The following is a 115,343-nucleotide window of genomic DNA, read 5'->3' on the forward strand; positions in this document are numbered from 1 at the left end:
GCTGGTCGCCGTTTCTACAGGCCTGCTGGACAGCATGACTGAAGAAGAAGTCGCGGCTGTCCTGGGGCACGAAGTGGCCCACGTCGCCAACGGCGACATGGTTACCCTGACCCTGATCCAGGGTGTGGTCAACACCTTCGTGGTGTTTCTGGCGCGTATTGCCGGCTACTTCATCGATAAGGTCGTATTCAAGAATGACCGCGAAGTCGGCATAGGCTACTACATCACAGTCATCGTCTGTGAACTGGTATTTGGTGTTCTGGCCTCGATTATCGTGGCATGGTTCTCGCGCCAGCGCGAGTACCGCGCCGACGCCGGGTCTGCCAGCCTGCTGGGTTCGCGCGAACCCATGATACGTGCACTGGCCCGTCTGGGTGGTGTTGAAGCGGGCGAATTACCCAAAAACTTCCAGGCTTCGGGTATTTCAGGCACCAAGGCCATCAGCGCCATGTTCTCGACACACCCGCCGATTGCAGCACGCATTCATGCACTTCAAGCCGCGCAGCGCCTGTAATACCCTGCCGTACGGAACAGGCCTTAGTGGGCCTGTTCCCAGTTGGGGCCGGCCCCCACTTCGGCCACCAGCGGCACGCTCAGGCTGGCTACATTGCACATCAGGCCCGGCAAGTGCTTTTTAACGAGATCAACCTCATCATCAGGCACCTCAAGGACCAGTTCATCGTGTACCTGCATGACCATCATGGTTTTCAGTCCTTCAGCGTGCAACCACTCTTGTACCGCAACCATAGCCATCTTGATCAGGTCAGCCGCTGTGCCCTGCATGGGCGCATTGATGGCGGCGCGCTCGGCTGCAGCACGGCGCGGACCCTTGGCGCCACGCAGTTCAGGCAGCCATAAGCGACGACCGAATACCGTCTCTACATAACCCTGTTCATTGGCCATGCGCTTGGTGGTTTCCATATACGTTGCCACGCCCGGGTAGCGTGCAAAGTAGCGGTCAATATAGGCGCGCGCCGCGTCGCGCGTGATCTCGAGATTGGACGCCAGCCCGAACTCGCCCATCCCGTAGATCAGGCCGAAGTTGATGGCTTTTGCTGCCCGGCGCTGTTCGGCGGTGACGTCGTCCTGCGCAACACCAAAGATTTCGGCCGCCGTGGCCCGGTGAATGTCATCGCCACGTTCAAATGCCTGCTTCAGATTCGCGTCGTCCGAGACATGCGCCATGACGCGCAATTCGATTTGCGAATAGTCTGCCGACACGATCTGGCCTCGATCGGCAACAAAGGCCGCCCTGACCCGGCGCCCTTCGGGGGTACGCACCGGAATGTTCTGCAAGTTGGGATCAGAAGAGGAAAGTCGCCCCGTAATGACGGCGGCCTGGGCGTAACGGGTGTGAACGCGCCCGGTACGCGGATTGATCATCTTGGGCAACTTGTCGGTATAAGTGGACTTCAGCTTGGCTACCCCCCGGTACTCAAGCAACAGGGCCGGCAAAGGGTAGTCCTGCGCCAGTTTGGTCAGCACGTCCTCATCGGTAGAGGGCGCACCGCTGGGCGTCTTGCGTATCACTGGCAACTCCATGCGCTGGAACAGGATCTCACCCAATTGCTTGGGCGAGTTCAGGTTGAATGGTTGCCCGGCCAGCTCGTAGGCCTTTTCTTCGAAGGCCAGCAATTTCTGACCCAGTTCGTGACTTTGCTGCGCCAGCAGCTTCCCGTCTATGGCCACGCCATTGCGCTCTATGGTAGTGAGGGTTGCCGAGGTCTTGATTTCAAGCTGATAAATGCGTTCCAGACCGGCATCTTCCTTTACCTTGGGACGCAGCACCTGATGCAGCTGCAGGGTGAAATCGGCGTCTTCGCAGGCGTAGTGCGACGCCCTGTCGACATCAAGCTCATCGAACCTGATTTGCTTGGCACCCTTGCCGCACAACTCTTCATACGTAGTGCCGGTGCGCCCCAGCCATCGTTCGGCCAGCTCCTGCATGTTTACCCGTTTGTGTGATTCGAGCACATAGGCCTGCAGCATGGTGTCTTCAGTCACACCGGCCAGCGCCACCCCTTCGTTGGCAAAAACATGGGTGTCGTATTTCGCATTGTGCAGCAGCTTGTGCGCACCCGTATTCTCGAGCCAGGGACGCAAGCGCTCCAGGACTTCCTGCTTGGGTAGCTGAAGCGGTTGGTCAGTGCCCCGGTGGGCCACCGGTATATAGCAGGCTTCGCTCGCACTGACCGACAGGGACAGGCCGACCAGGCTGGCCTGCATAGGATCCAGTGAAGTCGTTTCGGTATCGAGCGCAACCAGATCCGCCGACTCTATGATTTTCAGCCAGCGATCGAAATCCGCCCAGTTATCGACAGTTTCATAGGCCAGTTGCACCGGAGCCTGCGGAGCTTCCTGCGACACCCGGCTGTCCTGTTCTGGAACACTGTCGGCGTCGCCCGTCAGTTCTCGCAGCCAGGTGCGAAAGCCGTACTCGTTGTACAGGCTGATCAGGGCGTCACGATCGACAGGCGTCGGGACAAATGCCGGCAATCCTCCGGCAAGCTCCGGAATGTCACAGTCGGTTTTGATGGTGACCAGCTTGCGGGTCATGTCGAAATTCGGGATGGCGGCCCGCAGATTATTGCCCGCCACGCCTTTGACGGAGTCGGCGTTCTCGACCAGAGCATCCAGTGTATTGAATTGCGCCAGCCATTTGGCTGCCGTTTTCGGCCCCACCTTTTCAACGCCGGGAATATTGTCGGCCGTGTCGCCGGTAAGCATCAGAAAGTCCACGATCTGATCAGGCCTGACGCCGAACTTTGCAATCACACCGTCGATATCCTGGCGCTCGGAGCTCATGGTATTGATCAGTTCGACGTGCTCATTGACCAATTGAGCCAGATCTTTATCGCCGGTGGAAATCACCGTATGCACATTTTCCCGGGTGGCACGCTGGGCCAGCGTACCGATGATGTCATCGGCCTCGACCCCGGGTACCGCCAGCACCGGCCAGCCCAGTGCGGCAACTGCTTTGTGTATGGGCTCGATCTGCGCAGCCAGCTCTTCAGGCATGGAAGGCCGGTTTCCCTTGTATAAAGGATAGATGTCGTCACGAAAAGTTTTACCGCGCGCGTCAAAAACACAAGCCGCGTAATCCGCCTTGTAATCCTGCACCAGTCTCCTTAACATGGAGATGACTCCATAAAGGGCACCTGTGGGTTCTTCTTTGGCGTTTCGCAGGTCTGGCATGGCGTGATAAGCACGATACAAATAGCTGGACCCATCAACAAGCAACAAGGTTTTTTTCATGTCAAGCAATAAAATAGTTCGCACGCCGGCGGCGCAACAGATTCCAGGAATTATGGCAGAGTTACAGACTGCCGCCGAAACACTACAGAATATAGGTTGGGGCGTAAGCGTATTCGGAAGTGCGCGTATCAAACCCGATTCGCCTTATTATGCCCTGGGCGAAGAACTGGGCGCCCGGCTCGCCAAGGCGGGGCTTACCGTCATTGCCGGCGGCGGGCCAGGCATCATGGAAGCCACAAACAAGGGCGCCTTCGAAGCCGGCGGCAACAGCATAGGCCTGAATATCAAACTGCCTCATGAAACCAAGAATAACCGCTATCAGACCCACAGCCTGTCTTTTGACTACTTTTATTCGCGCAAGGCCACTTTCTTCATGCACAGTGCCGCCTACATCGCCCTGCCCGGTGGCTACGGCACACTCGACGAACTCTTTGAAGTCATGACACTGGTCCAGACCGGCAAGGTCCCCCCTGCTCCTATCGTACTGATCGGTACCGAGTTCTGGTCGGGGCTGATAGACTGGCTCAAGCAAGGCCCGCTGGCCAACCACCTCATTGCCGCACACGACGTAAAGTTGTTTACCCTGACCGATGATCTTGATCTGGTCATGCGCAATATCGAAGCCTTTTGCGCCGAGTTCGTCGACGAATGCCATACGGCTCCCGCCCTTCCCGAATAAGCGGCGACATGGGCATACAATAGTTTTCTGTCTTTTTAGTTAACCTCTGTACTAACTTTCCAATCGTTGATCTCATGACACAGCAACTACCGATAGAACTGCAAGACCCGACCCTGTTCAAAACTGCTTCCTATATCGATGGCAAATGGATTCAAGCCACCGATAACGGCACCTTCCCGGTCGACAACCCAGCCAACGGCAGCACCATCGCCCAGGTAACCAACCTTGAAGTCGATCAGGCCCAGGCCGCCATCGCCGCCGCCGACAAGGCATTCAAAGGCTGGCGCGCACGCACCGGCAAAGAACGCGCCGGCATCTTGCGCAAGTGGTTCGACCTGATCATCGCCAACACCGAAGATCTGGCCCGACTCATGACGCTGGAGCAAGGCAAGCCCGTTGCCGAAGCGCGTGGTGAAATTGGCTACGGGGCCTCTTTTGTCGAGTGGTTTGGCGAGCAGGCCAAGCGCGTCAACGGTGACATCATGTCCTCGCCCAGCAAGGCCAACCGCATGCTGGTCATGCGCGAACCGATAGGTGTGTGCGCGGCCATCACCCCCTGGAACTTCCCCATTGCCATGATTACCCGCAAGGTTGCTCCGGCACTGGCCGCCGGCTGCACCGTGGTGCTCAAGCCCGCCGAGCAGACGCCGCTGTCGGCACTGGCACTGGCCGAGCTGGCAGAACGTGCCGGTATCCCCGCCGGCGTGCTCAATATCCTTACCGCCGACAGTGACCGTTCCATCGCCATTGGCAAAGTCTTGTGCAGCAGCCCGGTGGTCAAGAAGGTAACATTTACCGGTTCAACAGCCGTCGGCCGCATACTCATGCAGCAAAGTGCCCCCACCATCAAGAAAATGTCACTGGAACTGGGTGGCCACGCTCCGTTCATCGTTTTCGAAGATGCCGACATCGACGCCGCGGTGGAAGGCGCCATGATCGCCAAGTACCGCAACGCCGGCCAGACTTGCGTGTGTACGAACCGCATTTATGTCCATGAGTCGGTTTACGATGCTTTCATCGAAAAATTTTCCGCCACGGTTGGCGCCCTGAAGGTCGGCGACGGGTTTGCCGACAAGATCACCCAGGGTCCGCTCATCGACGACGCCGCCGTCCAGAAGGTGCGCGAGCATGTGGAAGACGCCCTGGGCAAGGGTGCCAAGGTTGCTACCGGCGGGCAGGCACACGAGCTGGGCGGACGCTTCTTCCAGCCCACGGTGCTGTCCAATATCACCGAAGACATGCTCTGCATGCGCGAAGAAACGTTCGGGCCGCTGGCACCCGTGGTCAAGTTCACTGACGAAGGCCATGTAATCGAGCTGGCCAACAATACCGAATACGGCCTGGCCGCATATTTCTACAGCCGTGACATCGCCCGGATCTTCCGGGTTGCCGAGGCGCTGGAATACGGTATGGTTGGTGTCAACACCGGCCTGATATCCAACGAAGTTGCTCCCTTCGGCGGCGTCAAGCAATCCGGTCTGGGGCGTGAAGGCTCCGTCTATGGCATGGACGATTTCATGGAAATGAAATACGTTTGCCTGGGCGGCATGTAAGTCGGCCATACACCGCCGGTCCCTGACACGGCGGCCCGGCACACTCCGGGCGCCTGAGGAACACTGATAGTCCTCAGGCGCCCGTTTTGTTTGCCTGCCCGGACAAGCCCATCCTCTTTTACCTCATCGGCATTTACCCTAACCGCCAGTAATTCCAGGTACTGGCTCCTGCCCCGAAACAGGCGTGAAATATAGGATTTTTAATAAAAATCAAGGATATCGTGCCGAACTGGTCCTATCTAATAAAACCATCTGGACCTAGTCGTCATCCCGGACTGTGGGCACTATCGGATTCACACAGAGACACAAATGATTCAATCTATAAACGCTGTCCTGCCACCTTACTGGAGATAACCATGGATTCCCTGTTTAGACGTGCACGTAAAGTCGCCCTGCTTGGTATCACCTCCGCCGCATTCGGTCTTGGATCCGTCGCCGCCCACGCCCAGACCAAAGTTGTAGTCGGCTATCAACAAATTGTAGGTCCATTCGTCAGTGCCATTGCCGATGGCAGCTTCGACAAAGCTGCAGCCGAGGCCGGCTACAAGATAGACTGGCGCCAGTTCAGCTCTGCCGGCGACATCTCGAGCGCATTTGCCTCCCGCGACGTTCCCATCGGTGTACTGGGCTCGACAGGCATTACGGCGGCCGTGACTCGCGGCGTCGATATGGAGCTGTTCTGGATTCTGGACAACATTGGCAAATCGGAAGCGCTGGTTGCCCGTAACGGCTCTGGCATAGAAAAGCCTGAAGATCTGATCGGCAAAAAGGTAGGTGTACCCTTTGTATCTACGGCGCACTTTCATTTGCTGGTCGGCATGGACAAAGTCTGGAAGCTCGACCCCCGCAAGGTCAACATCCTGAACATGCAGCCGCCGCAAATCGTCGCAGCCTGGCAGCGTGGCGATCTGGATGCCGCCTATGTATGGCCGCCTGCCCTGACGGAAATTCAGAAAACCGGCAAGAACATTGCCGACTCCGAACAAATCGGCAAACAAAGCGTACCCACCTTTGACGGCATCGTCGCCGACAAGGACTGGGCCGCAAAGAACCCCAAGTTCATGGCTGCCTTTACCAAGGTGCTGGCCAAGGCCTATGCCGACTATAACGCCAACAGCGGCAAGCTGACCGCCGACTCGCCCGAGATCAAGGGTATCGTCAAGATGATAGGCGGCAAACCCGAAGATATTCTGGCTGCACTCAGCCTGCTTCTGTTCCCCGATGCCAAGGAACAGGCCTCAAATGCCTGGCTGAGCGGTGGCAAAGACAGTGGTGCTGCCAAGGCATTCAGCGCCAGCGCCGACTTCCTGAAGGACCAGCGCCAGATCGACAAGCCACTTGCTGACTACACGCCTTTCGTCAATGCTTCTTACGCCGAGGCCGTAGCCAAGTAAGCACAGTACGTCCGACCCGCCGTTGCAGTGCGTCTTAACGGCGCACTGCTTGGCATTTGTACCAAGGAGCCCCAGCATGACATCACCCATAGGCAGTCTTAGCGTCCGTGGGGTCAACGTCACCTATCCCGCCTTGCAGCATGGTGGTTCGGTCGTTGCCCTGAAAGACGTGAATCTGGATATCAATCCGGGCGACTTTGTTGTCGCACTGGGGGCATCCGGTTGCGGCAAGACTACTTTGCTGAATCTGCTTGCAGGGTTTCTTTCCCCCACCAAAGGTGAGTTGCTGCTCGGCGACAAGCCTATCGTAGGACCTGGCTCCGATCGCGGTGTGGTTTTCCAGAAGCATGCCCTGCTGCCCTGGCTGAACGTCATGGAGAACACCGAGTTCGGGTTGAAGCTGCAAGGCGTCGACAAGAACCGGCGCCGTGCCGTGGCAGCCCGAAACCTGGAACTGGTCGGCCTGCAAGACTTTCACCAGCACATGATCTATCAATTGTCCGGGGGGATGCAACAACGTGTAGGGATCGCCCGTGCACTAACATGCGATCCCGCCATGCTGCTCATGGACGAACCCATGGCAGCCCTTGACGCCCTGACGCGGGAAACCATACAGGAACTGCTGCTCGACGTCTGGCAACACACGCACAAAATGTTTTTCTTCATCACGCACAGTGTCGAAGAAGCGCTTTTTCTGGGATCACGGCTGATCGTCATGTCACCCCGTCCCGGCCGCATCACCAACACCTACGAACTCGATTTCAATAAGCGATTCCTGGAATCCAGAGATGCCCGCGCGATCAAGTCCAGCAAAGACTTCATCGAGATGCGCGAAACCATACTGGGAATCATCTACGGCGACGAACGCGAAGCCGGCGAACCGGAAGTAATGCATGGCTAACAAGTTATTCCTGGGCAAACCGGCTACGCCGGGCAAAGTATACGGTGCACCTGGTGCAGGCTATAGCGGTTTCATCAGTATGGTGACCGCCGCAACCCTTATTGCACTATGGTTCCTGGTCACCAGCCTGGGCTTGATCAAGCCCATATTTCTGCCGTCACCATTCGCCGTCTACGACAAGTTCATCGAAGCCGTTACCTATGGCGTGGCCAACTCCACGCTGTACCAGCATACCGCTGCCAGTCTGGGACGTGTCATGGGCGCATTCCTGCTGGCACTGGTTACCGCCGTGCCCATCGGCGTGCTCATGGGCGTGAACCGCCTGGCACGTGGTGTTTTTGACCCTATCATCGAGTTCTATCGCCCCCTGCCTCCCCTGGCCTATCTGCCATTGGTCATCATCTGGTTTGGCATCGGCGAGTTCCCCAAGGTGTTCCTGATCTTCCTGGCGATTTTTGCTCCTATGGCCATTGCGGCTCGGGCCGGCGTCAAATCGGTCTCCATCGAGCAGATCCATGCCGCTTATGCCATGGGTGCGTCCAGTCGCCAGATTATTACTCACGTCATCCTCAAGGCTGCGTTACCGGAAATATTTACCGGAATGCGCATTGGCATCGGCGTAGGCTGGACCACGCTGGTGGCCGCGGAAATGGTCGCCTCATCGCGTGGGCTGGGCTTTATGGTGCTCAACGCCGCCCAATACCTGGCCAGTGACGTCGTCATCATGGGCATTCTGGTAATTGGCTTCTTTGCCCTGATATTCGACTTGCTGCTGCGACACCTGGAAAAAATGCTCATCCCCTGGAAGGGCAAGGTATAACCCGGCAAGCCAGCCTGATCGGGCCGTCGCATTGTTATTAAGCGATTGCCCAACTACACTATGTTCCCATAACAGCAGGCTCTGCTGCGGTGCGATGCACACCGCAGCAGAGTAGTACATCGCCCTACGGAACATAAGCAAGATGCACTCGCCCGCCCCCGCAAGCTCGGCCGTTTTATGGCCGACCCTTTTTGAACGTGTTGGTGATTCCAGCCTCAGCCTGCAAGGGCGCATACGCCAGATGCTGGTCTCGGCCATATTGTCGGGCCACCTGCCCGCAGGGGCTCCTGTTCCCTCCAGTCGTCTGCTTGCCGACAGTCTGGGCATTGCCCGCAACACCGTAGTGTTCGCCTATCAGCAACTGGTATCCGAAGGTTATCTGGTCTCGCGAGAGCGCAGCGGGCACTTCGTCGCCGACGACGTGCTTGACAGCCATGTGGGCGAACAGCGTCCCGATGTCATTGATGACGCCGGCTATCCCAAAGTCAGCTGGGACCAGAGGGTGGTCTTTCATCCATCGCGCCAGCGCAACATCGTCAAACCCGAGAGCTGGCAAAGTCAGCCCTACCCTTTTGTCTACGCCCAGTTCGACGCAAGCCAGTTTCCCACGGCTGAATGGCGCGAATGCTGTACCCGTGCGCTCTCGGTACTGGACATCCGCAGCTGGGCGCCAGACCTTATCACCAACGATGATCCGGCATTGATCGAAGAGATACGCAGCCAGGTTCTGCCGCGGCGCGGCGTGTGGGCCGACAAGGAAGAGATTGTGATTACCGTCGGTGCGCAGCATGCCCTTTACCTGCTGACCGACCTGCTCATGCACAACCACACCGTAGTTGGCATGGAGGACCCGGGCTATCCCGACGCGCGCAATACCTTTACTCGCCGCACGGAAAGACTGATGCCCCTGGCAGTCGATGACGAGGGGCTGCGCATCACCCCCGCCATCAAAGAGTGCGACTATGTTTTCGTCACGCCCAGCCATCATTGCCCCACCAGCGTCACCATGCCGCTCGAGCGGCGCAAGACACTGCTTGAACTGGCTGCCAAGTCAGACACCATCATTATCGAAGACGACTACGAAACCGAAAACCGCTATGACAGCAACCCGACACCGGCGCTGAAAAGCCTGGACAAGCACGGCCGTGTCATTTACGTTGGCAGCCTTTCAAAAAGCTTCGCGCCCGGTTTGCGTATCGGCTACATTGTTGCGCCCCAGGAACTGGCGCACGAGCTGCGTGCCCTGCGCCGCCTGATGCTGCGTCATCCTTCAGCGTATATACAAAGGGCATTTTCGCTGTTCATCTCGCTGGGACACTACCATTCGCTGCTAAGGCGGCTGTCGCATCTATATGCCCAACGCGCGCAAGCACTGACTGAGGCGATCAGCACTTTTTTACCCGAATTTGAACTCGTGCCCATCAGCGGTGGCTCATCGTGCTGGCTCAAGGCCCCCCCGGGAACAGACACGCAGGAGCTGGCCAACCTGGCGCTTCAGGAAGGCGTGGTGATCGAGCCCGGCCATGTTTTCTATCATCGGCCCGGCCCAGGCAACAACAACTATCTGCGTCTGGGCTTTGCCTCGATAGACAAGGAACGCATTCCCGCCGGCATCGAGCGACTGGCGGCGGTGTACCACGTCTTGAAAAACACTTGAATCAGAATTTTTCGTCGCGCAAGTAATAATATTTGTACAGCATGGCCTGCCCCATTCGCCGGAATGGTGCAAAAAGGTGGCCAGGCAGCGGCGAACTGTAAATCGGCAGATCCCAGTGCTTGCCTTCCTTGCCCACCACACGCTCGGCCAGCCGGCGCCCCGCATGGGCTGAAAACGACACTCCATTGCCACCATAACCGACCGAATAGAACACCTGCTCTGAAGGGTCGGGCTGTGTGATCCGGGGCATCATGTCGTGGCTGACATCAACCCAACCCCACCAGGAATAGGCTATTGGAATATCACGCAAGCTTGGAAACTTGCGCCATAGTCCTTCTTTGAGCAAGTTCAGGTGGCGGGGATTGCAGGCATCGGCACCAGTCAATGCGCTGCGGCTGCCTATCTGCATGGAGCCATCAGGCAGCAACCGATAGTAAAACCGCAAGGTGCGCGTATCGGTGATGAAGGTAGTGCTTTTCAGCCCGGCCTCGGCCCTTTCCTCGGGAGTCAGGACCCGCGTTACCATGGAGTTTGACAGGATGGGCATGATCTTGCTGTTGAGCGACTTGTGCATGCCCTGGGCGGTATACCCGCCCGTTGCCACGGCCACCCGTCTGGCCCGCACGATGCCGCCCGGCGTACGCAGATGATGAACGCCATTGACGGTCTCCCAGCCCATCACAGGACTGGCCGGATGAATCCTTACACCCAGGGCACGCGCCTTGCGTATGTATCCGAAAGCCAGCTTGAGCGGATGCACCCCGACCCCGTCGGGCTCGTGCAGGGCTCCGGCTGCTTCCTGGTCAGCGGCATAGCGTTCGAACAGTTCCTCACGGCTGAGCATGCGAGTGTCGTAGCCAAACACATCCTTCATGACACGGCACTCATTTTCGAGGAAGGCCATTTTCTTCTGTCTGTGCGCAACATACAGGTGTCCACCCGGCTGTGCATCGCAATCTATGGTGTCGACCAGGCTGCGCCAGTAATCGAACCCTTCATGTATTTCTGCATCGAGCCGTTTGGCTACGTCCAGGCCCCAGCGCTGTATCCATTGTGAGCGATACAGCCGACCCGAGGCATTCTGGCCCTGGCCGCCGTTGCGGCTGGTGCAGCCCCAGACTGCGCGGTTGGCTTCGAGTACAACCGCCTTCACACCGTGCTCCTGAGCCAGGTTCAGCGCAGTGACCAGACCCGTGAACCCCGAGCCGATAACGACCACATCCGCATCGAAATCTTGTGTGACCGGCCCGTCATCCTCGGGAGGTGGACCTGCCGTTGCAACCCAATAGGTTGGCGCATACGCCTGCCCGTGGCCGGATTTACTGACCAGCGGATCGTAGAGAGGGTCGTAGGCGTTTTCCTTGAAAGACGCCTCAGGCGAAGGATCGCCAACTGCTGGAAGGGATGCCATTATGACTCCGAGATAAGCAAAGAGGCCTGAACAGCACGCGGGAATTGCGCCCTGCGGGGCCTCGATAACCAGGCATCAAGCCTTGGCTGGCAAATGTGGACGATTTTTACGGAACGCATTCTTGAGGACGATTTTTCCATCGCGAAATACGAGCAGGTCAACCATATTGGCTTCGATACGCGAACCATCGGCTGCGGTACCGGTAAAAGTGGATTCCATAACGCCCTGGTCACCGCTGCCCCAGCATTTGGCGTTCAGCCATTGTGCATCGGGTATCGTGAGCCAGGCAGCCTCGAAGGCCTTGCGCACGGCCTCTTGCCCCTGGTGCCGCGCACCGCATGCATCGGGGCCTGCCACCGCTTCAAATACGCAGTCTTCATGCATGAACTCCATCAGGGCGTCGATATCGTGACGATTCCATGCATCACCGAAGGCCTTGATGGTCTGGATCAGTTGCTCATTGGACATTCGGTTTTCTCCTGTTGTAATGGGTGTTGTATTGGCGCTCCAGGCGCCAGCTTGGTGACATGACAACAAGGTATGAGATAGCACCCTGACGGTCTAGAGCCAGTCAGGACGTTTCGCATGAGCCAGTTCGGAAAAACCCCATGAACGAGACTATTTATTCCAAAAACCGGATTTTTCATTGACTTTTTATTTTTGCAAGATAGACTTGTGCCTAATAACCATAATTCGGAATGATTCATTTCATTATTTGTTAATTTAGGAAAGCCGCTATGTCTACCCAATCCAATACTCCGGTCGCTGGTGTTCAGAAAATGACACCCTCTGAAGCCTTTGTGGAAACACTGGTCGCCAATGGCGTGACCGAAATGTTCGGCATCATGGGCTCAGCCTTCATGGATGCCATGGACATCTTCGCCCCCGCCGGTATCCGTCTGATTCCCGTGGTTCACGAACAAGGCGCCGGTCACATGGCCGACGGCTATGCCCGCGTCAGCGGCCGCCACGGTGTGGTGATCGGCCAGAACGGCCCCGGCATCAGCAACTGCGTAACCGCCATTGCCGCCGCCTACTGGGCGCACTCGCCGGTGGTTATCGTCACGCCTGAAGCCGGCACCATGGGCATAGGCCTCGGCGGCTTCCAGGAAGGCAATCAACTGCCCATGTTCCAGGAGTTCACCAAATACCAGGGCCACGTCACCCACCCTGCCCGCATGGCCGAGTACACAGCGCGCTGTTTCGACCGGGCACTGTCCGAGATGGGCCCCACACAGCTGAACATTCCGCGCGACTATTTCTACGGTGAAATCAAGGCGGAAATCCCCAAACCCCAGCGTCTGGACCGTGGCGCAGGTGGCGAACGCACCCTGAACGAAGCAGCTGAATTGCTGGCTACCGCCAAGTTCCCCGTCATCATCTCGGGCGGCGGTGTCGTTATGGCCGACGCTGTTGAAGAATGCAAGGCCCTGGCCGAGCGACTGGGCGCACCCGTCGTGAACAGCTACCTGCACAACGACTCCTTCCCGGCCAGCCACCCATTATGGTGCGGCCCTCTGGGCTACCAGGGCTCCAAGGCAGCCATGAAGCTGATTTCACAGGCCGACGTCGTCGTTGCCCTGGGAACCCGCCTTGGACCATTCGGCACACTGCCCCAGCACGGCATGGACTACTGGCCCAAAGACGCCAAGATCATCCAGATCGACGCCGACAACAAGATGCTGGGCCTGGTCAAGAAAATTACAGTTGGCATTTGCGGCGACGCCAAGGCTGCAGCGGTCGCCCTGCAACAGCGTCTGGAAGGCAAGACGCTGGCCTGCGATGCAAGCAAAGACGAACGTGCCGGCAAGATTCAGGCAGAAAAAGCTGCCTGGGAAAAAGAGCTCGACGAATGGACCCACGAGCGCGACTCTTTCAGCCTGGACATGATCGAAGAGCAAAAGAGCGAAGGCAATTATCTGCATCCGCGTCAGGTCCTGCGTGAGCTGGAAAAAGCCATGCCCGAAGACGTTATGGTTTCGACTGACATCGGCAATATCAACTCGGTGGCAAACAGCTACCTGCGCTTCGAAAAGCCACGCAGCTTCTTCGCTCCCATGAGCTGGGGCAACTGCGGCTACGCCTTGCCCACCATCATTGGCGCCAAAGTGGCAGCACCTCATCGCCCCGCCATTTCCTACGCCGGCGACGGCGCCTGGGGCATGAGCATGTCGGAAATCATGACCTGCGTACGCCATGACATTCCCGTCACGGCCGTGGTATTCCACAACCGTCAGTGGGGCGCCGAGAAGAAGAACCAGGTGGACTTCTACAACCGTCGTTTCGTTGCCGGTGAACTCGATAACCAAAGCTTTGCGGGCATCGCCAAGGCCATGGGTGCCGAAGGCATCGTGGTCGACAAACTGGAAGATGTCGGCCCGGCCCTGAAGAAAGCCGTGGACATGCAAATGAACGAAGGCAAGACCACCATTGTCGAGATCATGTGCACTCGCGAACTGGGCGACCCCTTCCGTCGTGATGCCTTGTCCAAGCCAGTACGCTTCCTGGACAAGTACAAAGACTACGTCTGAGCCCGGGAGTCGGCCATGAGCCTGCTGGAAAGTATTATTGCCAGGGCACGCGCCACGCCAAAACGCATAGTACTGTGCGAGGCGGAAGATCCGCGTGTACTGCACGCTGCCCGGCGGGCCACCGACGACGGCATCGCCCACATCATTCTTGTGGGCGAGCTGTCGAAAATCACCGCTGCCGGCCAAATGCATGACATCAGCCTGAACGGCATGGAGATCGTCGACCCGACACAATCCGTGCTTTCGGAGCAGTTGCAGCAGGCGCTGCTGGAACTGCGCCGGAAGCGCGGCATGACACCGGAACAGGCAGAGGTTGCCGTCAGGCAGCCTCTGGTCTTTGCAACGCTCATGCTGCGTCAGGGGCTGGCAGATGGTTCGGTTGCAGGAGCCGTGCATACAACGGCCGATGTCGTGCGCAACGCTATCCAGATAGTTGGCACCCGACCAGAAACCCGGCTGGTATCCAGCTTCTTTCTCATGCTGCGCGAGCGTCCATTTCATACCACTACCCAGGCCATGATATTTTCCGATTGCGGCCTGGTCATTGACCCCACAGAAGAAGAACTGTCTGACATTGCGTTGGCCGCGACCGACAGTGCCCACGCTTTGCTCAATGACGAACCCAAAGTTGCCATGTTGTCTTTTTCGACCCGTGGCAGCGCCAAGCACCAGAACGTGGAAAAAGTACGTCGTGCCACAGAGCGGGTCAAAAGCCAGCGGCCGCAACTGGCCATAGAAGGCGACGTACAGCTCGATGCCGCGATTGTGCCCCAGGTTGCCCTGAGCAAGACGCCGGGCTCAGCCGTAGCGGGTCAGGCCAATGTGCTGATTTTCCCCAACCTGGATGCCGCCAATATTGCCTACAAGCTTACGGAAAGGCTGGGCGAAGCAACTGCCATCGGCCCCTTGCTGCAAGGCTTGAACAAACCGGCCAACGATCTTTCCAGAGGTTGCAGCGCCAACGATGTCTATAACGTGATTGCCGTTACCGGGGTGCAGGCCCAGGCGCTGAGCGCTACTGCCTGAAGCCTGGCTCACGACCCGCCAGCAGCATCAGCAACTCATCGAACACAGCATTGTCCAGACCCTGGGTCAGATCCATGGGCAGGGAACGAGGATAATAAGGGCTGAGATCCAGCCCAACGCCCAGTCCCAGGATTTCCACGGGCTGGGTCTGGGTTATCTGCCGCACCACTGATTTCAAGTGGTTGTCCAGGTAGAACTCATCGTTGGCCAGATTGGTCGCGCTGTCCATCGGCGAGCCATCGGACACCACCATCAATATGCGCCGCCGCCTGTCGGTGGCCATCAATCGCCGGCTGGCCCACTGCACTGCCTCGCCGTCCACACCTTCCCTGTACAAATCGGGCTTCATCATTGCCACGATTTGAGCCCTGCCCCGTCGCCAGGACGTATCAACATCCTTGAAAACCAGATGGCAAGTTTCGTTCAGACGGCCCGGTGCGTCCGGCTTGCCGGCTGCAAACCAGTCTTTGCGGGCGCGACCGCCATTCCAGGACATCGTGGTGAATCCCAGCACCTCGGTGGCAACGCCTGCCTGCCCAAGGGCACGCATCAAGATGTCCATCATCAGGGTCAGACTGGTGCTGTATTGCCTCATGGACCCTGAGCAGTCAATCAGGAAACTGATTGCACAGTCTATCACCGGAATGTATTGATCCTGCCGAAACAGACGTCGCTCGGCCGGGGAACTGATCAGCTGCGCCAGGCGCCTGCCGTCTATTACCCCTTCTTCCTGGCCGAAGAGCCAGCCATCGCGCTGTGACCGTGCCAGCACCACGCGCAATGCACGGGTCAGACGGGCCACATTGACACCCTGCCCGGCCACATGCTTGTCCAATGTTTCACGATATTCGCGCAACAGGGGTGCACGCACCAGTGCGGCTGCATCCAGCTCCTTATCGTAGCGCTGTGTAAAGATACGGTAACGCCCCTTCGCCTGCGCAAAGACCGCACTGTCGCCTTCATGCGCCGCGGCATAGGCTTCGCCTTCGTCCTGATCGAAATCCAGCGAAAGGGTAAAGCTGCCGCGCCGCACGGCTTTGGTCTGCGGTGAGTCCTCGTATTCGCTTTGCACACGCTGGGCCATCTCGTGAGCGATCTGCAGCGCGTAATCGGCGTAGCGACGCTGATCGTTCCGGTAGCGCCGCAGGCCGGCCAGGGCTGTGCCGATGGCTGGAGCCAGCCCGGCGCGGGTTGGCTCCAGCAAGTCCTGGACATGCCCGGGCAGCTCATGAGCCATCAGGCGGCTCCAGGTAATCTGCGAGAGCGCAAACAGCAAGATACCCAGACTGGTTTCCGTAGCGCCCGAGTCCAGGAAAGCTTCAGACCAGATCTGGTAACGCCGGATCACGTTACGGCGCAAGCCTGGCAAGGTTTCGGGCGCCAGCGACTCCACACGCAACTGCTCCAGCCATTCGAACACCATGCGTTCAACCGGCTCCTGCGGCATCAAATCGGCATGCAGCCCTGCATCTGACAGCTGCAGACGCAAGGCCACCGCATCGGCAACACCCCGATAGGACTGCAGCGTATCGACGCCAGGCTGCAGCTGCAGATGCGGTGCATGAACGGGAATGCGCCCCTGAGGACCGTAAAGGTGGCCCCCTTCAAAGTGCAATTGCGTGCACCCGGTCAGCGCACGCAGGGCAACCGCCGACAATGCCTCGGACTTATGCTGGACACGGACGCGCTGCTGGGCGTTGTCAGCCATATTGGCAGGCGCACGGGCAGTCATGAACTGATAGCCCGATCAGGCTTGCGGCTGCGCCTGAGGCGCCGCATGCACGCCGGATTCGGCCATATCCTGGTCGAAACAGCGTTGATAATATTCGGCAACCGTGGCACGCTCGGCCTCGTCACACTTGTTCAGGAATGACAGACGGAAGGCCACTTGTTCATCACCGAAAATCTGAATATTCTCTGCCCAGGTTATCACCGTACGGGGTGACATAAGCGTAGAAATGTCGCCAGCCTCAAACCCCTTGCGCGTCAGGCTTGCAACCCCCACCATCGCGGTCAGCAGTTTCCTGCCGCGCTCATTATTCAGCTCGGGAACTCTTGCCAGCACAATCGCGGCTTCATCGGCAGGATCCAGATAATTCAGCGTAGCCACAATATTCCAGCGATCCAGCTGTGCGTGGTTCAGCATCTGCGTGCCCTGATACAGGCCGTTCAGATTACCGAGCCCTATCGTATTCGAGGTTGCAAACAGGCGGAAACCCTCGTGCGGGCGTATGACACGATTCTGATCCAGCAGCGTAAAGCTGCCGTCGCGCTCGAGTATGCGCTGGATGACGAACATGACGTCCGGGCGACCGGCGTCGTATTCATCGAATATCAACGCAACCGGTCGCTGCAGCGCCCAGGGCACGATGCCTTCCTGGAACTCGGTCACCTGCACGCCATCGCGTATCACTATGGCATCCCTTCCGACCAGATCCAGCCGGCTGATGTGACCGTCCAGATTGACTCGCACACAAGGCCAGTTCAACCTGGCGGCAATCTGCTCGATATGCGTTGATTTACCGGTGCCATGCAGACCCTGAACCATAACCCGTCGGTTACGCGCAAAACCGGCCAGAATCGCCAGCGTGACATCGTGATTGAAACGGTAGACATCATCGATTTCAGGAACATGCTCTTCCCGCTCGATGAAGGCCGGCACCATCAGGTCTGAATCCAGACCGAATACATCCCTGACAGAAACATTGTGCATGGGCGGCATGGCCACCGGAGCTTGAGACATAAAAATCCCTCGGTTAGATAGCAAGCCTGGCCTGCCATTGTGCGGCTCAGGCTTCGTGTTCGTTGGCGCTATTGGCCCTTTCTATATCAGCCAGTATGGCGGCTGCCCGGTTCAGGGCAGGCAGACATTGCAGCGACTTTTCCGCAGTCATGCGCATGATCGGCGCCTGCATGGCGACCGCCATGTTCGACTTGCCGTCGGCTGCCGGTACCAGCACAGCGACGCAAAACAAGCCCGGCAGAAACTCTTCATCGTCGAAGGCGTAGCCATCACGCCGTACCCGCTCTATTTCCGCTTCGACCTGATCCATGGTCGTCAGTGTCTTTTCGGTGTACTGCTCAAGCGAGGTCTGCGCCAGCAGGCGCCGGCGTTGCGATGACGTCATCTGGGCCAGAAACAGCTTGCCACTGGCCGAACAGTGCACCGGCACACGCGATCCGGGATGCAGGTAGAAGCGCAATGGCGCCAGAGTTTCCACCCTGTCCAGATACAGAACCTGGCTGCCCGAGCAGGTCGTGATATTGCAGCTTTCTCCGACTTCTCCGACCAACTGGCGCAGTACCGAGTGCCTGGCGCCGTGTACTGTGTCATTCAGCAGGAGGTTCTCGGCCATGCGGCGCAGGCGCTGGCCCGTGCTGTACTGGCGCCCGTCACCATCACGCTGGATCATGCCGGCGCCTTCAAGTTGCTGCAGCATGCGGTGCAGGGTAGGTTTAGGCAGCCCCAGCTCATCGACCAGGCTTTGCAAAGAGAAATACTGGTTCTTCTGCGCGATGACCTCAAGCAATGCAAACAGGCGCATTGTGGGCGTGTTGCCGTCTATCTTGGGTTCGTCGATGGTAACTGGATGGTCCAATGTCATAAATTCATATTTTAAAATTAGGAATGAATTGTACCGTTTTTTAGAACTTTAGCGAAGTGTCATCCAAAAAAAAGCACCTGCGCGTGGCAAGTGCTTTTCCAGGGGTCAAGTGCTTAGCTCGCTTCGCGTGAGGCGCGGCGACGCTCGTGCTCTTGCAGATAACGCTTGCGCAGACGAATCGACTTCGGTGTTACTTCCACCAATTCATCGTCGGCAATGAATTCAACGGCATACTCCAGGGTGAGCTGTACCGGAGGTATCAGGTCAATATGTTCGTCTTTACCCGAAGAGCGTATGTTGGTCAGCTTCTTTTCCTTGATGGGGTTGACCACCAGGTCATTGTCGCGGCTGTGTATGCCTATGACCATGCCTTCGTACAACGGATCCTGGGGCGATACAAACATGCGGCCCCGGTCCTGCAGCTTCCACAAGGCGTAAGCCACTGCCGCGCCTTCGTCCTGGCTGATCAGAACACCATTGCGACGCTCACCCACCCCGCCTTCGCGCATGGGGGCGTAGTCGTCGAAGATATGGCTCATCAGACCTGTGCCCCGGGTCAGTGTCATGAATTCGCTTTGGAAACCAATCAGGCCACGCGCAGGAATACGGTACTCCAGGCGGGTACGGCCACGGCCGTCCGCCTGCATGTCCTGCAGATCCCCCTTACGTCGGCCCAGCTCTTCCATGACGCCGCCCTGATGGCTGTCTTCCACGTCAACTGTCAGCAGCTCGTAGGGTTCCAGCTTGACGCCGTTTTCTTCCTTGAACATCACACGCGGACGCGATACGGCCAGCTCGTAACCTTCGCGACGCATGTTTTCCAGCAAAATGGTCAGGTGCAATTCACCACGACCGCAAACTTCGAACACGGTATCGTCGTCGGTGTCGTTCACACGCAGTGCCACGTTGGACTTCAGCTCGCGATCCAGGCGGTCACGCAGCTGGCGGCTGGTCACGAACTTGCCTTCGCGGCCTGCCAGCGGCGACGTGTTCACCATGAAGTTCATGGTCAGGGTGGGCTCGTCGATGCGCAGCATGGGCAAAGCTTCGGGCGCGGCCGGATCCATGATGGTGCAGCCTATGCCGATTTCTTCAATCCCGTTGATCAGCACGATATCGCCGGCTTGCGCTTCTTCGACCTGCTCTCGATCCAGACCTTTGAACTTCAGCACCTGATTGACGCGTCCCTTGATGGGCTGGCCTTCAGGGCCGAACTTGACCACGACGTCCTGCGCGGCACGCAAGCGTCCGCGATTGATGCGGCCCACACCGATCTTGCCTACATAAGTGCTGTAGTCCAATGAAATGATCTGCATCTGCAGAGGCGCATCTGGATCGTCTTCACGTTGGGGCACATACTTGAGTATGGTGTCGAACAAGGGACGCATGTCACCTTCACGCACATCTTCGGTCAGACCGGCATAGCCCGACAGACCGGAAGCGTAGATGATGGGGAAATCCAGCTGCTCTTCGGTGGCACCGAGCTTGTCGAACAGGTCGAACGTGGCATTGATTGCAAAGTCCGGACGTGCGCCAGGCCTGTCGATCTTGTTGACGACCACAATGGGCTTCAGACCCAGGGCCAACGCCTTGCGCGTGACGAAACGGGTTTGGGGCATGGGGCCTTCAACCGCGTCGACCAGCAGCACCACACCGTCGACCATGGACAACACCCGCTCCACTTCGCCGCCAAAGTCGGCGTGTCCCGGAGTATCTATGATGTTGATATGCGTGCCTTCGTACTGCACAGCGCAGTTCTTGGCCAGGATGGTGATCCCACGTTCCTTTTCGATATCGCCGGAATCCATGACACGCTCGCTAACCTGCTGGTTGTCGCGAAACGTGCCTGACTGGCGCAGCAATTGATCGACCAGCGTCGTTTTGCCGTGGTCCACGTGGGCAATAATGGCCACATTGCGCAGAGCGCGATTCATAGTTCGTCCTTTTGTGTGGTGCTTGATGGCAACAGGCCGGCGGGCAAGGCATCGAGAGCAATTAAAGTAGTTTGAGGCGTTGCCATGGATTGCAACGCTTCCAGCCCAACGGCATCGTCAAGCCTGAAAGGCCCTACACGGGTACGCCGCAAGGCAATAAGATGTGCGCCGCACCCAAGCTGGCGACCGATATCCTGAGCCAGCGTGCGTATGTAAGTACCCTTGCTGCACTGGACCGAAATCTCGGCTTCGACACCATTGAACTGCAACAGCGTCAGGTCATGTATCGTGACCTTGCGGGCTGGCCGGTCCAGTTCAATACCCTGACGCGCGTATTCGTACAACGGCTTTCCATCACGCTTCAAGGCTGAATACATGGGCGGAATCTGTTCTATTTCACCACGAAATTGTGGCAATACGTTTTCAAACTCTGTCTGGGTAACGCCCTTGAATTCCGCAGGCGCCTGACTGACTATATTGCCGGTCAGATCACCTGAGTCAGTTTCCTCTCCGAGCCGCAAGGTCGCTACATAGCCCTTATCGGCCTCGAGCATTTTTCCTGAAATCTTGGTCGCTCGGCCCAGACAACAAACCAGCAGTCCGGTCGCAAAGGGATCCAGCGTGCCGGTATGTCCGGCCTTGCGCGCATCCAGGGCTCTTTTGGCTCGTTGCAAGGCGTGATTACTCGACAAACCTTCCGGTTTGTCCAGCAACAGGACACCATCGAGCAACTGCCCGCGTCGGGAAGCCATCGTTTATAAATCCATGAAAAAACGACAGCCTCTTAGGGCTGTTCGTCGGGGTCCTCGGGTTCCGAGGGCTTGAAAGGTTCAACCTGGGGGCGATTGGCCCGGTCTATTAGTTGTGACAGCTCTATGCCGCGCGCGAGTTGATCATCGTGGATGAAGCGCAAGGTCGGCACGGTATGAATGTGCAGCAGCTTGAACAGCAGGGAATGCAGCCAGCCAGCTTTCTCGGTCAGGGCTGCGGTCGCGACCTCGGGCTCGGCGCCCAGCACACTGAAATACACCTTGGCGTGCGCGTAATCGGCAGACAGGTCAACAGAGGTCAGGGTGATGAGTCCGGCGCGCGACACATCGATTTCGCGCTGAATCAAGCTGGCCAGATCCTTCTGGATCTGGTCGGCCAGCCGGGTGTTGCGCCCCGGATTTGGTTTGGACTTGTGACGACCCATATTGATTACAGTGTCCGGGCAATTTCTTTGATTTCGAAGATCTCGAGCTGGTCGCCGATTTCGATATCATTATTGTTCTTGAGGGTAATACCGCAATCAAAGCCCGACTTGACTTCCTTGACGTCGTCCTTGAAGCGACGCAGCGAATCGATGTGGCCTGTCCAGTGCACAACGTGGTTGCGCAGCAGACGCACCTGGGAATCGCGGCGCACAACCCCGTCGGTAACCATACAACCCGCAATATTGCCCACGCGCGAAACGTTGTAGACCTCGCGGATTTCGACCATGCCAATGACTTCCTCGCGTTTCTCGGGAGCCAGCATGCCGGACAGAGCGTTGCGGACGTCATCTACCGCATCGTAAATGATGTTGTAGTAACGCAGATCGATATCGTTGTGCTCGGCCAGCTTCTTGGCACTTTGCTCGGCACGGACGTTAAAGCCTATGACCACGGCATGCGAAGCAATCGCCAGGTTGACGTCGCTTTCCGAGATGCCACCCACAGCCGCGTGCACTACCTGCACCCGGACCTCGTCGGTGGACAGCTTGATCAGGGACTGCACCAGAGCTTCCTGGGAACCCTGCACATCGGTCTTGATGATAAGCGCGAGCGTTTGTACACCTTCGCCGATATTCTCGAACATGGACTCAAGCTTGGCTGCCTGCTGACGGGCCAGTTTGACGTCGCGGAACTTGCCTTGACGGAACAGGGCGATTTCACGGGCCTTGCGCTCGTCGGCCATGGCAATGACTTCATCACCGGCGGCCGGAACCTCGGTGAGGCCCTGGATTTCAACCGGCATGGAAGGACCAGCACTGTTCACAGGCTTGCCGTTTTCATTAAGCATGGCACGAACGCGGCCGAAGCTGGCTCCTGCGAGCACCGCATCGCCACGGTTAAGCGTACCGCTTTGCACCAGGATGGTTGCAACAGGACCGCGACCCTTGTCGAGGCGCGCCTCGACCACGATACCCTTGGCCGGCGCATCCACCGGTGCGGTCAGCTCAAGGATTTCGGCTTGCAGCAATACGTTTTCCAGCAGGGAATCAATGCCTTCGCCTGTTTTGGCCGAGACGCCCACGAAGGGAACATCACCGCCGTACTCTTCAGGTACGACCTCTTCTGCGAGCAATTCCTGCTTGACCCGCTCTGCATTGCCGTCGGGTTTGTCTATTTTGGTAATGGCGACAACCAGGGGCACACCCGCCGCCTTGGCGTGATGGATGGCCTCTTTGGTTTGCGGCATGACGCCGTCATCGGAGGCCACAACCAGAATCACGATATCGGTTGCCTGGGCACCACGAGCACGCATGGCCGTAAAAGCTTCGTGTCCGGGCGTGTCAAGGAAGGTGACCATGCCACGCTCGGTCTTGACGTTGTAGGCACCAATATGCTGGGTAATACCGCCCGCTTCGCCCGATGCCACTTTGGTGCGACGGATATAGTCGAGCAGCGATGTCTTGCCGTGGTCTACGTGACCCATGACGGTGACCACCGGTGCGCGAGGCAGCAGTTCGGCTTCCGGACCTTCCGCTATTTCGAGGAAGGCTTCCGGATCGTCGAGCTTGGCGGCAATAGCCGTATGACCCAGTTCTTCGACCACGATCATGGCCGTTTCCTGGTCGAGCACCTGGTTGATCGTGACCATTTGACCAAGCTTCATCAAGTGCTTGATGACCTCAGAGGCCTTGATGGACATCTTGTGTGCAAGATCAGCCACGGAAATGGTTTCAGGCACGTGAACTTCGCGGGCGATAAACTCGACCGGCTGTACTTCCTTGCGCTCTGGCTGGGCATTGCGACCACGGCCACGGGCATTGCCTTTGCCGCCCTTGCCTGCCTTGCCACCCGCACGCCAGCCATCACGGCTGGGACCTGCAGGCGGTGCATCAGCCTTAGCGGCAGGCTTCTTGCGACCACTGTCGTCGGTCCAGGAAGAGGATACTTCGGCTGCCTTGATAACCTTCTTGACCTCACCGGGCTTGCCATCTTTCTTGGCGCCCTTGGAACCGGCCGGCTTATGCAAGGTACCCGACAGATTGCCTGCCTCGGGCTCGGGCGCTTTCAGAACCTTGCGGGGACGGCTGAGCATCTCGCGCAGTGCTGCAGCCTCGGCTTCTGCTGCGCGACGAGCACGCTCGCGATCCGGATCGACAGCCGGCGCACGACGGGAGGCTGCCTTGCCGGGACGTGCCTCTGGCTTGGCAGCTGCCGGTGTGGTTTCGCCGGCGTCAGCTTCGGCCTTGGGTTCGACTGCCGGCTCAGCCGGCTTTTCAGCAGGAGCCTCGGGAACTGGCTCGGGCTGTGCTGCAGCCGGTTCTTCGGCGGCCGGAGCAGGCTCGACGGGCTCGGGCTTGACTGATTGCTCGGGCTCCGCGGCAACTGGTGCTTCGGGCTGGGCTTCAGCCTTAGCGCCAGGTTCAGTCGGCTCTGGCGTCGGCTCGACAGCCTCGGGGGCTGGCTCGGCACTGGCAGGAGGCGTCGATGCTTCGGACTCGGTGACGGAAGCCTGTTGATCGGCAGGCGCATGCACTTCTGCTGCAGGCGTGCTGTCTGGCGTGACTACAGGCGTATCGGGCGTGGCGGCCTCTGCGACAGCATCCTGTTCCGCTTCGGCGGCCTCGGCACGGGCGGCCTCGTTGATCAGCTCGGCGGGATCGCGCTTGACGAACACACGTTTCTTTCTCACCTCTACTTGAATTGTGCGCGAACGCCCCGAGCCGTCAGCCTGCCGAATCTCGGAAGTCTGACGACGAGTCAGGGTGATCTTCTTGCCCTCGTTCCCACCATGGGCACGACGCAACGACTCAAGGAGCTTCGCCTTATCCGCGTCAGTGACGGCATCGTCAACCGACTTGAGTTCAACGCCAGCGGAACGCAACTGCTCCAGCAGTACGTTCGATGGCATTTTCAGTTCAACAGCGAACTGGGCGACGGTGTTACTCGGCATTCGACTCTCTCTTGCTTGCTACTACTATTTTTCAATAAATATACTCAAAGGGTTCGGCATGCTTGTCAGGCCTCGTCGTCGAACCAGTGAGCTCGCGCCCGCATAATCATCTGGCTGGCTTCATCTTCGGACAGACCGGAGATTTCCGACAGTTCGTCTGTTGCCAGCTCGGCCAGATCATCAAGGGTAAGGACCTCGTTTTCAGCCAGTTTCGCAACCAGCTCCGGGGTCATGCCTTCGATTTCGATCAGTTCCTGCGCCACGGTCTGGACACGCTCTTCCTGAGCGATAGCCTCTGTGAGCAAGGCGTTGCGTGCACGGGTGCGCAACTCGTTGATCGTGTCTTCATCGAAGGCTTCGATCTCGAGCAATTCCTGCAAAGGAACGTAAGCGATTTCTTCCAGACCAGTGAAACCCTCGTCGATAAGGATGTCGGCAACTTCCTCGTCGACGTCAAGTTTGCTGATGAAGGCCTGGCGCAGTTCGGCACGCTCTTCTTCCTGGCGATTCTGATTCTCTTCGGGCGTCATGATGTTGATCTGCCACCCGGTAAGCTCGGACGCCAGGCGCACGTTCTGCCCCCGCGCTCCGATGGCCTTGGGCAAGTTCTCGGCATCAACGACGACATCCATGGCGTGCTTGTCTTCGTCGACCACGATGGACTCGACATGTGCCGGCGCCAGGGCGCCAATCACGAACTCGGCCGGATCCTCGGCCCACAGCACGATATCAACCTGTTCACCACCCAGCTCGTTGCGCACTGCAGTAACACGCGAACCACGCATGCCCACACAAGTACCGATGGGATCAATGCGTTTGTCGTATGCAACCACGGCAATCTTTGCACGCACACCGGGATCACGGGCAGCCGCTTTGATTTCAAGCAGGCCCTGTTCGATTTCAGGCACCTCGTTGTCGAACAGCTGACGGATGAAATCGGGTGCGGTACGCGACAGAATGACTTGCTGGCCCCGCGCAGTGTGATCCACCTTCAGGACCCAGGCACGAATCCGGTCACCCACGCGGATATTTTCCTTGGGTATGGTTTCCGAGCGCGGCAGACGGGCTTCTATCTTGCCTGTCTCGATGATGGCATCACCTTTATCCATGCGCTTGACGGTGCCCGAAACAATATTTTCACCGCGCTCGAGGAAGTCGTTCAGCACCTGCTCGCGCTCGGCATCACGAATCTTCTGAAGTATGGCCTGTTTGGCTGCCTGAGCCCCTATGCGACCAAATTCCTCGGGCTCGAGCTCCTCTTCGATGTATTCACCAACCTCGATGCCAGGTACGATGTCTTGTGCATCGGAATACAGCTCTTGCTGATCAGGCTCTTGCAGGCCTGCATCATCGGGAACAACCAGCCAGCGACGAAACCCTTCGTGCTCGCCGGTCATGCGGTCAATGGTGACCCGGATATCGGCGTCTTCCTTGAAACGCTTTTTCATGGCAGACGCCAAAGCGTTTTCGAGCGCGCCGAAAACGACCTCGCGGCCTACGTTTTTTTCACGCGCTAAGGCGTCAACCAACAAAAGAATTTCGCGACTCATCGCTTATTACCCTTGAAATCGAGAATGGGATCCAGTTTTGCACGATCAACGTCGTCGAAGGTAAAGTCAAGTACCTGCTCTTTGCCCGAGCCTGCATCAAGCTCAAGGCCAAACACCGGATTCGCAGACGGATCGGAAGTTGCAGTATCAGGAACACGAAGCGTGCCCACGAATACCTTGCGATTATCAATGGCTGTACGCAGCTTGATCTCGACACGTTCATTGGCGAATCGAATGAAATCAGCGATTCGATTCAGCGGGCGATCAATGCCGGGCGAACCCACTTCAAGACGCTTGTAGTCGATATTCTCAACTTCGAATACGCGCGACAAATGTTTTGAAACCTGCTCGCAGTCCTCGATGCGCACCCCGCCGGGGCGATCGATCGTGACGCGCAAGAGCCCAAGCGGCGCACGCTCAACGTCGACAAGCTCGACATCCAGGCCGGCAATGGCTTCTTGTGTCAGTGCGAATATATCTGCCATAAAATCCAAAAAAAAATGGGCTGTACGCCAGCCCACTGTTACACCTGCAGCCAGCAATCGCGCCAAACACCGCGCTTACCGCGCAGAATTTTTGCCACCGCTTGCCTACCCAGGCGCATTCAAAAATGTGCCGCTAACATTGTTAACCAAAGCAAACAGGCCGACCGCCGCACAGCAGCAACACGGCCCAGAAACACCACTGCCTGGCAACCCGCCAACTGCCAACATCAAAAAACGCCGGCACGCGTAGCAAAAACAATATAGCTGTAAAGCCCTACATTCTAACAGAGATTCAGAAAAATTCCTGCTATGTCTAGGCCTTACATAAAAAAAGCAACATGGGGCCGGGCATTTTGCCCTGACCCACCCGTTTAACGACTGCGATTGCCGCCCAGCTTGCCCAAATGAGACTCGTGCGCCGAAGCACCGCGAGGCTGCCAGTCATCACCGCGCGCTGTGCCGGAGCGTCCGCGGGACCCGGCGGATCGGGACTTGCCCGCGCCACGCGAGGCGCGGGATGCAGGCTTGGCCCCACCCTGCTTGGCCGGACGCGCTCCCGGACCGCGCCGGCGGTGATTGCCGGCACTGCCGTCAGGCCGAGCCTCATTGGCGCCTTGCGAGGCTTCTGCAGGCTTGCGCTTGCGTCCGTCTGTTTTGTTCTGGTTTCCGGCCCGGCTTGCTCCGGCCTTGTTGCCGCCTTTTGCAGCACCGCCCTTGCCACGGCCACCACCCGGATGCCCATTGGCCAGACCACCACTGATAGTCAGCCCAGTACCGTAAGGATCAGAGGGATAGGCTTCTGCAGCAGGTGCGCGCTGTGAGCGTCCTCCGGACAGCTTGCCACGCCGGCTGACCTTGGCGCCGTTCATGCCATTACGCTCGAGCGTACCAAAACCCGGAGGCAAGGCACTGTCGTGAGACATGGGCTGGCGCTCACGCCCCGAACCGAATGACTCGTCGGAATCATCTTCGCGCAACAGCCCCAGCTGCAGCATCAGCGCAGTAACCAAAGAGCCGTCGAGCTCTTCCCAACGCCCGCGGCGCAAATTGCGCGGCAGCACAACTTCGCCAAAGCGGGTACGAATAAGACGACTGACGGTTACGCCGGCAGCATCGAACATGCGACGGACTTCCCGATTGCGCCCTTCTTTCAACGTAACGCGATACCAGCGATTGCTGCCCTCCCCACCCAGATAGTCAAGGGAACCGAATTGGGCGGGACCGTCGTCAAGCTGGATACCTTTCAGAAGATTCGCTTTCTGGTCATCGGCAAGCTCACCCAGTACCCTGACGGCGTATTCACGCTCGGCACCATAACGCGGGTGCATCAGACGGTTGGCCAGATCACCGGATGTAGTCAGGATAAGCAACCCTTCGGTGTTCAGATCGAGGCGCCCAACAGACAACCATTTGCCGACCCGTATCTTGGGCAGGCGGGCGAACACGGTGGCACGCCCTTCGGGGTCATCATGGCTGACAATCTCGCCGGCGGGCTTGTGATACAGGATGATGCGCGGTGGCTTCTTCGCGTTGGGTCGCACAACAGGCCGCCCGTTGACACGAACCTGGTCATTGGCGCCAACACGCTGTCCTATGTGGGCAGGCTCGCCATTGACCGAAACACGTCCGGCAATAATCAACTCTTCCATTTCCCGGCGCGACCCCACACCCGCATCGGCCAGAACCTTATGCAATTTGGGGGTCAGCGCATCGCTGTTCAGATATTTATCCAGGCGCTGTGAAATCGGCGCCGTGTTATCCAGATAAGCCAGCGCCTGCTCGGCTTCTTTCTCGCTTTCGGTATTTTTTTCAGCACGCGGACGACGCTCTCGCACGGGCTTCCCTGCTTCCTGAGCCACGTCCGGCGTCGCCGCAGCTGTCGGCGTCTTGCGGCGGCGCGTATTACGACGCGGCTTGGCCGCAGCAGTCATGTCGTCAGTCTGGTCCGAAACTTGCACCATCTCGCCCGAAGCAGACTCAGCCCCGGCCTGGGTCTGTGTTTCGGCAGGGCTGTCGGCGGAATCATCACCACGCCGACGGCGAAACGGCGTCCTTAGTTTGCGCCCCCGACCGCGTGGCGCAGCGGCTTTTTCCTGGTCGGACGGCTCCGAACCGGCCGAAACCTGGGCGTCATCCGCATGCGCCTCTGTTTCTTTATTTATTTCAGTCATTTTCTTTTAGGTACTCCGTTTCAATCTCTTCTATTTCCGACGGTCCGGGCTCTTGCGACTCATCTGCTGCGGGCCCGTCAGCGGCCACCTCGTCAGCAGGAATTTCCTCGAACTCCAGCCCAGCCAATGCGACCACCCCATCCTGGGACTCAAGGGCGGGCAATTCATCAAGCGTCTTCAGACCCAGGTCGTCCAGAAACTGCCGCGTCGTGCCCAACAGGGCCGGCCGTCCTGGCGCATCGCGATAGCCAAGCACCTCTATCCAGCCGCGATCTTCAAGCGTGCGAACAATCTGCGAGCTGACAGTCACCCCTCGTATATCTTCTATATCACCCCGCGTGACTGGCTGGCGCCAGGCAATGATGGCCAAGGTTTCAAGGACGGCACGCGAATATTTTGGCGGTCTTTCCGGATTCAGCCGGGCCAGATAGCGTTGCATCTCGGGGCGGCTTTGAAATCTCCAGCCACTGGACAAAGCAAGCAACTCAAGACCCTTTTCACTCCAGTCCTGCTGCAGCTGTTCCAGACAGCGGCGTATGTCATCCGACGAAATTTCGTCGGGTCCGAACAATTTGCGCAGCTCGGCCGGCGGCATGGGCTGATCGGCGCAAAGCAGTGCCGTTTCAAGCACTCGAATGATCTCTGATTCAGTCATCAATGTAGCAAAACTGCCTTAAAGTTGCATAAAACATTTATGTAGGTTAATATTCTTTTCTTCAGACGCGGGGTGGAGCAGTCTGGCAGCTCGTCGGGCTCATAACCCGAAGGTCACAGGTTCAAATCCTGTCCCCGCAACCAGATTTACGAATGGGTCAATTGCTACAGGCAATTGACCCATTTTCATTTGTGCGTCAAATGATTTGGTCAAACGCGATTTGGTCAAACGCGCGTGCCCATAAGTACCGCCTTGTCGGGCCTGGGCACAAACCGCAAGCAAAACACCCGCCCCACCTGCCGCCGGCACACCACGCGACGCCATCACGCCGGCGTGGCCTGCATAGCCATGACGTGTGCGTACAGAGTTCCGATGCAACTCGTGTGTGTGGTCCATGCAAGATGGATGCAAGAGATAAGCCATTCTTCCTGTTTCAGGAAACTATTTGACGCCTTCGAGTATGACTGGACCCGGCACCGGATCGCGAACCTGCGGCAAACAGCAATGAAATATGTGATTCAAGCACCTTTATGCCTGCCAGGGATGCCGTCCGCCTGATGGGAGGCAAGCTGTCATGCGCAAAAGACGCGTGTCTAAAGATTATTCAATTTATAGTGCGGCGGCCGGAGAAACTGGAGTCATCACGGGCCTGGCCGACAGGCGCTGCATGTTTGGTCTTGCTAAAACAAGCCTGAACAGACAAGGGACATTACATTTGAAAAACTGTAACGCAGCCCGGCGGCAGTAATGCCGTTATTACACCACCTGCAGGCGGGCAATGCAACAATTCACTGGATAAAGTTGCCACCAGACGACAACACCCGCCCCCCATGCGGCAACGAGGCCTGTATCTGCGCCAGAACCGTGGCGGCCTCGAGCCCCCGGAAGATAAACAACAGCACCGATGCACCATCTTCCTGAGGGAACACCGGCTGCGCATTGATAATTTCCTGCAGCGGATATAAATGCTGGTGAACGGCATGCACGGCGCTGGCATGCTGCTCGCCCTCGAACTGCACCCTGCCCTTCAGGCGCAACAGTCCTGTACCCATGGCTTCCAGCAGCCTGGTCAATCCGCGCACGCCTTGCGCGCGGCCCCAAGGCTGCGCCCATGCCAGGGTGAGCACGTTCACCGCAGCATGCCCGCCGCGTGGCCCCATAGCCTGCCCCGACCACATCGACCTCTGACCAGCCTTATGCCATGGCGCTTGCGCAGCCATGTCGAGCAAAGCATCCAGACCGGGCTGCACATGCGTCGTCAGCGTGGCAGCCGATGTATTCAGGCGCTGCAGCTCTTGTTGCAAGGCCAGGGTTTCTTCATTATTGGTCACATCGGTTTTACTCAGAAGCAATACATCAGCAAGAACGGCCTGCTGCACAGCCTCGGGGTGCAGTTGTAATTGCGCCATGCCATGCACGGCATCAACTACTGTGATGCAGCCGGCGTAAACATAGCGATCAGCCAGGAAGCGCTCGTATTGCAGGGTATACATCACAGGCGCTGGATCCGCCAGGCCGGTCGTCTCGAGCAGAATTCTGGAAAATGGTGGAATCCTTTTGTACAGGGCATCAAGAAACATCTGGCGCAGGGCGTCAACCAGATCCCCGCGCACAGCACAGCAGATACAGCCCGACTCCAGCAACACGACACGATCGCTGAGCTGTCGGAATCGCTCGTGCTCCAGGCGTACATCGCCCAACTCGTTGATCAATACCACCGTGCGCCCGGCATCACTCCCGGCACCGGACCCCGGCTCACCATTCAACAGACGGTTGAGCAAGGTCGTTTTGCCACTACCCAGAAAACCGGATATGACCGTCACCGGTATTTTTGCTCCCATGCACTACACTCCCCATGACATCAACCAAACCAGCCAGACCGTCTTGCCAGTTACTTTCAAACTCGCCCAGCACATAGAAGACATCAACCCCGATGACTGGAATCAATTGGTCGCCGGCCGGCAGCCTTTTGTCCAGCATGCCTTCCTTCTTGCACTGGACAAGACCGGCTGCGCAAGACCTGATACAGGCTGGGCGCCTCAGTATCTGTTGATGTTCCGTGATGACGTGCTGGCCGGTGCCATGCCACTGTATCTAAAATACCATTCACGTGGCGAATATGTATTCGATCAGGCATGGGCCCACGCCTTTGAGCGCAACGGGCTGCCTTATTATCCCAAACTGCTCGCAGCTATCCCGTTCACCCCGGTCACCGGCCCCCGCCTGCTGGCCGCCAGCCACGAAGATAAAGTGTTGCTGGCCAGACAAGCCATCGATCTTTGCCGGCAGAACAAATTATCTTCACTGCATATACTTTTTCCTTCGGAGGCCGAGCACGCCGCTCTTGCTGAAGCAGGCTTCCTGTTTCGATACAGCGTTCAGTTTCACTGGACCAATCAGAACTATGCAGACATCAATGCCTTTCTGCACAGCCTGAACCAGCAGAAAAGAAAGAAGCTGAAGCAGGACAAGAAAAAGGTCGCTCAGGCAGGGGTAGGGTTCAGATGGCTGGAAGGCAGCCAGATCACCGAAGAAATACTGGCATTCTTCTACCGCTGCTACGCCCAGACCTACCTTGAGCATGGCCAAACTCCGTACCTGAACCTGGCATTTTTTCAGGCCCTGTACGCCTGCAATTCGGAATGCATGGTAATCGTGCTGGCTGAACAGGACGGCCAGCCCATAGCCGCCGCACTAAACATTCGTGACGAGCAAACCTTGTACGGGCGCTATTGGGGCAGCTTGCGGTTTGTTTCAGGCCTGCATTTCGAGACCTGTTACATGCAAGGCATAGAGTTTTGCATAGCTCGCAATCTGTCGGTATTCGAAGGCGGGGCCCAGGGCGAACACAAGCTTTCGCGCGGCATGCTGCCGACCAGGACCTGCTCGGCGCACTGGATTGCCGATGACCGCTATGCCCGGGCCATCGATGATTACCTGGGACACGAAACGCCGGCAGTTGATGCCTATCTTGATGAGCTGGCGGCGCACAGCCCTTTCAGACAACACCCCCTGGACCTGAAGTAAGGCCTTATTCTTTTTTATCTTTAGGTGGCACTGGATTAAACGGAAACACCGAAAATATATTGCGGGTTTGGTCCTGCATCTGATCCTGCATCTGCACGAACAGATTCTTGCTTTGATCAACGTAGTTATTCATCATGTTCTGCAGGACGGGCGACTGCACATTCATGAACTGCGCCCAGGCCTCGGGCCCGAACTGGCTTCCGTACATGCTCTTGGACTGATCAGCCATGCGATCCTGGATATCCATGAAAGCCTGGATGTTCTTTTCAAGATAGGAACCCATGACACCCTGCATGGCATGGCCATAGAAACGAATGATTTGCGAAAGCGCGGTGGGCGAGAACATGGGCATGCCTCCGCTCTCTTCCTCGAGGATGATCTGCAGCAGGATGCTGCGCGTCAGGTCGTCACCTGACTTGGCATCGACAACCTGAAACTCTTCGCAATCAAGCACCAGCTGCTTGACATCGGCCAAGGTAACGTATGCGCTGGTGCGCGTGTCGTAAAGTCGCCTGTTCGGATACTTTTTGATAAGGCGGGTTGTCGTGTTGGCTTGAGATTGCGTCATGAATTTAAAGGCCGGATACCAAGTAGGTGAAACAGGAAAATCAGACAGCCGGGCAAAGCCCTGTTAGCCCATATGCAGGCCGCCATTCAATGAGAAGTCAGCCCCCGTGGCAAACCCCGCTTCGTCGGAAGACAGCCATGCCACGATGGACCCGATTTCCTCGGGTGCTCCCAAACGCTTGACAGGTATGGTAGCAACGATTTTTTCAAGTACATCGGGACGTATCGCACGAACCATATCGGTACCAATATAACCCGGAGAAACAGTATTGACCGTTACGCCCTTGCTGGCAACTTCCTGGGCCAATGCCATGGTAAAGCCATGTATGCCCGCCTTTGCCGTGGAGTAGTTGGTTTGACCGAACTGCCCTTTTTGACCGTTGACCGAACTGATATTGATGATACGCCCCCACTGGCGATCGACCATGTCTTCAATGACCTGCTTGGTGACATTGAACAGGCTGTTCAGGTTGGTGTCGATGACCGAGCGCCAGTCTTCGTGGCTCATTTTGCGAAACAGCCCGTCGCGGGTAATGCCTGCGTTATTGACCAGCACATCGATTGGCCCCAGTTCACTGCGGATCTTTTCAAACGCCTGTACCGTGGAATCCCAATCGGCGACATTGCCGACCGAAGCGTGGAACTTGTAGCCCAGCGCGGCCTGCTCATCGAGCCATTGCTTGTAGTTTCGGCTGGGCCCGCAACCTGCCACGACCACATAGCCATCTTTTGCCAGCCGCTGGCAAATGGATGTGCCTATACCCCCCATGCCCCCGGTTACGTAAGCAAGTTTACCGCTCATAGTGTTCTCCTTAGAACTGTGTTTTATTGCGCCCGCAACTTAACGTAGCTTCCGGGTGCGTCTTCAATAGGCGTGTAGCGTGTGTTGCCTGGTTTGGCCGGCGCCCGTACCAAATCCCCCGAATGCGTTGCCAGCCACGCAGACCAGTCGGGCCACCAGCTGCCCGGATGCTCGGTAGCGCCGTGCAGCCAGGAGTCTGGATTAACGGCCGCTACCCCAGGTTGGGTTGAAGCGTCGTGCGTCCAGTAGCAACGGCGCTTCTTCGCCGGTGGGTTGATAACCCCCGCTATATGGCCTGATGCGCCCAGCACGAAGCGCAATGGGCCTTGCAAAATATTGCTGCTGGCATACGCAGAACGCCACGGAACGATATGGTCGTCGCGCGATCCGTATATATAGGACGGCATGGCCAGCGTGCCGAGGTTTAATGGATGGCCGTCGATGTGGACGCGTCCGGGCACCTTCAGGTTGTTTTCCAGATAAGTATTGCGGAAGTACCAGGTGAAGAAAGGACCAGGAAGATTGGTACCGTCGGCATTCCAGTACAGAAGGTCGAATGCGGGAGGTGCCTCGCCTTTCAGGTAGTTACCCACAACATAGTTCCAGACCAGCTCGCCAGGGCGCAGGAAGGAGAACGTGGTGCCAAGTTCACGCGCCGTCATGAGGCCGCCATTGCCTATCTGGGTTTCGCGCATCCGGGCCTGCAGTTCGTCGACGAAAACGTCGAGTACGCCGGTGTCTTCGAAATCGAGCAGCGTGGTGAGCAAGGTAAGTGAACTGACGGGATCCTTGCCCTGCGCATGCGCCAATGCCAGGGCCGAAGCAAGCAAGGTACCACCGACGCAGAACCCAAGGGCGTTGATTTGCTTCTGCCTGGACACTGCGCAGACAACATCAATGGCCTGGAGCACCCCGTGCTGCAGGTAATCGGCCCACGTGGCCTTGTCGATGCCGTCGCGGTCGGTGTCGAGAGGATTGCGCCAGGAAACCAGAAACACGGTGTAGCCCTGCTCGACCGCATACCTGACAAACGAGTTCTGCGGCTGCAGGTCAAGAATGTAGTATTTGTTGATGCAGGGTGGCACAAGCAACAGCGGCACCTTGCGCACTTGGTCGGTGGCCGGCGCATACTGGATCAGTTGCATGAGTTCGTTCTGGTACACCACCGAGCCAGGTGTAACGGCGACGTTCTCGCCGATTGCAAACTTGGTTTCGTCGGTTTGACTGAGCCGGCCCTTTTGAAGGTCCTGGAAAAGATTTTCCATACCCTTGCGCAATGACTGGCCGTCGCTTTGAATCAAAGCCTGCTGAACATCGGGATTGGTCGCCATGAAGTTGGTCGGCGAGACGGCTTCTATCCATTGCATGGTGGAAAAGCGCAGACGATTGCGTACGGGCTCGCTGACCTCAAGAGCGTCTACCATTTGATTCATGGTTTTGGCCGACAGCAAATAGGTATGAGCGGCCAGCAAGGCCGCGGGATTGGCTGCCCAGGCAGCCGAACCGAAACGGCGATCGGTGGGTGGAGCAAGCTCGCCCTGATTCGCACTTTCGGCGATACGCAACCATTCGCGCGCAAACTCTGCCTGTATTTCAGCAAGTTTTTCAGGCGCTATGCTTACCGGAACCGGCCATTCTTTAGGAAGCGGATTACTCACGATACATGCACCTTACAAAATCTCAACGCTTGATCTGAATGGTGGATGTCATTTGAAATGGTGTCAATCAGGGTAAGTCGCTATCGGGTTTGCACCTGTCCTGATCGACGAGCCAGGCCAGGGTCACCATACGCCCTGTCACACCATCACGACGATACGAGAAATAAGTTTCAGCCTGATTAAAAGTGCATGCATTACTTAGTTCTATCGTGCCCACACCTGCCTTGCGCAGCCGTAACCGGGCCAATCCTGGCAGATCGGCCAGCCACTTGCCCTGTTCGGCTTTCGGAACAAAGAACGGCGCTGCGTCGGGATCCTTATCCACAAAGGCAGCATGGACATCATCACCCACCTCGAAACTGGCGGGGCCTATGGCCGGGCCTATCCAGGCACGCCAGGAAACATTGCCCGGCGCACGTTCACGCAAGGCCTGCAATGTATTTTCCAGTACACCATCCGCCAGGCCGCGCCAGCCTGCATGGGCAACGCCAAGAGCACGGCCGTTGGCAGAAGCCAGCACGACCGGCAGGCAATCTGCAGTCATGATCGCCAGGACACGATTGGCCTGCAATGTGACAGCAGCGTCAGCAGTCGGAGCCCCCCCTGACCGCACCTCTGCCTCAAGCTGATCGGCATCCAGGACATCAACCCCATGGACCTGAGTCAGCCAGACCGGCTCGCCGGGCAATAAGGCACTCAAACGTTGCCGGTTGCTGCTGACCGCCGCGCCGTCATCGCCCACATGGGTACCCAGGTTCAGTGAGGCCCATGGGCCGGCACTGCAACCTCCTTGACGGGTCGTGCAAAAATACCGCACCCCATGCCAGGGCTCGCCCGTCACTGTCGGCAGCGCAGCTTCGTTCAGGTGCTCCATGCAACGCCGTCCATGACCTGTTGGAAATCCTCGGCCAGCGCCGCCATGAATGACACACGCTGCCCACTGCCGTAATCATCAAAGCTGAGTGCGCGTGCATGCAGCATCTGGCGCGTGGCGCCACCCAGGGCCTTGCCGCCGTATAGCGTGTCGGCCACCAAAGCGTGACGCAAGCTCGCCATGTGCACCCGTATCTGGTGCGTGCGACCGGTTTCCAGCCTGCAAGTCACCTCGGTCACGTGCATATCGTCAAGAAGGCCGGTGCGCACGGGTGTGTAATGGGTAATGGCAGGCTTGGGGGCAACAGGATGCTCTACCGACATGCGTACCGGCACCCTGGCGTCGCGCCCTATGGGAAGCTCAACGCTGCCCGAGCGGTTCAGCACACCATGCACCAGCGCGCAGTACTCGCGGCTTACGGTACGCGCCTGCAGTTGCCTGATCAGCTGGGTTTGTGCTTTTTCATGGCGCGCTACGACCAGCAGACCCGAAGTGTCTTTGTCGAGCCTGTGCACAATACCCGCGCGGGCTACCGTTGCCAGTTCGGGGTAGCGGTAAAGCAAACCATTAAGCAAAGTACCGCTCCAGTTTCCCGCCCCCGGATGCGTAACCAGGCCGGCAGGCTTGTTCACGACGATCCAGTCGGGACTTTCCTGAATTACCTGAAACGCGATATCTTCAGGTACAAACGACTGCGCTTCAGGAGGCGTTTGTTCCTGAACAAGCAATTTATCGCCCGGATTGGTCATTTGCCTGATCCGGCCGGGCTGGCCGTTCACCAGCACGTGACCCGCTTCTATCCACCCCTGCAGGCGGCTGCGGGAATGCTCGGGAATCAGCCGTGCGAGAACCTTGTCAAGCCGCTCGGGCATGGCGTTGTATGGCACCAGGAATTCAAGCGGTCCGGCCTGCGCCGAACTTTCTTTGGTGATATCTGTGTCAGTCATGTCGACAAATCATATAATCAGCCTGCATGCTAACACCAAGGACGTCTTTTTGTGACTCGTACCAATCTGAATCAACCCCGTTCTTCCAGCCTTACCCGTCTGGGGCAAGTTGCGTTCGCCTGCGTGGCTGCCATCCTTATTGCCGGATGCAGTTCAACCAAGGTTGAAGTCGATCCCACTACCGGCTGGAGCGCTGAACGCCTTTATGAAGATGCCCGCATCGAAATCAGTGCCGGCAACTGGAACGATGCACGTGCACGCCTGGAAGCAATCGAAGCTCGTTACCCCTTCGGTGGATATGCCCAGCAGGCACTTATTGACCAGGCCTACGTCAACTGGAAAGACGGCGAACCCGAGCAGGCGCTGGCGGCCATCGATCGCTTCCAGCAGCAGTATCCCAACCATGCAGGTACAGACTACATGCTTTACCTGAAAGGTCTGATTACCTTTACTCCACCCAGCGCCTCGTTCATGAATATCACGCGCCAGGATCCCAGCGAGCGCGATCCGAAAGGCCTGCGTGAATCCTATGAATCGTTCAACGAGCTGATTGCACGCTACCCCGACAGCCGTTACACCGCCGACGCCAAAAAGCGGGTTACCTGGCTGGTGAACGCAATAGCGCAGAATGAAGTGCACGTCGCAAGCTATTACTACGAGCGCGGCGCCTACGTGGCCGCCGTCAACCGGGCACAAACCGTCATCACTGAATTCCAGGGCGTACCTGCCGCGGAAAAGGCGCTGTACATCATGGTGCTTTGCTACGACAAGCTACAGCTGCCCGAGCTGCGCGATGATGCAAAACGGGTGCTCGATGAAAACTTCCCCAACAGCAAGCTATACGAACAAGGCCTGGACGAACCTTCCGGCAGTCTCTGGAACCCCATCAACTGGTTCTGATCAACCAGCCGCGTGCCTGTTCACCAGAAATTCCACAGCCTGCCCTGATTCGCGCGTACGCGCGAACGGTGGCAGGCCGCGCCACAGCAAGCGGCCATAAGGCTTGTCTATCATGCGTGTGTCGCCCACCATCAGCACGCCCCAATCCTGTTCTGACCTGATAAGCCGGCCTGCCCCCTGCTTGAGCGCAATTGCTGCCTCGGGCAGCTGATACTCCATGAATGGATTGCCCCCCTGATTGCGGCACAGATTCAGGCGTGCCTCGAGCACGGGATCATCGGGCGGCGCAAAGGGCAGCTTGTCTATGGCAACCAGCGTCAGCGCGTCTCCGGGTACATCTATACCCTCCCAGAAGCTGGCGCTACCGACCAGCACGGCGTTGCTGCCGGCACGAAAGCGCTCGAGCAGCGCCCCGCGCGAGCTTTCACCCTGACGCAACAGCAAGCGCTCGATGTCCTCGTCTTCGAAACGTTCCTGCAACAGCTCGGCAATGGTATCCACGGCACGCAAGGTGGTGCACAGCACGAGCACGCCGCCTGCAGAAACCTTGATCAGCGGCATCAAGGCATCGACAAAGCGTTCGTTAAAGTAACGGTCGTTAGGCAGCGGCAGGGTCTTGGGTACGTACAGCACGCCCTGTGTGCCGTAGTCAAACGGTGACTCCCAACTTAAGGTTTGCGCATCCCACAAGCCCAGCTGACGCATGAAATGACCAAAATCGCCCCTGACCGACAAGGTCGCCGAAGTCAGTATCCAGGCCTGCTCCTGGTTGCGATAACGTGAAAAAATCTTTGCAACCGACAAGGGCGCACTATGCAGGCGCATGTGATGCAGGCTGTGCTCCACCCAGCGTACCGCGGCTCCGGCATCGGGGTTGTCGTTGCTGTGCTCTGCCTGCGCGTCGGCCACCGCCGGCTGGAGCGCATTGTGGCCCTGGCGGTCGGGCTGGGTCCACTGATAAAGCCGGCTGCGCAAATCCAGACTGGTCTTGCTGACTGCGGCAAGATCAGGATGCTTCTCGCTGACCACGCCCAACAGCTTGATACTGTGATCGAGCACTCCCAACAGCTCTTCCAGGGCCGCGTCAAACTCCTCAGGATTCGGAATGGCCTGAAAGGTGGCTTTACGCCCGGGCAGCTTCTCGATGGGTGCAGCCACCAGGCGCAGATTGCGGGCGGCCTGCTCTATACGCTTGCCCGCCTCGCTCCAGTTGGTGGATTCACGGGCGTAAGCAAGGCCCGCCGCTTCGGTTGCACGGGCCAGATCGAGCAACTGATGGGATGAAACACTGCTACCCAGAAAACGCGTGGCGATATCCGGCAACTGATGCGCCTCGTCGAAGACCACCATATCAACCGCAGGCAGCAAATCGGTAATGCCCTCTTCCCGCAACGCCAGATCGGCCATGAACAGGGCGTGATTTACAACCACCAGGTCGGCGTCCTGGGCCTGACGCCGGGCCTTGAGCACGAAGCAGTCGCGTACAAAAGGGCATTCCTGCCCAAGACAGTTCTCACGGGTGGAACTTACCCGGTTCCAGATATCGGCATCTTCAGGTACGGCAGGCAGATCACTTCGGTCACCAGTCTTGGACTGCTGCGCAAATACCTGAATCTGACGCAGCTGGCCCATTTCGGAACGGGACTTCAGCGCCCGCTCGTCGCCGGACAGACGATCAAGATGATAATGGCAGACGTAGTTGCCACGCCCCTTGAGCAGGGCCACCGTAATCGGTAAGGCCAGCGCGTTGCGCAAACGCGGCAGATCGCGCCGGAAAAGCTGGTCTTGCAAGGTGCGGGTGCCCGTGGAGACCAATACCTTGCCGCCGCTAAGGAATGCCGGAACCAGGTAGGCCCAGGTCTTGCCCGTGCCAGTGCCCGCTTCGGCAATGAGCGTGGCATGATTGCTCAAGGTTTCCTCTATCGCCTGGGCGAGTTCCAGTTGAGCCTTGCGGGGACGGTAGCCCGGAACGGCTCGTGCCAAGGGCCCATCGGCGCCAAAAATATCGGAAAGTTCTTGCAAAAGCATCAAAAAAAGCAAAGAAAGTAAGCAAGGCCGCAGAACACCAGGCCAAAAAGGGTAAAGTATGCCGGTCCACCGCGCACGCCCACATGAGATGATACCCGGCAATTTTTCCTGCCAGGGTCCAATGTGGCAAAATGCCCCGCGTCTTTCTTGTTTTTTATGTGCCCATGACTACGAATTCTGCTTCACCCCTATCAGGCTCTAGTTCGACCGGTGTTGATTCCGAGCGCATCGTTGCGCTGCTTGCCAATGAGCTTGGCGTGCGCGCGGCCCAGGTTGCCGCTACCGTCGAGTTGCTGGACAGCGGCTCCACTGTCCCGTTCATTGCCCGATACCGCAAGGAAGCCACGGGCGGACTGGATGACACAGTGCTGCGCACCCTGGAGGTGCGGCTGATCTATGTGCGTGAGCTCGAAAGCCGCCGCAGTGCCATACTTGAATCCATCGGGCAGCAAGGCAAACTGACTCCCGAACTGACGCAAGAGATCAACGGCGCCGATACCAAGCAGCGCCTGGAAGACCTGTACGCACCGTACAAACCCAAACGGCGGACCAGGGCGCAGATAGCGCGCGAGGCAGGCCTGGAGCCGCTGGCAGATGCGATACTGGCTGATCCAGCCTGCGATCCGGCCGAACTGGCACTGAACTATCTGAATCCGGAAGCTTCCATCACCGACGCAAAGGGTGCGCTGGACGGTGCCCGCGACATTCTGGCCGAACGCTACGCCGAGAATGCCGATCTGCTTGCAGACATGCGCGAACACTTGTGGAACACCGGCCTGCTCTATTCCAAGGTTGTCGAAGGCAAGGAAGACGAAGGCAATAATTTCCGTGACTGGTTCGATTTCAGCGAAGCACTGCGCTCATTGCCATCACATCGTATTCTGGCCTTGCTGCGTGGCCGCCAGCAAGGCGTGCTCGACCTCCGTCTGGGTCTGGACGCCGAGCTCGAGGCGCAAACACCTCACCCCTGCGTCAGCCGCATTGCCAACTTTCTGCGCGTGGGCGCAGAGTTTTCCATCGATGCCCCGCCACGGGGCCGCTGGCTGGGCGAAGTCTGCCGCTGGACGTGGCGGGTCAAGCTGCTGACCGCGTTCGAGTCCGAGCTTATCGGCCGCCTGCGCGATACCGCGGAACAGGAAGCCATCCGGGTATTCGCCGCAAACCTGAAAGATCTGCTGCTGGCTGCTCCGGCCGGCCCCAAGGCCGTGCTGGGCCTGGACCCGGGCATACGCACGGGCGTCAAGGTGGCTGCCATCGACGCCACCGGCAAAGTGCTGGCAACCAGCACCATTTATCCATTTGAGCCACGCCGCGATCGCGAAGGCAGCATCAATACCCTTGCCGCCCTGATTGCAAAACACAAGATAGACCTCGTAGCCATCGGCAATGGCACCGCCTCGCGCGAAACTGAAAAGCTTGTCATCGACCTGCAGGCAAAGTTTCCCGAACTTGCACTTACCCGCGTGATCGTGTCAGAAGCAGGTGCCTCGGTCTATTCGGCGTCCGAGCTGGCTGCCCAGGAGTTTCCCGACATGGACGTCAGCCTGCGGGGAGCCGTATCCATCGCAAGGCGCCTGCAGGATCCATTGGCCGAGCTGGTCAAGATCGAACCCAAAGCCATAGGCGTGGGCCAGTATCAGCATGACGTCAACCAGCGCGAACTGGCGCACTCGCTGAACACCGTTATCGAAGACTGTGTCAACGCGGTAGGTGTCGATGTCAACACCGCATCAGCCCCGTTGCTGACACGGGTGTCTGGCCTGAATGCAACACTGGCCAGAAATATCGTAGCCTGGCGTGACAGCAACGGCGCCTTCCCCAACCGGAAGACGCTTATGAAGGTGCCGCGCTTTGGCGACAAGGCGTTTGAACAGGCTGCAGGTTTCCTGCGCGTGCCAAACGGCGAGAACCCGCTGGATGCCTCTGCTGTCCACCCTGAGGCCTACGCCGTGGTCGAGCGCATCCTCAAGAAGATGAACAGCGACGCGCATCAGGTCATGGGTCAGCCCGGCGCACTCAAGGGTGTTTCTCCCGGCGAGTTCACCGACGAACGCTTTGGTCTGCCGACCGTCCGGGATATCTTCCTGGAGCTGGAAAAACCCGGGCGTGACCCGCGACCCGAATTCAAGACCGCGCAGTTCAAGGAAGGCGTCAATACCATCAATGATTTGCACGAAGGTATGATTCTGGAAGGCGTGGTGACCAATGTTGCCAACTTTGGCGCCTTTATCGATGTCGGCGTGCACCAGGACGGCCTGGTACATATATCCGCCCTGTCTGATACTTTCGTCAAAGACCCACGTGACGTGGTGCGTGTCGGCCAGATGGTCAAGGTCAAGGTTCAGGAAGTTGACCCCGCCCGCAAGCGGATCGGCCTGACCATGCGCCTGAACGATGACGCACCGGCGGCACGTCGCAGTGGCAGCACAGCGGGTAATGCCGGACGTCGCGACGGTAACCGGCGCAATGATTCACGACCTGGCCAACGATCCAGTCAGGGTGAAGGACTTGGCGCCATGGCCGCCGCCTTTGCCAAGCTCAAGAAATAATGATCATGAATACAAACAACGACTCCATTGGAGAGCAGCTTGCCCGCGTAGTCACCCTGCTGTCCTGCGATGATATGGACGAGCACGAGACCCGCCGCATTGTCGATATTTGCCTGCAAGCGCAGACTGAGCCGGAAAAAACGCTGCGGACACAGTACGGCGCCGACGCGGCCAAGGTGGCGCAATACGACCCGAACGGCGTCATGGCCTTCATCCTGTTCATAGAACTGGAAGACTATTTCGCAGTCGCCGACACGGTCGATGAGCTGCATGAACAGATCATCGAAGCATTCGAGCAGCCCGCCCTGCCCGATTATCCGTACGACAACAACGACTTCGAAAGCGTTTCCGATTTCTACCAGTGGCTGGACCAGCAGTTACTGCAACATCACGACAAATACCGTCTGATCAGCTTTGGCGAAAGCTATACCAACGACTTCCAGGTCGTGCTTGTTTTCCGCGACCAGACTGATGAGCTGCTGGCACTATGTGAATCGCTGGGCCTGCACGCAGACCCTTGCGAATAAAGTGCAGCCCTAGTCCTGGTTCATGCCGGCGATTGCCTCGCGCAGTTCGGGCAGCAAAGATGCATCGAACTGGCAGACTAATGCCTGATCAACCCGCAGGCTTACTACACCCTGGTCTTCTGTTGTGTAGTTGTCGAGTGGCTGACTCTTGAGCAGGCCCATGACCTGACCTGCCGACTTCGGATCGGCAAACCCTTCGGACAGCAGCAACTCCTGCCCGTCGACCCCGAGCAAGCGGAAACGGAACTGACCCGCCTCGTCGCGAAAGCTGACAAAACGCGCTTGCTTGCCTTTACTCTTTGCTCGTGCCGACGTACCGGTCTGTGGCACGGAAACAGACAAGGTACGCAAGCCAACCGCTACGCGCAGGCGCTCCATAAATGGCTGCGAATAGCGGCGCGCCTTGACCGCACCCGCCTGAAGAATGTCTTCGATAAGGTCCGGACGCGCAATCAGCTCGGCGTAGCGCTCGCGCATGGGGCCGAGCTGTGTTTCAAGCAGGTTGCACAGCTGTTTCTTGGCATCGCCCCAGCCCATGCCCTCTTCCAGACTTTTGCGGAACTGCGCCGAGTCTGATCCGGTGGCAAATGCCCGATACAAAGTATACAAATGCGAGCCTTCCGCATCTTTGGGCTCACCTGGCAAACGTGAGTCTGTCACGATACGCATCACCGCCGATTGCAAGCCTTTCGCTCCCCCCTCGAACAGAGGTATGGTGTTGTCGTAGCTCTTGGACATTTTGCGTCCATCAAGCCCGGGCAGCGTTGCCACCTCGTCATCGATTTGTACTTCAGGCAACACGAACAGCTCTTCGCCCTGCCCATACAGGTGGTTAAAGCGCTGGCCAATATCACGGGCCATCTCGAGGTGCTGGATCTGATCGCGCCCCACAGGCACCTTGTTGGCGTTGAACATCAGAATGTCGGCCGCCATCAGTACAGGATACGAAAACAACCCCATGGTGATGCCGTCATCGGCTTCCTGCTGCCTGGCGGTATTCTGATCTACGGCAGCCTTGTAGGCATGGGCCCGATTCATCAGACCCTTGGCAGTAACGCAGGTCAGCATCCAGCAAAGTTCGGGAATCTCCGGAATATCTGATTGCCGATAAAAAGTGACGACTTCGGGATCCAGACCGGCAGCGATCCAGGTAGCCGCAATTTCCAGGCGTGAACGGGCAATACGCTGCGGATCATCGCATTTGATGAGCGCATGGTAATCGGCCATGAAATAAAAGGCGTCCACACCAGGCTGTTTGCTGGCCTGTATGGATGGACGGATGGCGCCGGCGTAATTGCCCAAATGCGGTGTGCCGGAAGTGGTAATGCCTGTCAGGACTCGGGTATTCATAAATCGCTTCAGTATGAGTAAGAGGGACTAGAGCGTGACAGCAGCGCGTCGCTCGGAATCCAGGTATTCGCGCGACTGCATTTCAAGTATGCGCGATACCGTGCGATGAAATTCGTTGGCCATAGGGCCCTGGGTATAGAGTTCGTCGGCTTCGCACTCAGCCGAGATCACCAGTTTTACCTTGTGATCGTAGAATACATCGATCAACCAGGTAAAGCGCCGCGCCTCGGAAGAATGACGGGCCTCCATACGGGGCACATCCGACAGAATCACGGTCTGGAAACGGCTGGCCAGATCCAGATAATCGTTCTGCGAACGCGGACCGCCGCACAGCGTGGCAAAGTCGAACCAGACAATGCTGCCGCCCAAAGCCACGGCCTTGATCTCACGGTTCTCCACCGTCAGCACCGGCTTCATGGGTGCAGTATCCAGCAGTCTGTCAAAAATGGCCTGCAGTTCAGCGTTGGTATTGGCGGTGATGGGGGTGAGGTACAGGCGCACCTGCTCAAGGCTGCGTCGACGGTAATCGGTGCCGACATCAACGTTCATGATGTCCATCCGCTCCTGGATCAGCTTGATGGCGGGCAGGATACGGTCACGGTGCAGCCCATCCGGGTACAGCGTGCTGGGCTCGTAGTTCGACGTCATGATGAACGACGTGCCGTGCTCGAACAGCTTGAGCAGCAGCCGGTACAGAATCATGGCGTCAGCCACGTCGGACACATGGAACTCATCGAAACAGATCAGGCGGTAGCGCTTGGCAATACGCCGCGCCACCTCGTCCAGCGGGTCCTGCTGGCCCCGTACATCATCAAGCTCACGATGCACGCTGCGCATGAATTCGTGGAAATGTATGCGGGTCTTGCGCTTTACCGGCACAGTCAGGAAAAACGCATCCATCAGGAAGCTTTTTCCCCTGCCTACGCCACCCCACAAATACACGCCACGCGGCACATCAGGGCGCTTGAAGATTCTCCTGAGCGCCGAGGAGTGGGCCTGCTTGAAGTTCACCCAATCATCGTAGTACTCCTGCAGCCGCCCGATGGCCGCCTCCTGCGCCACATCTGACTTGTAGCCGCGTTCCTGCAGGGCCTGATGATAATAGTCTTGAACATTCATTATTTTCTTGCGGGCCAGAAAAAAGAGTGGGCGACTCCTGGCCGCCCGCTCTTGATTGCTTATTTAAAAAACAAGGATCAGAAATTCAGAGTGCGCTTGTCGACTGCCAGGGCAGCTTCTTTCACGGCTTCCGACAGCGTCGGGTGCGCGTGGCAGATGCGTGCGATGTCTTCGGCCGCACCACGGAATTCCATGATGGTGACAGCTTCAGAAATCAGCTCGGATGCCATGGGCCCGATGATATGCACGCCAAGAACCTCGTCAGTTTTGGCATCGGCCAGGATCTTGACGAAACCGGTAGTGTCGCCCAATGCCCGGGCACGGCCGTTGGCCATGAACGGGAAACTGCCTGCCTTGTAATCACGCCCTTCAGTCTTGAGCTGCTGCTCGTTCTTGCCCACCCAGGCAATTTCCGGGGATGTGTAAATGACCGAGGGAATCGTGGCGAAATTGACGTGACCATGCTGGCCTGCAATACGCTCTGCAACGGCAACGCCCTCTTCTTCGGCCTTGTGTGCCAGCATGGGGCCGCGCACCACATCACCCACCGCCCAGACGTTGGGCAGATTGGTCTTGCAGTCGTCATCGACAACGATAAAGCCGCGCTCATCGCGCTTCAGGCCCACAGTATCGACGCCCAGGCCATCTACATGAGGCACACGGCCAATCGAGACGATGAGCTTGTCGACCACCAGCTTGTGCTCGGCACCGGCAGCATCGGTATAAGGCACTGTGACGGACTTGGTCGTGGACTTCACTTCACCGATCTTGACACCGGTCTGGATAACCAGACCTTGCTTGACAAGTGCCTTTTGCGCTTCTTTGGCAACCTGCTGGTCGGCCACGGCCAGGAACTCAGGCATGGCTTCAAGAATCGTGACTTCAGCACCCAGACGGCGCCATACGCTGCCAAGCTCAAGGCCAATCACGCCTGCACCGATAACGCCGAGTTTCTTGGGTACAGCCGGGATGCGCAGTGCGCCGTCGTTGGAAAGGACCTGGGTTTCATCAAAGGGCAGACCTGGCAATGCACGCGGTGCGGAACCCGTGGCAATGACAACGTGCTTGGCAACAAGATCTTCCTCGGTCGTGCCCGAAACCTTGATGGACCAGCCACCGTCAACATGGGCTACAAACGAGCCGGTTCCGTGAAAAAAGGTGACCTTGTTCTTCTTGAACAAATACAGAATCCCGTCATTGTTCTGCTTGACCACCGTGTCTTTGCGACCGACCAGTTTGTCGAGCTTCAGGCTGACGCCCTTGACTTCGATGCCGTGCTCGGCAAAGTGATGATTTGCCTGCTCGAAATGCTCGGATGACTGCAGCAATGCTTTCGAAGGAATGCAGCCCACGTTGGTGCAGGTGCCGCCAGGTGCGGGCTTGCCGTCGGCAGAAGTCCAGGCATCAATACATGCCACGCTCATACCCAATTGTGCTGCACGAATGGCGGCGATGTATCCACCAGGACCCGCGCCGATAACAACAACGTCAAATTGTTTAGCCATGTTCTTTCTCGATTGAATAGTGTGTTGATGCAGGCACGTAACCGCCTGCACTCCGGAAGGAAGCGGCAAAGCCTGCGACACGCTTCCGTAACAACAGAAAAGGCGCTCAAAAAATCCGGGCAAGCTCTCCGCATCAGCGAACAGCTTGCCCAGACTTGTTCTACACCTTGACCAGCATTTTTAGACGTCCAGCAACAGGCGTTGTGGGTCTTCAAGCGCTTCCTTCATGGCAACCAGGGCCAGTACAGCTTCGCGACCATCGATGATACGGTGATCGTATGACAAAGCGAGGAAGTTGATGGGTCGGATGACGATCTGGCCATTTTCAACCACTGGGCGCTCTTTGGTGGCATGAATGCCAAGAATCGCAGACTGCGGAGGGTTGATGATGGGGGTAGAAAGCATGGAACCGAACACACCACCATTGGAAATGGAGAATGTGCCGCCGGTGAGCTCTTCAAGACCCAGCTTGCCGTCGCGGGCACGCGCGCCAAAGTCGGCGATCTGCTTTTCGATCTCGGCAATGGAGAGTTGATCAGCATTGCGCAGGATGGGCACCACCAGACCGCGTGGGCTGCCTACGGCGATACCGATATCGAAGTAGCCGTGGTAGATGATGTCTTTGCCGTCGACCGAGGCGTTAACAACAGGGTACTTCTTAAGGGCGGCAACAGCCGCCTTGACGAAGAAGGAGGTAAAGCCCAGCTTGACGCCATGCTCTTTCTCGAATTGATCTTTGTATTTTTTACGCAGATCAAGTATGCCCTGCATGTTGACTTCGTTGAACGTAGTCAGGATGGCGTTGTCGGACTGCGACTGCAGCAGGCGCTCGGCAACACGGGCACGCAGGCGGCTCATTGGCACGCGCTGCTCGGGGCGACCGTCGAGCGACAGCGAAGCAGGCGCTACCGGAGCAGCCGGCTTGGCTGCTGCAGGTGCACTACCCGCCTGCATCGCATCACCCTTGGTGATGCGACCACCACGGCCGGTGCCTTCGACAGAAGCGGGATCGACACCCTTTTCAGCCAGGATCTTGTTGGCAGCGGGCGATGCGACGGCCGAAGCCGACGATGCGCTGCTTGTCGCAGCAGGCGCTGCGGCCGGAGCGGCCTCGGCAGGCGCAGCGGCGGCAGGTGCGGCAGCCTTGCCTTCGGTATCGATACGAGCCAGGACTTCTTCGGCAACCACGGTGCTGCCGTCACCCTTGACGATTTCCTTCAGGACACCGGACGCAGGCGCAGGCACTTCGAGGACAACCTTGTCTGTTTCTACCTCGATCAGGATTTCGTCGGCTTCGACGGCTTCTCCGGGCTGTTTTTTCCAGGTAAGCAGCGTAGCTTCGGAAATCGACTCGGAAAGCTGGGGTACGAGAACGTCAGTAATAGCCATAATATGTATTCCGTTGTGTGAGGTATATGTTATTTCGTCAGCATGAAGCTTTTGAATTTGGGCGCGAAAGCCTGTTCAAGCAGATTGCGCTGCTGCTCCTGGTGCTTGGCCAGATAGCCGACTGCGGGCGACGCCGATGCCGGACGCCCTGCATAACCCAAACGCTGGCCTTCCGCCATATTTTCGTACAAGTGGTGCTGGATGTAGAACCAGGGACCCTGGTTCTGGGGTTCGTCCTGGGTCCAGACAATTTCCTTGGCGTTGGGATACTTCTGCAGCTCGGCCTGGAACGATTTGTGCGCAAAAGGATACAGCTGCTCGACGCGCAATATGGCTACGTCGGAGCGCTCGGATTCCTTGCGGGCGTTGACCAGGTCGTAGTAAACCTTGCCCGAGCATACCAGGACTCGCTTGACGCCGGCGGCATCAATGCTGTCGTCTTGCTCGCCGATAACAGGCAGGAACTGGCTGTTGGCCAGGTCAGCCAAGGGCGAAGTAGCGTCTTTGTTGCGCAGCAGCGACTTGGGCGTGAGAATGACCAGTGGCTTGCGGAAAGGACGGATCATCTGACGACGCAGGACGTGGAATATCTGCGCACCATTGGTGGGCTGCACAACCTGGATGTTGTTGTCGGCGCAAAGCTGCAGGAAGCGCTCGATACGGGCCGAAGAGTGCTCGGGACCCTGCCCTTCGTAGCCATGCGGAAGCATCATGGTCAGGCCGCACTGACGACCCCATTTTGCTTCGCCCGACGCGATGAACTGGTCGATAACCACTTGCGCTCCATTGACGAAGTCACCGAACTGCGCTTCCCAGATGGTCAGCGTATTGGGTTCGGCAGTGGCGTAGCCGTATTCGAAGGCCAGCACAGCTTCTTCGGACAAGACCGAATCGATGACGGTGAACGGCGCCTGGTTCTCGGCAACGTTCTGCAGCGGAATATAGGTGCCGTCATTCCAGCGCTCGCGCTTCTGATCGTGCAACACGGCGTGACGATGGGTAAATGTACCGCGGCCCGAGTCTTGCCCCGTGATGCGGATGGTGTAGCCTGCGGCCACCAGCGTGGCAAAAGCCAGGTGCTCGCCCATACCCCAGTCGAGGTTCTGCTCGCCACGCGCCATATTGCGACGGTCGTTGAGCAGTTTGTTGACCAGCGGATGTACCGTGAAGTCTTCCGGTACCGTCGTGATTTTTTCACCGATGCGGGTGAGGTCGGCCAGCGGCACGCCGGTATCAGCCTGGTCAGTCCATTTGGCGCCCAGGAACGGAGACCAGTCGGTAGCGTACTTGTTCTTGTAGTCGGTCAAGACAGGTTCGATGGTGCGTTGACCGTCTTCCATGAGCTGACGATAGGCCTTGACCATTTGATCGGGTTCGTCTTCGGCCAATATGCCCTGGGCAACCAGCTTGTCGGCATACACCTTGCGGGTGCCGGGATGCTTGCCGATGCTTTTGTACATCAGGGGCTGCGTCAGCGACGGGGTATCTTGTTCGTTGTGGCCCAACTTGCGGAAGCAGACGATATCGACCACGACGTCGTGGTGGAACTGCATGCGGTAGTCGAGCGCCAGCTGAGTGGCATACACCACGGCTTCCGGATCATCGCCATTAACGTGGAATACCGGTGCTTCGATCATCTTGACGACGTCGGTGCAGTACAGGGTTGAGCGGGTATCGCGCGGATCGGACGTAGTAAAGCCGATCTGGTTGTTAATGACGATATGCAGCGTGCCGCCGGTACCGTAACCACGCGTTTGCGCCAGGTTAAGGGTTTCCATGACCACGCCCTGGCCTGCGAAGGCGGCGTCGCCGTGCACCAGCACGGGCAGCACTTGCGAGCCTTCGTCATCACCACGGCGATCCTGGCGCGCACGTACGCTGCCTTCGACCACAGGGTTGACGATTTCAAGGTGGGACGGGTTGAATGCCAGCGAAAGGTGCACAGGACCGCCACGGGTGGAGAGGTCGCTGGAGAAACCGTTGTGGTATTTGACGTCGCCGTCGGTCAGGCCTTCGGCATGCTTGCCTTCGAACTCTGCGAACAGATCACCGGGCATCTTGCCCATGATGTTGACCAGCATGTTCAGGCGTCCGCGGTGGGCCATGCCTACCACGATTTCCTGGATGCCGTTCTCGCCGGCATGGCCGACGACTTCGTCCATCGAGGCAATAAAGCTTTCGCCGCCTTCGAGCGAAAAACGCTTCTGGCCAACATATTTGGTATGCAGGAAACGCTCGAGACCTTCAGCCTCGGTTACCTGCTGCAGGATGTGGCGTTTGCGATCCGACGAAAAGGACGGGACGCCGACGGTGGACTCGAGGCGCTCCTGGATCCAGCGCTTGGCGGCCGGATCGGAGATGTGCATGAACTCGGCGCCGACGTTGCGGCAATAGGTATCACGCAGAGCCTTGAGCATGTCGCGCATGGTCATGGTGTCGGCTTTGGTGAAATACGTATTGGTAGCCGAATAGACCTGGTCCAGGTCAGCTTCGGTCAGGCCGTAGAAGCCGGGATCGAGCTCGGGAATGCTGGGGCGATCCTGACGCTTGAGCGGATCAAGATTGGCAATACGCGCACCCAGGGAACGATAGGCAGCGATGATGGACTGCACATAGACTTGTTTGCCCGCGACTGTCAGGTCGGGCTTGGTTGCGTGTACGATGAAGGCATTGGCCTTGGCACGCTGGGCAAACGATTCAATGACCGGTGCGTGGGCCTGATCGCGCGTGCCTTCAGTGCCGTCGGGGGCTGGCGAATGCTGCAGCTGATCAAAATATGCCCGCCATTCTTCCGGAACGGATCCGGGGTTGTCAAGGTAGGACTCGTAGAGTTCCTCGACGTAAGGGGCGTTACTACCAAACAGGTAAGAATTGGATAAAAGTTCTATTTCCGATGACATATATGCGCTTCACCTATTCGAGTGTCTCACTCGCGATTGATGCAGGGAACAACCTTCCGCGACACGGCCAGACCGTTTAGCGGATAGCGGGGCAGAAGGCAACAGTACGACGCCTTAATAAGCCGTATTCCGACTAGTATACCTGTGAAGCCACCCCGGATAAACCGCAGCACGGGAAATGCGGCCCAAATTCAAGAAAGCGTTGGCATTATCAAACAACTTGGGCCGAATCGCGATATTCTTCACCCTAAAGCGCATTGAGCAGCTAAATTCTCGCCTTTCGGTTTTTCGCATTTCATCTTTAAAGCAGGAGCACGCCCCATGGACGCCAAATCTGATTTCGCCAAATTGGCCCTTGATTATCATGCATCACCCGTTCCGGGAAAGATATCAGTCATGCCGACCAAACCCCTGGCCAATCAGGACGATTTGTCGCTGGCCTATTCTCCCGGCGTCGCTTTCGCATGCATGAACATACACGCCGAGGGTGAAGACGCGGCGGCCATGTATACCTCGCGCTCGAATCTGGTGGGCGTCATCACCAACGGCACTGCCGTTCTGGGCCTGGGCAATATCGGCCCCCTGGCCGCAAAGCCCGTTATGGAAGGCAAGGGTTGCCTGTTCAAGAAATTTGCCGGCATCGACGTGTTCGATATCGAATTGGCGGAAACCGATCCTGACAAGCTGGTCGAGATCATTGCAGCACTCGAGCCCACACTGGGCGGCGTCAATCTGGAAGACATCAAGGCACCCGAGTGCTTCTATATTGAGAAGAAGCTGCGCGAGCGCATGAAGATTCCTGTCTTTCACGACGATCAGCATGGCACCGCCATCATTTCCTCCGCCGCCATCCTGAACGGCCTTAAAGTGGTCAACAAGAAAATCGATGAGGTCAAGCTGGTGTGCTCGGGTGCAGGCGCAGCCGCCATCGCCTGCCTGGACCTGCTCGTACATCTGGGTGTGAAACGTTCGAATATTTATGTCGTCGACTCGCGCGGCGTCATCAGCACCGGGCGCGAAGAAGGCATGGAGCCCAACAAGGCCCGCTATGCCCAGGACACTGACGCACGCACACTGGCCGACGTCTGCCGGGATGCCGATGTATTCCTGGGATGTTCGGCACCCGGAGTATTGACTGCCGATATGGTCAAGACCATGGCACGCCAACCCTTGATCCTGGCATTGGCCAACCCGGAACCTGAAATCCGGCCGGAAGTGGCCAAGGAGGCAAGGCCCGATTGCATCATCGCGACCGGCCGCTCCGACTATCCCAACCAGGTCAACAACGTTTTGTGCTTCCCCTTCATTTTCCGCGGTGCCATGGACGCTGGCGCAACGGTGATCAACGAGGAAATGAAGCTGGCCTGCGTAAAGGCCATTGCCGAACTCGCCGAAGCCGAGCAAAACGACGAAGTAGCCATGGCCTATGCTGGTCAAGAGCTTGCCTTTGGCCCTGACTACATCATTCCCAAGCCTTTCGATCCACGCCTGATCGTCAAGATTGCACCGGCAGTCGCCGAAGCAGCAGCCACTTCTGGCGTGGCCAGGCGCCCTATTGCCGACCTGGAAGCTTATCGGCAGAAACTCATGAGCCTGGTTTATCACACAGGCCAATTAATGCGGCCCCTGTTCATGCAGGCCAAGAGCGCACCCAAACGCGTCATTTACGCGGACGGTGAAGACGAACGGGTATTGCGCGCCGCACAGACCGTGGTAGACGAAAGATTTGCTCATCCGATACTGGTGGGACGTCCCGCCGTTATCGATATGCGCATCAAGAAATTCGGCCTGCGTCTGGAAGCGGGCAAGGACTTCGAGGTCGTTGACCCGGAAGACGATGCGCGCTTCAACGAAACCTGGACGGCCTATTACAAGATGAAAGGTCGCAATGGAGTTACCCCGGACATCGCCAAGGCCATGGTCCGCAAGCACAACTCGCTGATCGGCGTGATGCTGCTGCAGCGCGGCGATGCCGATGCCATGATTTGCGGAGTCAGCAGCCGCTTCGATAATCAGCTTCGTTATGTGGACGAAGTCATAGGCCTGAAAGACGGCGTGAAGACTTACGCGGCCATGAACGTGCTGATGCTGCCGACCCAGACGCTCTTTATTTGCGACACGCATGTGAACGAGGATCCAACTGCCGAGCAAATTGCCGACATGACGATACAGGCCGCGCAAGAGGTTCTGCGTTTCGGTGTGGTGCCCAAGGTGGCGCTGCTGTCGCACTCGAACTTCGGCAGCCGTTCGTCTGCCTCGTCACGCAAAATGGCCGAGGCGCGCCGTATTATTGGCGAGCGCGCACCCGACCTGGAGGTCGACGGCGAGATGCATGCCGATTCGGCACTGTCCGAGAAAATCCGCCTGAAGTCTTTCCCGGACTCGACGCTGAAGGGGCCGGCCAATTTGCTGATCACGCCGAATCTGGATACGGGAAACATTACGTACAACATGCTGAAGATGACGGGCAGTAACGGGGTAGCGATGGGCCCGGTGCTGTTGGGTGCGGCGCGGCCGGTGCACATTCTGACCACCAGCTCCACGGTGCGCCGGATCGTGAACATGACGGCGCTGGCGGTAGTGGATGCGCAACAGGAGGCCGGCCAGGTTCAGCTCTGATTGCTGCACCGTTTACGGTTTCTGTTGGCGCGGTCGCTATTTTTGTACCGTTGACTGGTTGCTTGCGACTCAGTCGCTGTCTTTGTACCGTTAACAGGTTTATTGCGACGCGGTCGCTATGTTCGTACCCTTGACTGGTTGCTTGCATGGTGTGGGTGTCTGGGCCGAACTGTGCTCCGATAGCTGCGCCCCCTGCGGGGGTACCCTTGCAGGCGCCATTCGGCGGGGTCGGGCCTGAACTCGCCATCCATCAGCCGCCTGTGGGCTGATGGATGACTCAAACAGCAGGCCCTCTTGCGCCCCGCCGCCTGACACCCGCTGCGGCTTGCTCAAACGTCGCCCAGCCCGGCCCAGACACCCACACCACACCATGAAGCACCAGCCGGTCAACGGTACTTTTTGTGGGGCAGTTGGTTGGCGTGTGACGCTGTTTACGGATTCACGGCACAGCGCCAGCCGTGGCGATGGCCCTTCGGATATTCGCCATTCTAAAAAGGCATGTGTGGCTGGGGCTGCGTAGGCGCCTCGCGCACGCCGTTCAATTCGCGCTGACCGGAGAGGCAAGATCGCAGCTGTTCGAGCGCCGGCTTTCGGGCCACCGGCCCGACGGCGCGAGTTCTGCGATCGCTCCGGGCAGCGTGAATTGAACGGGAAACCCCGGCGCAGCCGGGGTCGTGGCGCGTGAAGCCGGAGTGGCCCCAGCCACATATGCCTTTATTTAGAACGTGGGTAATATCAAAATCACTGTCACAAATCAAAAGCGCAGCGGCCAACCTACAGCCACCCCTTGGCAAACAAATAAACCCCCACCACAGCCAGACTGACCAAAAAGCAACGCCGGAATACAGACGGCGCCAGCGAATGGCGCAGACGCGTGCCTGCCGCCATACCTGCCAACGCCGGCGCCAGCATGAACAGGGACGCGCCTGCCGTACCAAACGAATAACTGTCATTCAGCCAAAGCCCCGCCGCCAAAGCCACCGTCGACACAGTGAAAGACACCCCCATCGCCTGGATCAGCTCATCGCGCGCCAGCCCCAGCGACTGCAGATAAGGCACCGCCGGCACCACGAAAACACCCGTTGCCGCCGTAATAAAGCCAGTCAGCGCACCCACAATCGGCCCCAGCCACCTTTCCGTCTGCGCGGGCACAGTAAATGGCCGGCCGAACATCGCCCAGGCCGAATAGGCCAACAGCGCCACCCCCAAAGACATCGCCGCCCAGGCACCAGCCGGTGCGCCCAGTACCACCGCACCGGCCAGCGTACCGGCAACCACCCCCGCCTGCATGCCGCCTATCCGTTGCAACAAAGGCATAAGACTTGAGAACGGCCGGGTTTGCCAGACATTGGTCACCAGCGACGGAATCACCAGCAAGGCGGCGGCATGAGCCGGGGCCATGAAGATAGACAGCAGCGCCATGGAAATAGTCGGCAGACCCAGCCCCACCACCCCCTTCACAACGCCGGCGAGCAAAAACACCATGCTCACCAGCAAGACCAGCGCCGGCGTGTAGCCATCGAACAGTTCAGTCAATATCATCGACAATTCCGGAAAACATGAAGTTGGGCCATGACCGTATTCTGACAGCTGTGCAACAACCGGAAAATGCGGCTTTATCTAAGCCAGCCTATGGCCTGGCCTGAGCCTTATCCTTGAACACGTGCTAAGATTTTTTCATGCGTTTCGACCTGACCGATCTACGCCTGTTCCTGAATATTCACGAAGCAGGCACCATTACCGACGGCGCCCAGCGTTCACATATGACGTTGGCCTCGGCAAGCGAACGTGTCAAAGGCATGGAAGCAGAGGTAGGTGTCCCGCTGCTGCTGCGCGGCCGGCGCGGCGTACAAGTTACAGCGGCCGGACGTACGCTGCTGCACCATGCACGTGCCGTCCTGCACCAGATCGATCATATGCGCGGCGAACTCGACCTGTATGGCCGGGGCCTGAAGGGGCATGTGCGCCTGCTCTGCAATACCGCCGCACTCAGCGAGCACCTGCCCGGCATTCTTGGCGACTTCCTGGCCAGGCACCCCCAGATATCCATCGACCTGGAAGAAAGAACGAGCTATGACATCGCCGACGCACTACGCTCAGGGACATTCGACATCGGCATCGTGGCCGACTCGGTTGCCCTGGATGGCCTGGAAACCCATATGTTCCGCCACGACCCGCTATCGTTGATTGTGCCGCGCCATCACGAGCTGGCACAACTTCATTCAGTCAGCCTGGCAGAAGTGGCCCACCACGACTTCATAGGCTTGAGCGAAGGCAGCGCACTACAGGAACACATAACGCATCACGCCCGCAGGGCCGGAAAGCGCCTGCGTTATCGGGTACGGCTGCGCAGCCTGGACGCAGTCTGCCAGATGGTCGGTCAGAACATAGGGATTGCCATAGTCCCCAAGGCAACCGCTGTGCGCTGCAGCAGAGCGGCGGGCATCAAACGAATAGCGCTGAGCGACGCCTGGGCCAGTCGCGACCTGATGCTATGCGTACGCTCATCGGGCGACCTGCCCGTTTACGTCAGAAAAATGATGATCTACATTCTGGACAACGCTGTCCCACAGCGCTAGCCTGTCCTTGAGTCGCTATACTTGAAGCGCTCGATCTTCCATAGGCCGCAGCAACCACTCAAGGAGAACCCATGGGAAGCAGCCTTGAACGCGGACGCACCCGGGTAGCCGGATTCGCCAACCCTGAAATGGATTTTCAGCTAATGCGCCAGCTGGGCGCATCCCGGTACGGCGGCGCTTCCGTCGGTGAATGCCTGGCCCTGGTGCGAAACATCGAAAACGGTGTACCCGAATCCTGGGTTACGGCCTTCGCCGCAGCCGCCCAACGCCAGGAAGACGATGCACAGCGGCGCGCCGCTCGCGGCCACGCCGTCAGCGCATACGATCAATACCTGGTGGCCAGCAACAGCTACCGCGCTGCCGAATACTACACCCGCCTGACCGATCCCAAACATACCGAATACGGCCTTAAAAGCAGGTCCTGCTTTCTTGCCGCGATGGGGCTGCAGGACCATGCCATCGATGTGGTCGAGCTGCCTTTTGATCAAACTCCCCTGCCCGCTTACCTGATCCGGCCCTCATCAACCCCGCGCAGCGCGCTGAAAACGCTGATGATCATCAGCGGCTACGACGGTACGCTGGAAGAAACCTATATTGCATATGGTCGGGCTGCACTAGAGCGCGGCTATCAACTGATGCTGTTCGCCGGCCCCGGGCAAATGGACACCATGCGCTTTTATCCCAAGCTGCATTTCATCCCCGAATACGAAAAAGTCGCTGCCACGGCGCTGGACTACCTTCTGGCCCGTCCCGATACCAGCCCCGAGCACGTGGCACTCATGGGCATCAGCTTCGGCGGCTATTTTGCCACCAGAATGGCGGCGCACGACGCTCGCATAAAAGCATTGATCGCCAACTCGCCTATCGTGGATCTGCATGCCTACATGGCAGCCTTCGTTGGTTTTGATCCCGCCAAAATGGCAGACAAAGACGATTTTCTGCTGATCGATATCGAACATATTCCCGCCGATGTCATGCCGCCGCAAACACGCGAAATGACACAAAACCTCATGTTGCGCTTTGGCTGCGACAGCTTCAAGCAAACCTACCAGCGTCTCAGGGATTTTCACGTAACCGACCAGCATCTGGCAGATATCCGCTGCCCTGCCCTGGCCCTTGCCGGTGCCGGCGAAGGGCCGCAACCGCTGGCCCAGTATCAACAGTTTCAGGCGCAGATATCCGGACCGGTCAGCGCTCATTTGTTTACCGACGAGGAAGGTGCCGACGGGCACTGTCAAACAGGGAATCTGGCTTATTCGGCCGCCGTATCGATGGACTGGCTGGACGAAACCTGGGCCTGAGGGCCCTGGGGCAGGCACCTGGCCCGGGCATTTGCCGGATCAGGTGCCGTTTGCCTGGCGCACATTGCGTGGCCAGGTTTGCAGCAATTAACGCTTGCTGGGTACTTCGCGGCTTTGCTGGCCGGTATACAGCTGACGCGGACGACCAATTTTGTAATCGGGGTCAGACAGCATTTCGTTCCATTGAGCAATCCAGCCCACTGTACGAGCCAAGGCGAAGATGGCCGTGAACAGCGATGTGGGGATGCCGATGGCACGCTGGACGATGCCCGAGTAGAAGTCTACGTTCGGGTACAGTTTGCGCTGCACGAAATAAGGATCTTCAAGCGCAATGCGTTCGAGTTCCATAGCCAGCTTGAACAAGGGATCGTTTTCCAGGCCCAGTGCTGCCAGCACTTCCTTGCAGGTTTCCTGCATGAGCTTGGCGCGCGGATCGTAGTTCTTGTAAACACGATGGCCAAAGCCCATCAGGCGTACGCCGGAGTTCTTGTCCTTGACTTTCTCCATGAACTCGCCGACTTTCTCGATGCCGCCGTTGGCCTGCAATTCTTCGAGCATTTGCAGGCAGGCTTCGTTGGCGCCACCGTGAGCCGGACCCCACAGGCAGGCAACACCTGCTGCGATGGCGGCAAAGGGGTTGGTGCCCGAAGAGCCGCACAGACGAACGGTGGAGGTCGACGCGTTTTGTTCGTGGTCGGCGTGCAGGATGAAAATGCGATCCAGTGCGCGTTCAACAACTTCGTTGACCTTGTAGTCTTCGCAAGGCGTGGCGAACATCATGCGCAGGAAGTTGCCGGTATACGACAAGTCGTTCTTGGGATAGATGAAGGGCTGGCCCTGGGAATGCTTGTATGCCATGGCCACCAGGGTTGGCATCTTGGCAATAAGACGAATGGCCGACACGTGGCGGTGGTGAGGATTCGTGATGTCGGTAGAGTCGTGATAGAAAGCCGACAAGGCACCAACCAGACCAGTCAGTACAGCCATGGGGTGCGCGTCGCGACGGAAGCCTTGCAGGAAAATGCGCAGTTGCTCGTGCACCATGGTGTGGTTGGTTACCAGCGAATCGAACTCTTGCTTCTGGTTGCCGTCGGGCAACTCGCCGTTCAGGATCAGGTAGCAGATGTCGAGGAAATCGCAACTCTGCGCAAGTTGATCGATAGGATAGCCACGATAAAGCAGCTCGCCCTTGTCACCGTCGATATAGGTAATACCCGACTCACACGCAGCCGTGGAGAGGAAACCCGGATCGTAGGTAAACATATCTGTCTGGCCATACAGCTTGCGGATATCGATGACATCGGGCCCGACCGTACCTTTATAAACCGGAAACTCTATCGGCGCGGAGCCATCCGAGAACGATAGAGTGGCTTTCTTATCTGACAATTGCATCGCAACCTTCCTTTTAAAATTACAGCTTCTGCATTTGCTCAATCAGTCTATGAATGTCTGGCGTATCGTATACGCCGGACAATGATGTCCTGGCCAGCAATACATCAAGCAATTCGTTATCGCCCATCTCGAAAAGTAAAGACAAGGCAGCTACATCTGTGTCGGTCAGCTGGGTTTCGTACTCATCCAGAAACCGGGTGATGATCAGGTCGTTTTCAAGCAGACCGCGACGCGCGCGCCAACGCAGGCGTGCGCGCTCAAGCTCGGTTAACTTGCTCATCAGGAATCCTGCACCTTAAATAGCACGACGCGCCAGCATCTCTTTGATCTTTCCGATGGCCAAAGAGGGGTTCAACCCCTTGGGACAGACATCGGCACAGTTCATGATGGTGTGGCAACGGAACAGGCGGTACGGGTCTTCGAGGTTATCGAGGCGCTCGCCGGTCGCGTCGTCACGGCTGTCAGCGATAAAGCGGTAGGCCTGAAGCAAGCCGGCGGGCCCCACGAATTTGTCGGGGTTCCACCAGAATGACGGGCAGGACGTCGAGCAGCAGGCGCAAAGTATGCACTCGTACAGGCCATCGAGCTCTTCACGGGCTTCGGGGGTTTGCAGACGCTCTTTTTCGGGTGGCGGCGCGTCATTGATCAGGAACGGCTTGATCGAATGATATTGGTTGAAGAAGTGGGTCATGTCGACAATCAGGTCGCGCACCACCGGCAGCCCGGGCAAGGGCTTGAGCACGATGGGTTCCTTGAGCTCGAGCAGGTTGGTCGTGCAGGCCAGGCCGTTCTTGCCATTGATGTTCATGGCGTCGGAGCCACACACACCTTCACGGCATGAACGACGCAGCGCAAGGCTGTCGTCGACATCATTCTTGATGCGAATGATGGCATCGAGGAGCATTTTGTCGGTAGGCTGCAGCTCGACCTCGAGCTTCTGCATGTATGGACGCTCGTCCTTGTCAGGATCGTAGCGGTAGATTTCAAATTTGACGATACGTTTTTGGCTCATTTCAATATCCTGCTTAGAAGGTCCGCGCTTTGGGCGGGAAGCTGTCCACGGTAAGCGGCTTCATGGTGACCGGCTTGTATTCCAGGCGGCTTCCTTCCGAGTACCACAAGGTATGGCGCAACCAGTTTTCATCATCGCGTTCCGGGTGGTCGCTAAGCGCATGGGCGCCGCGACTTTCGGTGCGATTGGCCGCCGACTTGGTTGTGGCACGAGCCACTTCTATCATGTTGGACACTTCAAGTGCCTCGACACGGGCAGTGTTGAAGACCTTGGACTTGTCCTTGAAGTAGATATTGTCTACTTGCTGAGCGATTTCTTCGATAGAGTCCACACCCTTGGCCAGGAGATCAAGCGTACGGAATACGCCGCAGTGATGCTGCATCGACATGCGCATTGCGTTGGCGACATCTTGCGTTTTCTCGCCGGAAGTGCGCGATTCGATCTTGTTGACGCGATCGAGCGAGGCGTCGATGCTGGATTCCGGTATGGGCTGATGCGCGTGCTGACGCTCGGGGTGGGTCTGGACGATATGGTGCCCGGCCGAACGGCCGAACACGATAAGATCCAGCAAGGAATTAGTGCCAAGGCGGTTGGCGCCGTGAACCGAGGTAGCCGCACACTCGCCAATGGCATACAAACCATTGACCGGAGTCGTTTCGCCATTGGCAAAGTTGACGACCTGACCATGGATATTGGTGGGCACGCCACCCATCTGGTAGTGAATGGTCGGAACGACGGGAATCGGATCCTTGATGGGATCGACGTTCGCAAACTTGATGGCAATTTCGCGAATGGAGGGCAGACGCTTCTGTATGGTTTCGGCACCCAGGTGATCGAGCTTGAGCACCACGTAGCTGCCGTCACCACAACCGCGACCTTCCTTGATTTCCTGGTCCATCGAGCGTGATACAAAATCGCGGGGGGCCAGATCCTTGAGCGTGGGCGCATAGCGCTCCATGAAGCGCTCACCGTCTTTGTTCAGCAAAATGCCACCTTCGCCGCGCACACCTTCTGTGATGAGCACGCCGGCACCGGCCACGCCGGTGGGGTGGAATTGCCAGAATTCGAGATCCTGCAAGGGCAGACCGGCACGTGCCGCCATGCCCAGACCGTCGCCGGTATTGATGAAGGCGTTGGTCGATGCAGCCCAGATGCGTCCGGCGCCGCCTGTGGCCAGCACAGTTTGCTTGGCTTCCAGGACGTAGATTTCGCCGGTTTCCATTTCAAGGGCGGTTACACCCAGCACATCGCCGGCCTCATTGCGCAGCAGATCGAGCGCCATCCATTCAACAAAGAACTGAGTGCGCGCAGCAACGTTGCGCTGGTAGAGCGTGTGCAGCATGGCATGACCGGTACGGTCGGCCGCGGCACAGGCACGCTGCACGGGCTTTTCACCAAAGTTGGCGGTGTGGCCGCCAAACGGGCGCTGATAAATTGTGCCGTCGGCGTTACGGTCGAAAGGCATACCGAAATGCTCGAGCTCGTAGACGGCATTGGGGGCCTCGCGGCACATGAATTCGATAGCGTCCTGGTCGCCGAGCCAGTCGGAACCCTTGACGGTATCGTACATATGCCAGTACCAGTTGTCTTCGCTCATGTTGCCAAGGGATGCACTGACACCGCCCTGGGCCGCCACGGTATGTGAACGCGTAGGAAAAACTTTGGTCAGGACCGCGACTGACAAGCCAGCCTGCGCCAGTTCCAGAGAGCAACGCATGCCGGCCCCGCCGGCACCAACGACCACCACATCAAACTGGCGGCGTGGTAGGGAATTTTTGACAGCAGCCACGGCTTATAAACTCCAGAGAATTTTTGCGAAATAAACAACGGCACCGACCAGCCACAAAATGGTCAGAACCTGCAGGAAAAGGCGCACACCAACCGGGTGGACGTAGTCCATCCAGATGTCGCGTACGCCGATCCAGGCATGCCAGGCCAGCGACAGGAACGCCAGCGTTGCCAGCATTTGCCCGACAGGCAGACCCAGGCAGGTAAACGTGAACAAGCCACGCCAGCCTTCGTAGTTCAGCTCAGGGGTGAACAGAATGCCACCCAGCAGCACCACGGTATAAACAGCCATGATGATGGCGGTAACCCGTTGTGCGATGAAGTCGAGCGTGCCGTAATGTGCGCCAACGACCAGGCGCTTTACACCAATACGTTCTTGAGCCATTACCACACCCCAAACAATTTAAGACCAAAGACCAGAGTCAGAGCCAGGCTGACGCCAAATACCACACCGGCCGTTTTTTGGGCCGTATGCTTGTCGTTACCGATATGCAGGTCGAGAACAAGGTAACGAATGCCGGCACAGAAGTGATGCAGATAACCCCAGATCAGGGCCAGCAATACCAGCTTGCACAAGGGGTTGGCCACCCAGGACTGTATGCTCGCAAAGCTTTCCGGCGAGCCCACGCTGAGCGCGAACAACGGCAGGATGACCAGCGGTATACAGAGGAACAACAATGCGCCGCTGATACGGTGCATGATGGATGATTTTCCTGCCAGGGGCAGATGGTAGCCCAGAATCTGCGGTACGCTGATATTGCGAAACTGCGGACGCGGCTTTGAAGCTGAATCGGACATGATGGCCTCGAGTTAAAACAAATTAATTTATTGCAAAGCGCTACTGGCATTTTCGCCGATTTAGGGCTGTTGTACCAAATCGGTGAAAAGACCCTTTTAATTCAAACTGTTTCGGTAGTGGAACCGTTCGGTCACATATAAGCCCCTGCGCACCTCCATGGGTCGGTCACCGTAGGTATAAGACACCCGCTCTACCTTGAGCAGGGCGCTGCCTGGTTCAACATTCAGCAATTCGGCCGGTTCAGTGGCCGCGTTTACTGCGCGGATCTTTTCGTCGGCCCTTAGCATGCTGACGCCAAATTCGGACTCGAACCATGCATACAGCGGGCCCTTGTAGCTGGCCAGCGCATCTGCGGTCAGCCCGCGAAATACCGCAGCCGGCAACCAGATGTCGTCCAGAATGGTGGGGACCTGGTCAAAAGAGAGCAGCCGCCGGATATTGATGGCTACATCGGCTCCCCGCAACTCGAGCAAGGCTGCAATATCGGACGGCGCCTTGCCGCGCCGGCAGTCGAGGATCCGGCTTCCCGACACCACTTGCTTGCCATCGTCGGAGGTCAGGCGCAGGAACCGGAAACGCACCTTGGCTTCGTGGTGAGTCGCAACAAAAGTACCTTTGCCTTGCCGACGGAGCAGCAGATTCTCGGCAGCCAGTTCATCGATGGCCTTGCGTACCGTGCCCTGGCTGACCTGGAAACGGGCCGCCAGTTCGAGTTCGCTGGGTATCGCCTCGCCCGGTTTCCAGTCACCCCGATCAAGGCTCTGCAGCAGCAGGCCCTTGATCTGCTGGTACAGGGGGCTGAAAGCAGCACTGCTGGCAGCGCGCTCTGAGACCTGACCACGATCGGTTGAGGGAGCGTCGGACATCAAAAAATCTTATAGGAATACGAAAGGAACCGCTTAAAGCAAGCACATATAAAACGCCCGCTATTTTCGCACGCCTGGGCGTTTCTGTCTAACACTCTTCTGTCTTATATAAGATATAAGATATTTGACTGAACAACGGTTTTTCGATACGCTAATGAGTTGTGTTGCAGCGCCTCGCTCGCAGCAAGAGTGCGTGTCAATATCTCACCGGCCGCCGCCTGCGGCTGATGGACCGCCCTCAAAAGAATTACACTATCTGTTGTCTCTTCATCCTACATTTCCAACATCTACCGGGAGATAGTTCATGTCCAAACCCGCCATGCGTGTCGCCGTTACCGGCGCTGCCGGCCAAATCGGCTACGCCCTGCTGTTCCGTATCGCCTCAGGCGAAATGCTCGGCAAAGACCAGCCCGTTATTCTTCAACTGCTTGAAATCCCCGATGAAAAAGCCCAGAAGGCGCTGCGCGGCGTCATGATGGAGCTTGACGATTGCGCCTTCCCCCTGCTGGCCGGCATGACGGCACACAGCGACGCGCGTGAAGCGTTCAAGGACGCCGACGTGGCATTGCTGGTAGGTGCCCGCCCACGCGGCCCCGGCATGGAGCGCAAGGATCTGTTGCAGGTCAATGCACAAATCTTCACGGCACAAGGCAAGGCGCTGAACGACGTGGCCAGCCGCGACGTCAAGGTTCTGGTGGTCGGCAACCCAGCCAACACCAACGCCTACATCGCCATGAAATCGGCCCCCGACCTGCCTGCCAAGAATTTCACTGCCATGCTGCGCCTGGATCACAACCGCGCCCTGTCGCAACTGTCCGCCAAATCGGGCAAACCTGTTGCCGACATCGAGAACCTCATCGTGTGGGGCAATCACTCGCCCACCATGTACCCCGATACACGCTTCGCCACAGTCAACGGCGAAAGTCTGCCCGCCCTGATCAATGACGACGCCTGGAATCGCGACACTTTCATTCCCACCGTAGGCAAGCGCGGCGCCGCCATTATCGATGCGCGCGGCCTCTCTTCGGCTGCCTCGGCTGCCAATGCGGCCATCGACCACGTTCGCGACTGGGTCCTGGGCTCGAACGGAAAATGGGTCACCATGGGCGTGCCCTCCGACGGTTCTTACGGCATTCCGGAAGGCATCATCTATGGTGTGCCCGTAACCACCGCCAACGGTGAATACACCCGCGTCGAAGGTCTGGAAATCGACGAATTCTCGCGCGAACGCATGGACTTCACCCTGAAAGAGCTGCTCGAAGAGCGGGACGGCGTGCAAGACCTGCTGAAATAAGCGAATAGCCCGAAGGCACCCGGTCACCCAGAAATTCTGCTGACCGGGAAAACTGTCAGGCCTGAATCCGGAGCAACCCGGACTCAGGCCTTTTCTTTGCCCGGTCCGGACCGGGCGTTCAGGGTTCGATCGGAGGAATGTCTTCGGCCAGGATATTCAGGCTGGCCTGCAAGGCCCTGGAATAGCGCTGCTTTTCCTTCGCAATGCGCTGTGCGTCCCAGGCATAGAAGCCTTGCCCCGTCTTCATGCCCAGCTGTCCGTTTTTGGGTTTGTCAGACAGTATCGCGTGCGGTTGAACGGCATTGGACAAGGTGGGATAAATGGTTGCGGCAGCGGCCGCGTGCACATCCAGGCCTGCGTGCTCTTTCTGCAGAATGGGCCCGGCAGCCAGATAGCGGAAACCGAAGCCAAATCGCACCGCGGCATCAATGTCTTCCGCTGTGGCCACCCCTTCCTGGATCAAAGAAAATGCTTCACGGCCCAAGGCATGTTGCAGGCGGTTGCCGATGAATCCTGGCACATCCTTGCGTACCAGTATGGGCACGGACCCGCAGCGCTTCATGAACGCACTTACCGCATCGGCCACCCCGGGTGCCGTGGACGGCCCCAGCACGATCTCGACCAAAGGCACGATGTGCGCCGGCATGAAAAAATGCAGCCCCAGCATGCGCTCCTGCCCCGGTAAATCCCGGGCAATCTGGCTGACGGGAAAGCTGGAGCTGTTGCTGGTCAGCAAAGTATGGGCAGGCACGCGCTCAGCCAGGGTTTTGAACAGATCACGCTTGATCTGCAACACCTCGGGCACACACTCAATCATCAGATCGACGCCCTGCCAGTCGACATCGTCAATGGACTGCACGATCTCGAGCAGGTCAATATTGTCGCCCCGGTCTATGGCGCGCAGATTTTCGGCAATGCCGGCCCGTATGACCGCGTGCTGCGCTGGCCTGGTTTCCACCACAACCGTGCGGCAACCGGCCCGCAACAGCACCACGGCAACGTCGGCGCCCATGGTGCCGCCGCCCACAACCACGGCCCGCGTGGCGCCCGGTGCGCCCAACCACTGCTCTTGCTTCATCAGATATTCCTGCCTTTCTGTTCTGGAGTTGGATCAGGGAATCATACGCCAGCGTCCACGGCATAACGCCTGAGCTTGCGCCACAGGGTCGTGCGACTGATACCCAGCCGCTCGGCCGCCATTTCACGATTACCGCCACACGCCTTCAGCACTTCACGCAGCTGCGCCAGCTCGGCCTGCGCCCTGCTGCTGCGCAATGCCTGGGATGGCGGCGCAGCGCTTGTCGCGGCAAACAGCTCGGGTGCCATTTCGTGAAGCGACTCAAGCTCTATCGGCGCGCTCTGCTCCACACCGTGAAATACCATGGCACGCTCGATCAGATTCTCAAGTTCGCGAATATTGCCCGGCCAGTCATGGTTTTCGGCCGCGTCGACAATCAAATCGATCAAGCTGTCGTTGACCGGGCGCCGGCTGTTCAACCTGAGCGCAATCCTGTCGGCCAGATGTCGTGCCAGTTGGGGCAGATCCTCGCGCCGCTCCCTTAAGGGGGGCAAATGCACCAGCAGGATATTCAGTCGGTAATACAAGTCCTGACGAAACTCGCCCTGCAACACGCGCTGCTCCAGATTACGGTGCGTGGCTGCAATCACCCGCACATCAACCGGTGTAGGCTCGGTCGCACCGATGCGCAACACTTCCTTTTCCTGAAGCACGCGCAGCAACCGTGTTTGCAGCGACAAGGGCATGTCGCCTATCTCGTCCAGAAAAATCGTGCCGGTGTGCGCGGCTTCGAACAGGCCCACCTTGCCGCCACGACTGGATCCGGTAAACGCGCCATCCACATAACCGAACAGCTCGCTTTCCAGCAGGGTGTCGGGGAAAGCGGCACAGTTGATCGCCACAAAGGGCTGGGACTGACGGGCCCCTGCATTATGTATGCCCTGTGCCAGCAGCTCTTTGCCGGTACCGCTCTCGCCCACAATCAATACGGTTGCACTGCTTTGCGCGCAGGTCTGGGCACGCGCCCGGAGACGCTCCATCACCTTGCTTTGCCCTATGAGATTCTCAAGCCCGTATTTGGCAAGGCGCAAGCCCGGCTGCGTCCTGGAACGCAAGCTGCGATCCAGGCGCTGGATGACAATGGGATCCTGGCAGATCAGTACCGCACCCGTTTGCCGGCCCTGCTCGACAATAGGCATGCGCGTCACTACCATGGTCTTGCCCGCTACCTGCTGGACATGCTCAAGCTCGGCCTCGCCCGTGCGCAAGGTCCCAGCCAGACTCAACTCGTGTCGTACCGCCCCGAGACGCTGACCAATCAGCTGATCGGCCGGAACGCCCAGAATCGCCTCCATTTCCGGATTGACCGTCTCGATACGTTCATCGGAATTGACGGCCACGACGCCATCCTTGAGCTGCCCCAGTATGATGCGCAATTTCTCACGCTTGGCAGCCTCAAGCCTGGCAATGCGCGCCACCTCGATAGCATCCTCCATGGCTTCGCGCACAGCCCCCTGAGAGTAAAGCAGTACCCCTTCCATGCCATAAGAGCGGGCCAGCTCGACCACCAGCCCCGGAGCGACAACCGCCTCGACACCCAGAGCGAGCAGATCCTGCACACAGGCCTCGGCCTCTTGCTCGGTTGTATAGGAACGCAGTTCGACAGACAAGGCGAAGCGCTCGTTGAAGTGCCCGAGCTCGGCGGGAATTTCGCCGTATGTCACCACGGCCAGCCTGCTGGATTTGCCTGATGCCCGCGCCAGCCCCTGCATGACATCAAACCCGCCCGGCTTGACCAGGACGACAGGCAGATCCAGATGTTCCCGCAGAAAGCTTCCGTTCGAGCCTGCCGACACCACCGCATCCACGCCACCCGCCCGCCGCAGGGCGGCAATGCCGGCGACCGCATCGTCATAGGCCTTGTCGAGAATGACCACTTCGGCCAAAGCCCTGTAGGCCGGCGCCAGTTCTTCGAGCAGTGCGCGAAGCCCATGAAACCCTACGGCGGCAATCCGCAGGCGGGATCCGTCGGGTATAGAAAAAAAGTCCATGTGCGCCTTCTGACGTTTCATATAAACCGGAACATGAAACATAATTATTTCATATTTGAAACATCATGTCTGTTACCCGGGCTCAGGCTTGAAACATCACCACGCTGAATTTTCTTTTTGCTACTATGACTTAGGCCTTCCGGCCTGCCGTACGCGCACCCATTCCCAATTGGCATGCTTATTGCTTTAGCTGATAAGAAAATACGCCGATGGCCCAGCCATTGCCAGTCCATTGATCAAAGAGGTTTCGACGTGTCCAATCACCATTCCCAAGTTCAATCCGCCGGCGCCCTGTTTCGCCAGGCCCTGAAAGATGAAAATCCCCTGCAAATCATAGGCGCCATCAATGCCAACCATGCCTTGCTGGCCAAGCGTGCCGGCTACAAGGCCATCTATCTCTCCGGTGGCGGCGTTGCCGCGGGATCCCTGGGTTTGCCGGACTTGGGCATCAACACCCTGGACGACGTCCTGACCGATATCCGCCGCATCACCGACGTATGCGATGTTCCCCTGATGGTAGACATCGACACCGGCTTCGGTCCGTCAGCCTTCAATATTGCCCGCACCATTAAAAGCCTGATCAAATTCGGCGCCGCCGCCTGCCATATCGAGGACCAGGTTGGCGCCAAGCGCTGCGGCCATCGTCCCGGCAAGGAAATCGTGACCGCCCAGGAAATGGTCGACCGCGTCAAGGCCGCCGTCGATGCCCGCACCGACGATAACTTCTTCATCATCGCGCGTACTGACGCCATCGCCGTCGAAGGCGTCGATGCTGCGCTGGATCGCGCAGCGGCATGCGTGGAAGCCGGTGCTGACGGCATCTTTGCCGAGGCCTCTTATGACCTGGCCACTTTCGAGCGCTTTTCCAAGGCGCTCAATGTTCCTGTTCTGGCCAACATCACCGAGTTCGGCAAGACACCTTTGTTCACCGTTCAGGAACTCGAATCGGCCGGGGTCGGCATGGTACTGTATCCGCTGTCCGCCTTCCGCGCGATGAACAAAGCCGCCGAGTCGGTTTACGAGGCCATACGCCGCGATGGCCATCAGAAGAACGTGGTCGATATGATGCAAACACGTGAAGAACTCTATGATCGCATCGGCTACCACGAGTATGAATCCCGTCTAGACGCCCTGTTCCAACAAGGCAAATCGAAATAACCTCTTCCAGGAGCTGCACATGGCCAATACCGAAACTCAAGAAAACAAGCCTAAAGCCAAGAAATCCGTTGCCCTGTCCGGCGTTGTAGCCGGCAACACAGCACTGTGCACAGTGGGGCGCAGCGGCAACGACCTGCACTACCGCGGCTACGATATCCTGGACATCGCAGACACCTGCGAATTCGAGGAAATTGCCCACTTGCTGATACACGGCAAGTTCCCGAACAAGGCCGAACTGAGCGCCTACAAGGCAAAGCTGCGCAAGCTGCGCGGCCTGCCTGCCCAGCTGCAAAGCGCCCTCGAGGCCCTGCCCGCCGCCAGCCATCCCATGGATGTCATGCGTACCGCCGTATCGGTCCTGGGTTGCGTACTGCCCGAGAAAGACGATCACAACCTGCCCGATGCACGCGACATCGCCGATCGTCTTATGGCCTGCCTGGGCTCCGCCCTGCTGTATTGGTATCACTACAGCCACAATGGCCACTACATCGATGTTCAAACCGACGACGACAGCATAGGCGGCCACTTCCTGCACCTGCTGCACGGCAAGGCTCCCAGCGATGGATGGGTGCAGGCCATGCACACTTCGCTGATTCTTTACGCCGAGCACGAGTTCAACGCCTCTACCTTCGCCAGCCGCGTCATTGCAGGCACAGGCTCTGATATCTACTCGGCCATCACCGGCGGTATCGGCGCCTTGCGCGGCCCCAAACACGGCGGCGCCAACGAAGTGGCCTTCGAAGTGCAGAAGCGTTACGAGAACCCGGACGAAGCCGAAGCCGACATTCGCCGCCGCGTCGAGAACAAGGAAGTCGTGATCGGTTTCGGACACCCGGTCTATACCGTTTCCGATCCACGCAACAAAGTTATCAAGGAAGTTGCGCGCAAGCTGTCGGAAACGCAGCAAAACACCAAGATGTACGAAATTGCAGAGCGTCTGGAATCCGTCATGTGGGACGCCAAGAAAATGTTCCCCAACCTGGACTGGTTCTCGGCGGTGTCGTATCACATGATGGGTGTTCCCACTTCCATGTTCACGCCATTGTTCGTCATTGCACGTACCGCCGGCTGGTCGGCACACATTATCGAACAGCGCATCGACAACAAGATCATCCGGCCGACGGCCAACTATGTTGGCCCTGAAGACCAGAAATTCGTTCCCCTGGATCAACGTTAAATCGCCATGAACACTGCATACCGCAAACCCCTGCCCGGCACCGGGCTGGATTACTTCGATACGCGCGCCGCCGTTGAAGACATTCAGCCCGGCGCCTACGACACACTGCCGTACACATCGCGCGTGCTGGCGGAAAACCTGGTGCGCCGCTGTGACCCCGAAACGCTTGTCGCATCGCTGCGACAGCTGATCGAGCGCAAACGCGACCTGGACTTCCCTTGGTTTCCGGCCCGCGTGGTTTGTCACGACATCCTCGGACAAACCGCGCTGGTCGACCTGGCCGGCCTGCGCGAAGCCATCGCCAAGCAAGGCGGCGACCCCGCCCAAGTCAACCCGGTTGTACCTACCCAGCTGATTGTCGATCACTCCCTGGCCGTCGAACACGGCGGCTTTGAGAAAGACGCCTTCATCAAGAATCGCGCCATCGAAGACAGGCGCAACGACGATCGCTTCCATTTCATAAACTGGACCAAGAAAGCGTTCAAGAACGTTGATGTGATTCCACCGGGCAACGGCATCATGCACCAGATCAACCTGGAGCGCATGTCGCCAGTGATTCATGCACGCGATGGCGTTGCCTTTCCCGACACTCTGGTCGGTACCGACAGCCATACGCCGCACGTCGATGCACTTGGCGTGATAGCCATAGGCGTGGGCGGCCTTGAAGCCGAAAGCGTCATGCTGGGCCGAGCATCGTGGATGCGCCTGCCTGACATCATCGGTGTTGAACTGACCGGCAGGCTGCAGCCTGGCATGACCGCCACCGACGTAGTGCTCGCCCTGACCGAGTTCCTGCGCAATCAGAAAGTGGTTTCGTCGTACCTGGAGTTCTATGGCGAAGGCGCGGCCCGCCTGACACTGGGCGATCGCGCCACGATCTCGAACATGACGCCCGAATATGGCGCCACCGCCGCCATGTTCTATATCGACCAGCAAACCATAGACTACCTGAAGCTGACCGGTCGTGATGACGAACAGGTCAAGCTGGTGGAAACCTACGCCAGGCAGGCCGGATTGTGGGCAGACAGCCTGGCAACCGCACAGTACGAACGTGTGCTCACGTTCGATCTGTCGACAGTTACGCGCAATATTGCCGGCCCTTCGAACCCGCACCGTCGTGTGCCCACCTCGGAACTTGCCGACCGCGGCATTTCGGGCGAAGTAGAAAACGAAGCCGGCCTGATGCCTGACGGCGCCGTCATCATCGCCGCCATTACCAGTTGCACCAATACCAGCAATCCGCGCAACGTGATTGCCGCCGGCCTGCTGGCGCGCAACGCCAATGCGCGCGGCCTGACCCGCAAGCCCTGGGTCAAGTCTTCACTGGCACCTGGCTCCAAGGCCGTGCAGCTTTACCTGGAAGAGGCGCAACTGCTGCCGGAACTGGAAAATCTGGGCTTCGGCATCGTGGGCTTTGCCTGCACAACCTGTAATGGCATGAGCGGCGCACTCGATCCGAAGATACAGCAGGAAGTCATAGAGCGCGACCTCTATGCAACTGCTGTGCTGTCGGGCAACCGCAACTTCGACGGCCGCATCCACCCTTACGCCAAACAGGCTTTCCTGGCCTCGCCCCCCCTGGTGGTGGCCTACGCCATCGCCGGCACCATACGCTTCGACATCGAGAAAGATGTGCTGGGCACCGACAATGACGGTAACCCAGTCACCCTTAAGGATATCTGGCCTACCGACGAAGAGATCGACGCAATCGTGGCTGCCAGCGTGAAGCCCGAACACTTCCGCATGGTTTACGAGCCTATGTTCGCCGCCAGCGCTGTCCAGGGTGAACAGCTCAAGCCCTTGTACGATTGGCGCCCGCAAAGCACGTATATCCGCTGCCCGCCCTATTGGGAAGGCGCGCTGGCCGGAGAGCGCACCATGAAGGGTATGCGCCCCCTGGCCGTGCTGGGTGACAACATCACCACAGACCACCTGTCGCCTTCGAATGCCATCATGCCGAACAGCGCTGCGGGCGAGTATCTGGCCAAAATGGGTTTGCCCGAAGAGGATTTCAACTCTTATGCCACGCACCGCGGTGACCACCTGACCGCCCAGCGCGCCACGTTTGCCAATCCCAAGCTTCTGAATGAAATGGTTCAGGAAAACGGACAGGTCAAGCAAGGTTCGCTGGCTCGCATCGAGCCTGAAGGCAAAGTGGTGCGCATGTGGGAAGCCATCGAAACCTATATGGAACGCAAGCAACCGCTGATCATTATTGCGGGCGCCGATTACGGCCAGGGTTCTTCGCGCGACTGGGCAGCCAAAGGCGTTCGCCTGGCCGGCGTCGAAGCCATTACTGCCGAAGGTTTTGAACGCATACATCGCACCAACCTGGTAGGCATGGGTGTGCTGCCGCTGGAGTTCAAGCCGGGCACCAATCGCAATACCCTGGCTATCGATGGCACGGAAACCTACGATGTGCTGGGCCAGCCTACTCCGCTGGCCACACTGACCCTGGTGATCAACCGCCAGAACGGCGAGCGCGTTGAAGTACCGGTTACGTGCCGCCTGGATACTGCCGAGGAAGTCTCGATTTATGAGGCAGGCGGTGTACTGCAGCGCTTTGCCCAGGACTTCATCGAATCGGCAGCAAGCACTCAAGACTAGCGAAAATAAGGACGAATCCATGGCATACCAAGCTCAGATCCGGGTGCCCGCAACCTATATGCGCGGCGGTACCAGCAAAGGTGTCTTCTTCCGGTTGCAGGACTTGCCGGAAGCGGCGCAACAACCCGGTCCCGTCCGTGATGCGCTGCTGCTGCGTGTGATCGGCAGCCCGGATCCCTATGGCAAGCACACCGATGGCATGGGCGGCGCCACATCCAGCACCAGCAAAACGGTAATCCTGTCCAAAAGCAGCCGCCCCGATCACGATGTGGACTATCTTTTCGGCCAGGTGTCGATAGACAAGCCATTCGTGGACTGGAGCGGGAACTGCGGGAACCTGTCTGCTGCAGTGGGTCCGTTCGCCATCACGAACGGACTGGTCGATGCCAGCCGCATTCCGGAAAACGGCGTCGCCGTTGTGCGTATCTGGCAGGCCAATATCGGCAAGACCATTATTTCGCACGTACCCATCACGCAGGGCAAGGTACAGGAAACCGGTGACTTCGTGCTCGATGGCGTCACATTTCCATCTGCCGAGATCCAGCTTGAATTCATGGATCCTGCCGCCGAGGAAGATGGCGACGGCGGAGCGATGTTTCCTACCGGCAATATCGTAGATGACCTCGAGGTTGCCGGTATAGGCATGCTCAAGGCCACAATGATCAATGCCGGCATTCCAACAGTCTTCGTCAATGCCAAGGATATTGGCTACACCGGCCTGGAGCTTCAGGACGCGATCAATGGTGACGAAAAGGCCTTGGCCAAATTCGAAACCATACGCGCTCACGGTGCTCTGCGCATGGGGCTGATATCCGATTTAAGCGAAGCCGCACAGCGTCAGCACACACCCAAGGTAGCCTTCGTTGGCCGGCCGGCCAATTACACGGCCTCCAGCGGCAAGGAGGTTCGGGCTTCCGACATCGATCTGGTGGTGCGTGCTTTGTCCATGGGCAAGCTGCATCATGCCATGATGGGTACGGCTGCAGTCGCTATCGGCACGGCAGCCGCGATTCCTGGCACGCTGGTCAATATGGCCGCCGGTGGCACCGCTCGCGAGGCTGTCACCTTCGGCCACCCTTCGGGTACGCTGCGGGTCGGTGCACAGGCGGTCCAGGAAGGTGGCGATTGGAAGGTGAAGAAAGCCATCATGAGCCGCAGCGCGCGGGTACTGATGGAGGGAGCGGTCTTCGTTCCCGGAGATGTCATTCAGGATTGACCGTACTCTAGAGCCCCGGTTTTTACCGGGGTTTTAGTATGTTCGACACTTAAAGGAAGCTTTTTTGTTCTTGGCGAGGCCTCGCCACTTCCAAGGAAGCCTTTTCCGTTCTAAATCCAGGCTGCTGTACCGGGCAGGGTTCGGGCTTCACGCACACCGCCCCGGCTGCGCCGTGGCTACCCGGTACAGCAGCCTTGCCATTCAGAATCGGCGTAAAAGGCTTTAGGGGTCTGGGTATTGGTCCCAAACGATTTTTTTGGGCCAGTTCTTTATTTTGGCCTGTTCCTTACCTGGAAAGGCCTGTGTGGCAGGGGCTGTGGAGGCGCCTTGCGCAACCGCGTGAAGCCGGAATGGCCCCTGCCACACAGGCCTTTCTAAAGAACTCAAATAAAAAAGCCACCAAATAAACACGCTGCCGGCTGCACAAGCGAAATTAAGCACCCACAACGCACCAATGGCCAATCTGGCCGCACCCCAACGCAAGGCGTATAGTGGTTATGGCCCATACCCTGACCATGGTTGCACCCTGCAACCGCAAACACCTGGAGCCCATGCCATGTCGTCAGCCGCCCACCCCGAATGGGATCAGGTCATGGTCGACATCGTCGACTATGCCCGTGAATACGAAATCACGTCCCAGCTTGCATACGACACCGCCCGAAACTGCCTGATCGACACATTGGGCTGCGGTCTGGAAGCATTGAAGTACCCGGCCTGCACCAAGCTGCTGGGGCCCATAATACCGGGCACAACCGTGCCAGATGGCGCCAGGGTGCCTGGAACACAGCACCAGCTCGATCCCGTCCAGGCCGCATTCAATATCGGCGCCATGGTGCGCTGGCTCGATTTCAACGACACCTGGCTGGCCGCCGAATGGGGACACCCTTCCGACAACCTGGGTGCAATTCTGGCAACAGCTGACTGGCTGTCCCGTACCGCCGTCGCAGCCGGAAAACCGCCGCTGACCACGCGCGATGTTCTGGCGGCAATGATCAAGGCACACGAGATCCAGGGCTGCATCGCATTGGAAAATTCCTTCAACAAGGTCGGCCTTGATCACGTCATACTGGTCAAGGTGGCCTCAACCGCAGTCATTTCGTTCATGCTCGGCCTGAGCCGCGAACAAGCCCTGAACGCTGTTTCACTGGCCTGGATCGACGGCCAAAGCTTGCGCACCTATCGTCACGCACCCAATACCGGCAGCCGTAAAAGCTGGGCTGCCGGCGATGCGACCAGCCGGGCAGTACGCCTTGCGCTGATGGCCAGAACGGGCGAAATGGGCTACCCGTCTGCCTTGTCCGCCCCGACCTGGGGCTTTTACGATGTACTGTTCAAGGGGCACGCTTTTCGCTTCCAGCGGCCTTATGGCAGCTACGTAATGGAAAACATATTGTTCAAGATTTCCTTTCCCGCCGAGTTCCATGCGCAAACCGCCGTGGAATGCGCGATGGAAATTCATCAGCAACTGTCAGCGGCAGGAAAAACCAGCGACGACATCCGGAAAATCACTATCCGCACACACGAGGCCTGCCTGCGCATCATCGACAAGACCGGGCCGCTGCACAATCCGGCCGATCGCGATCATTGCATCCAGTACATGGTGGCTGTACCACTGATATTTGGCCGTCTGACGGCTGCCGACTACGAAGATGACGTAGCTGCAGATCCACGCATAGACGCACTGCGCGACAAAATCAAATGCGTCGAAGACCCCGCATTCACCATCAGCTACCACAATCCCCAAGAGCGTTCGATCGCCAATGCTCTGACGGTAGAGCTGACGGATGGCACCGTACTGGACGAAGTGGTGAACCTTTATCCCCTGGGGCACAGGCGCCGCCGTGATCAGGGCATTCCACTGCTCGAGTCCAAGTTCCGCACACACCTGGCTGATCACTATCCCCCGCATCAACAGCAACGCATTATCGAAACATCGCTGGATCAGGATGCTCTGGAGCGTATGCCCGTGCACGAATATGTGGATTTATACGTAATTTAACGACGGTACAATGCAAGGTCGCAGCATCGCTCACGCAACACTGACTATTCCAACATGTTCGACACCTTTGTTTTTTACGCCTTGCCCCTGTCTTTCACTCTGCTGGTTGCCTGCGCCCTGACCGCGCTGGTATCGGCGGGCGTGCTCTTCATGTTCCGGTTGCGAGTAACCAACCAGACCTTGAAACATCCGTATCTGGACAAATTCCCCTGGGCTCGCCTTCCCCTGAGCATCAAGGCAGGTATTTTGCTGGACTACTTCCTGCGTCTGACGTTTCCGCGGTCCAGATTCTGGATTATCGGAGATGCCAACTATCGTCTGGCACACGTGCAGCCGGATGATGTTTCCGCGCATATCAAATGGCCGCTCATGGGTTTATGGGGCGGTTGCTTTGTGGGTCTTGTGGCCATGCTGGTACTTTGGGCCATGATCCTCATTAAAATGCCCTGAACCTCATCCCTCAGATACGGAGCCAAATACATGAGTCGTGCCGTACAGCATCATCCAGCCGAACAGCGTTTCCAGTGGGTAGAAGACGGAGTGGCCAGCGAACTGGTCTACGAATTGCAGAACGGTGTTATGTCCATCTTGCACACCGGCGTACCCATGGCCGTGGGCGGGCGCGGCATTGCTGCAGACCTCACCCAGGCTGCGCTCACCACTGCCCGCGAAGAAGGATGGCTGGTGCGCCCTGTCTGCTCTTATGTTGCAGGCTATATCCGGAAACATCCCGAGTACGAGTCCCTGCTCGCCTGACGCCGGCAGCGGCATTTCTCCCGGTTCGACAGCGTATTTCTCCTTTAAGCGACAGACCTTGGTTTTAAGTCTTATATAAGATATAAGACATTTGCTTCCAGCGCCGCTTCCTCCTACAATTAGGGGGACGCTTCATTCTCATTTCTCTTAGAATCAAGGGCATGCACCATGCTGGAAAATTATCGCCAACACGTTGCCGAACGCGCCGCGTTGGGCATACCTCCCCTTGCGCTGTCTGCGCAACAAACTGCTGATCTGATCGAACTGCTCAAGGCTCCGCCCGCCGGCGAGGAAGCCTTCCTGGTCGAACTGTTTACCCACCGCGTACCGGCTGGTGTCGATGACGCCGCCAAGGTCAAGGCCTCGTATCTGGCTGCTCTGGCTCTGGGCAAAGAAACCTGTGCGCTCATCGATCGCAAGCACGCCACCGAGCTGCTGGGCACTATGCTGGGCGGCTACAACATCGGACCGCTGATCGATCTGCTCGACAACGAAGAACTGGCTCCTGTCGCAGCCGAAGGCCTGAAGAAAACACTGCTGGTATTCGATGCCTTCCACGACATCCAGGAAAAAGCCGCCAAGGGCAACCAGTACGCCAAGGCTGTTTTGCAAAGCTGGGCCGACGCCGAATGGTTCACACGCAATCCGGAAGTACCTGAAAGCCTGACCATTACGGTTTTCAAGGTGCCTGGCGAAACCAATACCGACGACCTGTCGCCGGCCCCCGACGCCACTACCCGCCCCGATATCCCCCTGCATGCACTGGCCATGCTCAAGAATCGCCGCGACGGTGCCGCGTTCGAGCCTGAAGAAGACGGCAAGCGCGGTCCGGTCAAGTTCATCGAGTCGCTCAAGGAAAAAGGCCATCTGGTCGCCTACGTGGGCGACGTGGTCGGCACCGGCTCTTCGCGCAAGTCAGCCACCAACTCCGTCTTGTGGTTCACAGGCCAAGACATCCCCTTCGTGCCCAACAAACGCTTTGGCGGCGTATGCCTGGGCAACAAGATTGCACCTATCTTCTACAACACCATGGAAGATGCCGGCGCACTGCCCATCGAACTCGACGTCTCCAAGATGGAAATGGGCGATGTTATCGAACTGCGCCCCTATGAAGGCAAGGCACTCAAGAATGGCGAAGTAATCGCCGAATTCCAGGTCAAGTCCGACGTATTGTTCGACGAAGTCCGTGCCGGCGGCCGTATCCCGCTGATTATCGGACGCGGCCTGACGGCCCGCGCACGCGAAGCCCTGGGTCTGCCTGTTTCCACGCTGTTCCGCCTCCCGCAGAATCCTGCTGATTCCGGCAAGGGCTATTCGCTGGCACAGAAAATGGTCGGCCGCGCCTGCGGCTTGCCCGAAGGCAAGGGCGTACGTCCCGGCACCTATTGCGAACCCAAAATGACCTCGGTCGGCAGCCAGGACACCACTGGCCCCATGACACGCGACGAGCTCAAAGACCTGGCCTGCCTGGGCTTCTCGGCTGATCTCGTGATGCAGTCCTTCTGCCACACTGCCGCCTATCCCAAGCCTGTCGACGTCAAGACTCACCACGAGCTGCCTGAGTTCATCAGCACCCGCGGCGGCGTTTCCCTGCGTCCCGGCGACGGCATCATCCACTCCTGGCTGAACCGCATGCTGCTGCCCGACACCGTAGGTACCGGCGGCGACTCGCACACCCGCTTCCCCATCGGTATCAGCTTCCCTGCCGGCTCCGGCCTGGTGGCTTTTGCGGCTGCAACCGGCGTTATGCCTCTTGATATGCCCGAGTCTGTGCTGGTGCGCTTCAAGGGCGAAATGCAGCCCGGCGTAACCCTGCGCGACCTGGTCAATGCCATTCCGCTGTACGCCATCAAGCAAGGTTTGCTGACGGTCGCCAAACAAGGCAAGAAGAACATCTTCTCCGGCCGCATCCTTGAAATCGAAGGCTTGCCCAACCTGAAGATCGAACAGGCATTCGAACTGACCGACGCATCCGCAGAGCGCTCGGCCGCCGGATGCACCGTACGTCTGAACAAAGAGCCCATCATCGAATACATCAACAGCAATATCACCTTGCTGAAATGGATGATCGCCAATGGCTACGAAGACGAACGCACACTGGGCCGCCGCATCAAGGCCATGCAGGCCTGGCTCGAGAATCCCCAGCTGCTCGAACCCGATGCCGACGCTGAATACGCAGCGGTCATTGAAATCGATCTGGCCGACGTGCACGAGCCCATCGTTGCCTGCCCGAACGACCCTGACGATGTGAAAACACTGTCCGACGTCTCCGGCACGGTCATCGATGAAGTCTTCATCGGCAGCTGCATGACCAATATCGGCCACTTCCGCGCAGCCTCCAAGCTGCTGGAAGGCAAACGAGACATCCCCACCAAGCTGTGGGTGGCTCCTCCGACCAAGATGGATCAGAAACAGCTGACTGAAGAAGGTCACTACGGTGTTCTGGGCGGTGCCGGCGCACGCATGGAAATGCCAGGCTGCTCGTTGTGCATGGGCAACCAGGCACAAGTGCGCGAAGGTGCCACTGTCATGTCTACCAGTACCCGCAACTTCCCGAACCGCCTGGGCAAGAACTCCAATGTGTTCCTGGGTTCGGCAGAACTGGCAGCCATTTGTTCGCGCCTGGGTCGCATCCCCACGCGCGAGGAATACATGGCCGACATGGGTGTACTCAGCGACAATGGTGACCAGATTTACCGTTACATGAACTTCGACCAGATCGAAGACTTCCAGGAAATCGCCGACTCGGTCGACCTCTGATGAACTGAGCGGCCTTCAGGCTGCTAAAGCTCCCGGTGCAAGACACCGGGAGCTTTTTTTTGCCTGACCGGCAGTCTTTACCCGGCCCTTGTACATGAGGGAAAGCGGTACACTAGGACGATTATCCGCCCTATCTTTGATGCAATATATGCCTGCTACTACGCTGCCCCGTCTGACCCGCGATGCACAGCGTCTTCTGAGCCTTACCGAGGCGTTGTCGCGTTCGGGAAGCCGCCTGGAAGACATTTACTGGGAAGATCTGCTGGCCGCCCAGCTTAACAAGCTGTTGCTGGGCAAAAAGAACAAAGCAGTCGAAAACGCACTGGATCACCTGCTGACCACAGATGTCAATGCCTACGAGATTCTGGTGGAACAGGCCGAGACGCTGTCAGAATCCACACGCCTGACCCACGATGGCACCGAGTACGACGTGCTGTTGTTCTCGGCCCCTCTGGTCGCCTGGACGCGCTACCAGCTGCCGCAGGGCGAACTCACCACCACGCAGGTCGCCGAGCTGATTGCCCAGATGCAAGCCAGCATCGTTGCGCCCGATGCCCGTGTGGCGGTCATTCCCCGGCTGGTAAATTTTGATCACATGCCCCAGTCATTTCAGGAAACCCGCACCTGGCTTCAGCAACTGGCCCACCAGGCACTGAACATTTCTCCTGATCCGCAGCCCATCAAGCTTGCGGGCGATACCGACAGCCTGCTGGCCGATGCACGATTCCTGGTGGGCGTGATCGTCGTTCCCAAGGGGCAACCGCTGTTTCGCTGGCAAACCAGACAAGACGCCAGCACCTTTGTTCCCCGCCAGCAATGCCATGAAGACTGGGCACACGGCAGCGCCGCCATCCTCGGCACACTGTTCACTGGCTGTCATGTCGAGTTTCTGCAGCCCGATGCCTATTACGTCAACAGTCGTGAGGCAGACCGACGCATACGCCCGCTGGCCCTGAAGGCTGCCGTGACCTGGCTGCAGACGGCTGCACAACTATCCGGAAGCGAGCTTCGGGCCGTCATTGCAGGCTGTGGCGACACCGGCATAGAGGAATACCGCATAGGCTTCACCCCGCGCCAGCGCAATGAAGTCATCTACGGCTGCATCTGGCCTGTGCTCAGCAAAGAAGAAGCGGCATCCGACAGCATGCACGACGGCCATGTCGATGTTCCCGACGAAATCGCCGCACTGCTCAAGGAAATGGGTGTTTCCGATATTCGACGGCTGCCGGGTGTATATGGCCCCGAGTTCTGCGACGATTGTGGTGCTCCATTCTTTCCGAATGGCCTGGGCGAGATGCTGCACCCGGAACTGCCTGAAGAAACCGACCTCACTCCCATACACTTTCACTGAATGGGCCGACCAAGCATCGATATCTTTTGCCGGGTAATCGATAACTTTGGTGATATCGGTGTGTGCTGGCGCCTGGCCAGGCAACTGGCCCGGTCGCCCGATGTGAAGGCAGTCCGCCTGTGGGTAGACGATTTGCACAGCTTTGCACGCATCGAACCCAGGCTCGATTGCGTCGCTCCGGCCGCGGTCATTGAAGGAGTGACCATTGTGCACTGGGCACCGTCACCTCCCGATCTGGCGCCCCATGATGTCGTCGTAGAGGCCTTTGCCTGCGATCCGCCCCCTGGCTACATCCAGCGCATGATCAAGCAGAAAAGCCTCTGGATCAACCTTGAGTATCTGAGCGCCGAGCCCTGGGTGGAGTCCTGCCACGCCTTGCCTTCGCTGCAGGCCAATGGCTTGCAGAAGGCCTTCTTCTTTCCCGGGTTTACAGCAGCCACAGGTGGGCTGCTGCGCGAACCAGACCTGCTGCCGGAACGTGACGACTGGATTGCACGGCCAGCCTTGCGAGGCCAACTGCTGCGCGATATTGGCCTGCCCGCAAAACATGTCGAAGCGCTTCTTGGCAACACCCGCCAGGTCCTGTTGTTCGCCTATCCGCAAGCTCCGGCGGCCGGCCTGCTGCAAGCACTGGCTGACGACGCCACCCCATCCGTGGTTCTGGTTCCTGCCGGCGTCTGCCCCGACCTGCCGCGCGGACAGCACCGCAGCGTCTACGTTCACGACATGCCATTCACGGATCAGGCCGGTTTCGACCGCCTGCTCTGGAGCAGTGACCTGAACTGCGTTCGCGGTGAAGATTCCCTGGTGCGGGCACTGTGGGCGGGCAAGCCCATGCTCTGGCATATATATCCTCAAGACGACAATGCACACCTGATCAAGCTGGACGCCTGGCTTGCACAATCGCCCTTCCAGCCATTAACAGGTGAGCTGATGCGGGCATGGAACGGCCCGGACTCCCTGGGCTGCACAGCGCTGCTAAGCAACGCGCTGGCACCCACCCACTGGGCTGAATGGCAGGCAGCCAGTGCAGCCTGGAGCAGACAGCTGGCAAAGTTGCCCGATCTGGCCAGTACGCTGATCGACTTCTGCCTTGAACGCGTAACCGAATAGCCCTCTCCAAGCGGATTGGCGGCGAAACGGTTAAAATGCTCGGTTTAGTGAGACTTGCTTCGGCCCGGCAGCAACATCTGGCGGAGCACTTGAAATCCCGGAGTTTTTAAATTTATGAAAACCGCACAAGAACTGCGCGTTGGTAACGTCGTGATGGTCGGCAACGATCCACTGGTCGTACAAAAAACCGAATACAACAAATCCGGCCGTAACTCGGCTGTCGTGAAATTGAAATTCAAGAACCTGCTGACCGGTTCGGGCAGTGAGTCCGTGTCCAAGGCAGATGAAAAATTCGAAATCGTCATGCTCGAAAACAAAGAGTGCACCTACTCTTATTTTGCCGAGCCCATGTACGTATTCATGGACGAAGAGTACAACCAGTACGAAGTCGAAGCCGAAAGCATGGGCGATGCCCTGAACTACCTCGAAGAAGGTATGGCAGTAGAAGTCGTGTTCTACGAGGGTCGCGCTATTTCAGTTGCGCTGCCCACCATCGTTGTGCGTGAAATCGTATACACCGAACCAGCCGTCAAGGGCGACACATCGGGCAAGGTTCTGAAGCCCGCCAAGACCAACACTGGCCTGGAAGTTGCCGTACCACTGTTCTGCAACATCGGCGACAAAATTGAAATCGATACCCGCACGAACGAATACCGTAGCAGGGTGATGTAAAAAAAGCGGCATCAGCCGCTTTTTCTTTATCTGGCAATTACCTTGCCTACTGCAAGCGCTCATCATCCAGAAAATCGGGGATGGGCATCACATCAATGCCATCGCGTGCCAGTTCTTCGCGTTCTTGCTGCGTGGCAACGCCACGTATGGCGCGCTCTTGAGTTTCGCCATCGTGCATGCTGCGCACCTCTTGGGCAAATCGCACGCCTACATCTTCGGTATTGCGTATCATCTGGCGTATATGCTGCAGCATCTGGGCCTGCAATTGCGCCACCTGCCCTGCACTGGGGGCTGCCACCGCATCCGATGCTCCGGCAGAAGCCCCGGCCGACTCCTTGATATGACTTACATTCAGCCTGGGTGCCGAGAGCTTCTTGCTGATCTGGTGGCTATTGCACACAGGACAGCTCAGCAGGCCGCTGACCTGCTGGGATTCGTAACTGTCAGTCGAGCTGAACCAGCCTTCAAAGACATGGCTCTGGTCGCACTGAAGATCAAAGACTTTTAATGACATATCAACCATATGCGGGCACAGTGCCCGAATTCAAGGTGCAGGATGCATGCCGCCTGGCCCGCCACCTGCATTCCAGACAGTCATTATAGGCGGGGTACCGCTGCCAACAAGCGCGCAGTTTCACGATGAGACGGCGCCGTCAACACAGCTTCGGTCGCGCCGGACTCAATGATCCGGCCGGCATGCATGATGGCAACCTGGTCGGCCAGATACTCCACCACGCCAAAATTGTGAGTGATGAACAAATAGGCCATGTTCAGGTCATGCTGCAGGGCTTTCAACAGCTCGAGTATTTGCGCCTGTACCGAGACATCCAGCGCCGATGTCGGTTCATCGCAAACCAGCACCGCCGGCTCGACCGCCAAGGCCCGTGCAATGGCGACACGCTGGCGCTGGCCGCCCGAAAACTCATGTGGATAACGGTTGATGGTGTTGCCAGGCAAACCTACGCGATCAAGCAGCTCGCGCACCTGGGCCACACGCTGTTGACGTGAACGGTCGGGACGCAAGGCCGCAATGCCTTCATCCAGAATCTCGCCGACCATCATGCGAGGATCGAGCGACGCGTAGGGATCCTGAAACACGATCTGTATGGATTGTCTCAGGCGCTGCAGATCTTTGCCGCGAGCGTCCAGCAGGCTGACGCCACCCAGGCTGGCATGGCCGCCAACGACTGCCGTCTTGTCCAGCAAGCGCAGCAAAGCCTTGGCCGTAGTCGTTTTGCCGCACCCCGATTCACCCAGCAAAGCCAGCGTCTGCCCTGCCCTCAGTTCAAAGCTGACATCATTGACTATGCGGGTCGAGGATCCGGCTCCCGGCCACCAGCCTTGCCTGCTTCGGTAAGCGACGGACAAACCCTGCACCACCAGCAGCGGCTGCCCTGCCTGATGGATATCGCCGGCCGAAGCCGGCCCGGCGACAGCTGCGTCTGATGGTTCAGCTACGCTGCCTGTCAAGGGCTGTCCACGCTTGGCAAATCCAGGAATAGCTGCCAGCAGCTCGCGTGCGTACGGATGGTTGGGCGATGCAAAGAAACTGGCCGCATCGACCGTCTCGACAATCTCGCCGGCACGCATCAGGGCGACATAGTCAGCAACGTTTTTGACAACGGCCAGATCATGAGTGATCAGCAGGATGGCCAGGCCCATTTCCTTCTGAATATCGGTCAACAGCGTCAGGATTTGCGCCTGTACCGTGACATCCAGGGCGGTAGTGGGTTCATCGGCAATAAGCAGGCGTGGCTCGGCCGCCAGGGCGATGGCAATCATGATGCGCTGCTTCTGGCCACCCGAGAACTGAAAGGGGTAGTCATCCAGGCGCTTTTCGGGATCGGCGATACCCACTCGTGCCAGCCACCAGGCCGCACGCGCCCTCAAGGCTTTGCCACGGTATGAGGTATGTGCGTGCAAGGCCTCTGATAGTTGCCGTCCTATAGTGAGGACAGGATTCAGACTGGTGGAAGGCTCCTGGAAAATAATGCCTATCTGTCCGCCCCGCACCTGACGCATGCCTTGCTCGGGCAGGCTGTTAAGCTCGGTCTGCCCGAGCTGTATGCGGCCTGCAACCACCCGGCCGGCTTCGGGGAGCAGGCGCAGCAAGGCCAGAGCCGTCATGCTTTTGCCGCAACCCGACTCACCCACCAGGGCAAAGGTCTGCCCTTGCCGGATCGCCAGATCGAGCGACTTGACCGCCTGCACGGTGCCTGCATCGCTGGCAATATGCACGGACAGGTCATGTACCGACAACACAGCCTGCCCGGCGTCGGGCATGGCATCGGGCAATGGCAGACGCTCGCTCATGGCTGTGCCCCTTGCGACAAGCGGGATCGCTGCGGCCTGAACCGCCGCATGCGGGGATCAAAGGCATCCTGCACGGCATCGGCAAATATATTGGCCGACAGGACCAGGGCCAGCAGGAACATGAAGGCACCCAGCAAGTTCCACCAGATCATGGGATCGCGGGACATTTCCAGGCGAGCAGCGTCGATCATGGTGCCGAAGGAAGGCGTGCTGGGGTCGACACCTATACCCAGATAAGACAGCACTGCCTCGTAGAGCACCAGACTGGAAAATTCCAGGACCAGCGTGATGAGCACAATATGCATCAGGTTGGGCAAAAGATGGCGATACATGATGCGGACATGCCCTATGCCGAAGGCACGGGCCGCCTGTACGTACTCGAGCTCGCGCAACTTCAGAGTTTCGGCCCGCAGCAAACGGCACAGGCCTGCCCAGCCGGTCAGGCCCAGAATCAGGCACAGCAGGAACAGGCGCAGGTCGGCCCTGGCCGCCACGGTGTCGAACATATCAGGGTTGTTGTCGATATACACCTGCATCATCAGTACACAGGCAGCAATCAGCAACACGCCGGGTATGGACGTCAGGGTGGTATAGATGTACTGGATGATGTCATCGACACGGCCTTTGAAGTAGCCTGCAGCAATGCCAAACAGAAGTGCCGGCGGCAACATCGCCACGGTAGTCAGCGTGCCTATCACCAGGGCTGTTCGAACACTCTTCAGGCATTGCCACAGAACGTCGTTGCCCGTTCTGTCGGTGCCCAGCATATGGTAATCGGCGCCCACCGACAAAACCAGGCCTGCCAGCACAAGGATAATACTTAGTGTCACCCACATGGGACGCCAGGGAACACCAGACTCGCTGCGCCACCATAAGCGCCAGGCCGCAGCAAGGCTGACGCCACGCCGTGCCTGCCACAAGGTCAGCAACCCCGCTGCCAGCAATGAAAAGGCAGCGCCCAGAGCGATGCCGCGCAACAGCCGTGCATACACATCTGTCTTGTGATCGGCTTCATCCTGCAGCAGCAAGCCTGCATGCTTCAGGCGTGGAAATTCCCTGACGGCCTGTCCGTCGATAATCCGGGTTTCCTTGGTGAATTGTCTTGTCGCCAGCGGCGCCGAGTAAGTATTCTCGCGCTGCGACAGTCGGGTCAGTGCCAGCACATCATCCAGGGCCGAGCGTAGCACCGGAGAATAAAGCGGCTCGGTTTGTTCCACCTGCGGCTGATCTTCCACCGGTGGCAACACAGGCCTGTAGTGTATGGAATCGAGCACGCCGATCAACACAAAAAAAGCCAGCACTACCGCGGCGCACATGGCCGAAGGAGTCTGGCCCACGCTGCGCCAGGCCGAACGCAAGGACGCGCTGCGGCATGCGCGCAAGACATAGATGATCAGTGCCAGCACCAGGCAAAACACAAAGATATCGGTCCACAGGAAGACGAATTTTGGCATGGTCTTACTCGAACCGGATCCGTGGATCGGCAAGGGTGTAGGAAATATCGGCCAATATCAGGCCAACGATGTACAGGGCCGACCCCAGGAACACCATGGCCCGGACGATGGAAAAGTCTTGCGCATTGATGGCATCGATGGTGTAACTGCCCAGCCCCGGAATACCGAAGAAGGATTCCGAGATCAGGCTGCCCATGAACAATAGCGGAATGGCCGATACGGTGCCGGTCAGGATAGGCAGCATGGCATTGCGCAGGATATGACGGAAAAGCACAAGCCGCTCGGACAGACCCTTGGCCCGGGCAGTCCGGACATAGTCTTTGCCGGCCTCTTCAAGAAACAGGGTACGGTAGAACCTGGACTGCGCCCCCAGACCCGAGATAATGCTGACCATCACCGGCAATACCAGGAAACGCAAACCCTCCCAGCCGTCGATAAAACCGGAATAAGGCACCCATCGCAAGACCTTTGCAAACAGCCACTGGCCGGCAATGATGTAGAACAGGCCGGAAATCGACAAAAGCACCACGCAAAAAACCACGCCGGCAAAGTCCAGTCGTGTGCCCTTGAAGAATACCAGCAGCAGCGCAAAGGCAATACACGCAAACAAACCCAGGATAAACGTGGGCAGCGCAAGCGCCAGACTGGGCCCCATGCGCTGGCTGATCTCGTAGCCGATGTCGCGCCCTTCATCTGAAAAACCAAAATCCATACGCAACAAAGGCACAGAGCGCTGAAAGAAGATGGTGTCGGTAAGCCTGGCTGCCCCGCCCGCTTCGGTGTTGAGGAACAGCGGCTTGTCATAGCCTCTTTCTGTTTTCCAGCGATCGATGGCGCTCTGGCTGACCCGCTGTCCGCCTATAGACAGCCGCGCCATGTCGTCGGGTGTATTCACGGCAAAGAACAGAACGAAGGTGAGCAGATTGACCCCGATAAGTATCAGGACGCCATACTGCAACCGACGAAGAATGTAGCGGATCATGGTCGCTCCCTGGACTGAGTCTTGCTCAGGGCAGTAGCCCGGTCACGCGCACGAGCCATGCGCCAGGCCAGCCCGGCACCCAGCAGGAGCAGTGCAGCCAGTACCCACAGCGGCCACCAGATCGGGACATTCCACTGGGTGATTTTCTGCTCGCGCAGCGGTGCATCGATACGCAGATACTGCAAGGTATTGCGCACCATCTGTGTAGGCTTGGCATTGCCCACCCAGGCCTGATAGGCGCCTCCGGACTTCGGAAAATACCCGAACATCCAGGGCGCATCATGCTGGACCAGGGATATCATCTTCTGCACCAGTGCTTCCTTTTCGGGCCCGTCATCCAGAAAGCGCATCTCCTGAAACAGGCGATCATATTCCGGGTTTTTGTAATTCGAGGCATTTTCGCCTCCGTTGTCGGCCTTGGCGTTGGGCCCATACAGCAAAAACAGAAAGTTCTCGGCATCCGGATAATCGGCGACCCAGCCCCACATATACATTTGCGCACTGCCGTTGCGCATCTTGTCCTGGAAACGGTTGTAGTCGGTTGCGCGTACTTCAAGCTGCACATGCAGCTTTGCCAATTGCCGGCGCATCCAGTCCAGCGTCGCGCTGGAACCCATGCCCCCGGCCGAATCAAAGTGCAGTATCAGGGGCTTGCCTGTATTTTCGTCACGGCCATCAGGGTAGCCGGCCTCGGCCAGCAAACGCCTGGCATCATCCAGCGGCCTGCGCACCGCACGTCCGTTCTGAATGTCATAGACCTGAAGGTTGGCACCTTCGGGCAATTCCTGATAGCCCAACACACCCGGCGGAACCGGGCCATGTGCCACCTGGCCCTCGTTGTTCAGAAAAATCGAAACGTACTGCTCCCAGTCAAAGGCTATGCTGATGGCCTGTCGCAACTTGCGGTTTTTTTCCTGCTGCTCGGGCGTATCCCCCAGACCCACCACAGGATCCAGCCAGTTGAAACCCAGGTAAAACTGCTGAGCCTCGGTCGAACTGCGCAGCACCAGTCCATGGTCCTGGTAGAGTGCCGCTTTCTCGGCAGAATCGCCCGCAGCCACTCTCATGGCGACACCATATTCGCCGCGATCTACCTGGGGCAAATCGTAATAACCCTGAAGAAACTTGCCCATGAGCGGGACGCTTTCCTTTTCCAGGGAAAACACGATGCGGTCTATGAACGGGGTCAATTTGCCGCAATCAGCCAGCAGGCCGTTCGCCTTGTCATCGGGCTCGCCCTCGCAGGGATAGGGCTCACCGCGGAAGTTGGGATTACGCTGGAGCACGTGGCGGCGATTCACGATGGACTCAGCCATCATGTAAGGCCCTGTTCCCACGGGCCAGGTATTAAGCGACAAACTATGTTCGGCCATGCCCGGCTGGTGATAAAAGCGATCGGCTTCCCAGGGAACAGGAGCGGTAAATGTCATGGCCAGCCAATACTTGAACTGCGGATACTTGCCCTTGACCTTGATGCGCAGCGTATGGGAATCAATGGCCTGCACCCCCTCGAATCCTGACTCGCGCAGATCCAGCCAGGCACGCTGTGCATCCTGGCCATGCTGTTCACGCAGAGCCTGTTCGGCTTGCTTCAGGCGTTCGCCATACTCGGCAAGGCCCACGATATGCGAGGCCATTACGCCGTAGATGGGCGAAACGACGCGCGGGCTGGCCAAGCGACGGAACGCATAGACGTAATCATCGGCAACCAGCTCGCGGGTGCCGGTATGCTCGAAATCAGTAATGCTGAACTTGCCTTGCAGCGCCTGGGGCGAAATCGGCCAATACAAAGGCTTGCCGGAGGCATCGCGGGCAAAGGCCGGATGCGGCTGGAACATAATGCCCGGCTTGATGGGCACGTCGTACACACTGTAGGCCACCTGCTCACCGGGCGCATCGTCGGGCAGGCGCTGATCCTGCGCATCGAAATAGGCTGGCGGATCTATGGATGCGGCGGCCCTGGGCACCAGCTTGTAGGGCCGGGCCAGATAATGGTAGCCATACAAAGGCTCGTAAATGGAATAGGTAAACGGCGTTTCGTCGCCCGAATAGGAACTGGCCGGATCCAGATATTTGGGTGAACGCTGCGTGAACGCGGTATACAGGACGTTCTGGCCAAGCTGCGCCTGCTCGTAGGGACTATTTACAGGATGGCGCGAACAGGCTGCCAGCAGGCCCATCAGCAGGGATCCTGCCAGCAATAACAGAAATCGCCAGCCGCCTAACACTGCTGCTTCTGCCAGCAATGGTAGCGCCAGGCCCAGGGCTGGACAGGGTTGCTGTCTTGCCAGATACCCAATCGTTTGCTGCGTGCCTGTTGCTCAAGGCCGGGCAGTTTGTCGTCACGCATGAACTGGCCGCGTTTTTCCATATTCGCCCAGGCCATGCCTGCCTGCACCTGCCTTTGATTGGCCGTCATACCGTCGTCGAGCGGCACATCGCAAATATTGCGCTCGTAGCGGTCTTGCTCGAAGCACAGCAAGGTGAGGGTTTTTCCGCTGATAAGCCTGGAAAGGGCCTCACGCGACTTCTGTCCCATGGGCTGCCCCGGCCGTTCGCGGTCTTTGGTGAGTTCCGGGGCATCGATACTGGACATACGTACGCGCTGCTGTTTGCCATTAACCAGCAAAGTAAAGGTATCGCCGTCGGCCACATGCACGACACGGCCCGTAAGCTGAAAGGAGGTGCCGTCGTGAGCAGGCGTGCCTGCCTGGGCCCGCGTATCGGTCGGCAGATTGTTCAACAAACCGGTTGCGGCCAGTGCAATCATGACGACGACCAGCAATACCTGCGTCCAGCGGCGCGCCATCAGTGCATTAACCAGCCGTCGTAGCAGTGTATTCATGACTCTGTTCACGCGTTTTAATTCCTATACAAAGTACGCCCCAAGGCTGCTGCAAGTGGCGCAACGATTATAGGTGCTGGCGCGACACAGCAATAGCTGGTTAATCCGTATATCACCGGCTGCACGCACCCGCCGGACCCGTCACACCGGCCAGGCCCGCTCCAGCACACTATTCAGGGACAAGGGCGCAGGTATTGCACCATAAACCCGCCCCGAAAGCTGGAAACGACTGCGTACAAAGGCATCTGACAGCGCCTGAGGGGCGTGCCGGCGCAACAGGCAGGCCTGAACCAGCAAAACCAGTTGCTGGGCAATATGGCGGGCGGCCGCTTGCAGATCGGGGCCTGCCAACGCCAGAAGCGAGAGCAGTTCCGATGCACAGCGCTTAAGCTCGGGTTCATCGGCACAATCACGCTCAAGTCCGTCCTGCAAGGCTGCCGCCAGCTCCGGATGGCGTCTGAGCGCGCGCAATACATCCAGGCACATAATGTTGCCTGACCCTTCCCAGATGGAATTGACCGGCGCCTCGCGGTAAAGCCTGGCCATGGGAGCATCTTCTATATAGCCGTTACCTCCCCAGACCTCCATACACTCGCCCAGCGCCGCAATCGTTCGCTTGCATACCCAGAACTTTGCTGCAGGCGTCAGTATGCGTCGATAGGCCTGCTCAAGCGGGTCGTTGCCCGTGTCGTCAAACGCACGAGCAAGACGCAAGGCCAATACTGTGGCGGCTTCGCTTTCCAGTGCCAGATCCATCAGCACGCTTTGCATGAGCGGTTGGTGTACCAGCGGCTGCCCAAAGGCGACCCGATGATGTGCATGGTGCAGGGCCTGAACCAGGCCCTGGCGCAGCAAGGCGGCACTGCCCAGTACACAGTCCAGACGGGTATAGGACGCCATTTCAACCAGCGTAGCAACGCCCCGCCCCGCCTCGCCGACCAGTACCCCTGTGGCATCCTGGAACTCGACTTCGGCACTGGCATTGGACACATTGCCCATCTTGTTCTTCAGCCGCTGTATGAGCACACCATTCCTGCTGCCGTCATCCAGCCACCGCGGCACATAGAAACAGGAGAACGCGTCGTCATGGCCCGCGAGCACAAGGTGAGCATCAGACGTGGGCGAGGAAAAGAACCACTTGTGTCCGGTCAGACGATAAGGTGTACCTCGACCACCGTTGGCTAACGGGACGGCCCGGGTGGTGTTGCTGCGCAGATCGGAACCGCCCTGCTTCTCGGTCATGCCCATGCCTACCATCATCGAAGTTTTATCCGTCAATGGCAGATCTCGTTCATCGTACCGGCTTGAATAAAGCAGTGGCTCCACCGTCTCGAACCACGACTCGCGCCTGAGCACGGGAATGGCAGCCGACGTCATGGTGACCGGACATAAGGACCCCGCCTCCAGTTGCCCGTGCATAAGATAAGTTGCTGCCCGCGCCACATGCGCACCTTTGCCGGGCGCCGACCACGCGCTGGCATGCATGCCATGCCGGAAAGCCACGCGCAGGTAACTGTGCCAGGCAGGATGAAAATGTATTCGATCGACCCTGTGCCCCTGCCTGTCATAGGTTTCGAGTTTGGGTTTATGTCGATTGGCCTCATGGGCCATGGCAAACATTTCAGCCTGGCCCAGACGCTCGCCACACTGCAGCAAGGCCGATTCGTAAGACTCCCCGCCTTCACGCCTGACACCCTCTTGCAATGCAGCGTCGGTGGAATAAAGGTTGTAATCGCCAAGGTCGGGAACCTGATTGGTAACCTCGTGTGTCGTCCAGCCCATGATGCACCTCGCATGCCGCCGTGGCGGCGGTTAGGCATTTGAAAAGACGTCAGTTCATCATAGCACCATGCACCGTGGCGTCCGTGCCTGCAACACCGCGATGGGTTAAAGTTATGGCTTGGCCTGACGCCTGCCCTGCGCAGCAATTTGCCTGAACAAAACCGGAAATTCCATGACTGATCGCCAACTCATTATTGTTGCAGCACTGACCCTAATGGTCGGCGTTGGCGCCGGCGCCTTTGGCGCTCACGGCCTGAAACGCATGATCACACCCGACATGCTGTCCGTATGGCAGACTGCCGTGCTGTATCAGTTGATACACGGTCTGGGCATGCTGGCAATTGCCGCACTGGGCAGTCGTATGGGTACACCGCTGCTCAGCCTGTCGGGCACAGTCATGTTTGCAGGCATACTGATTTTCAGCGGCAGTCTGTACGCACTGGTCCTGACCGGCACAAAATGGCTGGGTGCCATTACCCCCATAGGCGGCCTGGCATTCCTGATTGCCTGGGCCATGGTGGCGGTAGCCGCATACCGGTCCTGAGCCCCGGCCGACCATCTTCACCCACACTTTTCTTCCACGAGAAATAAATGAACGCTCTTGAGCTGCTAGAACAAAGCCCGGTCATGCCGGTCATCGTCATTCAGGACATAGATACTGCCGTTGAACTGGCACGGGCCCTTGTGGCCGGTGGCGTGCGCAGCCTGGAGATCACTCTGCGCTCGGACGCCGCCCTGCAGGCCATCACGCTGATCAGTCAGGAAGTGCCCGAAGCACTGGTGGGTGTGGGCACAGTACGCAACGCCAGACAGTGGGATGCCGCAGTCCAGGCGGGAGCACGCTTTGGCGTGAGCCCCGGCCTGACCGCCGATATCGCGGCAGCTGCTCAAGCTTCGGGCCTGCCCTTTCTGCCTGGTATTGCCACAGCCTCCGAGGCCATGTATGCCGCCGACCAGGGATTCAGTGTACAGAAGCTGTTCCCGGCCGAAGCGGTCGGCGGTGTGACGCTGCTCAAGGCGCTGCACGGACCGCTGCCCGAAATCACATTCTGCCCGACAGGCGGCATCCATGCCGAGAACGCCGGCAAATATCTGGCTTTGCCCAACGTGAAATGTGTGGGAGGCTCGTGGCTTACCCCCAAGGATGCGGTGGAAGGCCGGCTGTGGGACGTGATCACTGAGCTGGCCCGTGCTGCCTGCCAGATCAGGCAAGCAGCCACGCGCTAAAAACCAGCCGCTATGGGCCTATCGTGCCGTACCGGCCAGATAGGCCGCCAGGGGCTCCTTGCCCTCGAGCGCAAGCAGCAGATTACTGGTGGCCATTTCCGACATGGCCAGACGAGTTTCGTGGGTTGCAGAGCCCGTATGCGGCAGGGCCAGCACCTTGGGGTGGTCAATCAGCGGGGAATCCGTCGGCAGCGGCTCAACTTCGAATACATCCAGACCCGCCGCGCGTAACGAGCCACGATCCAGGGCATCGAGCAATGCTTCTTCCTGTACGACCGGGCCGCGCCCGCCATTGATCAGTATTGCACCCGGCTTCATCAACGCAAACTCTTCAGGGCCAATCAGGCCATGCGTTTGCTCATTCAGCGGAAGCACGACGACGATAAAATCCGACTGCTCCAGAACTTCCCGCATGCTTGCCGTGCGGGCCTTGCCCTCGGGCAGCCCGCTGGGCACCGGCGTACGTGTGTAATACAGCACAGGCATATTAAAGCCCATTGCCGCGCGCTGCGCCACTGCGCGGCCAATACGACCATATCCCAATATGCCCAGTGTCTTGCCGTGCACATCCCAGCCAAACTGGTCTTCGCCTATACTGCGTTTCCAGCGTCGCTGCTGCACATAGCGGCCCAGCTCAAGAATACGGCGGCTGGTGGACAGCACCATGGTAAAGATCAGATCGGCAACGGTCTCGGTCAGCACGCCTGGTGTGTGACACAAGGCTATGCCTCGCTGCTGCAAGGCGTTCAGCTCAAACTTGTCAACACCGACCGAAATACTGGAAATCACTTCCAGTGCAGGCGCGCGTGCCAGTATGGCGCCATCAATAGGATAGCTGGAGCCTATCATGCCCTGCACGGTGGGCAAGGCATCAAAAAAAGCCTGCTCCTGGCTCGCAATCCGCGGGTTTGCCACGATGACATCATGCTCGTGGCGTATGCGTGCCAGCTGCCCCGCAGGCAGGTCTCGATAAACCAGAACCTGCTTGCGGCTCATAATCCAGCCTGCTCGAGTTCCTGCCGGGTAGGCAGACCTTCGGTATCGCCCAGCACCTGGACCGCCCGGGCGCCTATCCAGGCACCGCGCTCAACAGCACGACGCAATGGCAGGCCTTCAAGCAAGGCACTGATCACACCAGCCGCGAAACCGTCTCCGGCGCCAACGGTATCAATTACCTTGGCCACCGGCACACCCGCCACGTAGCCCTGCTCGTCACCCGAGTTGTAGTATGCGCCGTCGGCGCCAAGCTTGATGACGACCAGATCAACACCCTGGCTGCGATAAAAGCCGGCGATGTCTTCAGGCGTATCCATTCCGGTCAGCAGGCGCCCTTCCTCTATGCCGGGAAACACCCAGTTGGCACGCAACGCAAGCGCATTGATGCCTTCGCGCATGCACTCTGTGGATGGCCACAGCGAAGGACGAAGATTCGGATCGAATGACACGGTTTTGCCTGCCGCCCGCATCAGCGATATCGTCGTGGCAGCAACGTCGTAGCAATTTCCGGAAATGGCAGGGAACACGCCCGTGGCATGCAAGTGACGTGCTCCGCACAACCAGTCCTGATCGATATCGGCCACCTGCATCTGGCTGGCCGCCGACCCCTTGCGGTGATACTCGACCGGTGGATCGCTGCCATCCGTAACCTGGCCCTTGAATTGAAATCCTGTGCGCTGCGCCGGATCGCTCACCACATGAGAACAATCTATGCCTTCGCGTTTCATTTCAGCCAGCAGATAGCGCGCCATTGATTCGGCGCCCAGACGGCTGGCCCAGCCAACCCGCAGGCCCAGCCGCGCCAGACCTATGGCTACATTGGTTTCGGCCCCTGCCGTACGCTTGTGAAAACCGTGCGCATCCTCCAGCGAACCAGGGCGGTCGGCAACCAGCAACATCATGGCCTCGCCGAAAGTTACAACATCCAAAGCTTTATTCACCTGGTAGTCTCCAATGTGCGCAACTGCTCAATGGCGATACGCGTAATAGTTGCCAAGTCATCGCCAGTCAGCGGATATTCGATGGCTCGCGGCACATCATGGGGCAAGGCGCGCAACAAGGCCCTCCATGGCATTACCGACTCCTGCAACGGCACGGCAACCCAGCGCGTCGGCTGGCGCTGCACGCCCTTACAGTGCACGTAGCGAACGCGCCCGGAAAAGACCTGGGCAGCCTGCAAGGGACATTCACCGTTCCAGTGCCAGTTGCCCATGTCGAAAGTCATGCCCAGATTCAGGCCAGCCTGATCGGCCTGGTCGAAGAATGCCTGCAGGACATCCACACAGCCCGCTGCGGGAGTCTGATCATTCTCTATGAGCAGGGTCACACCGTGCTCTGCCAACCGCCCTGCCAGACTGGGCCAGGCCGGATCAGCAAACGCGCCGAACCCACCTATGGACATCTTCAGTGTTTGCGAACCCAGCGTCCGGGCGGCTGCCAGCCCCTTGTCCAGGTGCTGATTCAGCAGGCGGCCCTGCCCGTCCCACAACGGATCGGGACTGGAATACACACAGGCCAACTCCAGATCGCGCATGGAGCCCGCCAGCACTTCCAGCTCGGCATCATTGCCGGCCAGCAATTCCCCACGTATCTCGACTCCGTCTGCACCGGCCTCATGACACAGGCGCACGAACCAGTCTTGTCCGTGCCGCTTGACCTCGGTTGCACCAAAGGAACCGAGGGAAACAAACACCTGCGGCTGTGAAGTCATATCAGTGATTCAGGATCTGACCAAGGAAATTGCGCGTCTTCTCGTGCGAGGGATTGCTGAAGAATTTTTCAGGCGCGGCCTGCTCGACAATGTGGCCTTCAGCCATGAAAATAACCCGGTCGGCCACGCTGCGGGCAAAGCCCATTTCATGCGTCACGCACAGCATGGTCATGCCGTCTTCGGCCAGACCTATCATGGTATCGAGCACTTCCTTGACCATTTCCGGATCCAGCGCCGAAGTCGGCTCGTCAAACAGCATGACTTTGGGCGTCATGCACAGCGCGCGCGCAATGGCCACCCGCTGCTGCTGGCCACCGGAGAGCTGGCTGGGATACTTTTTGGCCTGGTCTCCGATGCGCACCCGGTTCAGATACTTCATGGCCTGCGCTTCAGCTTCTGCCTTGCCGATACCGCGCGAGCGCATCGGTGCCAGCATGCAGTTTTGCAGCACAGTCATGTGCGGGAACAGATTGAACTGCTGAAACACCATCCCGACTTCCTGTCGGACCGCATCGATATTGCCGGCCTTGGCCGTAAGATCGATGCCGTCGACGACAATGCTTCCCTGCTGTATCTTTTCCAGGCCATTGATACAACGGATCAAGGTGGATTTACCCGACCCCGACGGTCCGCAAATAACAATGCGCTCGCCGGCGGCGACGGTCAGGTCGGTATCAGTCAGGACGTGAAATTTGTCGTACCACTTGTTCAGCGCTTTAATTTCAATGATGGTCTCGCCCGATGAGGCGGAACGATGCGCTTGATCGGCGACAGGCGTGGTCTGCGTATCAGTCATGTTCAATCACTCTTGCAAATCAGGATTGCTTCAGCTCTGGCAGCGGCGTACCCAGCCATTTTTCGAACAACTTGCTGAACTCGCCGTTCTGGATGTTCTTGTCGACGGCTTCGTTAACCGCCTTCAGGGTATTGGGCTCACCAGGACGCATGGCAACAGCCATTTCCTGCTGCAGCAACACGAACTTGTTTTCAAAGCGATTGGGAGCACGCTTGGCGATCTGGCCGGCTACCGTGGTGGAGCATCCAATGGCATCAACCTGACCGGACAACAAGGCCTGCATTGCCGAGGCGTCATCGTCGAAGCGGCGGATATTGGCATCCTTGGGTGCAATCTTGGTGACGGCAACGTCCTGAGTACTGGCACGTGCTACGCCGATGCGCAGGCCGGACAGATCTTCAGCCTTGGCGATCTTGGCGTCCTTGCCGCCGAACACGACGATCTGTGCAGCGGAGTACGGATGCGAGAACTGAACCTGCTTGGCTCGCTCGGGCGTAATGGCCAGCGAAGCCACCAGCATGTCAACCTTGTTGGTCAGCAGGAAAGGAATACGGTTGGGGCCGGTTACAGGAACGATGTTGACCTTTACGCCCAGCTCCTTGGCCAACTGGCGTGCCACGTCGGCGTCGTAGCCGTCGGGCTTGTTCTCGGTGTTCATGATGCCGTACGGGGGGAAATCAACCAGCATGCCGATGGTGAGCTCACCTTTTTCCTTGACTTCGTCAATGGTCTCGGCAACGGCAGCACTGCTGCCCAGGGCAAATACGGCACACGTTGCCAGCAGGGCGGCGCCGGCAACACTACGCATCTTCTTCACAAACATAGCATGTCTCCAGGGTTGGGATAAAACATTCATAAAAAGAAAGCAGGATCAGGCCGCACTATCGCGCAAGCGATGCTGCAAGACGCCTCTCCATATAGGAAGCCAGCATGGATAAAGGCCAGCACAGAAAAAAGTAGATAATGGCCACCACTGTAAACACCAGCATGGGCTGGAAGGTGGCATTATTGATGATCTGGCCCGCACGGGTCAGTTCGGTGAAACCGATAATGGCCGCCAGCGACGTGCCCTTGACGATCTGGACCAGATAGCCGACCGTAGGCGGCACACCGATTTTCAGGGCTTGCGGCAGTACGACGTCGCGCATCTTGTAGCGGTAAGACAGGCCCAATGCTTCGGCAGCCTCCCATTGGCCGCGAGGAATCGCTTGAATACAACCGCGCCAGATTTCACCCAGAAACGCGCCACTATTTAGCGTCAGGGCCAATGCTGCGGCAAGCCACGGATTAATGTCGTACCCGATAACCGGAGCGCCAAAGAACACCAGGAACAACTGCAGCAGCAGCGGCGTGCCCCGAAACACCTGAATGAAACCCATGGACAGACTGCGCGCGATCCTGTTTTCGCTGGTGCGGGCCAGCGCAATGATCAGGCCGACTATGCCACCACCCAGGAAGGCCATGAGTGACAGAGCAATGGTCCATTGGGCGGCTTCAAGAATGAACCAGAAATCGGAATAGCCAAAAGTACGCATTATCGACGATCCGGATAGTTAAGCCCCCACTGGAAAACCAGGCGGAACAGTAAGGAAAACGCCAGCGTCAGCAACAGATAGATGCCGGTAATGACGATATAGATTTCAAAGCTGCGGAAGGTTTCGGACTGCAGGTTTGCAGCGACCGATGTCAGATCGTCGGCCGAAATTACCGACACCACGCTGGATGCCAGCATCAGCAGAATGAACTGGCTGGTCAGCGCAGGATAGATCGCTTTCAGGGCGGGCTTGAGCACCACAAAACGAAACACTTCCATGCGCGACAGGTTCAGCGCCAGCCCGGCCTCGATCTGGCCTTTGGGTATGGACTCTATGCCGGCACGAACAATTTCCGTGGCATAGGCACCCAGATTGAACACCATGGCGAACAGCGCCGCGGTATATGGCGACCAGCGCACGCCAATTGCGGGCAAGGCGAAGAAAAAGAAAAACAGCTGCACCAGGAATGGCGTGTTGCGTATGACTTCAATATAGATATTGATCAACCATCGCAGCGGCGCGGGACCGGCAGTTTTGCCCCAGGCGCAGACCACCGCCACCATCAGGCCCAACAGCATTGCCATAAAAGACAGCTGAATGGTCATCCAGGTGCCTTGAAGCAGTAAAGGCCAGGCTTCGAAGACCGGACCAAATTGAAAGGTGTAATTCACGTTATCTGAACCTTGGGTATGGCCGACAAAAAGTGCATGCCGTGCGATAAAAATACCCGCATAAAACAGGTATTGCCCGTGAAACATAGCCGGACTGAATCGCCGATGCTGTCTTTATTGCCGCTGAAACCGGTTTCATATTTCAGTGCAAGTAGCGGAGGATTATAGCAGCAGTTATCACAAGACTATTTCAATCGTCCGATTGCAGCGGTCGCCGGCTATGGGTCAGGCGTGTAGATCCGCGCGCCACCAGGGTGCCATGCAGCAGCATTTCCCGTGCCGGCTCATTCATGCCCTGCAGGCGCTGCAACAGGCAATACGCGGCGAGCCGGCCCAGCTCATCGGTAGGTTGCGACACAGCACTGACACCCGGCCCGATATATGGCGCCCAGGGCGTATCGTCGATACTGAGCAAGCCAATATCAGTGCCCAGACGCCATCCCAGTTGCTCAACGGCCTGGACTATGCGCAAAGTAACCACGGCGTTACCTGCAATAACGGCAGGTACGCCGGGGCTGCTATCGCCAGCCGGCCTTGCGCGTTCGCGCAGAGCCTTCAGCGAATTAATTAAATCATCCTGAGCCCCAAGCTCCAGAGTGCGCCCCGATACATCACCCCGATTCCCGGCGACAAAGGCGCTGAATGCCTGCGTGCGCTCGATACGGGCGCTGATTTTGTCCAGGGGCTCGGTCACCAGCATCAACTCGCGATAGCCCGCTTCCAGCAAATGCCGGACACTGATCGTAATGGCATGGGTGTTGTCCAGCGAGACAAAATCCACATCCAGCCCTTCGTGCCGGCGATCAACCAGCACAATGGGCTTGCCCTGACGTGCCGTTTCCAGCGCCGCCCCCGAGTCATGCCCCGTAGTATTCAGGATGAAACCCTCGACCCTGTACGATGACAATGCCTGCAGCCCCGCGTTTTCACGCTCGCTTTCATTGCCCATATTGAATAACATGACCAGGTAGCCCGCCTCGCGGCAGGCTTGCTCTGCGCCACGCAGCACCGCAACCGAAAAAGGATTAGTAATATCAGCCACTACCAGCCCTATCAGGCGCGAACGGCCTCGTTTCAGCGCCTGCGCCATCGGGCTGGGCACATAGCCCAACTGGGCTATGGCCACCTCGACACGCCCGGCAATTTCCGGCGACAGCAAGGTGTCGCGGTGATTCAGGTAGCGTGATACCGTAGCCTTGGACACACCAGCCTGGCGTGCCACATCGGCAATGGTGCTGCGACGTACGTTCTTGATCATAGAGCCGAATAATACGCTTACTTTAAATCCCACGAGGTTTTTGATGAATTCCGCCCTCTCCAGCCAGCCCCTTGCCGACTTCATCCGGCAACTGCCCAAGGCTGAACTCCATGTACACATTGAAGGCACACTGGAACCCGAACTGATATTTGCGCTGGCGCAGCGCAATGGCATCACACTGCCATACGCATCCATTGACGCCCTGCGTGCGGCCTACCAGTTCCAGGACCTTCAATCTTTCCTCGATCTTTATTATGCCGGCGCCAGCGTATTGATCGCGGAAGAAGATTTTTATGACATGACCATGGCCTATATGCAGCGCGCCCTGCAAGATGGCGTCGTGCATGCCGAAATCATGTTCGACCCACAAACCCATACGCAGCGCGGCATTGCCCTGGAAACTGTATTTGCCGGAATTGCCCGCGCCTTGCGTGAAATGCGCAGCACGGCCGGCATCAGCAGCCGCCTGATCCTGAGCTTTCTACGTCACCTGACTGAAGAAGAAGCCGACGCAACCCTGACGGCAGCCCTGCCCCTGCGCGAAGCCTACGCCGACCTGTGGACCGCCGTAGGCCTGGACTCGGCCGAACGAGGCAACCCTCCGGAAAGATTCGCCCGCGTCTATGCACGGTGCAAGGCATTGGGGTTCCACCTTACCGCCCACGCCGGTGAAGAAGGCCCGGCCGCCTATGTACGCGCCGCCCTTGACGCGTTACAGGTAGAACGCATAGACCATGGAGTACGCAGCGAGGAAGATCCCGCCCTTGTGCAACGGCTGATTCGCGAACGCGTTCCATTGACGGTATGCCCGCTGTCGAACCTGAAGCTTTGCGTCTTCAACGACATGCAGCAGCATAATCTTGCGCGCCTGCTGCGCCAGGGCGCCATGGTTACCATCAACTCAGACGATCCGGCCTATTTTGGCGGCTATATCGGCGACAACTATCTGGCCTGCGCCGAAAGTCTGGAACTGACGCGCAATGAACTGGTCAAGCTGGCCGGCAACAGCCTGATCGCCAGCTTTTTGCCCCAAAGCGAAAAAGACCGGCACCTGAAGCAGCTATCGGAATTTACGGTCTGACGTACGCGCGTTTGGAACACCCAACAAAAAACCCACCGCAAGCGCGGTGGGTTTTTTTAAAATTCAAACAGGCTTAGATAACCTGGATGGATTTGGCTTGTGGGCCTTTTTGGCCTTCGGCAGCTACGTAGGAAACGCGTTGGTTTTCTTCGAGCGACTTGAAGCCGGTGCCGATGATGTCTGTGTGGTGTGCGAACAAATCTTTGCCACCCGACTCAGGCTTGATGAAGCCGAAGCCTTTTTCGTTGTTGAACCACTTAACAATACCAGTTTCTGTTTGCATTTTTTGCAATCCCTAAAAATAACGAGCGACATGCTCTATAGAAGACTGTCAAGGTGTAGAGATTTGAGCAAAAAAGTACTGTACGACAGGTACTGGATTGTACTAACTTCAACGAACTTGAAAATCTAACTTCGTATAGTATAGAGAAGAAGACACCCAGTCAACCGAACAGGCAATTAATTGGCTGTTTTTTCTGGCTTTTCTGTCGTTTGGATACCGCCAGAGTCACTTCTGCCACCATGCAAGCACTTACACGCAGTTTTTACGACCGGGACACCACGCTGGTGGCTCGTGAATTATTGGGAAAACTCCTGATTCACCGCGTTGACGGAGTCGAGCGTATCGGAAAAATAGTCGAAGTCGAGGCTTATCTGGGCCCACATGACCTGGCCGCCCATACGTCCAAAGGCATCACCCCCCGCACTCAAGTCATGTTCGGCCCTCCGGGCCATGCCTATGTATACCTGATTTACGGCATGCACCATTGCATGAACGTGGTAACTGAAGCCGACGGCACCGGCGCAGCAGTATTGCTGCGCGCGCTTGAACCAGTCAGTGCCCTACCCGGCAACGCCAGCGGTCCCGGCAGATTATGCAAAGCCATGGGCATAAACAAAAGCCATTACGGAGCTGACCTTTGCGGCTCCGCCCTTTTTATTTGCGGGAATCCAGACTTCGAGCCGGTAAGTATCGTAGAGCGCCCCAGGATAGGCGTTGATTATGCGGGCGCTTGGGCCGACAAACCCCTCCGCTTTTATATGGAAGGAAATCCTTATATCTCCAGAAAATAAACGGCAAAAGCTACCTTGCAAGACAAGATTAAATTTCCGTGTTATAGTTACGCCTCTTTTACAGCGGCTGTAGCTCAGTTGGATAGAGTACTTGGCTACGAACCAAGGGGTCGTGGGTTCGAATCCTGCCAGCCGCGCCAGAATTACCCTGTTTATCCAGCAGGTTAGAGCCGCCTAGGGGCCACAATCCCTAGGCGGTTTTTATTTGTGTGCGTGTAATATTTGTGTGCGTGTAATTTCAGCAACCGCAGCGATCTGCGAGCCCCTCCCCGCAAACGGGGGATTTGGGCGCACGAAACCAGACTGCAGACCAACCCATCAAAGATTTTCAGGCAGCCACGTAACCAGTTGCGGGAAGAAATATACGATCACGACGCTTCCCAGCATAATGAAAATGAATGGCACCACCCCGCGCGCAACCACCCCCAGCGGCGTGCCCGCAATCGCCTGAATGACAAACAGGTTCAGGCCCACCGGCGGTGTGATCAGGGCGAGTTCGATCAGAATGACGAAATAGATACCAAACCAGATGGGATCAATGCCCAGGCCCAATACTGTCGGGAAGAGCACCGGCACCATAATGAGCAGCATCGACAGGCTTTCCAGGAACAGGCCAATAATCAACAGAATCACAGTCACCAGTAGCAAGAAGCCGTCGACTGAAGAGATGTGTACATCAACCAGCTCGGACAACATGGCCGGCACCTGATAGAGCGTTATGGCCTTGCCAAAAATCTTTGCCCCGATAACGATCAGGAACAGCACGATGGTGGTCTTCAGGGTTTGGCTGACTGCCGCCATAAAGCCTTTCAGGGTCAACGTTCGCAGCACAAACGCAGTAAGCAAAAATGATGCGGATGCACCGATGGCGGACGCTTCGGTGGGTGTAAAGGCGCCTGCGTAAATCCCGCCTATGATCAGGACAGCCAAGGCGATTGTGGGTAAAGCGCGGAACGTAGCAGTCATGCGCTCACGGTTCGAGCTGGCTTCCTCGCGTTGATGCATGCCTGTAGCCCAAGCATGTATCACGGTATAAATACCAAAGAGTACCAGGAGCAAAATGCCCGGCCCCACACCTGCCATGAACAACTTGCCTATGCTTTCTTCGGTGATTACCCCGTAAACAATAAGCGGAATGGACGGCGGAATAAGGATACCCAGAGTACCGCCGGCAGCCAGCAGGCCCAGCGTAAAGCTTTTGCTGTAACCCCGCTTGACCATTTCGGGGATGGCGACCGTACCGACGGTTGCTGCAGTCGCCACCGAGCTGCCCGAGATCGCAGAGAATATGCCGCAAGACACCAAGGCCGATAACCCCAGCCCTCCTGGCAAATGGCCGACCCACTTCTGCACCGCCTCGAACAGATCTTTGCCCACCCCCCCTTTGAGCAAGAGGTTGGACATCAGCAGGAACAGCGGTACCGACAGCAAAACAAAATTATCGAGTGCGCCGTGCAGGTTCTGCGCCACCATCGCCAGCGGCAACCCTTTGACGATAAGCAAGGCCGCACCCAGACCAGCCAACGAAAACGCAACCGGTACGCCCAGAAAGAGCAGGGCCAGCAGAGCCAACGCAATATAGAGTAGTGTCACGAATGATTCTCCTGCTGGTTGAGCACGCCGGTGTTGGACTCGTCGGCGTCAAGTTCGCTTTCCGGATCAAAGCTTGGAGGCCCCCGGAATGGCAACCTGATCAGCTCGACCACAGACTGAACTGCCAGCAGCGCAAAACCGAGCACCACCGGCAGTTCTGCTATCCAGTTGGGCAATGCAAGCATGGTGGGCTGCCGGCGCCCAAGGCGCATGGAGTCAGTGACAACGTCCCAGCCTTTTACCGTAGCCATCAGTGAGAACAAGAGAATAATCACCAGCGCCAACGCTTCGCACGCATAGCGCATCCAGGTTGGTGCGATGCTCAGTACGGCTGTAATCCGGATCATTTTTCCGTCTCGCAAGACGAGCGCCATGCCCAGATAGGTAAACCATATCTGCAGCGTTACCGAAATGTCTTGCGTCCATTGCGTGGGCGCGTGAAAGAAATATCGCGCAACGGCTTCGTAAGTAAGTACGGCTGTGACAAAGATGATCATGTAGACACCGATGTCGCCGCACCAGCCTGAAATGCGATCAACCGTGCGCAACAATTTGCTGCGCTCTACGGACGGAACACTGGACATGAAAGCCACCTGTTGTGGTTGCGAGAAAAGCCGGTAAGGCCGCAGCACGAAAAGCATGCGTGCGTTTCGGCTGCGGCCACGGCGTTAGTAAAGCTTGCGAACTTCCTCGACCAGTCGCTTGCCGACGTCTCCGGCTTCCTTGATATAGGCATCGACGGCCGGTGCTGCGGCAGTCTGCCAGGCCTTGACCTGTTCAGGCGTCAGTTGAACGACTTCCATTTTGGTTTCGGACCGGATGAATTCTTCGGACTTGAGGTTGTCGCTCTTGGTGTCTGCCCGAATGGCTTCTTCAGCACTACGTGCAGCTGTGCCTACCCACTCTTTTTCCTGATCCGAGAGCGAATCCCACAGCTTGTCGTTTATGACAATCAGGAATTCGGTTTGCGCATGATTGGTAATGGTGACGTAGTCCATGACCTCGAAAAGCTTGCGCGACTGAATGGCGGTAGTGCCGGTCATGCCGACGTCAACGGTACCGCGCTGATAGGCGATAAATTGCTCGGAGCCGCCGATCTTGACAGGTATGCCTCCCACAGCATTGATGAAGTCGCCTGACGGCTTGCCCAATACGCGTACTTTTTTGCCTTTCATGTCTTCAGGGGACTTGAGCGGAGCACCTTTGGAAAGCAGCTGCACAGGGCCGTAGTCTTGCCACCACAATACACGGGTGCCCGTTTTGCGGATCATTTCATCGATCTCTTTGCGGATCGGGCTGTCACCCGAGGCTGCTTTGGCCAGAACTTCGTAGTTGGGAAACAGGAATGCGACCGAGAACAAGCCAGTAGCCGGCAAAGTACCCGCGTACTCGTCTATAAGCACCAAACCCATGTCGATGGCACCTGCAGCCACCGCCTGCGGCACTTCGCTACCCTTGTACAGCTGAGCGGAATCATAGATTTCGACCTTGATTTGTTTGTCGGAAATCTTTTCCACCTGCTCTTTGAAGTAAACGACGTTCGCACCAACGGGGTGCTTGGTATTCACCTGAAGGCTTACCTTCAGGGTACGTTCGGCCTGTGCTGGCATCGCACCGCACAGCACCAGCGAGGCCAGAGCGGAAAGGCAAAGAGATTTAACGAATCGTTGTGGCATGGCTGTCTCCGTATCATTGATTGGCAAGTGCTCACATCAACCTTGGCACTTTCGGTTGATTGTATACAAAAATACGACAGCGTCAATCAGGGCGTTTGCCTAGGAAGCAGCATGCGCCGCGTAGCCTGATGCCCAGCCGACAAATGCGCCCGCATGACACTTTCCGCCCATACAGGATCCCTTGCGCGGAAAGCATCCACCAGTTCGCGATGATGCGCCATGCTTCGCGCGATCTCGGCCTGGTCGTAGATGTTGAAAGTACGGTATATCAGGGGCGGCGAGATCACCTGCGCGGCCAGGGACTGCAAACGCTCATTGTGGGCTGCCCTGATCACCAGACTGTGGAACTCTTCGTTCAACTGCGTCAGTCGCTGACGTGCCGCACCATCTTCCGCTCCTTGCGCAACCAACTGCTCCATGCACTCACATAAAGCATAAAGGCGCTCTTGCTCGATATCGGTGATATGTTGCGCAGCCAACCGCACACCATGCGACTCCAGCAAAACCCGCAAGCCGAATATCTCGTCCAGATCGTGGCCACTCCAGCTCTGCAGGCGGCTGCCCTGGTTGGGCTTGGTTTCGACCAGGCCTTCCAGCGTGAGACGCCGCAACGCCTCACGCACCGGTGTGCGGCTAACCCCTATCTCACGCGACAGCGTGCTTTCTCTTAGTTGCGCACCGTCGGGCCACTCATTGCGCAGAATGCGGTCCCTTATCCATTCATAAGCCATTTCGGCCGTATGGCCATGACGCCTGGATGCACTCATGACAAACACCCTCCGCTGAAACTACCCTTAGCAATATCCTAATGATTGTATACAATCAATACTTGCCGTGCGATTATAAATCTCTGATCAAGGAGTCTTAAACCGTGAAGAACGCCGCCTCAAAACGCCAACGACTAAGCCACCGCCTGACTCAACCGGGGCTTATTGCCGCACCCGGAATTTTTGATTTGATTTCCGCAAGACTCGCGGATCGCATGGGGTTCGATGCCCTCTACATGACCGGCTATGGCACTGTGGCCTCTTATCTTGGTCTACCCGACGCCGGTCTGGCAACTTTTACCGACATGCTGAATCGTGCAAGTGCCTTCGCACAGGCTACGGAAACGCCAATCATTGCGGACGGCGATACAGGGTACGGCGGCCTGCTCAACGTCGCACACACAGTCCGCGGCTACGAAGCAGCTGGCCTGGCCGGCATTCAGCTTGAAGATCAGGAATTCCCCAAGAAGTGCGGACACACACCGGGGCGACGCGTGGTGGCAATGAGCGAGATGGTACGCAAGATCCAGGTCGCCGTCGAAGCACGTGAACATGATGACTTCCTTATCGTGGCCCGTACTGATGCCCGCACAACGCATGGCCTTGACGAAGCGCTGCGCCGGGCCGAGGCATACGGCAAGGCCGGTGCAGACATTCTGTTCGTGGAGTCGCCCGAAAGCGAAGAAGAAATGGAGCGCATAGCAAGCGCATTCGACAAACCAGTCCTCATCAATAACGTGGAAGGCGGCCGAACTCCCGTATTGTCAAAGTCCAGGCTCGAGCAAATGGGATTCAAGCTGGCCATCTACCCGGCCACCGGTTTTCTGGCGATGGGGAAAGCGCTCGAAGACGTCTACACAGGGCTGCAGCAAGACGACGTCCTGGGGGCTACCCACGACAAGCTCTACGACTTTGGTGCATTCAGCCGCCTGATGGGCTTTCAGGCAGTATGGGATTTCGACAAGGCGCACGCCGAGGACTAATTCCGACAAAAAGAGACCTTTTTCTGCTTCAGGTCAAAACCAGTTACTGCAAACAGGTGCATTATTATCAAATGCCTAAGCAAAAAACCGGAAACACAATGAGCCCAGCCTGTTCTCATGCTCACCACTGGGACCCGCGCGACGAGCGGGTCCTGCAAGACCAGATCACCGCCTACGACAGCATGCGCAAGCAATGCCCCGTCGCCCACAGCGAGTATCTGCATTGGTCAGTATTCACCCACGACCAGACCCTGCGCATACTGAATGACCACGAAACGTTCAGCAACCGGGTCTCCGAGCGTGTTTCTGTTCCCAACGGCATGGATCCACCGGAGCACACCCCCTTCCGCGAGCTCATAGAACCCTATTTCGGCCCTGCCGCCATGGCCCGCTTCGAGCCCGCCTGCAAGGCAATCGCCCGGAATCTGGCCAGTGCCTTGCCCAAAGGGCCAACCGAAATCATGGCTCAGCTGGCACATCCCTATGCGCTTGAGGTGCAGTGCACCTTCATGGGTTGGCCAAGCTCGCTGCACCAGCCCTTGCGCGAATGGATCAGCAAGAACCACGCAGCCACACTTGCACAAGACCGCACCGCCATGGAACGGGTCGCCAGGGAGTTCGACGGCTACATGCTGGCGCTGATCAACGAGCGCCGGCTGGCCGGTACCGACGCCCCCGACGATACGACTACCCGGCTGACGCGCGAACGGGTGAACGGTCGCCCACTAAGCGATGAAGAACTGATCAGCATCCTGCGTAACTGGACGGTTGGCGAACTGGGCACCATTGCGGCCTCGGTGGGCATAGTTGCCCAGTACCTGGCAACCCACCCCGATGTACAGGCACAGCTGCGCAATCAGCCCGAACTCGTCGCGCCCGCCATCGACGAAATCCTGCGCATCCATGCGCCGCTTATTTCCAACCGCCGTGTTGCAACAAAACCGGTCAAACTGGGCGAACATCAGCTGCGGGCCGGCGATCGCATCTCCGTTCTGTGGGCCTCGGCCAATCGCGATGAAGCTGTTTTTGGCGACCCAGACGAATTCCGCCTCGACCGCGACCCTGTATTGAATCTGCTATACGGCGCAGGCGTACATGTCTGCCCGGGGGCGCCATTGGCACGCATGGAACTGAAGCTGGCAGTGCAAGCCCTGCTGGGTTGTACACGGCAGATCAGGCCCAGCCCCGAACACGCTCCTGTACGGGCACGGTATCCCGGCAGCGGATTCACCTCGCTTATACTTGAGGTCCTGTAACTCGCCGGGTCCCGACCCATGAGCCAACGTCGCAGTGCCTATCCTTACGACTATTCCCGTGTGGAAGCCGTCGTGGCAGACTATCTGCCGGTGTGGCGCTCTTTGCATTTTGACGCTGTGGTGGCTATTGCCCGTGGCGGCCTGGCGCCCGGACTGATGGCTTCGGTAGGTCTGAGCCTGCCTTTGCATGCGCTGTTGTATTCACGCCCTGATCGCAAGGTATCCTGGTATACGGCCAACACACCCCGCCGGCCGTCCCGATTATTGCTGGTCGAAGACATTGCAGGCCGCGGAACAACGCTAAGCGATAGCCTGGCATTTTTGCGCGGACAAGGCCATGAAGTCCAGGTCTTCGCGCTGGCTTACGATGCCGATTCGCGCATCAAACCTGATTTCGGGCAGGAAATACAAACCGACATGCGCGCCTGGTTCCCCTGGGAACAAACATCTATTACAGCGGCTTTTGAACGCACAGAAAACCAGCCCGACCAGCCCGAGCATGAATACGCGTCGTGGGCGATAGATCTCGATGGTGTGCTGCTGATGGATCTGCCCGAGCACCTGTACGCACAGGCACTGCACGACACACTGGCCCAGCGTGACCTGCTCACGCCCAGCGACACCCTGCCGGAACTCGACCTGACCGACATCACCATCATTACCGGCCGACCGGAACAGGATCGCGAACGCACGCAGGCCTGGCTGAGCCGCCATGGCTTTCATGGCCCACTGGTCATGCGCAACGAAAGCCTGTACAGCGCCGAACAAACCGCCACACACAAGGCCCAGGCCATATTGGCGCGCTGCCACACCCATTTTCTGGAAAGCGACGCCGCCCAGGCACTCGAAATTGCCAATCAAACCAGAGTTGCCCGTGTGATCTGGTGGAACGGACGACAAGCCCTGCTGGTACACGCAGGCGCAGTCCAGGATCTGCGTCTGGTCTGAGCTTGTGGTATTTATAATTACGATGCATTATTTCGCTACAAAATCCGGAGCCCGGCTCGCCGTGGCCACCCACAGGGCACAAGTCGTGTGCCAAAAACTATTACATTCAGGAGAGCTTTCTTGTCCACCCCCGCAAAAATAACCTGCGTCGAAGACTTCCGGCAATTGGCGGAACGGCGCGTGCCAAGAATGTTCTACGACTATGCCGACTCGGGCTCATGGACTGAAAGTACCTACCGCGCCAATGAATCAGACTTCCAGCGACTGAAGTTTCGCCAAAGAGTCGCCGTCGATCTTTCCAAACGCAGTCTGCGAACGTCCATGATAGGCATCGACGTAGCCATGCCGGTCGCCATTGCCCCCACCGGCCTGACGGGCATGCAGCATGCCGATGGCGAAATTCTGGGCGCCAAGGCGGCCGAGCGCTTCGGCATTCCCTTTACCCTGTCCACCATGAGCGTATGCTCCATCGAGGACATCGCGCAGCACACCAGCCGCCCGTTCTGGTTCCAGCTGTACGTTATGCGCGATCGTGACTTCATGGAACGCCTGATCGACCGCGCCAAAGCGGCCAATTGTTCGGCGCTGGTACTCACGCTTGATCTTCAAGTGCTGGGTCAGCGCCACAAAGACATCAAGAACGGGCTGTCGACCCCACCCAAACCCACGCTGGCCAACCTGATCAACCTGGCCACCAAGCCGCGCTGGTGCATGAACATGCTGGGTACCAAACGGCGCAGTTTCGGCAATATCGTGGGCCACGCCAAAGGCGTCAGCGACCTTTCCTCGCTCTCGTCATGGACGGCCGAACAATTCGACCCTGCCCTGTGCTGGGCCGACATCGAATGGATCAAGAAGCGCTGGGGCGGCAAACTCGTGCTCAAAGGCATCATGGATGCCCAGGATGCCCGTTTTGCCGTCGAGTCGGGCGCCGACGCCCTGATCGTCTCGAACCATGGCGGCCGTCAGCTCGACGGCGCCCCTTCATCCATTTCCGCCCTGCCTGCCATTGCACACAGCGTCGGCAAGGAAATCGAAGTCTGGATGGACGGCGGCATACGCTCCGGGCAAGACGTGCTGCGCGCGGTTGCGCTGGGCGCCAAAGGCACCATGGTTGGCCGGGCCTTTTTGTATTCACTGGGCGCCATGGGTGAAGCCGGCGTATATCGCTGCCTGCAGATGCTGGCCAATGAACTCGACGTCAGCATGGGATTCTGCGGACGCACCGACATCCATGACGTCGATCGCTCAATTTTGCTGAATCCGGAAATTTTCGACTAAAACACCGGCGGCCGTGGTGCCCGCCTCTAGTCCAAAGGACTGATCTGCTCAGGCGTCAGGCGAGGCCGGTCCGGCTCGACCTCACTCAGCGGCTCGACTTCCTTCATGCTTGCCTGGCACCGCGTAGTCAGGCGCTGATATTGCCGGGTGCCATAAGACTTGCGCGCCACGTCGTCGTCGCTCATTTCACGCACAACACGCGCAGGCGAACCCACGACCAGGCTGCGCGCTGGAATCTGCTGCCCTACTTTCACGAAAGACATGGCGGCCACAACGCTGTCCTCGCCGATTACCGCCTGATCCATGACAACAGCGTTCATGCCTACCAGGCAGTTACGGCCTATGGTGCAGCCATGAAGCACGGCTCCATGCCCTATATGGCCGTCGACTTCAACCACGGTATCGTTCTCGAGCACCCCGTGAATAACGCAGGTGTCCTGAACGTTGGAGCCTTCCTTGAGGATGATGCGGCCAAAATCTCCGCGCAAACTTGCGAGCGGACCAATGTAGACCCCTGGCCCGACAATGACATCTCCGATCAGCACGGCGCTTGGATGCACATAGGCAGCGGGGTCCACGACTGGCACCAGACCGTCGATGGCATAAACCTTGAGCATGATTGTCTCCTTAACTTTTAATTCTCGCGGCAATAGTCCAAGACTTTACACCACCGAGCTTGCTACAATTCGCGGTTCATACTTCACGGATTGATAGCCTTATGGGATTTGAACAACTTGCCGCGCTGAAGCGCGAGCTGGTCGCGCAAGCTGAGCAGGAAAAGCGGAAAGCCCGCAAGCCCTCGCAAAACGGTCGTAAAACACCGCGTAAACCAACGCAGGAATCGCCTGTCGACCCGGTTGTCATCACTATTTCCCGCCTGCAGAAACAATTCCCCCAGGCTTTCCCCAAGAAGCCGGCAGCCAAGCTTCCCCTGAAGCTGGGCATACACAAAGACTTGTATGAACAGGCCGAAACCCTGAAGCTCACCAATGCCGAGATCAAGGAAGCCGTCAAGACCTGGTGCCAGGGCAGCCGCTACTGGGCCTGCATGACCGAAGGTGCTGCCCGATTGGATCTGAATGGCGAACCGGCCGGCGAAGTGACTGCTGCCGATGCCCAGCACGCTAAACAACTGGCCAACCGGCGCCGCGCCCATGCCATCCGGTCACGCAAGCAAGAGGCTGACAAAGCGAACACCGGTGAAGCTGCTGCCGACGAAACATCAACAGCGGCAGCATCGCCCGATTCAGCACCTGCAACGCCTGAATCACCCGCCGCACCCGACTCTGCAGATCAGGCAGCAAATACGCCGTAAAGCGAAGCCATCAGCAAGATCGCCATAATGATATTGAATCGTTGCACTGACTCCGGCCGGTGCAACAGGCGACGCACACCGCTGCCAAACAGTGTCCAGGCGCTGATGCTTGGGAAATTGACAAGCGACACCACCAGTGCGCCCAGCAGCAGGTTCCAATAGAAGTTTTCTTGCGGCATATAGGCCGCCACGATCCCGACAGCCATGATCCACGCTTTGGGGTTGACCCACTGGAAGGCTGCCGCCTGCATGAAGGTAAAAGGCTTGCCGCGTGCCTGACCGCTGTCTATTGCGCCGGCCCGCGCAATGCACCAGGCCAGATACAGCAGATACAAGGCGCCAACATACTTGAGCGCCGTATAAAACATGGGAAAGGTCTCGAATACCGTGCCAAGTCCCGCACCGACCAGCAGCAACATGATCACCACACCTATCGTGATGCCCAGCATATGTGGCAGCGAACGGCGATAGCCAAACGTGGATCCCGACGCCGTCAGCATTACATTATTTGGACCGGGAGTAATGGAATTCACAAAAGTGAAGACGGCCAGGGACAGCAGCAAACTGGGGGTCATAAGAAGTCTTTTTACAGGTTAACGCCAGACAAGTCTGAATCCTAACGCACCAAACCAGTACAGTACCTATACAATAGCCCGGTTCACCATCAAAACTGGCCTGGTCACTTCACCATGACACTTCCTCAAAAACTTTCCACCTCCTGGCAGCCCATCAGGGCGTCCAGCATTTCACTGGTGGATCAACTGGTCGATCATCTTGGCACCCGCATCCGCAACCACGGCCTGCGCGCCGGGACACGGCTGCCATCGGTCAGGAGCATGGCCGACGAGTCCGGCCTGAGCCGTTTTACCGTGGTGCAGGCCTATGATCGATTAGTGGCGCAGGGCATCATACAGTCCAGGCGTGGTTCGGGCTTTTACGTCTCGCCGCCGGCGCCCAGCACCATACCCTCATCGGCCACCCGCCCCGGCCTGGAGCCAGACGCGGCTTTCGACACGGTATTTTTGCTGCGCAGCATGTTCCGTGAAGATGCATTGCCGAATTTTTCCGGCAGCGCCGGGCTTTTGCCGGCCTCATGGATGGATCACGAGATGGTGGCGACAGCCATACGTTCTGTAGGGCGCAGCATAAGCCGCAGCCTGGTCAGCTACGGTGTTCCCAAAGGCCTGAAAGCCCTGCGCCAGCAAATTTCCCTGACACTGCATGCCCAGGACGTGCCGGCCCACCCCGACCTGCACCTGATGACTGTCGCCGGCGTCACTCATGGGCTGGACCTGATCTCGCGCACATTCATCAAGCCGGGCGATACGGTGCTGGTCGAAGATCCGGGCTGGTTCCTGGTCTTTGGCCGCCTGGCTGCATTGGGCGCAAAAGTGATAGGCGTGCCCCGGCTGGCCGACGGACCGGATACACAGTCATTGGCTGCATTGGCCGAACAGCACCGGCCCAAGCTGTTCATAACCAATACCGCGGTGCATAATCCCACGGGCCATACCCTGTCTGCAGGGGTCGCTTACGAAATTCTGCGCATAGCCGAGCGCTTCAATTTTCTATTGGTGGAAGACGACACCTACGCTGACTTCCACCCAGGCGCACCGGTACGCCTGGCCGCCCTGGACCGTCTTAACCGGGTACTGCTGGTTGGCGGCTACTCCAAGACACTGGCGGCCAGCCTGCGGGTCGGCTATGTGGCCGGCGCACCCGCGCTGATCGATCGTCTTGTCGACACCAAGCTGCTGGGCGCACTGACCACGCCGGAACTGGGCGAGCATGTACTGCACCGCATACTTGCAGAAGGCCATTATCGACGTCATGTAGAACGCCTGCGCACACGCGTGGACCATGCCCGGGATCAATGCATCAAGATGCTGTTGCAGGCCGGCTGCGCTATCCCTCATGAACCCCACGCGGGCATGTTCGTATGGGCCGACTGCGGCATGGATACCGAGATGCTGGCCCGCAGGGCTGCGGCAGCCGGAGTGCTGTTTGCACCCGGCGTACTGTTCTCGCCCGTGCAGGCGCCCTCTTCCCGATTCCGGCTGGCCGTTTCCATGGTCGATGATTCCAAGGGATGGCAGACCCTGGAAGCTTTACTGAAGCAGGCAAACCACAGCATGTAGCCCGCACTTGTCGCCGGCACTGCCGCTGTCAGGCGACCTCAGGAACAGACTGCGCGTCGTACAAGGTATGGTTTACATCGCGCAGCTGCTGCCCCAGATACAGCGCGATTGCTCGCATGCCATACAAGCCGGCAGCAGCCTCGGCATCGCTGTTGTAATTGGTATTGGTGTTAACGTCGTAGGTGTAGATTTCACCGTTTTCATCAACAATGAATTCT

The 115,343-nt window shown here is 58.0% G+C and carries 95 protein-coding genes, 2 tRNA genes and 1 pseudogene (1 of these 98 only partly in view); 40 read left to right on the forward strand and 58 right to left on the reverse strand.

What is annotated here, in order from left to right; translation table 11 throughout:
- Nucleotides 1-514, forward strand: partial view of a protease HtpX gene (gene htpX, locus LKR43_RS08760; RefSeq protein ID WP_227683677.1) — the 3' portion only. It extends 368 nt beyond the left edge of the window; 514 of the gene's 882 nt are visible here — the last part of the coding sequence; its start codon lies off the left edge, out of view; it ends in the stop codon at nucleotides 512-514.
- A 23-nt stretch (nucleotides 515-537) separates the two neighbouring features.
- On the opposite strand, the gene polA is transcribed toward htpX, so the two are convergent.
- On the reverse strand, nucleotides 538-3,255 hold the full coding sequence (gene polA / locus LKR43_RS08765; protein WP_227683678.1) for a DNA polymerase I: 2,718 nt from the start codon (nucleotides 3,253-3,255) through the stop codon (nucleotides 538-540).
- 52 nt (nucleotides 3,256-3,307) lie between these two features.
- Between polA and LKR43_RS08770 the strand changes: the two genes are divergently transcribed.
- The 6 genes from LKR43_RS08770 to LKR43_RS08795 all read left to right on the forward strand — a co-directional run bounded on the left by LKR43_RS08770 (nucleotide 3,308) and on the right by LKR43_RS08795 (nucleotide 10,259).
- Nucleotides 3,308-3,934, forward strand: a complete 627-nt coding sequence (locus tag LKR43_RS08770) for a TIGR00730 family Rossman fold protein (protein WP_227683679.1) — start codon at nucleotides 3,308-3,310, stop codon at nucleotides 3,932-3,934.
- A 74-nt stretch (nucleotides 3,935-4,008) separates the two neighbouring features.
- A complete protein-coding gene (locus LKR43_RS08775) occupies nucleotides 4,009-5,487 on the forward strand; it encodes an NAD-dependent succinate-semialdehyde dehydrogenase (RefSeq protein ID WP_227683680.1) in 1,479 nt (492 codons plus the stop codon).
- Between the two features lie 356 nt (nucleotides 5,488-5,843).
- On the forward strand, nucleotides 5,844-6,881 hold the full coding sequence (gene tauA, locus LKR43_RS08780; protein ID WP_227683681.1) for a taurine ABC transporter substrate-binding protein: 1,038 nt from the start codon (nucleotides 5,844-5,846) through the stop codon (nucleotides 6,879-6,881).
- A 76-nt stretch (nucleotides 6,882-6,957) separates the two neighbouring features.
- Nucleotides 6,958-7,782 carry a taurine ABC transporter ATP-binding protein gene (locus tag LKR43_RS08785; protein ID WP_227683682.1) on the forward strand — a complete coding sequence of 275 codons (825 nt, stop codon included), beginning with the start codon at nucleotides 6,958-6,960 and terminating at the stop codon, nucleotides 7,780-7,782.
- Nucleotides 7,775-8,602 (forward strand): ABC transporter permease subunit, encoded by an 828-nt coding sequence (locus LKR43_RS08790; protein WP_227683683.1) that lies wholly within the window; start codon nucleotides 7,775-7,777, stop codon nucleotides 8,600-8,602. The genes LKR43_RS08785 and LKR43_RS08790 overlap by 8 nt, the downstream gene beginning before the upstream one ends.
- A gap of 142 nt (nucleotides 8,603-8,744) precedes the next feature.
- Complete coding sequence (locus tag LKR43_RS08795; protein ID WP_227683684.1) at nucleotides 8,745-10,259, forward strand: PLP-dependent aminotransferase family protein; 1,515 nt, start codon at nucleotides 8,745-8,747, stop codon at nucleotides 10,257-10,259.
- A gap of 1 nt (nucleotide 10,260) precedes the next feature.
- On the opposite strand, the gene LKR43_RS08800 is transcribed toward LKR43_RS08795, so the two are convergent.
- The gene (locus LKR43_RS08800; protein WP_227683685.1) at nucleotides 10,261-11,670 is read right to left on the reverse strand and encodes an FAD-binding oxidoreductase; all 1,410 of its coding nucleotides are present in this window, start codon (nucleotides 11,668-11,670) and stop codon (nucleotides 10,261-10,263) included.
- Nucleotides 11,671-11,745: 75 nt separating this feature from the next.
- Entirely contained in the window at nucleotides 11,746-12,138 is a 393-nt protein-coding gene (locus tag LKR43_RS08805; protein ID WP_227683686.1) for a nuclear transport factor 2 family protein, read from the reverse strand.
- A 269-nt stretch (nucleotides 12,139-12,407) separates the two neighbouring features.
- On the opposite strand from LKR43_RS08805, the gene xsc reads away from it, so the two are divergent.
- Together xsc and pta are read left to right on the forward strand one after the other, a co-directional pair.
- Nucleotides 12,408-14,201, forward strand: coding sequence for a sulfoacetaldehyde acetyltransferase (xsc, locus tag LKR43_RS08810; RefSeq protein WP_227683687.1), 1,794 nt, complete (start codon nucleotides 12,408-12,410; stop codon nucleotides 14,199-14,201).
- Between the two features lie 15 nt (nucleotides 14,202-14,216).
- Nucleotides 14,217-15,227: a phosphate acetyltransferase gene (pta, locus tag LKR43_RS08815; protein WP_227683688.1), complete on the forward strand. Its 1,011-nt coding sequence runs from the start codon at nucleotides 14,217-14,219 to the stop codon at nucleotides 15,225-15,227.
- Here pta and LKR43_RS08820 read toward each other — a convergent pair.
- From LKR43_RS08820 to scpB, 11 genes and pseudogenes are all read right to left on the reverse strand, one after another.
- The gene (locus tag LKR43_RS08820; RefSeq protein WP_227683689.1) at nucleotides 15,217-16,959 is read right to left on the reverse strand and encodes a cobalt chelatase; all 1,743 of its coding nucleotides are present in this window, start codon (nucleotides 16,957-16,959) and stop codon (nucleotides 15,217-15,219) included. The two genes, pta and LKR43_RS08820, sit on opposite strands and share 11 nt — an antisense overlap.
- 15 nt (nucleotides 16,960-16,974) lie before the next feature.
- Nucleotides 16,975-17,970 carry a MoxR family ATPase gene (locus tag LKR43_RS08825; protein ID WP_227683690.1) on the reverse strand — a complete coding sequence of 332 codons (996 nt, stop codon included), beginning with the start codon at nucleotides 17,968-17,970 and terminating at the stop codon, nucleotides 16,975-16,977.
- A gap of 46 nt (nucleotides 17,971-18,016) precedes the next feature.
- On the reverse strand, nucleotides 18,017-18,832 hold the full coding sequence (locus LKR43_RS08830; protein WP_227683691.1) for an IclR family transcriptional regulator: 816 nt from the start codon (nucleotides 18,830-18,832) through the stop codon (nucleotides 18,017-18,019).
- A gap of 113 nt (nucleotides 18,833-18,945) precedes the next feature.
- Complete coding sequence (typA, locus tag LKR43_RS08835; protein ID WP_227683692.1) at nucleotides 18,946-20,766, reverse strand: translational GTPase TypA; 1,821 nt, start codon at nucleotides 20,764-20,766, stop codon at nucleotides 18,946-18,948.
- Nucleotides 20,763-21,518, reverse strand: coding sequence for a tRNA pseudouridine(55) synthase TruB (gene truB, locus LKR43_RS08840; RefSeq protein ID WP_227683693.1), 756 nt, complete (start codon nucleotides 21,516-21,518; stop codon nucleotides 20,763-20,765). Before truB ends, typA begins: the two co-directional genes overlap by 4 nt.
- Before the next feature lie 32 nt (nucleotides 21,519-21,550).
- Entirely contained in the window at nucleotides 21,551-21,961 is a 411-nt protein-coding gene (gene rbfA, locus LKR43_RS08845) for a 30S ribosome-binding factor RbfA (RefSeq protein ID WP_227683694.1), read from the reverse strand.
- Between the two features lie 5 nt (nucleotides 21,962-21,966).
- Nucleotides 21,967-24,912, reverse strand: coding sequence for a translation initiation factor IF-2 (infB, locus tag LKR43_RS08850; protein WP_227683695.1), 2,946 nt, complete (start codon nucleotides 24,910-24,912; stop codon nucleotides 21,967-21,969).
- Nucleotides 24,913-24,977: 65 nt separating this feature from the next.
- Nucleotides 24,978-26,462: a transcription termination factor NusA gene (nusA, locus tag LKR43_RS08855; protein WP_227683696.1), complete on the reverse strand. Its 1,485-nt coding sequence runs from the start codon at nucleotides 26,460-26,462 to the stop codon at nucleotides 24,978-24,980.
- On the reverse strand, nucleotides 26,459-26,947 hold the full coding sequence (gene rimP / locus LKR43_RS08860; RefSeq protein WP_227683697.1) for a ribosome maturation factor RimP: 489 nt from the start codon (nucleotides 26,945-26,947) through the stop codon (nucleotides 26,459-26,461). Before rimP ends, nusA begins: the two co-directional genes overlap by 4 nt.
- Before the next feature lie 371 nt (nucleotides 26,948-27,318).
- Nucleotides 27,319-29,118 (reverse strand): 23S rRNA pseudouridine(2605) synthase RluB, encoded by a 1,800-nt coding sequence (gene rluB / locus LKR43_RS08865; RefSeq protein ID WP_227683698.1) that lies wholly within the window; start codon nucleotides 29,116-29,118, stop codon nucleotides 27,319-27,321.
- A gap of 64 nt (nucleotides 29,119-29,182) precedes the next feature.
- Nucleotides 29,183-29,773, reverse strand: a pseudogene (scpB, locus tag LKR43_RS08870) (SMC-Scp complex subunit ScpB); the annotation flags it as partial.
- A 66-nt stretch (nucleotides 29,774-29,839) separates the two neighbouring features.
- On the opposite strand from scpB, the gene LKR43_RS08875 reads away from it, so the two are divergent.
- Nucleotides 29,840-29,916 (forward strand) — tRNA-Met (locus LKR43_RS08875).
- Nucleotides 29,917-30,561: 645 nt separating this feature from the next.
- On the opposite strand, the gene LKR43_RS08880 is transcribed toward LKR43_RS08875, so the two are convergent.
- Nucleotides 30,562-31,614, reverse strand: a complete 1,053-nt coding sequence (locus tag LKR43_RS08880; protein ID WP_227683699.1) for a GTP-binding protein — start codon at nucleotides 31,612-31,614, stop codon at nucleotides 30,562-30,564.
- Here LKR43_RS08880 and LKR43_RS08885 point away from each other — a divergent pair.
- A complete protein-coding gene (locus LKR43_RS08885) occupies nucleotides 31,613-32,800 on the forward strand; it encodes a GNAT family N-acetyltransferase (protein ID WP_227683700.1) in 1,188 nt (395 codons plus the stop codon). The two genes, LKR43_RS08880 and LKR43_RS08885, sit on opposite strands and share 2 nt — an antisense overlap.
- A gap of 4 nt (nucleotides 32,801-32,804) precedes the next feature.
- Here the strand turns inward: LKR43_RS08885 and phaR are convergent, their stop codons facing one another.
- From phaR to LKR43_RS08910, 5 genes are all read right to left on the reverse strand, one after another.
- Nucleotides 32,805-33,368, reverse strand: coding sequence for a polyhydroxyalkanoate synthesis repressor PhaR (gene phaR, locus LKR43_RS08890; protein WP_227683701.1), 564 nt, complete (start codon nucleotides 33,366-33,368; stop codon nucleotides 32,805-32,807).
- A 63-nt stretch (nucleotides 33,369-33,431) separates the two neighbouring features.
- Nucleotides 33,432-34,169 carry a 3-ketoacyl-ACP reductase gene (locus tag LKR43_RS08895; RefSeq protein WP_227683702.1) on the reverse strand — a complete coding sequence of 246 codons (738 nt, stop codon included), beginning with the start codon at nucleotides 34,167-34,169 and terminating at the stop codon, nucleotides 33,432-33,434.
- Between the two features lie 23 nt (nucleotides 34,170-34,192).
- Nucleotides 34,193-35,827 (reverse strand): class I poly(R)-hydroxyalkanoic acid synthase, encoded by a 1,635-nt coding sequence (locus tag LKR43_RS08900; protein WP_227683703.1) that lies wholly within the window; start codon nucleotides 35,825-35,827, stop codon nucleotides 34,193-34,195.
- A 67-nt stretch (nucleotides 35,828-35,894) separates the two neighbouring features.
- Nucleotides 35,895-36,701 carry a peptidoglycan editing factor PgeF gene (gene pgeF / locus LKR43_RS08905; RefSeq protein ID WP_227683704.1) on the reverse strand — a complete coding sequence of 269 codons (807 nt, stop codon included), beginning with the start codon at nucleotides 36,699-36,701 and terminating at the stop codon, nucleotides 35,895-35,897.
- Nucleotides 36,689-37,648: an RluA family pseudouridine synthase gene (locus tag LKR43_RS08910; protein WP_227683705.1), complete on the reverse strand. Its 960-nt coding sequence runs from the start codon at nucleotides 37,646-37,648 to the stop codon at nucleotides 36,689-36,691. Before LKR43_RS08910 ends, pgeF begins: the two co-directional genes overlap by 13 nt.
- Before the next feature lie 99 nt (nucleotides 37,649-37,747).
- Between LKR43_RS08910 and LKR43_RS08915 the strand changes: the two genes are divergently transcribed.
- On the forward strand, nucleotides 37,748-38,548 hold the full coding sequence (locus LKR43_RS08915; protein ID WP_255676024.1) for an outer membrane protein assembly factor BamD: 801 nt from the start codon (nucleotides 37,748-37,750) through the stop codon (nucleotides 38,546-38,548).
- Here the strand turns inward: LKR43_RS08915 and LKR43_RS08920 are convergent, their stop codons facing one another.
- Nucleotides 38,549-40,576 (reverse strand): ATP-dependent DNA helicase, encoded by a 2,028-nt coding sequence (locus tag LKR43_RS08920; protein WP_227683706.1) that lies wholly within the window; start codon nucleotides 40,574-40,576, stop codon nucleotides 38,549-38,551.
- 164 nt (nucleotides 40,577-40,740) lie between these two features.
- On the opposite strand from LKR43_RS08920, the gene LKR43_RS08925 reads away from it, so the two are divergent.
- Both LKR43_RS08925 and LKR43_RS08930 read left to right on the forward strand, forming a co-directional pair.
- Entirely contained in the window at nucleotides 40,741-43,125 is a 2,385-nt protein-coding gene (locus LKR43_RS08925) for a Tex family protein (protein WP_227683707.1), read from the forward strand.
- 5 nt (nucleotides 43,126-43,130) lie between these two features.
- Entirely contained in the window at nucleotides 43,131-43,652 is a 522-nt protein-coding gene (locus tag LKR43_RS08930) for a hypothetical protein (RefSeq protein WP_227683708.1), read from the forward strand.
- 9 nt (nucleotides 43,653-43,661) lie between these two features.
- On the opposite strand, the gene LKR43_RS08935 is transcribed toward LKR43_RS08930, so the two are convergent.
- From LKR43_RS08935 to LKR43_RS08955, 5 genes are all read right to left on the reverse strand, one after another.
- Nucleotides 43,662-45,002 (reverse strand): tryptophan--tRNA ligase, encoded by a 1,341-nt coding sequence (locus LKR43_RS08935; protein WP_227683709.1) that lies wholly within the window; start codon nucleotides 45,000-45,002, stop codon nucleotides 43,662-43,664.
- A gap of 27 nt (nucleotides 45,003-45,029) precedes the next feature.
- Nucleotides 45,030-46,121: a cell division protein ZapE gene (gene zapE, locus LKR43_RS08940; RefSeq protein WP_227683710.1), complete on the reverse strand. Its 1,092-nt coding sequence runs from the start codon at nucleotides 46,119-46,121 to the stop codon at nucleotides 45,030-45,032.
- Between the two features lie 77 nt (nucleotides 46,122-46,198).
- Nucleotides 46,199-47,626 carry a dihydrolipoyl dehydrogenase gene (gene lpdA / locus LKR43_RS08945; protein ID WP_227683711.1) on the reverse strand — a complete coding sequence of 476 codons (1,428 nt, stop codon included), beginning with the start codon at nucleotides 47,624-47,626 and terminating at the stop codon, nucleotides 46,199-46,201.
- Between the two features lie 180 nt (nucleotides 47,627-47,806).
- Nucleotides 47,807-49,015, reverse strand: coding sequence for a 2-oxoglutarate dehydrogenase complex dihydrolipoyllysine-residue succinyltransferase (gene odhB, locus LKR43_RS08950; protein WP_227683712.1), 1,209 nt, complete (start codon nucleotides 49,013-49,015; stop codon nucleotides 47,807-47,809).
- Between the two features lie 29 nt (nucleotides 49,016-49,044).
- On the reverse strand, nucleotides 49,045-51,915 hold the full coding sequence (locus tag LKR43_RS08955; protein ID WP_227683713.1) for a 2-oxoglutarate dehydrogenase E1 component: 2,871 nt from the start codon (nucleotides 51,913-51,915) through the stop codon (nucleotides 49,045-49,047).
- A 321-nt stretch (nucleotides 51,916-52,236) separates the two neighbouring features.
- On the opposite strand from LKR43_RS08955, the gene LKR43_RS08960 reads away from it, so the two are divergent.
- Nucleotides 52,237-54,534, forward strand: a complete 2,298-nt coding sequence (locus LKR43_RS08960) for an NADP-dependent malic enzyme (RefSeq protein WP_227683714.1) — start codon at nucleotides 52,237-52,239, stop codon at nucleotides 54,532-54,534.
- Between the two features lie 774 nt (nucleotides 54,535-55,308).
- On the opposite strand, the gene LKR43_RS08965 is transcribed toward LKR43_RS08960, so the two are convergent.
- Complete coding sequence (locus LKR43_RS08965) at nucleotides 55,309-56,076, reverse strand: sulfite exporter TauE/SafE family protein (RefSeq protein WP_227683715.1); 768 nt, start codon at nucleotides 56,074-56,076, stop codon at nucleotides 55,309-55,311.
- Between the two features lie 137 nt (nucleotides 56,077-56,213).
- Between LKR43_RS08965 and LKR43_RS08970 the strand changes: the two genes are divergently transcribed.
- Complete coding sequence (locus LKR43_RS08970; RefSeq protein ID WP_227683716.1) at nucleotides 56,214-57,113, forward strand: LysR substrate-binding domain-containing protein; 900 nt, start codon at nucleotides 56,214-56,216, stop codon at nucleotides 57,111-57,113.
- A 71-nt stretch (nucleotides 57,114-57,184) separates the two neighbouring features.
- Nucleotides 57,185-58,414 carry a S9 family peptidase gene (locus LKR43_RS08975; protein ID WP_227683717.1) on the forward strand — a complete coding sequence of 410 codons (1,230 nt, stop codon included), beginning with the start codon at nucleotides 57,185-57,187 and terminating at the stop codon, nucleotides 58,412-58,414.
- A gap of 87 nt (nucleotides 58,415-58,501) precedes the next feature.
- Here the strand turns inward: LKR43_RS08975 and LKR43_RS08980 are convergent, their stop codons facing one another.
- The 7 genes from LKR43_RS08980 to LKR43_RS09010 form a co-directional block, all read right to left on the reverse strand.
- Nucleotides 58,502-59,806 (reverse strand): citrate synthase, encoded by a 1,305-nt coding sequence (locus LKR43_RS08980; RefSeq protein ID WP_227683718.1) that lies wholly within the window; start codon nucleotides 59,804-59,806, stop codon nucleotides 58,502-58,504.
- A gap of 19 nt (nucleotides 59,807-59,825) precedes the next feature.
- On the reverse strand, nucleotides 59,826-60,086 hold the full coding sequence (locus tag LKR43_RS08985) for a succinate dehydrogenase assembly factor 2 (RefSeq protein ID WP_227683719.1): 261 nt from the start codon (nucleotides 60,084-60,086) through the stop codon (nucleotides 59,826-59,828).
- 15 nt (nucleotides 60,087-60,101) lie between these two features.
- Nucleotides 60,102-60,818: a succinate dehydrogenase iron-sulfur subunit gene (locus LKR43_RS08990; protein ID WP_227683720.1), complete on the reverse strand. Its 717-nt coding sequence runs from the start codon at nucleotides 60,816-60,818 to the stop codon at nucleotides 60,102-60,104.
- 13 nt (nucleotides 60,819-60,831) lie between these two features.
- A complete protein-coding gene (sdhA, locus tag LKR43_RS08995; protein WP_227683721.1) occupies nucleotides 60,832-62,607 on the reverse strand; it encodes a succinate dehydrogenase flavoprotein subunit in 1,776 nt (591 codons plus the stop codon).
- Nucleotides 62,608-62,610: 3 nt separating this feature from the next.
- The gene (gene sdhD, locus LKR43_RS09000) at nucleotides 62,611-62,991 is read right to left on the reverse strand and encodes a succinate dehydrogenase, hydrophobic membrane anchor protein (RefSeq protein WP_227683722.1); all 381 of its coding nucleotides are present in this window, start codon (nucleotides 62,989-62,991) and stop codon (nucleotides 62,611-62,613) included.
- Nucleotides 62,991-63,404 carry a succinate dehydrogenase, cytochrome b556 subunit gene (gene sdhC, locus LKR43_RS09005; RefSeq protein WP_227683723.1) on the reverse strand — a complete coding sequence of 138 codons (414 nt, stop codon included), beginning with the start codon at nucleotides 63,402-63,404 and terminating at the stop codon, nucleotides 62,991-62,993. The genes sdhD and sdhC overlap by 1 nt, the downstream gene beginning before the upstream one ends.
- A 96-nt stretch (nucleotides 63,405-63,500) precedes the next feature.
- Nucleotides 63,501-64,271, reverse strand: coding sequence for a GntR family transcriptional regulator (locus LKR43_RS09010; RefSeq protein WP_227683724.1), 771 nt, complete (start codon nucleotides 64,269-64,271; stop codon nucleotides 63,501-63,503).
- Between the two features lie 304 nt (nucleotides 64,272-64,575).
- On the opposite strand from LKR43_RS09010, the gene LKR43_RS09015 reads away from it, so the two are divergent.
- A complete protein-coding gene (locus tag LKR43_RS09015) occupies nucleotides 64,576-65,565 on the forward strand; it encodes a malate dehydrogenase (protein WP_227683725.1) in 990 nt (329 codons plus the stop codon).
- 118 nt (nucleotides 65,566-65,683) lie between these two features.
- Here LKR43_RS09015 and LKR43_RS09020 read toward each other — a convergent pair whose 3' ends face one another.
- Both LKR43_RS09020 and prpR read right to left on the reverse strand, forming a co-directional pair.
- Nucleotides 65,684-66,646 carry a 3-hydroxyacyl-CoA dehydrogenase family protein gene (locus tag LKR43_RS09020; RefSeq protein WP_370632089.1) on the reverse strand — a complete coding sequence of 321 codons (963 nt, stop codon included), beginning with the start codon at nucleotides 66,644-66,646 and terminating at the stop codon, nucleotides 65,684-65,686.
- A 38-nt stretch (nucleotides 66,647-66,684) separates the two neighbouring features.
- Nucleotides 66,685-68,634 carry a propionate catabolism operon regulatory protein PrpR gene (gene prpR, locus LKR43_RS09025; RefSeq protein ID WP_227683727.1) on the reverse strand — a complete coding sequence of 650 codons (1,950 nt, stop codon included), beginning with the start codon at nucleotides 68,632-68,634 and terminating at the stop codon, nucleotides 66,685-66,687.
- 252 nt (nucleotides 68,635-68,886) lie between these two features.
- On the opposite strand from prpR, the gene prpB reads away from it, so the two are divergent.
- The 11 genes from prpB to efp all read left to right on the forward strand — a co-directional run bounded on the left by prpB (nucleotide 68,887) and on the right by efp (nucleotide 83,443).
- Entirely contained in the window at nucleotides 68,887-69,792 is a 906-nt protein-coding gene (gene prpB, locus LKR43_RS09030; protein ID WP_227683728.1) for a methylisocitrate lyase, read from the forward strand.
- 19 nt (nucleotides 69,793-69,811) lie between these two features.
- Complete coding sequence (gene prpC / locus LKR43_RS09035; protein ID WP_227683729.1) at nucleotides 69,812-70,969, forward strand: 2-methylcitrate synthase; 1,158 nt, start codon at nucleotides 69,812-69,814, stop codon at nucleotides 70,967-70,969.
- 6 nt (nucleotides 70,970-70,975) lie between these two features.
- Complete coding sequence (gene acnD / locus LKR43_RS09040; RefSeq protein WP_227683730.1) at nucleotides 70,976-73,576, forward strand: Fe/S-dependent 2-methylisocitrate dehydratase AcnD; 2,601 nt, start codon at nucleotides 70,976-70,978, stop codon at nucleotides 73,574-73,576.
- Between the two features lie 19 nt (nucleotides 73,577-73,595).
- Entirely contained in the window at nucleotides 73,596-74,792 is a 1,197-nt protein-coding gene (gene prpF / locus LKR43_RS09045; RefSeq protein WP_227683731.1) for a 2-methylaconitate cis-trans isomerase PrpF, read from the forward strand.
- 556 nt (nucleotides 74,793-75,348) lie between these two features.
- On the forward strand, nucleotides 75,349-76,791 hold the full coding sequence (locus LKR43_RS09050) for a bifunctional 2-methylcitrate dehydratase/aconitate hydratase (RefSeq protein WP_227683732.1): 1,443 nt from the start codon (nucleotides 75,349-75,351) through the stop codon (nucleotides 76,789-76,791).
- A gap of 54 nt (nucleotides 76,792-76,845) precedes the next feature.
- The gene (locus tag LKR43_RS09055) at nucleotides 76,846-77,241 is read left to right on the forward strand and encodes a hypothetical protein (RefSeq protein ID WP_227683733.1); all 396 of its coding nucleotides are present in this window, start codon (nucleotides 76,846-76,848) and stop codon (nucleotides 77,239-77,241) included.
- Nucleotides 77,242-77,271: 30 nt separating this feature from the next.
- Nucleotides 77,272-77,547, forward strand: a complete 276-nt coding sequence (locus LKR43_RS09060) for a GNAT family N-acetyltransferase (protein ID WP_227683734.1) — start codon at nucleotides 77,272-77,274, stop codon at nucleotides 77,545-77,547.
- A gap of 168 nt (nucleotides 77,548-77,715) precedes the next feature.
- Nucleotides 77,716-80,307: a bifunctional aconitate hydratase 2/2-methylisocitrate dehydratase gene (gene acnB, locus LKR43_RS09065; protein WP_227683735.1), complete on the forward strand. Its 2,592-nt coding sequence runs from the start codon at nucleotides 77,716-77,718 to the stop codon at nucleotides 80,305-80,307.
- A 148-nt stretch (nucleotides 80,308-80,455) separates the two neighbouring features.
- Entirely contained in the window at nucleotides 80,456-81,658 is a 1,203-nt protein-coding gene (locus LKR43_RS09070) for a DUF2863 family protein (protein WP_227683736.1), read from the forward strand.
- Entirely contained in the window at nucleotides 81,659-82,771 is a 1,113-nt protein-coding gene (earP, locus tag LKR43_RS09075; RefSeq protein ID WP_227683737.1) for an elongation factor P maturation arginine rhamnosyltransferase EarP, read from the forward strand.
- A gap of 114 nt (nucleotides 82,772-82,885) precedes the next feature.
- Nucleotides 82,886-83,443 carry an elongation factor P gene (efp, locus tag LKR43_RS09080; RefSeq protein WP_227683738.1) on the forward strand — a complete coding sequence of 186 codons (558 nt, stop codon included), beginning with the start codon at nucleotides 82,886-82,888 and terminating at the stop codon, nucleotides 83,441-83,443.
- Between the two features lie 46 nt (nucleotides 83,444-83,489).
- On the opposite strand, the gene LKR43_RS09085 is transcribed toward efp, so the two are convergent.
- The 7 genes from LKR43_RS09085 to LKR43_RS09115 all read right to left on the reverse strand — a co-directional run bounded on the left by LKR43_RS09085 (nucleotide 83,490) and on the right by LKR43_RS09115 (nucleotide 92,819).
- Nucleotides 83,490-83,957, reverse strand: a complete 468-nt coding sequence (locus LKR43_RS09085; RefSeq protein WP_227683739.1) for a DUF1178 family protein — start codon at nucleotides 83,955-83,957, stop codon at nucleotides 83,490-83,492.
- An 83-nt stretch (nucleotides 83,958-84,040) separates the two neighbouring features.
- A complete protein-coding gene (locus LKR43_RS09090) occupies nucleotides 84,041-85,756 on the reverse strand; it encodes an ABC transporter ATP-binding protein (RefSeq protein ID WP_227683740.1) in 1,716 nt (571 codons plus the stop codon).
- Complete coding sequence (locus tag LKR43_RS09095; RefSeq protein WP_227683741.1) at nucleotides 85,753-87,210, reverse strand: ABC transporter permease; 1,458 nt, start codon at nucleotides 87,208-87,210, stop codon at nucleotides 85,753-85,755. The genes LKR43_RS09090 and LKR43_RS09095 overlap by 4 nt, the downstream gene beginning before the upstream one ends.
- Before the next feature lie 4 nt (nucleotides 87,211-87,214).
- Nucleotides 87,215-88,192, reverse strand: coding sequence for an ABC transporter permease (locus LKR43_RS09100; protein WP_227683742.1), 978 nt, complete (start codon nucleotides 88,190-88,192; stop codon nucleotides 87,215-87,217).
- Nucleotides 88,189-90,372 (reverse strand): ABC transporter substrate-binding protein, encoded by a 2,184-nt coding sequence (locus LKR43_RS09105; RefSeq protein WP_227683879.1) that lies wholly within the window; start codon nucleotides 90,370-90,372, stop codon nucleotides 88,189-88,191. Before LKR43_RS09105 ends, LKR43_RS09100 begins: the two co-directional genes overlap by 4 nt.
- 41 nt (nucleotides 90,373-90,413) lie before the next feature.
- Nucleotides 90,414-91,037 carry a thermonuclease family protein gene (locus tag LKR43_RS09110; RefSeq protein ID WP_227683743.1) on the reverse strand — a complete coding sequence of 208 codons (624 nt, stop codon included), beginning with the start codon at nucleotides 91,035-91,037 and terminating at the stop codon, nucleotides 90,414-90,416.
- A 141-nt stretch (nucleotides 91,038-91,178) separates the two neighbouring features.
- Nucleotides 91,179-92,819, reverse strand: a complete 1,641-nt coding sequence (locus LKR43_RS09115; protein WP_227683744.1) for an isovaleryl-CoA dehydrogenase — start codon at nucleotides 92,817-92,819, stop codon at nucleotides 91,179-91,181.
- 172 nt (nucleotides 92,820-92,991) lie between these two features.
- On the opposite strand from LKR43_RS09115, the gene LKR43_RS09120 reads away from it, so the two are divergent.
- Nucleotides 92,992-93,363 (forward strand): DUF423 domain-containing protein, encoded by a 372-nt coding sequence (locus tag LKR43_RS09120; RefSeq protein WP_227683745.1) that lies wholly within the window; start codon nucleotides 92,992-92,994, stop codon nucleotides 93,361-93,363.
- A gap of 47 nt (nucleotides 93,364-93,410) precedes the next feature.
- Nucleotides 93,411-94,046: a bifunctional 4-hydroxy-2-oxoglutarate aldolase/2-dehydro-3-deoxy-phosphogluconate aldolase gene (gene eda, locus LKR43_RS09125; RefSeq protein WP_227683746.1), complete on the forward strand. Its 636-nt coding sequence runs from the start codon at nucleotides 93,411-93,413 to the stop codon at nucleotides 94,044-94,046.
- Nucleotides 94,047-94,064: 18 nt separating this feature from the next.
- Here eda and LKR43_RS09130 read toward each other — a convergent pair whose 3' ends face one another.
- The 8 genes from LKR43_RS09130 to LKR43_RS09165 form a co-directional block, all read right to left on the reverse strand.
- Entirely contained in the window at nucleotides 94,065-95,042 is a 978-nt protein-coding gene (locus LKR43_RS09130; RefSeq protein WP_227683747.1) for a D-glycerate dehydrogenase, read from the reverse strand.
- Entirely contained in the window at nucleotides 95,039-95,983 is a 945-nt protein-coding gene (locus LKR43_RS09135) for a sugar kinase (RefSeq protein WP_227683748.1), read from the reverse strand. Before LKR43_RS09135 ends, LKR43_RS09130 begins: the two co-directional genes overlap by 4 nt.
- Nucleotides 95,980-96,753: a sugar phosphate isomerase/epimerase gene (locus LKR43_RS09140; RefSeq protein WP_227683749.1), complete on the reverse strand. Its 774-nt coding sequence runs from the start codon at nucleotides 96,751-96,753 to the stop codon at nucleotides 95,980-95,982. Before LKR43_RS09140 ends, LKR43_RS09135 begins: the two co-directional genes overlap by 4 nt.
- Nucleotide 96,754: 1 nt before the next feature.
- Complete coding sequence (locus LKR43_RS09145) at nucleotides 96,755-97,549, reverse strand: amino acid ABC transporter ATP-binding protein (RefSeq protein WP_255676017.1); 795 nt, start codon at nucleotides 97,547-97,549, stop codon at nucleotides 96,755-96,757.
- Nucleotides 97,550-97,568: 19 nt separating this feature from the next.
- Nucleotides 97,569-98,372: a transporter substrate-binding domain-containing protein gene (locus LKR43_RS09150; protein WP_227683750.1), complete on the reverse strand. Its 804-nt coding sequence runs from the start codon at nucleotides 98,370-98,372 to the stop codon at nucleotides 97,569-97,571.
- Between the two features lie 58 nt (nucleotides 98,373-98,430).
- A complete protein-coding gene (locus LKR43_RS09155; protein ID WP_227683751.1) occupies nucleotides 98,431-99,084 on the reverse strand; it encodes an amino acid ABC transporter permease in 654 nt (217 codons plus the stop codon).
- Complete coding sequence (locus LKR43_RS09160) at nucleotides 99,084-99,755, reverse strand: amino acid ABC transporter permease (protein ID WP_227683752.1); 672 nt, start codon at nucleotides 99,753-99,755, stop codon at nucleotides 99,084-99,086. The genes LKR43_RS09155 and LKR43_RS09160 overlap by 1 nt, the downstream gene beginning before the upstream one ends.
- A gap of 190 nt (nucleotides 99,756-99,945) precedes the next feature.
- Nucleotides 99,946-101,013 (reverse strand): LacI family DNA-binding transcriptional regulator, encoded by a 1,068-nt coding sequence (locus LKR43_RS09165; RefSeq protein WP_227683753.1) that lies wholly within the window; start codon nucleotides 101,011-101,013, stop codon nucleotides 99,946-99,948.
- A 43-nt stretch (nucleotides 101,014-101,056) separates the two neighbouring features.
- On the opposite strand from LKR43_RS09165, the gene LKR43_RS09170 reads away from it, so the two are divergent.
- A complete protein-coding gene (locus LKR43_RS09170) occupies nucleotides 101,057-102,094 on the forward strand; it encodes an adenosine deaminase (RefSeq protein WP_227683754.1) in 1,038 nt (345 codons plus the stop codon).
- A 73-nt stretch (nucleotides 102,095-102,167) separates the two neighbouring features.
- Here the strand turns inward: LKR43_RS09170 and LKR43_RS09175 are convergent, their stop codons facing one another.
- A complete protein-coding gene (locus tag LKR43_RS09175) occupies nucleotides 102,168-102,377 on the reverse strand; it encodes a cold-shock protein (protein WP_013741470.1) in 210 nt (69 codons plus the stop codon).
- 239 nt (nucleotides 102,378-102,616) lie between these two features.
- Here LKR43_RS09175 and LKR43_RS09180 point away from each other — a divergent pair, with 239 nt between their 5' ends.
- Both LKR43_RS09180 and LKR43_RS09185 read left to right on the forward strand, forming a co-directional pair.
- Nucleotides 102,617-103,168, forward strand: coding sequence for a DNA-3-methyladenine glycosylase (locus tag LKR43_RS09180; RefSeq protein WP_227683755.1), 552 nt, complete (start codon nucleotides 102,617-102,619; stop codon nucleotides 103,166-103,168).
- A gap of 63 nt (nucleotides 103,169-103,231) precedes the next feature.
- Nucleotides 103,232-103,308 (forward strand) — tRNA-Arg (locus LKR43_RS09185).
- Nucleotides 103,309-103,486: 178 nt separating this feature from the next.
- Here LKR43_RS09185 and LKR43_RS09190 read toward each other — a convergent pair.
- From LKR43_RS09190 to LKR43_RS09205, 4 genes are all read right to left on the reverse strand, one after another.
- Nucleotides 103,487-104,761: a TRAP transporter large permease gene (locus LKR43_RS09190; RefSeq protein ID WP_227683756.1), complete on the reverse strand. Its 1,275-nt coding sequence runs from the start codon at nucleotides 104,759-104,761 to the stop codon at nucleotides 103,487-103,489.
- The gene (locus LKR43_RS09195; protein ID WP_227683757.1) at nucleotides 104,758-105,345 is read right to left on the reverse strand and encodes a TRAP transporter small permease; all 588 of its coding nucleotides are present in this window, start codon (nucleotides 105,343-105,345) and stop codon (nucleotides 104,758-104,760) included. The genes LKR43_RS09190 and LKR43_RS09195 overlap by 4 nt, the downstream gene beginning before the upstream one ends.
- A gap of 84 nt (nucleotides 105,346-105,429) precedes the next feature.
- A complete protein-coding gene (gene dctP / locus LKR43_RS09200; protein WP_227683758.1) occupies nucleotides 105,430-106,437 on the reverse strand; it encodes a TRAP transporter substrate-binding protein DctP in 1,008 nt (335 codons plus the stop codon).
- Between the two features lie 86 nt (nucleotides 106,438-106,523).
- A complete protein-coding gene (locus tag LKR43_RS09205; protein ID WP_227683759.1) occupies nucleotides 106,524-107,204 on the reverse strand; it encodes a GntR family transcriptional regulator in 681 nt (226 codons plus the stop codon).
- A gap of 104 nt (nucleotides 107,205-107,308) precedes the next feature.
- Between LKR43_RS09205 and LKR43_RS09210 the strand changes: the two genes are divergently transcribed.
- The 4 genes from LKR43_RS09210 (at nucleotide 107,309) to LKR43_RS09225 (ending at nucleotide 111,672) form a co-directional block, all read left to right on the forward strand.
- Nucleotides 107,309-108,187, forward strand: a complete 879-nt coding sequence (locus LKR43_RS09210; protein ID WP_227683760.1) for an isocitrate lyase/PEP mutase family protein — start codon at nucleotides 107,309-107,311, stop codon at nucleotides 108,185-108,187.
- Nucleotides 108,188-108,285: 98 nt separating this feature from the next.
- Nucleotides 108,286-109,443, forward strand: a complete 1,158-nt coding sequence (locus LKR43_RS09215; RefSeq protein WP_227683761.1) for a cytochrome P450 — start codon at nucleotides 108,286-108,288, stop codon at nucleotides 109,441-109,443.
- 18 nt (nucleotides 109,444-109,461) lie between these two features.
- A complete protein-coding gene (locus LKR43_RS09220) occupies nucleotides 109,462-110,391 on the forward strand; it encodes a phosphoribosyltransferase (protein WP_227683762.1) in 930 nt (309 codons plus the stop codon).
- Nucleotides 110,392-110,511: 120 nt separating this feature from the next.
- Entirely contained in the window at nucleotides 110,512-111,672 is a 1,161-nt protein-coding gene (locus LKR43_RS09225; RefSeq protein ID WP_227683763.1) for an alpha-hydroxy acid oxidase, read from the forward strand.
- A gap of 26 nt (nucleotides 111,673-111,698) precedes the next feature.
- Here the strand turns inward: LKR43_RS09225 and LKR43_RS09230 are convergent, their stop codons facing one another.
- Complete coding sequence (locus LKR43_RS09230; protein ID WP_227683764.1) at nucleotides 111,699-112,289, reverse strand: phenylacetic acid degradation protein PaaY; 591 nt, start codon at nucleotides 112,287-112,289, stop codon at nucleotides 111,699-111,701.
- Between the two features lie 101 nt (nucleotides 112,290-112,390).
- Between LKR43_RS09230 and LKR43_RS09235 the strand changes: the two genes are divergently transcribed.
- A complete protein-coding gene (locus LKR43_RS09235) occupies nucleotides 112,391-112,987 on the forward strand; it encodes a ProQ/FinO family protein (RefSeq protein ID WP_227683765.1) in 597 nt (198 codons plus the stop codon).
- Here the strand turns inward: LKR43_RS09235 and LKR43_RS09240 are convergent.
- Nucleotides 112,966-113,562 carry a LysE family translocator gene (locus LKR43_RS09240; protein WP_227683766.1) on the reverse strand — a complete coding sequence of 199 codons (597 nt, stop codon included), beginning with the start codon at nucleotides 113,560-113,562 and terminating at the stop codon, nucleotides 112,966-112,968. The two genes, LKR43_RS09235 and LKR43_RS09240, sit on opposite strands and share 22 nt — an antisense overlap.
- Nucleotides 113,563-113,676: 114 nt before the next feature.
- Here LKR43_RS09240 and LKR43_RS09245 point away from each other — a divergent pair, with 114 nt between their 5' ends.
- Complete coding sequence (locus tag LKR43_RS09245) at nucleotides 113,677-115,125, forward strand: PLP-dependent aminotransferase family protein (protein ID WP_227683767.1); 1,449 nt, start codon at nucleotides 113,677-113,679, stop codon at nucleotides 115,123-115,125.
- Nucleotides 115,126-115,343 lie beyond the last annotated feature (218 nt).

It is taken from the genome of Pusillimonas sp. MFBS29 (assembly GCF_020687695.1).
Classification (GTDB): Bacteria; Pseudomonadota; Gammaproteobacteria; order Burkholderiales; family Burkholderiaceae_B; genus Pusillimonas_C.

What these genes read in the sequence shown, in the direction of transcription:
- polA (WP_227683678.1), bottom strand. Translation starts at nt 3,255, where the DNA reads ATGAAAAAAACCTTGTTGCTTGTTGATGGGTCCAGCTATTTGTATCGT.
- LKR43_RS08770 (WP_227683679.1), top strand. Translation starts at nt 3,308, where the DNA reads ATGGCAGAGTTACAGACTGCCGCCGAAACACTACAGAATATAGGTTGG.
- LKR43_RS08775 (WP_227683680.1), top strand. Translation starts at nt 4,009, where the DNA reads ATGACACAGCAACTACCGATAGAACTGCAAGACCCGACCCTGTTCAAA.
- tauA (WP_227683681.1), top strand. Translation starts at nt 5,844, where the DNA reads ATGGATTCCCTGTTTAGACGTGCACGTAAAGTCGCCCTGCTTGGTATC.
- LKR43_RS08785 (WP_227683682.1), top strand. Translation starts at nt 6,958, where the DNA reads ATGACATCACCCATAGGCAGTCTTAGCGTCCGTGGGGTCAACGTCACC.
- LKR43_RS08790 (WP_227683683.1), top strand. Translation starts at nt 7,775, where the DNA reads ATGGCTAACAAGTTATTCCTGGGCAAACCGGCTACGCCGGGCAAAGTA.
- LKR43_RS08795 (WP_227683684.1), top strand. Translation starts at nt 8,745, where the DNA reads ATGCACTCGCCCGCCCCCGCAAGCTCGGCCGTTTTATGGCCGACCCTT.
- LKR43_RS08800 (WP_227683685.1), bottom strand. Translation starts at nt 11,670, where the DNA reads ATGGCATCCCTTCCAGCAGTTGGCGATCCTTCGCCTGAGGCGTCTTTC.
- LKR43_RS08805 (WP_227683686.1), bottom strand. Translation starts at nt 12,138, where the DNA reads ATGTCCAATGAGCAACTGATCCAGACCATCAAGGCCTTCGGTGATGCA.
- xsc (WP_227683687.1), top strand. Translation starts at nt 12,408, where the DNA reads ATGTCTACCCAATCCAATACTCCGGTCGCTGGTGTTCAGAAAATGACA.
- pta (WP_227683688.1), top strand. Translation starts at nt 14,217, where the DNA reads ATGAGCCTGCTGGAAAGTATTATTGCCAGGGCACGCGCCACGCCAAAA.
- LKR43_RS08820 (WP_227683689.1), bottom strand. Translation starts at nt 16,959, where the DNA reads ATGACTGCCCGTGCGCCTGCCAATATGGCTGACAACGCCCAGCAGCGC.
- LKR43_RS08825 (WP_227683690.1), bottom strand. Translation starts at nt 17,970, where the DNA reads ATGTCTCAAGCTCCGGTGGCCATGCCGCCCATGCACAATGTTTCTGTC.
- LKR43_RS08830 (WP_227683691.1), bottom strand. Translation starts at nt 18,832, where the DNA reads ATGACATTGGACCATCCAGTTACCATCGACGAACCCAAGATAGACGGC.
- typA (WP_227683692.1), bottom strand. Translation starts at nt 20,766, where the DNA reads ATGAATCGCGCTCTGCGCAATGTGGCCATTATTGCCCACGTGGACCAC.
- truB (WP_227683693.1), bottom strand. Translation starts at nt 21,518, where the DNA reads ATGGCTTCCCGACGCGGGCAGTTGCTCGATGGTGTCCTGTTGCTGGAC.
- rbfA (WP_227683694.1), bottom strand. Translation starts at nt 21,961, where the DNA reads ATGGGTCGTCACAAGTCCAAACCAAATCCGGGGCGCAACACCCGGCTG.
- infB (WP_227683695.1), bottom strand. Translation starts at nt 24,912, where the DNA reads ATGCCGAGTAACACCGTCGCCCAGTTCGCTGTTGAACTGAAAATGCCA.
- nusA (WP_227683696.1), bottom strand. Translation starts at nt 26,462, where the DNA reads ATGAGTCGCGAAATTCTTTTGTTGGTTGACGCCTTAGCGCGTGAAAAA.
- rimP (WP_227683697.1), bottom strand. Translation starts at nt 26,947, where the DNA reads ATGGCAGATATATTCGCACTGACACAAGAAGCCATTGCCGGCCTGGAT.
- rluB (WP_227683698.1), bottom strand. Translation starts at nt 29,118, where the DNA reads ATGACTGAAATAAATAAAGAAACAGAGGCGCATGCGGATGACGCCCAG.
- LKR43_RS08885 (WP_227683700.1), top strand. Translation starts at nt 31,613, where the DNA reads ATGCACTACACTCCCCATGACATCAACCAAACCAGCCAGACCGTCTTG.
- LKR43_RS08880 (WP_227683699.1), bottom strand. Translation starts at nt 31,614, where the DNA reads ATGGGAGCAAAAATACCGGTGACGGTCATATCCGGTTTTCTGGGTAGT.
- phaR (WP_227683701.1), bottom strand. Translation starts at nt 33,368, where the DNA reads ATGACGCAATCTCAAGCCAACACGACAACCCGCCTTATCAAAAAGTAT.
- LKR43_RS08895 (WP_227683702.1), bottom strand. Translation starts at nt 34,169, where the DNA reads ATGAGCGGTAAACTTGCTTACGTAACCGGGGGCATGGGGGGTATAGGC.
- pgeF (WP_227683704.1), bottom strand. Translation starts at nt 36,701, where the DNA reads ATGGAGCACCTGAACGAAGCTGCGCTGCCGACAGTGACGGGCGAGCCC.
- LKR43_RS08910 (WP_227683705.1), bottom strand. Translation starts at nt 37,648, where the DNA reads ATGACTGACACAGATATCACCAAAGAAAGTTCGGCGCAGGCCGGACCG.
- LKR43_RS08920 (WP_227683706.1), bottom strand. Translation starts at nt 40,576, where the DNA reads ATGCTTTTGCAAGAACTTTCCGATATTTTTGGCGCCGATGGGCCCTTG.
- LKR43_RS08925 (WP_227683707.1), top strand. Translation starts at nt 40,741, where the DNA reads ATGACTACGAATTCTGCTTCACCCCTATCAGGCTCTAGTTCGACCGGT.
- LKR43_RS08930 (WP_227683708.1), top strand. Translation starts at nt 43,131, where the DNA reads ATGAATACAAACAACGACTCCATTGGAGAGCAGCTTGCCCGCGTAGTC.
- LKR43_RS08935 (WP_227683709.1), bottom strand. Translation starts at nt 45,002, where the DNA reads ATGAATACCCGAGTCCTGACAGGCATTACCACTTCCGGCACACCGCAT.
- zapE (WP_227683710.1), bottom strand. Translation starts at nt 46,121, where the DNA reads ATGAATGTTCAAGACTATTATCATCAGGCCCTGCAGGAACGCGGCTAC.
- lpdA (WP_227683711.1), bottom strand. Translation starts at nt 47,626, where the DNA reads ATGGCTAAACAATTTGACGTTGTTGTTATCGGCGCGGGTCCTGGTGGA.
- odhB (WP_227683712.1), bottom strand. Translation starts at nt 49,015, where the DNA reads ATGGCTATTACTGACGTTCTCGTACCCCAGCTTTCCGAGTCGATTTCC.
- LKR43_RS08955 (WP_227683713.1), bottom strand. Translation starts at nt 51,915, where the DNA reads ATGTCATCGGAAATAGAACTTTTATCCAATTCTTACCTGTTTGGTAGT.
- LKR43_RS08960 (WP_227683714.1), top strand. Translation starts at nt 52,237, where the DNA reads ATGGACGCCAAATCTGATTTCGCCAAATTGGCCCTTGATTATCATGCA.
- LKR43_RS08965 (WP_227683715.1), bottom strand. Translation starts at nt 56,076, where the DNA reads ATGATATTGACTGAACTGTTCGATGGCTACACGCCGGCGCTGGTCTTG.
- LKR43_RS08970 (WP_227683716.1), top strand. Translation starts at nt 56,214, where the DNA reads ATGCGTTTCGACCTGACCGATCTACGCCTGTTCCTGAATATTCACGAA.
- LKR43_RS08975 (WP_227683717.1), top strand. Translation starts at nt 57,185, where the DNA reads ATGGGAAGCAGCCTTGAACGCGGACGCACCCGGGTAGCCGGATTCGCC.
- LKR43_RS08980 (WP_227683718.1), bottom strand. Translation starts at nt 59,806, where the DNA reads ATGCAATTGTCAGATAAGAAAGCCACTCTATCGTTCTCGGATGGCTCC.
- LKR43_RS08985 (WP_227683719.1), bottom strand. Translation starts at nt 60,086, where the DNA reads ATGAGCAAGTTAACCGAGCTTGAGCGCGCACGCCTGCGTTGGCGCGCG.
- LKR43_RS08990 (WP_227683720.1), bottom strand. Translation starts at nt 60,818, where the DNA reads ATGAGCCAAAAACGTATCGTCAAATTTGAAATCTACCGCTACGATCCT.
- sdhD (WP_227683722.1), bottom strand. Translation starts at nt 62,991, where the DNA reads ATGGCTCAAGAACGTATTGGTGTAAAGCGCCTGGTCGTTGGCGCACAT.
- sdhC (WP_227683723.1), bottom strand. Translation starts at nt 63,404, where the DNA reads ATGTCCGATTCAGCTTCAAAGCCGCGTCCGCAGTTTCGCAATATCAGC.
- LKR43_RS09010 (WP_227683724.1), bottom strand. Translation starts at nt 64,271, where the DNA reads ATGTCCGACGCTCCCTCAACCGATCGTGGTCAGGTCTCAGAGCGCGCT.
- LKR43_RS09015 (WP_227683725.1), top strand. Translation starts at nt 64,576, where the DNA reads ATGTCCAAACCCGCCATGCGTGTCGCCGTTACCGGCGCTGCCGGCCAA.
- prpR (WP_227683727.1), bottom strand. Translation starts at nt 68,634, where the DNA reads ATGGACTTTTTTTCTATACCCGACGGATCCCGCCTGCGGATTGCCGCC.
- prpC (WP_227683729.1), top strand. Translation starts at nt 69,812, where the DNA reads ATGGCCAATACCGAAACTCAAGAAAACAAGCCTAAAGCCAAGAAATCC.
- acnD (WP_227683730.1), top strand. Translation starts at nt 70,976, where the DNA reads ATGAACACTGCATACCGCAAACCCCTGCCCGGCACCGGGCTGGATTAC.
- prpF (WP_227683731.1), top strand. Translation starts at nt 73,596, where the DNA reads ATGGCATACCAAGCTCAGATCCGGGTGCCCGCAACCTATATGCGCGGC.
- LKR43_RS09050 (WP_227683732.1), top strand. Translation starts at nt 75,349, where the DNA reads ATGTCGTCAGCCGCCCACCCCGAATGGGATCAGGTCATGGTCGACATC.
- LKR43_RS09055 (WP_227683733.1), top strand. Translation starts at nt 76,846, where the DNA reads ATGTTCGACACCTTTGTTTTTTACGCCTTGCCCCTGTCTTTCACTCTG.
- LKR43_RS09060 (WP_227683734.1), top strand. Translation starts at nt 77,272, where the DNA reads ATGAGTCGTGCCGTACAGCATCATCCAGCCGAACAGCGTTTCCAGTGG.
- acnB (WP_227683735.1), top strand. Translation starts at nt 77,716, where the DNA reads ATGCTGGAAAATTATCGCCAACACGTTGCCGAACGCGCCGCGTTGGGC.
- LKR43_RS09070 (WP_227683736.1), top strand. Translation starts at nt 80,456, where the DNA reads ATGCCTGCTACTACGCTGCCCCGTCTGACCCGCGATGCACAGCGTCTT.
- earP (WP_227683737.1), top strand. Translation starts at nt 81,659, where the DNA reads ATGGGCCGACCAAGCATCGATATCTTTTGCCGGGTAATCGATAACTTT.
- efp (WP_227683738.1), top strand. Translation starts at nt 82,886, where the DNA reads ATGAAAACCGCACAAGAACTGCGCGTTGGTAACGTCGTGATGGTCGGC.
- LKR43_RS09085 (WP_227683739.1), bottom strand. Translation starts at nt 83,957, where the DNA reads ATGTCATTAAAAGTCTTTGATCTTCAGTGCGACCAGAGCCATGTCTTT.
- LKR43_RS09090 (WP_227683740.1), bottom strand. Translation starts at nt 85,756, where the DNA reads ATGAGCGAGCGTCTGCCATTGCCCGATGCCATGCCCGACGCCGGGCAG.
- LKR43_RS09095 (WP_227683741.1), bottom strand. Translation starts at nt 87,210, where the DNA reads ATGCCAAAATTCGTCTTCCTGTGGACCGATATCTTTGTGTTTTGCCTG.
- LKR43_RS09100 (WP_227683742.1), bottom strand. Translation starts at nt 88,192, where the DNA reads ATGATCCGCTACATTCTTCGTCGGTTGCAGTATGGCGTCCTGATACTT.
- LKR43_RS09105 (WP_227683879.1), bottom strand. Translation starts at nt 90,372, where the DNA reads ATGGGCCTGCTGGCAGCCTGTTCGCGCCATCCTGTAAATAGTCCCTAC.
- LKR43_RS09110 (WP_227683743.1), bottom strand. Translation starts at nt 91,037, where the DNA reads ATGAATACACTGCTACGACGGCTGGTTAATGCACTGATGGCGCGCCGC.
- LKR43_RS09115 (WP_227683744.1), bottom strand. Translation starts at nt 92,819, where the DNA reads ATGGGCTGGACGACACACGAGGTTACCAATCAGGTTCCCGACCTTGGC.
- LKR43_RS09120 (WP_227683745.1), top strand. Translation starts at nt 92,992, where the DNA reads ATGACTGATCGCCAACTCATTATTGTTGCAGCACTGACCCTAATGGTC.
- eda (WP_227683746.1), top strand. Translation starts at nt 93,411, where the DNA reads ATGAACGCTCTTGAGCTGCTAGAACAAAGCCCGGTCATGCCGGTCATC.
- LKR43_RS09130 (WP_227683747.1), bottom strand. Translation starts at nt 95,042, where the DNA reads ATGAGCCGCAAGCAGGTTCTGGTTTATCGAGACCTGCCTGCGGGGCAG.
- LKR43_RS09140 (WP_227683749.1), bottom strand. Translation starts at nt 96,753, where the DNA reads ATGACTTCACAGCCGCAGGTGTTTGTTTCCCTCGGTTCCTTTGGTGCA.
- LKR43_RS09145 (WP_255676017.1), bottom strand. Translation starts at nt 97,549, where the DNA reads ATGACTGATACGCAGACCACGCCTGTCGCCGATCAAGCGCATCGTTCC.
- LKR43_RS09150 (WP_227683750.1), bottom strand. Translation starts at nt 98,372, where the DNA reads ATGTTTGTGAAGAAGATGCGTAGTGTTGCCGGCGCCGCCCTGCTGGCA.
- LKR43_RS09155 (WP_227683751.1), bottom strand. Translation starts at nt 99,084, where the DNA reads ATGCGTACTTTTGGCTATTCCGATTTCTGGTTCATTCTTGAAGCCGCC.
- LKR43_RS09165 (WP_227683753.1), bottom strand. Translation starts at nt 101,013, where the DNA reads ATGATCAAGAACGTACGTCGCAGCACCATTGCCGATGTGGCACGCCAG.
- LKR43_RS09170 (WP_227683754.1), top strand. Translation starts at nt 101,057, where the DNA reads ATGAATTCCGCCCTCTCCAGCCAGCCCCTTGCCGACTTCATCCGGCAA.
- LKR43_RS09175 (WP_013741470.1), bottom strand. Translation starts at nt 102,377, where the DNA reads ATGCAAACAGAAACTGGTATTGTTAAGTGGTTCAACAACGAAAAAGGC.
- LKR43_RS09180 (WP_227683755.1), top strand. Translation starts at nt 102,617, where the DNA reads ATGCAAGCACTTACACGCAGTTTTTACGACCGGGACACCACGCTGGTG.
- LKR43_RS09195 (WP_227683757.1), bottom strand. Translation starts at nt 105,345, where the DNA reads ATGTCCAGTGTTCCGTCCGTAGAGCGCAGCAAATTGTTGCGCACGGTT.
- dctP (WP_227683758.1), bottom strand. Translation starts at nt 106,437, where the DNA reads ATGCCACAACGATTCGTTAAATCTCTTTGCCTTTCCGCTCTGGCCTCG.
- LKR43_RS09205 (WP_227683759.1), bottom strand. Translation starts at nt 107,204, where the DNA reads ATGAGTGCATCCAGGCGTCATGGCCATACGGCCGAAATGGCTTATGAA.
- LKR43_RS09215 (WP_227683761.1), top strand. Translation starts at nt 108,286, where the DNA reads ATGAGCCCAGCCTGTTCTCATGCTCACCACTGGGACCCGCGCGACGAG.
- LKR43_RS09220 (WP_227683762.1), top strand. Translation starts at nt 109,462, where the DNA reads ATGAGCCAACGTCGCAGTGCCTATCCTTACGACTATTCCCGTGTGGAA.
- LKR43_RS09230 (WP_227683764.1), bottom strand. Translation starts at nt 112,289, where the DNA reads ATGCTCAAGGTTTATGCCATCGACGGTCTGGTGCCAGTCGTGGACCCC.
- LKR43_RS09235 (WP_227683765.1), top strand. Translation starts at nt 112,391, where the DNA reads ATGGGATTTGAACAACTTGCCGCGCTGAAGCGCGAGCTGGTCGCGCAA.
- LKR43_RS09240 (WP_227683766.1), bottom strand. Translation starts at nt 113,562, where the DNA reads ATGACCCCCAGTTTGCTGCTGTCCCTGGCCGTCTTCACTTTTGTGAAT.
- LKR43_RS09245 (WP_227683767.1), top strand. Translation starts at nt 113,677, where the DNA reads ATGACACTTCCTCAAAAACTTTCCACCTCCTGGCAGCCCATCAGGGCG.